Source organism: Variovorax sp. UMC13 (genome assembly GCF_014170375.1).
Classification (GTDB): domain Bacteria; phylum Pseudomonadota; class Gammaproteobacteria; order Burkholderiales; family Burkholderiaceae_C; genus Variovorax.
This window is the reverse complement of record NZ_LZZW01000041.1, coordinates 1-108,371: the sequence shown is the minus strand read 5'-3', so window position 1 is coordinate 108,371 and position 108,371 is coordinate 1. Positions and strand designations below refer to the sequence as shown.

Below are 108,371 nucleotides of genomic sequence, written 5' to 3'. Positions count from 1 at the left end.
GTGGCGCCTTCGCCGCCTCCGGTGGCCCCGCCGCCCGCCACCGCCGGCACCGCGGCCGCGCCATCCGATGTGTTCCCCTACACGCCGCCCCCGTCCGCGCAGCAGCGCCGCGCCGCGCGTGCACGCGCCCGGGCGGCGCCGGCCGAGGCGGGCACGGGGGACGCCGCCGCGGGCGCCTGGGTCGAGCCCTCGCGACCGCCTGCGATGACCTCCTCGCCGAGCTACCGCGACGACGGGCCGCCGATCGTGCCGGGCCCCGGGCCCGCCGCAGGTGCGGCGGTGCCCGCGGGTTCAGGCGCCGTGGTGCCGCCGGCCGACCCGGGGCCGCCCGTGGTGGCCGGCCCGGGTCCGCACTACGACTTCTCGACGCCCGGCGCGCGCGGGCGTTAGGGCGTCAGAGCACCACCGGCACTTCGGTGGCCGGCGGCGTGTTGCGGCTGCGGCCGCTGCGCACGATGCCGTCGATCATCACCATGCCCACGCCCGGGATGTCGCCCAGCGCCACGCTCTCGAGCAGGCCCGGCGCGGGCGAATGCTGGGCGCGGTCCATGAACACGAAGTCGGCGTCGCGGCCCACCTCGATCAGGCCGCAGTTCAGGTTGCGGATGCGCGCGGTGTTGCCGGTCGCAAAGCAGAACACCTGCTCGGCCGGGATGTTGGCGAAGGCCGAGATGAAGGACACCATGCGCAGGATGCCCAGCGGCTGCACGCCCGAGCCGGCCGGGCCGTCGGTGCCCAGGATCACGCGGTGCGGGCACTTGAGCTCGATGGCGGCGCGGGCCGCGGCGATGGCCGTCTTCTCGTTGCCGTTGTGCACGATCTCGATCGCGCGCGAGGACTTCTCGCACAGCTCGCACACGTGCGCTTCCGGCAGCGAGGTGTGGCCGCCATTGATGTGGCCGATCACGTCGGCGTCGGCCTCGAGCACCACGTCCTTGTCGATGTAGCCCGAGCCCGGCACCGAGGGACCGCCGGTGTGGATGGTGCTCTGGATGCCGTACTTGCGCGCCCAGGCGACCATCTCCTTGGCCTCGTAGCCGGCCTTGACCGAGCCCAGCCCGACTTCGCCCAGCAGGCCCACGCCGGCCTCGGCCAGCTCCTTGAAGTCGCTCTCGACCATGCCCTTCTCGATCACGGGCGCGCCGGCCAGCACCTTCACGCCGCTGGGGCGGAAGTTGTCGTAGGCGCGCTGCGCGGTGATGGCCAGGGCCTTGAGGCCGACGATGTCCTTGGGGCGCCCCGGCAGGTGCACTTCGCCGGCCGAGATCATGGTGGTGACGCCGCCGTTCATCGACGAGTCGATCCAGCCCAGCTGGCTCTGGCGCGGCGTCCAGTCGCCGAACACCGGGTGCACGTGGCTGTCGATCAGGCCGGGCGCGACGGTGGTCTTCCGGCAGTCGATGACGGTCTTCGCGCCCTCGAGGTCGCAGTCTTTTTCCTTGCCGACCGCGACGATCAGGCCGTCGTTCACCACGATGGTGTCGGCGTCCAGGATGGGCTTGTCGATGTCGCCCGAGAGCAGCAAGCCTATGTTCTTGATGACGACCTTGCCCGACTTTGCGCCGGCTGCGATTTCTGCCATGTCAGTTCCTCGTGGGGTGGGGTGGGTTCTGTGTTCTCGTTCTCGTCGGCGCGCACGGTGCGCAGCACGGTCTCGACGATGAAGTCTTCCCAGTGCGCGACCGCCTCCGGCGTCTCGAGCGGCTCGCCGAGGAAGGTCGTCAGCGTGTGCCGGTTCGAGGTGTAGAAGTAGCCGGTGGCCGCGATCAGCAGGTAGACGTCGCGGGCCGCCAGGTCGGTGCGGAACAGGCCCTGCGATGCACCACTGGCGAGCAGTTCGCGCACGATCGTGACCGCGCGCGACGAGTATTCGCTGGCGCGCAGCGACTTCGCGATGTGCCGGCCCTTGTGCAGGTTCTCGGTGTTGAGCAGCGTGACGAACTCGGGGTTCTTGCGGTAGTAGCCCAGCACGAAGTGGATCACCGCCGTCAGCGCCTCGACCGGGCGCGAGGTGTCGAGGTCGAGCGCGGCCTCGGCCTCGTCCATGCGCCGGTAGATGCCTTCGAGCACCGCAATGAAGAGGCCTTCCTTGCTGCCGAAGTAGTAATAGATCATCCGGTCGTAGGACTTGGCGGCCTTCGAGATCTTCTCGACGCTGCCGCCGTCGTAACCGTAGCGGGCGAACACCTTGGTGGCCGCCTTGAGGATCGCGTCGCGCGTGGCCTGCGCCGCTGCTTCGCGCACGCCGGTCTTGCGCTGGGGCTTGGCGGCGGGCTTGCGGGTGGTGGACATGCGGATGAAGGCGGGAGCGGAGACCGGACGCAGAGGACGCGGAGACTACGCAGAAGGCGCGAAAGAATTCAGAAGAAATTCTTCCGGTCTTCCTTTCGCGTCCTCTGCGAATCCTTTGCGTCCTCTGCGTCCGGCTGTCCGCATGGGGTTTATTTCTCGGCGAAAGCGCGTTCGACCACGAAATCGCCGGGCGTCGAGGTATTGCCTTCCTTGAAGCCGCGGCCTTCCAGCATGTGCTTGAGGTCGACCAGCATGCCCGGGCTGCCGCACAGCATCACGCGGTCCTCGGCGGCGTTGATCGGCGGCAGGCCGAGGTCGTCGGTGAGCTTGCCGCTCTCGACCAGCTCGGTGATCCGGCCCATGTTGCGGAATTCCTCGCGCGTCACGGTCGGGTAGTAGAGCAACTGCTTCTCGATCATTTCGCCCAGGATCTCGTGCTTGGGCAGGTGGTCGCTCACGAGGTCGTGGTAGGCCAGTTCGTCGACCTGGCGCACGCCGTGCACCAGGATGACCTTCTCGAACTTCTCGTACGTTTCCGGGTCGCGGATGATGCTCATGAACGGCGCCAGGCCGGTGCCGGTGCCGAACAGGTACAGGCGCTTGCCCGGCAGCGTGTAGTCGATCAGCAGCGTGCCGGTGGGCTTGCGGCCCACGATGATCGTGTCGCCGACCTGGATGTGCTGCAGCTTCGAGGTCAGCGGGCCTTCATCGACCTTGATGCTCAGGAACTCGAGGTACTCCTCGTAGTTGGCGCTGGCGATGCTGTAGGCGCGCAGCAGCGGCTTGTTGTTCACCTTGAGGCCGATCATGGTGAAGTGGCCGTTGGAGAAGCGCAGCGCGGGGTCGCGCGTGGTCGTGAAGGTGAACAGGCGGTCGGTCCAGTGGTGAACCGAGAGGACGCGTTCTTCGCTGAATGCACTCATGGGATGACTCGAAAAAAAGTGGACGAAATGGCAGGCGACGAGGGCTTGCTGTACCTGGCTGGCAGCGTCAACCGGCGGGCTCCGCCCGATTGTCGGTCACTGCGCACCAAGTCTGGGAGCCGAGGCCTGTTCAACCCGCCTCCGATCCCCGGAAACAGCTTCAACGGACCCTAGGAAAACACCCATGCAAGCATCGGGCCGGATCGGTACATTTCATGCGTCCAATGTAGTGAACACCACATGAAAGTGGAGTGGATGCTACACAAATGACAAATTGCGCACAAGCGTGGAACCGGCATGTTTGTTGCACGTGCTGCAGGACGCTTCAAGAGAGATGCCACGATGACTGAACACACCAAGACAGATGGCCTGCCGGGCATGGACGTTCCCACGGCCGCCGATACCGCGGGCTTCGGCAAGGCGCCGCCGCGCAGCGAAAAGATGAGCGTCGCCAAGGTCGAGTGCAACGCCTGCCCGGTGCTGTGCCAGATCTCCGAGGGCCGCACCGGCGCCTGCGACCGCTATGCCAACCGCGCCGGCGTGCTGGTGCGCGTCGACCCGGTGGTGCTGCTGCGGCGCGAACTCCAGAGCCCTGCGCCCGCGCTGGTGCCCTTCGCGCGCGAAGGCGTCGAACCGGCGGCCGAAGGCTTGGAAGCCGACTGGAACGGCGACCTGCTGCATGCCGACGAGGTGTTCGTGACCGGCGTGGGCTCCTCCACCACCTACCCCGACTACAAGCCCGCGCCCTTCATCGTGGGTTCGAAGGCGCAGGGCGTCGACATGGTCACGGTCGTGACCGAAGGCATCTTCAGCTACTGCAGCTTCAAGGTGAAGATCGACACCGACCGCTTCCTCGGCGCCGAGCAGGCCAACGTGCGCTACAAGGGCGAGGTCGTGGGCCATGTCACCACGGCCGAGTACGGCTCGCAGATGCTGTCGCTGGGCGGCGTGCACCACCTCACCGGCGGCAGCAAGAAGGAGGGCCGGATGACGGCTGAACTGATGCAGCTGCTGGGCAACAAGAAGCCGGTCGAGTGCACCATCGACGGCGGCTCCAGCCTCGTGATCCAGGCCGGCAAGGCGCCTATCGTCAACGGCGTGGAAGAGCAGCGCATGCGCGTGGGCTGCGGCTCGGCCGCAGTCGGCATCTTCGCGCGCCAGTTCGCGGGCGTGGCCGACGAGGTGGTGGTGGTCGACGACCACATCACCGGCGTGCTGACCCAGCACCAGGCCGGGCGCTGCCTCGACATGCCCGAGTCGGGCATCAAGATGCTGGGCCGCAAGTCCACGCCCGGGCGCTACTTCCAGGTGGCCAACCCCGGCGACGGCTGGGGCGGCACCGACATCGCCGATCCGCTGGCGATCATCGAGGGCTGGGAAGAGGGCGTGGCCAAGCCCGGCCTGCGCCTGCTCATGACCTCGACCACCGGCGAGCATGCGCAGTGGTACGTGCTCGACGAGGCGCTCAAGCCGGTCGAGCGGCCGATGCCGCCGGAAGTCAAACGCATCGTGGATCGCATCGGCGAGAACTGCGAGCCCTCGCTGTGCACCGTGCTCTTCCTCGGCGGCGCGGGCGGCAGCCTGCGCGCCGGCGTCACCGAGAACCCGGTGCTGCTCACGCGCGCCATCAAGCGCGCGCTGGTCAACGTGACCTGCGGCGGCGCGCCGGCCTATGTGTGGCCGGGCGGCGGCATCACGGTGATGGTCGACGTGATGCGTATGCCCGACAACAGTTTCGGCACCGTGCCCACGCCGGCCATCGTCGCGCCCATCGAATTCAGCATGCGGCTCGAAGACTACGCGGCGCTGGGCGGCCACGTCGAGCATGTGTTCCCGCTGCAGGAAGCGCTGGCGCGTGGCGCCTGGCAGGACGACGGTGCGCCGACCGCGCGGCAGTGGGTGCGCATCGACGATGCGAATCCCTGGCCGCTGGGCCAGCCGCCGATGCTGGGCTGACACCGGCCATTCCATGCACGCCGAACGCCGCCAGCTCGACGCCCAGCGTTGGCACTTCCAGCACGGACCGATCGATCTGCTGATCGAGGCCGAGGGAGAGGCCGCGGCCGTGGCCGACGCGCATGCGGCCGCCTGGGCGCGCTTCGAGCCGCTGCTGGTCGAGCTGGTGCGCGAGCTGCCCGCGCTGCGCGCGCCCGTCGGCGCGAGCTGCCCGCTGCAGGGCCCGGTCGCGCAGCGCATGTGGCAGGCCTGCGCGCCGTTCGGCGAGAGCTTCATCACGCCGATGGCCGCGGTCGCGGGCGCGGTGGCCGAGGAGATCGTCGCGTTCTACCGCCGGCCCGGCATCGAACGCGCCTGGGTCAACAACGGCGGCGACATTGCGCTGCACCTGGCGCCGGGGCGCTCGGCGCGCGTCGGCCTGTTCGCCGACCTGGCGCGCTTCGACCTGCGCGACACCGGCCCGCTCGCGACCGATGGCCAGTTCGAGATCCAGGCGGCGCAGCCGGTGCGCGGCGTCGCCACCAGCGGCTGGCGCGGCCGGAGTTTCTCGCTGGGCATCGCCGACAGCGTGACCGTGCTGGCCGCCACCGCTTCGCAGGCCGATGCCGCGGCCACGGTGATCGCCAATGCGGTGGACGTCGACGACGCCGCGATCCGCCGGCTGCCGGCGCGCGAGTGCAAGGACGACAGCGACCTTGGCGACATCCCGGTCACGGTCGAGGTGCCGCCGCTGGCGCCCGACTCGGTGCGCCGTGCACTCGATGCGGGCGCGCGCCGTGCACAGGCGCTGCAGCAGCAGGGCCGGATCTGGGCCGCGGTGCTGGTTTGCCAGGGGCAATGGCGCCAGGTCGAACCTTTATGCTCCATCCGCGCCAACGTGCCGGCCGCTGCAGTTGGTTCAGTATTTGCTTAACGAAAAGACAGGCCTTCATTCCATGATCGATATCCGTCGCGTCTTCACCCATGTCGAGCACATCCACCACGAGTTCGGCCCGCGCGCCGCGACGCCGCTGGTGCGTGGCGCCATCGGCGTGGTGATGACCAATCCCTTCGCCGGCCGCTACGAGCCGGACATCCTGCCGATGATGGCGCTGCTCGACCCGGTGGGCGTGGACATGGCGCACCGGCTGCACGCGGCCATGGACGTGCCGCTGGAAGCCATCGCCACCTACGGCAAGGGCGCCATCGTCGGCGCCGCGGGCGAACTCGAGCACGGTGCGCTGTGGCATGTGCCCGGCGGCTACGCGATGCGCGAGCTGCTCGGCTGGAAGGGCGACCGCGCGGCCTACACCGCGGGCAAGGCCGAGGACAAGAGCGGCCAGCCCGGCAACGCGCTGTCGATCGTGCCTTCGACCAAGAAGGTGGGCCCGCCCGGCGCCACGCTCGACGTGCCGCTGACCAACATCAACGCCAGCTATGTGCGCGGCCAGTTCGACGCCATCGAGGTGCGCGTGCCCGGCGCGCCGGCGGCCGACGAGATCGTCTTCATCCTCGCGATGAGCACCGGCTACCGCATCCATGCGCGCGTCGGCGGCCTGCTGGCCGAGAACATTTCCAAGTGGGACGGCCTGCGCTGAGCCCGAGACAACCAAAGAAGATCCAGACATGACCGCCAACATCCGCAAGCTCGTCATCCAGGTCGACGAGACCCGCAAGGAAATGGGCCAGGACGTCACGCCGCCCACGCGCCGCGCCGTCGCCATCGCCGTGATCGAGAACCCCTACGCGGGCCGCTACAGCGAGAACCTCGACCAACTGATCGCCATCGGCGAGGAACTCGGTGCGCTGCTGGGCCAGAAGGCCGTGGCCGCGCTGGGCATCGCGCCCGCCGACGCCCAGAGCTACGGCAAGGCCGCCATCGTGGGCGAGGCCGGCGAGCTCGAGCATGCGGCCGCGATCCTGCATCCCAAGCTGGGCGCACCGCTGCGCGTGGCGGTCGAGAAGGGCGCCGCGCTGGTGCCCTCGGCCAAGAAGCGCGGCACGCTGGGCACCGCCATCGACGTGCCGCTGGGCCACAAGGATGCGGCCTTCGTGCGCAGCCACTTCGACGCGATCGAGGCCCGCGTGTCCGATGCGCCGCGCGCCAACGAGATCGTGGTGGCCGTGGCCGTGACCGACAGCGGCCGTCCGCTGCCGCGCATCGGCGGGCTGCAGCATGCCGAGATCAAGGGTGAAGACGGCCTGAGGTAAAGCACACCCCCAGTCTGCGCGCACTGCGTGTCGCTCCGCCAACCCCCTTGCAGGGGGCGACACCAGCGGCCCGGCAAAGCCGGTTCCGCGGCGTCCCTGGTGAATGCAACACTGAACCGATTTGTTTTCTTTCGACCACTTAGGAGTTTCCCGATGAACCCATTGCGTCATGTCTTCAGCGCGGCCGCCGTCGCCACGCTCGCCACCGCCCTCGTTCCCGCGCATGCGCAGGGCGTGATCAAGATCGGCGAGATCAACAGCTACAAGGCGCAACCGGCCTTCCTCGAGCCCTACAAGAAGGGCATGGAACTCGCGGTCGACGAGATCAACGCCGCGGGCGGCGTCAACGGCAAGAAGTTCGAGCTCATCAGCCGCGACGACAACGCCAACCCCGGCGACGCGGTGCGCGTGGCCGAGGAGCTGGTCTCGCGCGAGAAGGTCGACGTGCTGACCGGCGCCTTCCTGTCGAACACCGGCCTGGCGCTGACCGACTTCGCCAAGCAGAAGAAGTTCTTCTACCTGGCGGCCGAGCCGCTGACCGACAAGATCGTCTGGAGCAACGGCAACCGCTACACCTACCGCCTGCGCCCCTCGACCTACATGCAGGTCGCGATGCTGGTGCCCGAGGCGGCCAAGCTCAAGAAGAAGCGCTGGGCCGTGGTCTACCCCAACTACGAGTACGGCCAGTCCTCGGTCGCGACCTTCAAGCAGCTGCTCAAGGCCGTGCAGCCCGATGTGGAGTTCGTCGCCGAGCAGGCGCCGCCGCTGGGCAAGGTCGACGCGGGCAGCGTGGCGCAGGCGCTGGCCGATGCCAAGCCCGACGCGATCTTCAACGTGCTCTTCGGTGCCGACCTGTCGAAGTTCGTGCGCGAAGGCAACACGCGCGGCCTGTTCAAGGGCCGTGAAGTGGTCAGCGTGCTGACCGGCGAGCCCGAGTACCTCGACCCGCTCAAGGACGAAGCGCCCAACGGCTGGATCGTGACCGGCTACCCCTGGGATTCGCTCAAGACGGCCGAGCACAAGGCTTTTGCCGACGCCTACCAAGCCAAGTTCAAGGACTACCCGCGCCTGGGCTCGGTGGTCGGCTACAGCGCGATCCACTCGCTCGCGGTCGGCATCAAGAAGGCCGGCAGCACCGACACCGAGAAGCTGATCGCGGCCTTCAAGGGCCTGCAGGTCGACAGCCCCTTCGGCAAGTTCATGTACCGCCCGCAGGACAACCAGTCCACCATGGGTGCGTACGTCGGCAAGACCAAGAACGAAGGCGGCAAGGGCGTGATGGTCGACTACGTCTACCTCGACGGTGCCAAGTTCCAGCCGAGCGACGAAGAAGTCAAGAAGATGCGCCCCGCCGAGTAACTGTTGCTCGCCCCCAGGCTGCGCGCACTGCGTGTCGCTTCGCCAACCCCCTACCGGGGGCGGGCCGGCCGCTTCGGGCGGCCGCGCGCGGCGGCCCCCACGAATGAATAAAGCGTCCCCCAAGGATCCCCGATGAGTTTTTCAGGTTTTGTCGTTCAGTTGCTCAACGGGTTGGCCGGTGCCTCCTCGCTGTTCCTCGTGGCGGCCGGTCTTTCGCTGATCTTCGGTGTGACGCGCATCGTCAATTTCGCGCACGGCTCCTTCTTCATGGTGGGCATCTATGTGGCCTACACGCTGGTCGAGAAGCTGGGCGGCAGCCTGGGCTTCTGGCCGGCCCTGCTGCTCGCCGCCGTGGTGGTGGGCGTGCTCGGCGCGCTGATCGAGGTGCTGCTGCTGCGCCGCATCTACAAGGCGCCCGAACTCTTTCAACTGCTGGCCACCTTCGCGCTGGTGCTGGTCATCAAGGACGCGGTGCTCTGGCTCTGGGGCCCCGACGAGCTGCTGGGCCCGCGCGCGCCCGGCCTGCGCGGCTCGGTCGAGATCCTGGGCCGGCAGTTCCCTTCCTATGACCTGTTCCTGATCGTGGTCGGCCCGGTGGTGCTGGGCCTGGTCTGGCTGCTGCTCACCCGCACCCGCTTCGGTACGCTGGTGCGCGCCGCCACGCAGGACCGCGAGATGGTCAGCGCGCTGGGCGTGAACCAGGCCTGGCTGTTCACCGCGGTGTTCGCGCTCGGCGCGCTGCTGGCCGGCCTGGGCGGCGCGCTGCAATTGCCGCGCGAACCCGCGACGCTGGAGATGGACCTGAACACCATCGGCGCCGCCTTCGTGGTGGTGGTGGTGGGCGGCATGGGCTCGCTGCCCGGCGCCTACGTCGCGGCGCTGCTGATCGCGGAACTGAAGGCGATCTGCATCTGGCTGGGCGTGGTCAACATCTTCGGCTTCGCCGTCTCCTTCTCCAAGCTCACGCTGGTGGTCGACTTCCTGGTGATGGCCGTGGTGCTGGTCTGGCGCCCCTGGGGCCTGATGGGCCGGGCGCAGGCGCCCAGCCGCTACGTGGGCATGCAGGAAGAACCGCTGCGCCGCGCGGGCCGCGGCTACGTGATCGGCGCCGCGCTGTTCGCGCTGGTGCTGGCGGCGGTGCCGCTGCTCACGGCCAATGCGCCCTACACCGTGGTGCTGATGATCGACCTGCTGATCGCCGCGCTGTTCGCCGCCAGCCTGCACTTCATCATGGGCCCGGCCGGCATGCACTCCTTTGGCCATGCGGCCTACTTCGGCCTCGGGGCCTACGCCGCGGCACTGCTGGTGCGTTCGAGCGGCATGCCGATGGAACTGGCGCTGGTGGCCGCGCCGCTGATCGCCGCGCTCGGCGCCTTCGTCTACGGCTGGTTCGCGGTGCGCCTGTCGGGCGTCTACCTGGCCATGCTCACGCTGGCCTTCGCGCAGATCACCTGGGCCGTGACCTACCAGTGGGACAGCTTCACCGGCGGCAGCAACGGGCTGACCGGGGTCTGGCCTTCGGAATGGTTGTCGGACAAGCGCGTGTACTACTGGGTCACGCTGGCGCTGGTGGGCGGCGGCGTGTGGTGGCTGCGCCGCGTGCTGTTCTCGCCCTTCGGCTATGCGCTGCGCGCGGGCCGCGACTCGGTGCTGCGCGCCGACGCGATCGGCATCGACGTCAAGCGCATGCAGTGGGCCGCCTTCGTGGTGGCGGGCACGGTGGCCGGCCTGGCCGGTGCGCTGTATGCCTTCTCCAAGGGCAGCATCTCGCCCGAATCGATGGCGGTCGGCAAGTCGGTCGACGGCCTGGTGATGGTGCTGCTGGGCGGCATCCAGACGCTGGCCGGCCCGGTGGTGGGCGCCGTGACCTTCACCTGGCTGCACGACACCGTGGCCCGCAACACCGACTACTGGCGCGCGATGCTCGGCGCGATCATCCTGCTGCTCGTGCTGCTGTTCCCGCAGGGGATCGCAGGCTCGATCAAGCAGATGGTCGACCGCCGGCGCAAGAGCGCCAAGACCGAAGCACCGGCGCTCGGGGAGGTGAAGGCGTGAAGGTCAGGGGGCTTTCTTTCCACGCCGTCGCCGCTCCGGGCGCCTTGCCCTGCGCGCCTGCGCGCACCGCTTTCCAACGAGATTCCCGATGACCCTCCTGCAAGTCACCAACCTGGGCAAGTCCTTCGGCGGCGTCAAGGCCGTCGACGGCATCAGCTTCGACCTCGCGCCCGGCGAACTGCTGGCGCTGATCGGCCCCAACGGCGCCGGCAAGTCCACCACCTTCAACATGGTCAACGGCCAGCTCAAGGCCGACCAGGGCTCGATCAGGCTCGGCGGCCAGGAACTCGTGGGCCTGAAGCCGCGCGAGATCTGGCGCATGGGCGTGGGCCGCACCTTCCAGATCGCCGAGACCTTCGCCTCGCTGACCGTGGTCGAGAACGTGCAGATGGCGCTGCTCTCGCACGACGGCAAGCTGTTCTCGATGTGGCGGCGCGCGGCCGACCACCGGCGCGAGGACGCGCTGGCGCTGCTCGAACAGGTCGGCATGAAGAGCCAGGCCGATCGCCCCTGCAGCGAACTGGCCTACGGCGACGTCAAGCGCGTCGAGCTGGCCATCGCGATGGCCAACGCGCCCAAGCTGCTGCTGATGGACGAGCCCACCGCGGGCATGGCGCCCAAGGAGCGCAATTCGCTGATGGCGCTGACCAAGGAACTGGTGATCCAGCGCGGCATGGCCGTGCTCTTCACCGAGCACAGCATGGACGTGGTGTTCGCCTATGCCGACCGCATGATCGTGCTGGCCCGCGGCCGGCTGATCGCGCAGGGCAAGCCGCTGGAGATCCGCGACCATCCGAAGGTGCAGGAGGTCTACTTCGGCAGCGGCAAGACATTCGAAAAAATCGCAGAGAAAGCCGCGCAAGTGAATGCCGCGGTAGGAGCCTGAGCATGAGCACGCACGAGACACTGCTGTCGGCGAAATCGCTGTGCGCCTGGTACGGCGCCGCACAGATCCTCTACGACGTCGACCTCGAGGTGCGGCGCGGCGAGGTGGTGGCGCTCATGGGCCGCAACGGCGCGGGCAAGTCGACCACGCTCAAGACATTGATCGGCATGCTGGCCAAGCGCAAGGGCAGCGTGAGCTTCCTGGGCCAGGACATCTCGAAAAGCGAGCCGCACGTCGCGGCCCGGCTGGGCCTGGGCTTCGTGCCCGAGGACCGGCGCGTGTTCACCGACCTCACGGTGATGGAGAACCTCGAGGTCGGCCGCCAGCCCGAACGCCGCTGGAACGACGGCAGCGCCGCGCCCGTGTGGACGCCCGAGCGGCTGTTCAAGCTGTTCCCCAACCTGGGCGAGATGCCCCACCGTCCTGGCGGCCGCATGAGCGGTGGCGAGCAGCAGATGCTCACGGTCGCGCGCACGCTGATGGGCAACCCCTACCTGGTGCTGCTCGACGAGCCCTCCGAAGGCGTGGCGCCGGTGATCGTCGAGCAGATGGCCAACATGATCCTCGAGCTCAAGGCGCAGGGCGTGAGCATCCTGTTGTCGGAGCAGAACATGCACTTCGCCGAGCTGGTGTCCGACCGGGCCTACGTGCTCGAGAAGGGCCAGATCCGCTACCAGGCCACGATGGCCGAACTGGCGGCCAACGACGAAGTCCGTCGCGCCTATCTCAGCGTCTGATCCCCTTCCTCATCACCTCGTCAGGAGTTCCACCATGCACCGCAGAACCGTTCTCCAAGCCGGCGCCGCCCTCGGGCTGGTCGCGCTGTCGCCGCAGCTCTTCGCCGCGGGAAAGCTCAAGCCCGGCGGCAAGGCCGCGCTGATCGTGGTCGACGTGCAGAACTGCTTCCTCGAAGGCGGCACGCTCGCGGTCAAGGGTGGCAACGAGGTGATCCCGGTGATCAACGCGCTGGCGCCGTCGTTCGAGAACATCGTGGTCACGCAGGACTGGCACACCGCGGGCCATGCCTCCTTCGCGAGCACCTACTCGGGCAAGAAGCCCTTCGAGACCACCAAGCTCAACTACGGCACCCAGGTGCTGTGGCCCGACCATTGCGTGCAGGGCACCGAGGACGCCGCGCTGGGCAAGGAGCTCAAGGTGCCGACCGCGCAGCTGATCATCCGCAAGGGCTTCCACAAGGAGATGGACAGCTACTCGGCCTTCGAGGAAGCCGACCACAAGACCGCGACCGGCCTGGCCGGCTACCTCAAGGCGCGCGGCATCAAGACCGTGTTCGTCACCGGCCTGGCCACCGACTTCTGCGTCGCCTGGACCGCGATGGACGCGCGCAAGGCCGGCTTCGAGGCCTATGTGATCGAGGACGCGACGCGCGGCATCGACCTCAACGGTTCGCTGGCCGCGGCCTGGAAGCAGATGGCGTCCAAGGGCGTGAAGCGCATCCAGTCCTCCGACATCGGCTAGGCCAGGCGCTGCGTTGGTCGAACTCGCACTCGTCGTCAACTCGCGCGCGACCACGCTGGCCGTGTCGCACGAGGCGACGCTGCTCCATGTGCTGCGCAACGAACTCGGCCTCAACGGGCCGAAGTACGGCTGCGGGCTCGGGCAGTGCGGCGCCTGCACCGTCTGGGTCGACGGCGTGGCGGCGCGCAGCTGCGTGATTCCGGCGCATGGTGTGCATGGGCGAGAGATCACCACGCTCGAAGGACTGGGCTCGCGTGCCCACTGGCACCCCGTGCAGCAAGCCTTCGAGGACGCGCAGGCCGCCCAATGCGGCTACTGCCTCAACGGCATGGTGATGCAGGCCGCGGCCCTGCTGGCGCGCGAAGCGCGGCCCAGCGAGGCGCGCATCCGCGCCGAACTCTCGGGCAACTTCTGCCGCTGCGGCACGCATGTCGAGATCGTGCGCGCGGTGCAGCTGGCGGCCGAACGCATCGCCGGCGGCGCCGCATGAGCGCGCGGCGCGCCGACCTGCCGCACACCCGCGGCGACTTCCTCTCGGCCGAGGGCGTGCTGGTCGTGAGCCGGCCCACGCCGCCGCCGATGGCGCCGGCCAAGGGGCAGCCGATCGCGGTGGCGGGCAACCCGGCCGAGGGCGACGAGATCCTGATCGCCGTGTGGGACGACGGCAGCGTGACCGCCCTCAACGGCCACGTCGACCTGGGCACGGGCATCCGCACCGCGCTGGCGCAGATCGCGGCCGAAGAGCTCGACGTGCCGCTCGGTGCCTTGAACATGGTGCTGGGCGACACGGCGCGCGCGCCCAACCAGGGCGCGACCATCGCCAGCGCCTCGATCCAGATCCATGCCGTGCCCCTGCGCGCCGCCGCGGCGCAGGCGCGCGCCTGGCTGCTGGCGCGCGCGGCCGCGCACTTCGGCGTGCCCGTCGAGGCGCTGCGCATCGACGACGGCGTCGTGAGCCTGAAGGCCGACGCGGCGCAGCGCCTGACGATCGGCGCGCTGGTCGCGGGCCAGCGCACCGTGCTCACGCTCGACCTCCATGCGCCACTCAAGAACGCGGCCGACTACAAGCTGGTCGGCACGCGCCAGTCGCGCGTCGACATCCCGGCCAAGCTCGCGGGCGAGCTGGTGTTCGTGCACGACATGCGCGTGCCCGGCATGCTGCACGGCCGCGTGGTGCGCCCGCCCTATGCGGGCGCCGACCACGGCGACTACATCGGCAACACGCTGGAGTCGGTCGACGAAGCCTCGATCGCGCACATCCCCGGCATCCGCGCGGTGGTGGTGCTGCGCGACTTCGTTGGCGTGGTGGCCGAGCGCGAAGAGCACGCCGAGCAGGCGATGCGCGAACTGCGCGTGCGCTGGAAGGCCTGGCCCGGCATGCCCGACCTGTCGGACGTGGCGCAGGCACTGCGCGACAACCCCGCGACGCAGCGCCTGCTGGTCGACGACGGCGATGTCGACGGCGCCCTGGCACGCGCCGCGCAGCCGATGCGGCGCACCTATGTGTGGCCCTACCAGATGCATGCGTCGATCGGGCCCTCGTGCGCGCTGGCCGACTGGTGCGTCGACGCGGCCGACGGTTTCCAACTCAAGGTGTGGGCCGGGTCGCAGAACCCGCATGTGCTGCGCGCCGACCTCGCCAAACTCATGGGCCTGCAGGATCTGCAGATCGACGTGGTGCGCATGGAGGCCGCGGGCTGCTACGGCCGCAACGGCGCCGACGACGTGGCGGCCGACGCCGCGCTGCTGGCGCGCGCCGTCGGTGCGCCGGTGCGGGTGCAGCTCTCGCGCGAGCAGGAGCACGCGTGGGAGCCCAAGGGCGCGGCGCAGCTGATGGAAGTCAACGGCGGCCTCGATGCCGAGGGCGGCATTGCCGCCTACGACTTCGAGACCTCGTACCCGTCGAACGGCGCGCCCACGCTGGCGCTGCTGCTCACGCGCACGGTCGAGCCGGTGGCGCAGGCCTACGAGATGGGCGACCGCACCGCGCGCCCGCCCTACACGGTCGACAACCTGCGGGTGAAGGTCAACGACATGGCGCCGATCGTGCGCGCCTCGTGGCTGCGCGGCGTGTCGGCGCTGCCCAGCTCTTTCGCGCACGAGTCGTACATCGACGAACTCGCGACCGCGGCCGGCGTCGACCCGGTGCAGTTCCGGCTGCGTCACCTGCACGACCCGCGCGCCGCCGAGCTGGTGCAGGCCACGGCGCAGAAGGCCGGCTGGCGCATGCGCACCGGGCCGCAGGAGAACGCCGATGGCGGGCTCGGAGAAGGCGGCGACATTCTTTTCGGCCAGGGCTTCGCCTATGCGCGCTACATCCACAGCAAGTGGCCGGGCTTCGGCGCGGCCTGGGCCGCCTGGGTGGCCGACGTGGAGGTCAACCGCGTGACCGGCGAGGTGCATGTGCGCCGCGTGGTGGTGGGCCACGACGCCGGGATGATGGTCAACCCCGCGGGCGTCGAGCACCAGATCCACGGCAACGTGATCCAGACCACCAGCCGCGCGCTGATGGAAGAGGTGCGCTTCGCGCCCCAGCAGGCCGGCGGCGCGCCCGCCGGCGAAGTCATGGCGGGCCGGCCCGCCTCGGGCGTGGTCGCCAACCGCGAGTGGGGCGGCTACCCGATCCTCAACTTCCGCCAGGTGCCGGTGATCGAGGTGATGCACATGCCGCGCCAGGGCGAGGCGCCGCTGGGCGCGGGCGAATCGTCCTCGGTGCCGGGCACGGCCGCGATCGCGAACGCGATCTTCGACGCGACGGGCGTGCGTTTCCGGTCGCCGCCGTTCACGCCGGAGATGGTGCTGGCCGCATTGAACGGGGCTTCACTCCCTCCCCCTCCGGGGGAGGGCGGGGGTGGAGGCCTGCGGCCTGGGCGAGGTGAGGCTGCCGTGCCCCCATCCCAGCCTTCCTCCGAAAGGGGAAGGAGCAAGACCGATGCGCCCTGGCCTCAACGCAAAGGCGTCTGGGCCACCGGCGCCGCGCTGGTCATCGGCGGCCTCGGCGTGGTCGCCGGCCTGCTGGGCTGGCGCTCGGTCATCGCGCCGGTGTCGCTCACCGCGCCGGTCTACAGCGCCACCACCATCGAGCGCGGCCGCGTGCTGGCCGCGATGGGCGACTGCGCGGTCTGCCACACGGCCGCGGGCGGCACGCCCAACGCGGGAGGGCGCGCGATGGACACGCCCTTCGGCACGATCTACACCACCAACCTCACGCCCGATCCCGAGACCGGCCTGGGCCGCTGGTCCTTCAGCGCCTTCCAGCGCGCGATGCGCGAGGGCGTCTCGCGCGACGGCCACCACCTGTACCCGGCCTTTCCGTACACGGCCTTCGCCAAGACCACCGACGACGACCTGCAGGCGCTCTACGCCTACTTCATGTCGCTGCCGCCGGTGGTCGCCGCGACGCCGAAGTCGGACCTGAAATTCCCCTACAGCGTGCGCCCGCTGATGGCCGGCTGGAACGCGCTGTTCCACGATCCCGCGCCCTATGCGCCGGTCGCCACGCAGAGCGCCGAATGGAACCGCGGCGCCTACCTGGTCAACGGCCTGGGCCATTGCGGCGCCTGCCACACGCCGCGCAATGCGCTGGGCGCGGAGCAGGGCGGCAGCGCCTTCCTGTCGGGCGCGATGGTCGACGGCTGGGAGGCGCCCGCGCTCACCGGCCGCTCGAAGTCGGCCGTGCCCTGGGACGCCGAATCGCTCTACCGCTACCTGCGCAACGGCCACGCGCCCGCGCACGGCACGGCCGGCGGGCCGATGGCCGAGGTGGTGCGCGAGCTGGCCCAGGTGCCCGACGCCGACATCCGCGCGATGAGCACCTACCTCGCCTCCTTCAACCCCGAGGTGCCCGATCCGCAGGCCCTCGCCACGCAGGCCGTGCAGGCCGCGGCGGCCAACAAGGGCCGCCTGATGGGCGCGCCGCAGCGCCTGTTCGACAACGCCTGCGCGGCCTGCCACCACGACGGCGACGGCCCGACGCTGCTGGGCGTGAACACGCCGCTGGCGCTCAACAGCAACCTGAGGAGCGACCGGCCCGACAACCTGCTGCGCACCATCCTCGATGGGGTGCGCGAGCCGGCCTCGAAGGACATCGGCTTCATGCCCGCCTTCCGCGAGGCGCTCGACGATGCGCAGATCGCCGAACTGGCCGGCTACATGCGCGCGCGCTTCGCGCCGCAGGCCGCGCCCTGGCCCGAGCTGGCGAAGGACGTGGCGCGCGTGCGCGCCGCCACGCCGCCTTAACCCCTGGTCTTCGCGGACGCGAGCAGCGTCTCGATCTGCGCGTCCTTGAAGGCCCAGAGCTCGGCCAGCCAGCGGTGGAAGCTGCCGCGGAAGGCCGAGTCGGCCTCGTAGTCGCCCCGGCCCAGTTCGGCCGGGATCGGCACCTCGCGCGCACGCAGCATCACGCGCGTCGTGCGGCCGCACAGGAAGTCCCAGAAGCTGGGCACGCCCTCGGGATAGACGATGGTCACGTCGATCAGCGACTGGAACTTCTCGCCCATCGCGTCCAGCGCCAGCGCCAGCGCGCCGGCCTTGGGCTTGAGCAGGTGACGGTAGGGCGAGGACTGGCCCTGGTGCTTGGCGGCGGTGAAGCGCGTGCCCTCGGCGAAGTTCATCACGCTGGTGGGCACCAGCGCGAACTTCTCGCAGGCACGGCGCGTGGTCTCGCGGTCCTGGCCGCGCAGCGCGGGGTTCTTGCGCAGGTCGGCCTTCGAATGGCGCTTCATGAAGGGAAAGTCCAGCGCCCACCAGGCCAGGCCGATCACCGGCACGTAGATCAGCTGCTGCTTGAGGAAGAACTTGAGCAGCGGGATGCGCCGGTTCATCGTGTGCTGCAGCACGAAGATGTCGACCCAGGACTGGTGGTTGGCATTCACCAGGTACCAGCCGCGGTAGGCCAGGCCCTCGACGCCCTGCACGTCCCAGGTGGTGCGCTGCGTGAGCCGCATCCAGCCGCTGTTGCAGGCGATCCAGGCGGTGGCGATGGCGTTGAGCACCGGGTCGATGCCGCGGCGTATGGCCGCAAAGGGCAGCAGCAGCTTGACCAGCGAGAGCAGCAGCAGCAACGCACACCAGAACAGCGTGTTGATCACCAGCAGCAGGCCGGCGATGACGCCGCGGACGAACGGGGGGAGGAATCCAAGCATGGGTGTCGGTGCGGAAGAGAGGGGAGGTGCGGCGCGCGCAGAAGGGTTGATTGTGCGCATGGCGCGAAGCCGGGAGATGATGCAGCGCAAACCCGCTCGCCAAAGCCCCTCGCTTCGCAGGTCCAACAGCAGGCGTTATCGTTGCGGACTGCGCCGCCCGGGCCTTCGTCCGCGCGCGTCGCGTTCTTCCATTCCAAGATTCCAGAGACACACCATGCCCCTCGCCCTCGACATTTTCTCCGCCCTTCCGCGCGACGCCGCGACCGCCACGCTGGTCGGCCGGATCTGGCTGCCCGAAGTCGGGCCGGTGCTGGTCGCGGTGCATGGCGACCATCTGCACGACCTCTCGCGCGTGGCGCCCACCCTGAGCCAGCTGCTCGAAGGCGATGCCCCGGCGGTCGCGGTGCGCGCGGCGCTGGAAGACGGCATCGCGCCGCGCATCGCCGCGCTCGACGCGGTGATCGCCAACAGCGACGAGAGCGCCCGCGATGCCACGCAGCCCTGGCTGCTCGCGCCCTGCGACCTGCAGGCGGTCAAGGCCAGCGGCGTGACCTTCGTCGAGAGCCTGCTCGAACGCGTGATCGAGGAGCAGGCCCGCGGCGACGCCTCGCGCGCCGAGGCCACGCGCCAGGCGCTGGGCAGCGTGCTCGGCGACAACCTCGCGGGCATCGTGCCGGGCTCGCCCGAGGCCGCGCGGGTGAAGGAGGTGCTGATCGCGCAGGGCGCGTGGTCGCAGTACCTCGAAGTGGGCATCGGCCCCGACGCCGAGATCTTCACCAAGGCCCCGGTGCTGGCGGCCGTGGGCACCGGCGCCGACGTGGGCATCCATGCGGGCTCGGTCTGGAACAACCCCGAGCCCGAGGTGGTGCTGGCCGTCAACAGCCGCGGCCAGACCCTGGGCGCGGCGCTGGGCAACGACGTCAACCTGCGCGACTTCGAAGGCCGCAGCGCGCTGCTGCTGGGCAAGGCCAAGGACAACAACGCCTCCTGCGCGATCGGCCCCTTCGTCCGGCTGTTCGATGCCGGCTTCGGCATCGAGGACGTGCGCCGCATCACGGTGGTGCTGCAGGTCAAGGGCCCCGAGGGCTTCACGCTCGAAGGTTCGAGCTCGTTGTCGAAGATCAGCCGCGACCCGCTCGACCTGGTCGGCCAGGCCATCGGCGAACACCACGACTATCCCGACGGCCTGATGCTGTTCCTGGGCACCATGTTCGCGCCCACGCAGGACCGCCACGGCCCGGGCCAGGGCTTCACCCACGTGGTGGGCGACCAGGTCACGATCTCGGCGCCCGAACTCGGCGCGCTGGTCAACCGCGTGGTGCACGCCGACCAGGCGCCGCGCTGGACCTTCGGCATCACGGCGTTGATGCGCAACTTGGCCAAGCGCGGGCTGCTCTAAGAGCGCGCGCTGATCAGCGCAGCGCGCGCCGGTACTGCACGGCCTCGGCCACGTGCGCCGGCTGCACCGCTTCGGCGCCCGCCAGGTCGGCGATGGTGCGCGCCACCTTGAGCGCGCGGTGCGTGCTGCGCGCCGACCAGCCCAGCCGGCTCGCGGCCGTGTGCAGCAGCTGCAGCCCCTCGGCGGCCAGCGAGGCGTGGCGGTCGATGGCCGTGCCCTGCAGCGCCTGGTTGGGCGTGCCCTGGCGCGCCATCGCACGCTCGCGTGCGGAGACGACGCGTGCGCGGATGGCGGCGGTCGACTCGCCCGGCGCGGCATCGAGCAACTGCTGCGGCGGTATCGCCGGCACTTCGACGTGCAGGTCGATGCGGTCGAGCAGGGGCCCGCTGAGCTTGCCCTGGTAGCGCGCCACCTGCTCGGGCGTGCAGCGGCAGGCCTTGAGGGCCGAGCCCAGGAAGCCGCAGGGGCAGGGGTTCATCGCGGCGATCAGCTGGAAGCGGGCCGGGAATTCGGCGCGTCGCGCGGCCCGCGCGATGGTGATGGTGCCGGTCTCGAGCGGCTCGCGCAGCGCCTCGAGCGCCGCGCGGGCGAATTCGGGGAACTCGTCGAGGAAGAGCACGCCCTGGTGCGCCATCGAGATCTCGCCCGGCCGTGGCGGCGAACCGCCGCCCACCAGCGCCACCGCGCTGGCCGTGTGGTGCGGGCTCGCGGTCGGGCGGCACATCCAGCGTTCGATGGCGAAGCGGCCGCCGAGGCTGGCGATGGCGGCGCTCTCCAGCGCCTCCTCGACCGTCATGGGCGGCAGCAGCCCGGCGAAGCGCTGGGCCAGCATCGACTTGCCCGAACCCGGCGGACCCACCATCAGCAGGCGATGCTGGCCCGCGGCGGCGATCTCGAGCGCCCGCTTGATCCCCGCATGACCCTTGACGTCGGCCAGGTCGGGCCCGGGTGCGGCCGGTGCGCCGGGCTGCGCATGGACGCGCGCCCAGCCCTCGGCGGCAGGCGCGGCCGCGCCCTCGGCCTGCGTCAGGAACTGGCCGACCACGTCGAGCAGGTGTTGCGCGCCATAGATCTCGGCGCCGGGCACCAGCGCGGCTTCCTGCGCACTGTCGGCGGGCAGCACCAGCCGGGTCGCCACGCCGCGCGTGTGCAGCGCCAGCGCCATGGCCAGTGCGCCCCGCACCGGCCGCAGATGGCCCGAGAGTGAGAGCTCACCTGCGAATTCGTGGCCGGCCAGCCGGGCGGCATCGATCTGGCCGCTGGCCGCCAGGATGCCGAGCGCGATCGGCAGGTCGAAGCGGCCCGAATCCTTGGGCAGGTCGGCCGGTGCCAGGTTCACGGTGATGCGCTTGTTGTGGGGAAACTCCAGCCCGGCGTTCTGGATCGCCGAGCGCACGCGTTCGCGCGCCTCCTTGACCTCGACCTCGGCCAGCCCCACCAGCGTGAAGCTGGGCAGTCCGTTGGCCAGATGCACCTCGACGGTGACGCTGGCCGCTTCGAGCCCCAGCAAGGCACGGCTTTGCACCAAAGACAGACTCATTCCGCTCCCTTTCCCCAACATGGTGCGCGGTGGCGGCCTCGTAGGGGCACAGCTCACATTGGTGCGCAACCTGGATTTGAAACACGCCGGTAACGCGGCGCAACCGTCTTCTCCCCCGATGGCCAGCCCGGTGACAGGCGGTCTGGCGCATTTGGCACGCTCCCTGCTTTAAGAAGGTTCCCCCTACCTTCCAATTTCCCGAGGAGCCGTTCGATGATGCACCGTAAAACCGCCCAGGCCCTGGCCGTGGCCGCCCTTGCCGCCCTGCCGATGTTCGCGAGCGCCCAGCTCTCGGCCAACGTCGCCCTGACCAGCAACTACAAGTTCCGCGGCCAGGACCAGGATTCGAGCAAGAGCAAGGCCGTCAAGCCGGCGATCCAGGGCGGCTTCGACTACGCCTTCGGCGAGACCGGCTGGTATGTGGGCAACTGGAACTCCAGCGTCGACTGGCTGCCGGGCAACAGCATCGAGAGCGACCTCTACGGCGGCTACAAGTTCTCGGCCGGCGGCATCGGCTGGGATCTGGGCGCGCTGACCTACATCTACCCGGGCAACAAGAACGGCAACACGACCGAGCTCTATGTCGCCGGCAGCTACGGCCCGCTGACGCTCAAGTACTCGCACACCATCTCGAAGGACTACTTCGGCTGGGCCGGCGAGAACTCGGGTTCGGGCCTCAAGGGCCAGAACACCGGCTACCTGAACCTCGGCTTCGCCCAGGAAGTGGCGCCCTCGCTGACGCTCAAGGCCAACGTCGGCTACACCCGCTTCGCCAGCGACATCAAGGACCTGGGCGTGCCCAACTACGTCGACTACGCCGTGGGCGTGTCGTACGACTTCGGCAGCGGCGTGGCGCTCTACGGCGGCGTGCAGGGCGCCAACAAGAAGGCCTTCTTCGGCGACGTGAACAAGGCGCGCGCCATCGTCACGCTCAGCAAGACGCTCTGAACAAAGAACAAGGCGCGGCCCATGCTGCCGCGCCGCCCCCTTTCATCTCCAGGAGAAATTCCATGAAGCTGGTCACAGCCATCATCAAACCATTCAAGCTCGACGAGGTGCGCGAAGCCCTCTCGACGATCGGTGTGCAGGGCATCACCGTGACGGAAGTCAAGGGCTTCGGCCGCCAGAAGGGCCACACCGAGCTCTACCGCGGCGCCGAGTACGTCGTCGACTTCCTGCCCAAGGTCAAGATCGAAGCGGCCGTGGCCGACGAACTGGTCGATCGCGTGATCGAGGCCGTGGAAGGCGCGGCGCGCACCGGCAAGATCGGCGACGGGAAGATCTTCGTCTACAACCTGGAGCAGGTCGTGCGCATCCGCACCGGCGAAACCGGCCGCGAGGCCCTCTGATTCCAGCGCATCACGGCACGAAAGAACAATCGACATGAAAAAACTGCTTGTCTCGTTGGCGCTCGGCTTGAGCGTGCTCACCGCCGGTGTCTCCGGCTTCGCCCAGACGCCGACCGCGGCTGAACCCGCCGCGTCGGCGCCCGCAGCCGCCGCACCGGCCGCCGCACCCGCCCCGGTCGCCGCAGCGGCCCCCGCTGCCGCTGCACCCGCCGCGGCCCCGGTTCCGAAGGTCGATTCCGGCGACACCGCCTGGATGCTGACCTCGACCCTGCTGGTCATCCTGATGACCATCCCCGGCCTCGCGCTGTTCTACGGCGGCCTGGGCCGCTCGAAGAACATGCTGTCGGTGCTGATGCAGGTCTTCGTCATCTTCTCGCTGATCAGCATCCTGTGGGCCATCTACGGCTACAGCCTGGCGTTCTCGGGCGACGGCAACTTCATCGGCGGTCTGGACAAGATCTTCCTGAAGGGCGTCACCACCGAGACCTTCGGCGCGCTGACGACCATCCCCGAACACGTGTTCATCGCCTTCCAGGGCACCTTCGCCGCCATCACCGTGGCGCTGATCGTGGGCGCCTTCGCCGAACGCGCCAAGTTCTCGGCCGTGCTGCTGTTCGCCGTGATCTGGTTCACCTTCAGCTACCTGCCGATGGCGCACATCGTCTGGGGCGGCGGCCTGCTGGGCAAGGACGGCGCGCTCGACTTCGCTGGCGGCACCGTGGTGCACATCAACGCCGGTATCGCCGGCCTGGTCGGTGCCTACATGGTCGGCAAGCGCCTGGGCTACGGCAAGGAAGCCTTCACGCCGCACTCGCTGACGCTGACCATGGTCGGTGCCTCGCTGCTGTGGGTGGGCTGGTTCGGCTTCAACGCCGGCTCGGCCGGTGCGGCCAACGGTGCGGCCGGCCTGGCCTTCATCAACACGGTGCTGGCCACCGCCGCCGCGACGCTGTCGTGGATCCTGGGCGAGAGCATGCACAAGGGCAAGGCCTCGATGCTGGGCGCCGCTTCGGGTGCCGTCGCCGGCCTGGTTGCCGTGACGCCGGCCGCCGGCTTCGTCGGCCCGATGGGTTCGATCGTGCTGGGCCTGCTGGCCGGCCTGGTCTGCCTGTGGGGTGTGAGCGGCCTCAAGCGCATGCTGGGCGCCGACGACGCGTTCGACGTGTTCGGCGTGCACGGCGTGGGCGGCATCCTGGGTGCCATCCTGACCGGTGTGTTCGCTTCGCAGAGCCTGGGCGGCACGGGTGGCCTGACCCCCGACACCTTCTCGATGGGCGCCCAGGTCTGGGTGCAGGTCAAGAGCGTGGTGTTCACCATCGTCTGGTCCGGCGTGGTGGCCTTCATCGCCTTCAAGATCGCCGACCTGGTCGTCGGCCTGCGTGTGACGGAAGAAGAAGAGCGCGAAGGCCTCGACATCTCCTCGCACGGTGAGACCGCATATAACAGGTAACACCCTCGAGGGTCCAGGCGCACTGCGTGTCGCCTGGCCCTTCCCCCTCAAGGGGGCAACACCGGCGGCCCGGCAGAGCCGGTTCCGCGGTGTTCCTGGAAGGGGAGAAGAGCGGAACGAGTTTCTACGCGAGAGTCTCCTCGGATGTTCAGCCCGCAGCGCTTCGGCGTCGCGGGCTTTTTTTTGTCCGGGGAGGGCGCCGCGTTGCGGCAGGGCTCAGCGCGTGGCGCGCAGGGCGGCGTTGATCTGGGCCGCGGCCTCGGTCAGCAGCGGCAGCTGTTCCTTGAGCATGCGCTGCTTGGAGTTGCGCTCCGCATGGCCCGCCACGTTGATCGCGGCCACGATCTGGCCGCCGCGGTCGCGCAGGGGCATGGCCACGGCCGTGAGGCCGCTTTCGAGTTCCTGGTTGACCCAGCAGTGGCCGTCCTTGTGCGCGCGCTGGATCAGCGCCTCGAGCCGGCCGATGTCGGTCTCGGAGCGCGGCGTGAGCGGCCGCAGGTCGCTCTGGCGCAGGCGTTCGGCGCGGTCGGCCTCGTCGAGACCGCCCAGCAGGATGCGGCCGGTGGCCGTCGCCCAGGCCGGCAGCCGCGTGCCGACCGAGAGGTTGAGCGACATCACGCGCCGCGTCGAGGCACGCGCCACGTAGACCACCTCGTGGCCGTCGAGCACGCAGACCGAGCACGACTCGCCGGTCTTCTCGGCCAGGTCGACCACGTAGGGCTCGACGATGTCGGTGATCGGCAGGCCCGACAGGTAGGCATAGCCCAGCCGCATCACCTTGGGCGTGAGCCTGAAGCTGCGGCCGTTGTTGAGCGCATAGCCCAGGTGGCACAGCGTGAGCAGCAGGCGGCGCGCGGCGGCGCGGCTGACGCCCGCGATGGCCGCGACTTCCGACAGCGTGAGTTCGGGGTGCTCGGCATCGAAGGCGCCGATCACGGAGAGGCCGCGCGCGAAGGCGTCGACGTAGGTGCTGGATTCGACGGGGCGCGGTTCCAAGGGCGTGCAATCGGCGGGCTGAGAGGGCGCAAAGTCTAGCCCAGCCCGACGCGATCGCCGCGCCCCGTCACTCGGGCTGGATGCCCGCCGCGCGGATGGTGTCGCCGTAGCGCACCAGCTGCTCCTTCACCAGCTGGGTCAGGCCGGCGCCGTCGCTGGGCACCAGCTCGAAGCCCTGCTTCTCCAGCGTGCCGATCACGACCGGGTCCTTCATCGCATCGTGGAAGGCCGCGCGCAGCTTGGCGACGCGGTCGGCCGGCGTGTTCGCGGGCGCGAAGAGCCCGGCCCACGAGGTGATGTTGAAGCCCTGCACGCCGGCCTCGGTGAGGGTGGGCACGTCCGGCAGCAGCGGGCTGCGCGCGCGCGAGGTGGTGGCCAGCACGCGCAGCTTGCCGGTCGCCAGGTGTGGAATGCCCAGCGCCGGATTGCCGAACATCACCTGCACCTGGTTGCTCAGCACGTCGAGGATCGCGGCCGGCTCGCCCTTGTAGGCCACGTGTTCCATGCGGATGCCGCTGATCGAATTGAACTGCAGCGAGGACACCAGCGCCGTGGTGTTGCCGGTCGCGAAGTTGAGCTGGCCCGGGCGCTTCTTCGCCACATCGATCAGTTCCGCCACCGACTTGGCCGACAGCCCCGCATTGACGTAGAGGAAGAAGGTGTAGCGCCCGAGCGAGCTCACCGGCGCGAAGCTGGCCACCGGGTCGTAGGGCAGCTTCTTCTTCAGCGCGGGCGAGGCCGACAGCGCGCTGTTGGTGCCATAGAGCAGCGTCAGCCCGTCGGGCCGGGCGCGCGCCACTTCCGAGGCCGAGATGATGCCGTCGCCGCCGGCCTTGTTGTCGACGATCACCGGCTGGCCCAGGCTGCGCGCGGCCGAGCTCGCCAGCGTGCGCGCGATGGTGTCGGAGGCCGAGCCCGGCGGGAAGGGGATCACCAGGCGCACGGGCGCATCGGGGAACGCGGCCTGGGCAGAGGCCAGGCCCGCCACCGAGGCGAGCAGGGCGGCACCGGCGACGGCGCGGAGGAAGAAGCGTGTGTTCATGAAAAAAAAGACTCGCTGAAGGAGGAAGGTGGATGGCCCGCTCAGGGACCGAAGCTCGAGCGCATCTGGATGCCCCAGGCGTCGTCGACGCGCGTGAGCACGTAGAGCGATTCATAGATGCCGATCACCGAGCCGTCGCTGCGAAAGCGCGTGTAGCTCAGCGCGACGTGCGCCTTGGTTTCGCTGAACTGCACGAGCTCGCGCGTGCGCCAGCTGCTGTGGCGCCAGTCGTCCTCGGCCTGGAGCTTCTGGAACAGGTCCATCGGGTTGCTGCCTGCCGCTTCGTAGGTGCGCAGCTGTCCACCCGCGAAGCGCACGTGCGGGAAGTGCATGGTCGCGTCCATCGCGGTGGCGTCGTGCGCATTGAGCGCGTCCATGAAGCGGTCGAGCACCGCGAAGCAGGCGGTCTGGGTGGCGTGTCGTTGATCGGGCATGCAGGTCCTGGAAGGCGAGGAAGAAAAAGGGATCAGGTCGAGCTCGCGAAACGCATGACCGCGTCCGCGAAGGCGGCCGGCGCACCCAGGTTGCCCAGGTGCGCGACCGGCAGCTCGAGGTAGCGCGAGGCGCGCAGGCCGTCGTGCAGCGCGCGGCCCTGCTGCGGCGGGGTCGCGAGGTCGTGCGTGCCGGCGATCACCAGCGCGGGCAGCGCGAGCGATGCGAGGCGCGGGCGGAAATCGAAGTCCATCACCGCCTGGCCGCACTGCAGGTAGCCCTCGGCCTTCACCTGCGAGAACATGTCGCGCAGCAGCGCCACCGTGTGGGGCTCGGCTTCGGCCTGGGCCGGTGTGAGCCAGCGCGCGCTGCTGGCCTCGAACAGCGCCATCACGCCCTCGTCGCGGGCGCGCGCCAGGCGCTGGCGCCAGAAGTCGGCGGCGCCGAACTGCGCGGCGGTGTTGCTCAGCACCAGGCCCTGCACCCGCTCGGGCGCACGCGCGGCCAGTTCGAGCCCGATGGCGCCGCCCATCGACAGGCCGCAGTAGTGGCAGCGCGCGATCGCCAGGTCGTCGAGCAGCGCCAGCAGCGCTTCGGCGAGCGCACCCATGTCGAAGGGCGCGGGCCAGGCCGCGGCACCGCCATGGCCGGGCAGCTCGAAGCGCAGCACGCGGAAGTCGCGCTGCCAGGCCTCGACCTGCGCGTCCCAGAGCCGCCCATCGGTGCCCAGCGAGTTGCCCAGCACCAGCACCGGCGCATCCGCGCGCCCGTCGAGGCGGTAGGGAAGGCGGGCGTGGTCGATGGCGGGCATGGGCGTCCTTGGCGAAACAAAAAAGCAGTGCGATTCATTTTGTGCGCACAACGCACAAACGTGCGCATAGCGAATTATCGAATCGGCTTGGCGCTTTTGTCAAACCGGGGTCCGGGACGCGCGGCAGAATGCATCGCATGTGGAATGCAATCGAAGACTCTCTGTGCCAGCTCGGCGAATCCCCGTTCTGGCATCCGCAGGAACGCGCGCTCTACTGGATCGACATCGTGGCGCGCGAGGTGCTGCGCACGCGCGGCGAGGGCGCTTCGGCGACGGTCGAGCGCTGGCGCTTGCCCAGCGAGCCGGGCTGCATCGCGCCCGCGCGCAGCGGCGGCCTGGTGCTGGCGCTGCGCGACGGCATCTACCGCGCGAAGACCTGGGGCGGCGAACTGGCGCTGCTGGCGCGCGCCGATTACGACACCCGCACGCTGCGCTTCAACGACGGCAAGTGCGACCCGCTGGGCCGCTTCTGGGCCGGCACGGTGAACGAGGCCAAGGACGGGCCCAGCGCCGCGCTCTACTGCCTCGACGCGCGCGGCGGCCGCACGCCGGTGCTCACGCGGATGGCGGGCGAGGCCACCACCGCCAACGGCCTGGGTTTCTCGCCCGATGCGCGCACGCTCTACTGGGCCGACACGCCCTCGCATGCGGTCAAGGCCTGGGACTGGGCGATGGAAGCCAACGTGCTGTCGAACCCGCGCGAGTTCGCGCGCTTCGACGCCAAGCCCGCGGGCTGGACGCCCGAATCGTCGCAGCCCTACGACGGCCGGCCCGACGGCGCGACCGTCGACGCGGCGGGCCACTACTGGGTCGCGATGTTCGAGGGCGCGCAGCTCGTGCACCTCGATCCCGCGGGCCGAAGGATCGAGACGCTGGCGCTGCCCGCGCAATGCCCGACCATGCCCTGCTTCGGCGGCGAGGACCTGCGCACGCTGTTCGTCACCAGCGCGGCCAAGGGCCGCAGCGAGGCCGAGCGCGCGCGCCTGCCGGCCTCGGGCAGCGTGTTCGCCACGCGGGTCGCGGTGCCGGGCCTGCCGGTGCACTTCTTCGAGGACTGACCCGCTCCATCGCGCCGGGCCCCGGCGGTACCATCGACCGCATGGACTCCGAGCTTCAAACGATCGTCGAGCGCATCCGCGCCGCCCATGCCCACGCCACGCCCTTGCGCATCCGCGGCGGCGGCACCAAGGACTTCTACGGCGAAGCGGCGCAGGGAGAACTGCTCGACACCCGCGCGCTGGCCGGCATCCGCAGCTACGAGCCCAGCGAGCTGGTGGTCACGGTGCGCGCCGGGACCCTGCTGTCCGAGCTCGAAGCGCTGCTGGCCGGACAAGGCCAGTGCCTGCCCTTCGAGCCGCCGCATTTCGAGGCCGGCGGCACCGTCGGCGGCATGGTGGCCGCGGGGCTCTCGGGGCCGGCGCGCGCCAGCGTGGGCGCGGTGCGCGACTACGTGCTGGGCGCCATGCTGGTCGACGGCCGCGGCGAGGTATTGAACTTCGGCGGCCAGGTGATGAAGAACGTGGCCGGCTACGACGTCTCGCGTGTGCTGGCCGGCTCGCTGGGCGTGCTGGGGCTGATCGCCGAAGTCAGCCTCAAGGTGCTGCCGGTGGCGCCGGCCGAGGCCACGCTGCGCTTCGAATGCGGCCAGGCCGAGGCGCTCGATTTGCTCAACGGCTGGGGCGGCAGGCCCCTGCCGCTCAACGCCAGCTGCTGGGTCGAGGACCAGGGCCGGGGCGTGCTCTACCTGCGGCTGCGCGGGGCGGTGGCGGCGGTCGATGCGGCCTGCGCGCAGTTGGGCGGCGAGCGCCAGCCCGATGCCGCGGCCGACTGGGACCTGTGCCGCGACCAGCGCCTGCCGTGGTTCACCGAGGCCCCCGGCGGGCACGACCTCTGGCGCCTGTCGGTGCCGCAGACCGCGCCGGTGCTGGACCTCGGCGGCGATGCGCCGCCACTGGTCGAGTGGCACGGCGGCCAGCGCTGGTACCACGCGGCACCGGCCGAGGGCCCGCGGCTGCGCGCCGCGGCCGCCGCGGTCGGCGGCCATGCCACGCTGTTTCGCACGGCCGGCGAGACGGCATCGCCACTGCCGCGCTTCGAGCGCCCGTCGGCGCCGCTGATGCGCATCCATGCGGCCCTGCAGCAGGAGTTCGACCCGGCCGGCGTGTTCGACCGCGGCCGCCTGTACCGCCGCGACGCGACGGCGTCCTGACGCCAGCGCCATGCGCCGCCTGCTCCACCTCACCGGCCGGCATCGCACGGCCTCGGTCGACCGGATCTTCGGCCTGCTGCTGGCCTTCAACGCGGGCGCGGTGAATGCGGGCGGGCTGCTGGTGGTGCACATGTACACCTCGCACATGTCGGGCTTCGCCTCGCAGCTGGCCGACGGGCTGGTGCTGGGCAGCGTCTCGCTGCTGCTGGGGGCGCTGGGCGCGCTGCTGGCCTTCGTGGTCGGTGCCGCCTCGACCGCGGTGATCGTGCACTGGGCCCATCGGCACCACCTGCGCAGCGCCTTCGCCATGCCGCTGATGCTCGAGGCCGCGCTGCTGCTGGTCTTCGGCCTGCTGGGCGCGGTCACGCTGAGCTGGCCGACGCCCTTCGCGGTGCCGCTCACCGTGCTGCTGCTGGCCTACATCATGGGCCTGCAGAACGGCCTGAGCTCCAGCATGTCGCACGGCAAGATGCGCACCACGCACATGACCGGCCATGTCACCGACCTGGGCCTCGAGCTCGGCCGGCTGGTTTACCGCAACGCACCCGGCACGCCGCCGGCATTGCGCGTGCGCGCCAACCGCGCGGCGCTGCGCCTCTATGGCGGCCTGCTGGCGATGTTCATCGCGGGCGGCGTGGTCGGCGCGGCGGGCTTCAAGTACGTGGGCTTCGTCTGGGTCGTGCCGCTGGCCTCGCTGCTGCTCGCGCTGTCGCTGCCGCCGTTCCGGCGCGACCTGCGGCGCTCGGCCTACCTGCAGCTGCTGCTGGCCTCGGTCACGCGCCGATTCCGGCGCGGCGCGCCGCCCTCGACCTAGCCGCCCGACAATCCCCAGAAGAACAAGACAAGCCCACCATGCAAACAGAACTCGCCCCCGAATTCAAGGACAGCGCCGACGGCCGCGAGGCTGAGGCCATCCTGCGCAAATGCGTGCACTGCGGCTTCTGCACCGCGACCTGCCCGACCTACCAGCTGCTCGGCGACGAGCTCGACGGGCCGCGCGGGCGCATCTACCTGATCAAGCAGGTGCTCGAGGGCAAGGAACCCACGCGCAGCACCCAGCTGCACCTCGACCGCTGCCTGACCTGCCGCAACTGCGAGACCACCTGCCCGAGCGGCGTGCAGTACGGCCACCTGGTCGACATCGGCCGCAGGATCGTCGACGAGAAGGTGCCGCGCCCGGCGCTGGAGTCGGCCACGCGCTGGCTGCTGAAAGAGGCGCTGCCCTCGCCGCTGTTCGGCCCGGCGATGAAGCTGGGCCAGTCGGTGCGCGGCCTGCTGCCGGACGCGTTGAAGGCCAAGGTCCCCGCAAAGCAGGATGCCGGCACCTGGCCCACGCGCACCCATGCGCGCCAGGTGCTGATGCTCGCGGGCTGCGTGCAGCCGTCGATGATGCCCAACATCAACAGCGCGACCGCGCGCGTGCTCGACGCCGCCGGCATCCAGACGCTGGTCGCGCCCAAGGCCGGCTGCTGCGGCGCGGTGAAGTTCCACCTCAACGACCAGGACGGCGGCAAGGCGCAGATGCGCGCCAACATCGACGCCTGGTGGCCCCAGGTCGACGGCGGCGCGGTCGAGGCGATCGTGATGAACGCCTCGGGCTGCGGCGTCACGGTGCGCGAGTACGGCCATCTGCTGCGCGACGACCCGGCCTATGCGCACAAGGCCGCGCGCATCAGCGCGCTCACGCGCGACCTGAGCGAATTGCTGCCCGACCTGGTGCCGGTGCTCCGATCGCGCGTGAAGGCGCCGCAGGGCGTGGTCGCCTACCACCCGCCCTGCACGCTGCAGCACGGCCAGAAGCTGCGCGGCGGCGTCGAGGTCCACCTGCGCGCGCTGGGCTTCGATGTGCAGGTCGCGAAGGTCGAGGCCAACCTGTGCTGCGGCTCGGCCGGTACCTACTCGGTGCTGCAGCCCGAATTGGCCTACCCATTGCGCGACCGAAAACTCGGGCACCTGCAGCAATTGCAGCCCACGGTCATTGCCTCGGCCAATATCGGCTGCATCACGCATTTGCAAAGCGGTACGGCGGCACCGGTGCGCCATTGGATCGAATTGCTGGACCAGGCGATTTCCAATTGAGAGCGGAAGCGCTCATTCCGATGAATGGAAAGCCGTAATTGACAATTCGTTAAAGGTCGCCAGAGAATGTATCAATGTCCCTGGCGGCGCCGCGAATTGAATACCACAGCACCGATGACCTGGCGCCTGGCGACCGTTTCGGCTTCTGGGCCGACGAACTCGGGCGCAAGATCGGCCTGGCCCGCTACGACAGTCCGCAGCGCCCGGCATTCAGGCAGAGCCTGAGCATCCTGGATGCAGGCCCGATCTGCGTCATGCGCGCGCAGGGCAGCGGCGTCGACCTCTATCGCTCGCAGCACAGCCTGTTCAAGGACGCGGCGGAGTATTCGTTGCAGCTGGTGCTCAAGACCGGGGGCGAGGGCGGCTCGCTGATCGAACAGGGGCACCGGAAAACCGTCTTCCAGGCCGGCGACCTGGTGGTGAACGATTCGCGCCAGGCGCTGCGGCTGAGTTCAGGGCAGGCCACCGACGCGGTGCTGATCGGCCTGGCCGCACCGCTCGTGACCCGCTGGCTGGGGCCGGCCGAGCAGATCGCGGCCCATCGCTTCGACACCCAGCGGGGCTGGGGTGCGATGCTGGCGGGCTACCTGCGCGCGCTGCAGATCGATCACCTGGCGCAGGTCGCGGATCGCCACCAGCAGACCCTGGTGGCGGACCATGTGCTCTCGCTGTTGTCCTTTGCGATGGAGCAGGAGGGTCTGCTGAAAAGCGGCGGCGAAGCCGTGTCGCCGCGCGACCAGGACCTGCATCGGCGGATGCTCGCGTGCATCCGCGAACGTTATGCGGACACCGCGTTCGACGCCTCGGCGCTGGCGGCGCATCTCAACGTGTCGGTGCGCTACGTGCACAAGGTGTTCGCTGCAGCCGGGCGCGGCAGCACCTTTCTCGGCACCTTGCGGCAGGAGCGGCTGGCGGCGGCCGACCGCCTGTTGCGCACACGCGCGCCCTCGATGACGGTGGCCGATATCGCCTGGCAATGCGGCTTTGCCGACCCGGTGAATTTCGGCCGCGTGTTCCGGCAGGAAAACGGCATCACGCCCGGTGCGCTCGCGCGAAAATCCGACGTAATTCACGAAGCCTCGCCGTCGAATTGAATCGCCCCCTTGGGCGGGCATCGCGCGGCGAAAGGTCCATGAGAATGCGCGCATGGACCAACTCGCCGCCATGAAATCCTTTCGCGCCGTGGTGGAGACCCAGGGTTTCTCCGCCGCGGCCGCACAGCTGCAGATCTCCCACACGGCCGTCTCGCGCCAGGTGCAGCAGCTCGAGGCCCTGCTGGGCGTGCAGCTGCTCCACCGCACGACGCGTCGCTTCGCGCTCACCGAGGCCGGCCAGACCTACTACGCGCACAGCCAGCAGATCCTCGACCAGCTCGAGCAGGCGGCGTTCGCCGTCACGCAGCACCAGGGCAAGCCCTCGGGGGTGCTGCGCATCAATGCGCCGATGTCCTTCGGCCTGGAGGAGCTCTCGCTCTGGCTGCCGGCCTTCCTGGCCGCCCATCCGGGCGTCTCGGTGGACCTGGTCTGCAACGACCGTTTCGTCGACCTGATCGAGGAAGGCTTCGACGTCGCGCTGCGGCTGGCCTACCAGCTGTCCGACTCGACGTTGGTGGTGAAACGCCTCGCGGTCTGCGACGAGTGGTGGGTCGCCACGCCCGGCTACCTGCGCCGGCACGGCACGCCGCAGGTGCCGGCCGACCTGGCCACGCACAACTGCCTGGTCTATTCGCTGATGCAGAAGGCCACCCAGCCGCATTTCATCGGGCCCGACGGCACCGGCCACAGCGTCACGGTCCGGGGCAGCCTGCAGGCCAACAGCGGGATCGCTCTGCGCGCCGCGGCCATGGCGGGCCTGGGCCTGGCCTTGTCGCCGGCCTTCCTGGTGCACCGCGAGGTCGCGCGCGGCGAGCTGGTGCGCGTGCTGGGCGACTACCGGCAACCGCCCCTGACGCTGAGCGCGCTCTATCCGCAAAGCCGCCACCTGTCGCCCAAGGTCCGCGCGCTGGTCGACTACGCGGCCGAGCACTACCGCACGCCGCGCTGGTAGGGGCCCCAGCTCGGTACGGGCGCGGTTCGGGCACACGGGGCGCCAGGACACGGACAGTTTTTTCATCGCTGCACGAATTGCATATCGGCAGTTCCCGATCCGACTAACGCTGCGCGCGGCCTAAAACTAAAGTCTGAGCATGCCGCGCATCTGTCATGCAGCCTTGCGGCAACGGGTCCGAGGAGGGCCCGGGCTGTGCAGGAGTTCACTATGCAATCCAAGCTCTTTCGGCGGCAGCGCATCGCGATCCTCGATCCGGATCTGCGCGGCCGCGAGCATGCGCGCCGCGCGATCCGGGCCACCGGGCACGCGCCCTATGTCTTCGCCGACATCGAGGAAATGCAGGAGGTCGACGCCACGGAACGGCCCTTCGCGATGGCCTACCTGGGCTGTGCGTCGGGCGACGAGACGATCGAACAGACGGTGCGCGAGGTGCGCGCCTGCCTGGGCGACACGCTGCCCCTGCTGCTGGCCGTCAAGCCGGTGGCCGTCCGGCGCGTGGCGCAGGCGCCGACCATCGCCGCCGACCACGTGATTCCCCTGCAGCCGCGTTTCAGCGAGCTGTACCTCGAGATTTCGGACTTCATGTGGGCGCACGGGCCCCATCCGCAGCAGACGTCGTTGAACTGGGGCGAATTCCGTTTCCGGCCCGCCGCCCGGACGGTCCAGATCGGCGAGGCCTTGCCGATGTCGCTGTCCATCTTCCATTTCGAGCTGGCGCTGGAGTTGTTCCACAACGTGGGCCGCAGCCTCTCGCGCAGCTGGCTGAACACCATGCTGGCACCGCCCTCGCGCGCCATCTCCGCCTTGGCGTTCCAGGATGGCGTGAACCGCGTGCGGCACCTGCTGGCCCTGCAGACGCCCGCCGCCTGGCAGGTCCAGTCGCTGGAGGACGGGGCGGTCCGGCTGGTGGCGGTCGCGCCCGAGGCCAGCCGGCCGGCCTTGGGCTCGGCGGTTCCGCGCCTGGCGAACCGGGCACGGACCGGCCATGGCTTCCAGAGCCTGATGACGCTGTCCTGAGCCGGTGCCGTCCAGGACGATTCTGCGCACGGCCGAATGCGCCGTGCGCCGACGCACCGGGCCCCGGTGGTGGGCGAACATCGCATGCGTTCACCCTGTTGTTGGAGCTTCGTCATGACTTCTTTCGCCTTGAACCTGCGCCGTGGCCTGGTGGCCTGCGCCGTCCTCTCCCTTTCGAGCCTCGCCCTGGCCCAACTGCCGCCGATGCGCGGCGAGGGTGCGGCACGCTATGTGTGCGGCGGGATCGGGCTCGACGAATCGACGGCCTTCCGGGCCGCGATGAAGGACCATCCGCTGTCGCTGCTGTTCGCGCGCGCAGACGGCGCCTATGTGGCCGAGGTGCGGGTGCGCATCGAGGGCGCCGACGGCCGCCCGGTGCTGGCCCTGCGCGCCGGCGGCCCGGTCTGCCTGGTCGACCTGCCGGCCGGCCGCTACGTGGTCCACGCGGAGGCGGAGGGCGAAATGAAGCAGCAGTCCGTCACGGTCGGCACCGGCAGCCGAACCGCGGATTTCCGCTTCGGCGGCAAGGGCTGAGGGTGGCGGCGCCGGGACTCAGCCCGCGAGCGCCTTCTCGATGTCCTGGGCCAGCGAGGCCGGCTTGTCGAGCGGCGCATAGCGCTTGAGCACCTGGCCGTCGCGGCCCACCAGGAACTTGGTGAAGTTCCACTTGATGGCGGTGCTGCCCAGCAGCCCCGGCTTCTCCTTCGTGAGCCAGCGGTACAGCGGTGCCGCATGGGCGCCGTTGACGTCGATCTTCTCCATCATCGGGAAGCTCACGCCGTAGTTCTTCGTGCAGAAGGCGCCGATCTCCTCGTTGCTGCCCGGGTCCTGCGAGCCGAACTGGTTCGACGGGAAGCCCAGCACGATCAAGCCCTGCTTCGCGTACTGCTGGTGCAGCGCCTCGAGCCCGGCGAACTGCGGTGTGAAGCCGCACTGGCTCGCGGTGTTGACGATCAGCAGCACCTGGCCGCGGTAGGCGCCGAGCGCCACCGGCTGGCCGTCGATGCGTTGGGCTTCGAAGTCGTAGACGGTGGTCATGGCAGCGTTCAGAAGTGGCGAGGGCTCGAATCTACGCGCTAGTGGTGCTTGTCGCTGCGCGCGATGTTCAGCAGGTGCTCGACCTCTTCGGGGTACTTGCGCAGGTTGTTCTCGTGCCAGCGCTTGATCAGCCACATGAAGCCCGCCACCACCACGCCGAAGGCCGTGATCGCCGAGTAGGCCGACAGGCCCAGCCCGGTGCAGGCGCTGTAGAAGGCGCCGAGCACCAGGATGCAGGCCTGCTCGTTGAAGTTCTGCACCGCGATCGAACGGCCGGCGCCCATCAGGTTGTGGCCGCGGTGCTGCAGCAGAGCGTTCATCGGCACCACCAGGAAGCCGCCCAGCCCGCCCAGCAGGATCAGGAAGGGCACCGCCACCCAGATGTTGTCGATGAAGTTCATGCCGATCACCAGCAGGCCCATGCCGATGCCCATCGGGATCACGCGCGTCGCCATGTCCAGCCGCATCTTGATCGAGGCCACCACCGCGCCGACCGCGGTCCCGATGGCCACCACGCCGGTCAGTGACGAGGCCTGCGCGGTGCTGTAGCCCAGCGCCAGCGAGGCCCAGGCCAGCACGATGTACTTGAGGTTGCCGCCCGCGCCCCAGAACAGCGTGGTGGTGGCCAGCGAGATCTGGCCCAGCTTGTCGCGCCACAGGCGCGCGTTGCAATGCCAGAAGTCGGGCAGCAGCGCGACCATGTTGCGCGCGAAGCTGTGCTGCGCGTTGGCGCGCAGCGGCCGCATCTCGACGCCGGTGTGCGGGATGCGGGTGTTGAACCAGGCCGCCAGCATGTAGACGAAGATCAGCGCGGCGATCGCCGCTTCGGGCGCGGTCTCGATGCCGGTGTCGATGAAGGGCAGGTCGATCGCCAGCAGGTGGCTCGAGACCGCATGGCCGACCAGCACGCCGCCCAGCACGATGCCCAGGATGATCGAGGCGATGGTCAGGCCCTCGATCCAACCGTTGGCCTTGACCAGCTGCGAGGCCGGCAGCAGTTCGGTGAGGATGCCGTACTTGGCCGGCGAGTAGGCCGCTGCGCCCAGGCCCACGATGGCGTAGGCCAGCAGCGGGTGCGAGCCGAACAGCATCATCAGGCAGCCGACCACCTTGATCGCATTGCTGATGAACATCACCCGGCCCTTGGGGAAGGCGTCGGCGAAGGCGCCCACCAGCGGCGCGAGCGCCACGTAGAACAGCGTGAAGATCGGGACCAGCGCCGCGCGCTGCCACTCGGGTGCGCCCGAGGTTCGCATCAGTTCGACGGCCGTCACGAAAAGCGCGTTGTCGGCCAGTGACGAAAAGAACTGGGCCGACATGATGGTGTAGAAACCGCGCTTCATCGATGGGCTGGCTGGCCAGGGGGCTGGCGACTTGGTTAGGGCGGTAGAAGAAAGGCTTCGCTCACAGGCGAATGCGCGGTTATAGCATGGGGGTGCGATGCCAAAATGGTGCGCCGGGGCCCATGTCCCTCGGTGTTTCCATGGGTTTCCTCCGCGCCAGAAAGGTTCAGTTTTCCGTGCCTCGCCCGATCCTCGCCACCATCCACCTCGACGCCCTGCGCCACAACCTGGCGCGCGTGCGCCGCAATGCACTCGATGCGCGGGTCTGGGCCGTCGTCAAGGCCGATGCCTATGGGCACGGGATAGAGCGGGTCTTCGACGCCTTCCGCGCCGCCGACGGCTTCGCGCTGCTCGACCTGGCCGAGGCCGCGCGCGTGCGCGCGCTCGGCTGGCGCGGGCCGGTGCTGCTGCTCGAAGGCGTGTTCGAGGCGCGCGACCTCGAGCTGTGCTCGCGCCTGGACCTCTGGCATGCGGTGCATTGCGACGCGCAGATCGACATGCTCGCGGCCCACAAGACGCAGGTGCCGCAGCGCGTGTTCCTCAAGATGAACTCGGGCATGAACCGGCTGGGCTTCACGCCCGAACGCTTCCGCTCGGCCTGGACCCGGCTCAACGCGCTGCCGCAGGTCGACGAGATCTCGCTGATGACCCACTTCAGCGATGCCGACGGCCCGCGCGGCGTGGCCGAGGCGATGGCCGCCTTCGCGCACGCCACGCAGGACCTGCCCGGCGAACGTTCCGTGGCCAACAGCGCCGCCGTGCTGCGCCACGCGCCCGAGACCCGGGCCGACTGGGTGCGTCCGGGCATCGTGCTCTACGGCAGCGCGCCCGACTTCCCCGAGCACGATGCGCAGCACTGGCAGCTGCAGCCGGGCATGACGCTGTCGACCCGGCTGATCGGCGTGCAGGCGCTGCAGGCGGGCGCCAGCGTGGGCTACGGCTCGACCTTCGTGGCCGACGCGCCCATGACCATCGGCATCGCGGCCGTCGGCTATGCCGACGGCTACCCGCGCCATGCGCCCACCGGCACGCCGGTGCTGGTGAACGGCGTGCGCACCCGCCTGGTGGGCCGGGTGAGCATGGACATGGTGATGGTCGACCTCGACCCGCTGCTGCGCGCCGGCCAGCCCGCGGGTTTCGGCAGCGAGGTCACGCTGTGGGGCCGCGCGAGCGGCGGCGCGCTGCTGTCGATCGACGAGGTCGCGCATGCCGCGGGCACCGTGGGCTACGAACTGATGTGCGCCGTGGCGCCGCGCGTGCCGGTGGCGGTGGACGAAGGCTGAGGCGCGTCAGGCGGCCGCGGCCGGGTACAGCCCCAGCCCGCGCGCCTGCAGCCGCGCCAGCCCCAGCAGCGCATCGGTGAAGGGCGTGGGCACGCCGCTCAGCTGACCCAGCTCACGCACCGCGCCCACCAGCGCATCGAGTTCGACCGCGCGGCCGGCTTCCACGTCCTGCAGCATCGAGGTCTTGAAGGCGCCGAGCTTGCGCGTCACCGCATGGCGGTCCTCGGGCGTCTCGGCGATCGGCAGGCCGATGCGCGCGCCGATGGCCTGGGCCTCGCGCATCACGGTCGAGACGAAGTCGCGCACCAGGTCGTCGGCCAGCACGAGGTCGGTGGTGGCGCCGGTCAGCGCGCTGATCGGGTTGACCGTCATGTTGCCCCAGAGCTTGTACCAGACGTCCTTCTGGATCTGCGGCGACACGCGCGCCTCGATGCCGCCGCGCACCAAGAGCTCGACCAGCGCGCGCACGCGCTCGGTGGCCTGGCCCGAGGGCTCGCCCACGATCAGGCCGTTGCCGAAGTGGTGCCGCACCACGCCAGGCGCATCGAGCGAGCAGCTCGCGTGCACCACCGCGCCGACCACATGGCGCGCGGGGATCGCGGCGGCGATGGCGCCGTCGGGGTCCACCGCGGCCAGCCGGCGGCCCGTGAGTTCGCCGCCGAAGCCGCCGTCGAGGAACCACCAGGGCACGCCGTTCATGGCCGTGAGCACGATGGTGTCGGGGCCCAGCAGCGGCGCGATGCGCTGCGCGACGCCGGCCAGCGCCGGGGCCTTGACCGCGATCACCACCAGGTCCTGCACGCCGAGCGCGGCCGGGTCGGCCACCGCATGCACGGGAATCCGCGTGCGCTGCTCGCCGCGCACCAGCACCAGGCCGTCGCGCTGCAGCGCCTCGAGCGTGGCGCCGCGCGCCACTACATTCGGACGCTCGCCCGCTTGCGCGAAGGCGGCGCCGATCCATCCGCCGATCGAGCCGGCGCCGTAGATACAGATTTTCATGAACCCGATGGTGCCAGAGCTTCAGTCGCGGTAGCCGGGATCGATGCGGTCGACCTGGCGCACCAGCGCGTCGAACATGTCCTGCCCGCCGGTCTCGGGCGAGTGGAACTGCAGCGCATCGCGCGCGCAGCCGCGCGCCACCGCGTCGCTGATCATCAGGCCCGTGCCCATCGACAGCGTGGCGCGCTGGATGTCGCAGGCGCGCTGCAGCGTCCAGAGCACGGCGAAAGTCTGCGGCAGCGTGCGGCCCCAGGCCAGCAGGCCGTGGTTGCGCAGGATCACGGCCGGCTTGTCGCCGATGCTGCGCAGCAGCCGCGGCCCTTCGTCGGCATGCACCGTGATGCCCTCGAAGTCGTGGTACGCCACGCGGCCGTGCAACTGCGCGCTGTAGAAGTTGCTCTGCTGCAGCCCGCCCTCGACGCAGGCCACGGCCATGCCCGAATCGGTGTGGGTGTGCATCACGCAGTGCGCGCCGGGCAGGCCATCGTGGATCGCTGCATGCACGGTGAAGCCCGCGGGGTTCACCGGATGCGCCGAGCCGTCGAGCACCCGGCCCTGCAGGTCGATCTTGACCAGGTTACTGGCCGTGACCTCGCTGTAGTGCAGGCCGAAGGGGTTGATCAGGAACTGCTTGCTCCCGTCCGCCCCATCGGCCAGCCGGACCGTGATGTGGTTGTAGATCAGCTCGGTCCAGCCCAGCATCGCGAAGATGCGGTAGCACGCGGCGAGCTGGATGCGCGCCGCGCGTTCGTCAGTCGAGGTCAACCCTCTGCGGTGAAGCCGACCTGCTTGACGATCGGGCCCCACTTGGCCGTGTCCTTCTTGATCAGCTCGGCCAGTTCGGCCGGCGTCGAGGACATGGCTTCGAGGCCGAAGGTGCCCAGGCCGTCGATCACGTCCTTGGAGGCCAGCGCGGTCTTCATCGCGGCATTGAGGCGCGCCACGACTTCGGGCGTGGCCTTGGCTGGCAGGAAGAAGGCGAACCACTCGCTGTGGGCCATGTCCTTGATGCCCTGCTCGCCGAAGGTCGGCACGTCGGGGGCGAAGCGGCTGCGCTTGGCGCCCGAGACGCCCAGGATGCGCACCTTGCCGCTGGGCAGGTGCTGCGTGATGTCGCCGATCGGGCCCGACACCGCCGAGATGTTGCCGCCCAGCAGGTCGAGCATCGCGGGCTGCGTACCGCGGTAGGCCGCGTGCTTGAGTTCCACGTCGGCGCTCTTGCCCAGCAGCGCGCCGATGAAGTGCGGCGTCGAGCCGGCGGCGGGCGAGCCGAAGTTGGCGCCGGCCGGGTTGGCCTTGGCCCAGGCCAAGAACTCGGGCACGGTCTTCACGCTCGTCGGCACCGACGGGCCGACCGCGAAGCCGAAATCGAACACGCAACCCAGCGACACCGGCGCCAGGTCCGCCTGTGGGTCGTAGGGCAGCTTCTTGTAGATGTGGGGGTAGATCGTCAGCATCGACGTCGGCGTCTGCAGGATGGTGCCGCCGTCGGCCGGACGGCCCTTGACGTAGGTGATGGCGATCTGGCCACCGGCGCCGGTGCGGTTCTCCACCACCGCGACCTTGGCGAACTCGGGGCTGATCTTCAGCGCCAGGCGACGGCAGATGGTGTCGGAAGTGCCGCCGGCCGCGAAGCCGGTGACGAAGGTGGTGGTTTCGAGCCCGGCCTGGGCGAAGGCCTGGTGGCCGATGCTGGCCAGCAGCGCCGACGCGCCCGTGGTCTGCAGCAGATGGCGGCGGGTGAAGTTCATGCGGTTGTCTCCGAAGGTTGAAGCCGGGCCGCGTCACGCCGGTAAAAAGCGGCCGCGTCCGATGGGGTCGCGGCGCAGGGAGGGCTCCGTGCGCGCGCAGGACACACATTTTTCCAGTTGTGGACCCTTCGGTACCCCCGCGTTTACGCCACGTTGGCGCGCTATTTTTCAGTAGCTGCCGGCGGTCGGCGGCGGCGCGTCCTTGCGGTAGAGAGCGAGCAGTTGCTTCGCCGCGGCCGCCAGCACCATCGTGTCGACGCCGACCGCGACGAACAGCGCGCCGGCCGCCAGCCACTTGCGCGCCTGCGCCTCGGTGGTCGAGAGGATGCCCGGCGCCTTGCCGGCCTTCAGGATGCGCGCGATGCCGTCGGCGATCGCGGCCTGCACCTCGGGGTGGTCGGGCCGGCCGGGGAAGCCCATCGAGGCCGACAGGTCGGCCGGGCCGATGAACACGCCGTCGACGCCGGGCGTGGCCGCGATCGCGTCGAGGTTGCGCATGGCTTCGACCGTCTCGGCCTGCACCAGCAGGCAGGCTTGCGCGTTGGCCTCGTGGATGTAGTTCGGGTGTTCCTGCCAGCGCGAGGCCCGGGCCAGCCCGGCGCCCATGCCGCGGATGCCCTCGGGCGGGTAGCGCAGCGCCTGCGCCAGCTGGGCGGCCTGTTCGGCGGTGTCGACCATCGGGATCAGCAAGGTCTGGGCGCCGATGTCCAGGTACTGCTTGATCAGCGCCGTCTCGCCGTGGGGCAGCCGCACGATCGGCTGCGAGCGATGGGGCAGCGCGGCCCAGGCGCTGGACACGGCCTGCAACTGGGCCAGCACCGAGCGCACGTCGTTGGGCGCGTGCTCGCCGTCGATCAGGAGCCAGTCGTAGCCCACGCCGGCCAGCAGTTCGGTCGCATAGCCGTCGGCCAGTCCGACCCACAGGCCGATCTGCGGCCGGCCCTCCTGCATGGCTTTCTTGAAGGCATTGATCGGTGTGTGCATGGCGAGTCTCTTCAGGGTTGGAAGTCCGGGGGGGAAGGCGATTATTGAATGCGCCCGCCAAAGCTGCAGCCGTGCGCTGCCTACACTCTGCCGATGGCCAAGGAAAAAACAATCTACGTCTGCACCGAGTGCGGCGGCACCAGCGCCAAGTGGCTGGGCAAATGTCCCAGCTGCGGGGCCTGGAACACGCTGATCGAACAGGTGGCGCAGCCCCCGGCGGGCGCCAGCGCCAACAACCGCTTCAACACCCCCTTCGCGGCGCTGGGCGGCACGGCCGACCTGGCGGTGCTGTCGGAGATCGAGGCCAGCGACGTCGACCGCACCCCCACCGGCATCGACGAGCTCGACCGCGTGCTGGGCGGCGGCATCGTGCCCGGCGGCGTGACGCTGATCGGCGGTGACCCGGGCATCGGCAAGTCGACCTTGCTGCTGCAGGCGGTCGACGCGCTGCAGCGCGCCGGGCAGAACGCGCTCTACGTCTCGGGCGAGGAGAGCGGCGCGCAGGTCGCGCTGCGCTCGCGCCGGCTGGGCCTGGACCACTCGCAGGTGCAGGTGCTGCCCGAGATCCAGCTGGAGAAGATCATCGCCACGCTCGACGCGCACCGCCCGGCGATCGCGGTGATCGACTCGATCCAGACCGTGTATTCCGACCAGCTCACCTCGGCCCCCGGTTCGGTGGCGCAGGTGCGCGAGTGCGCGGCCCACCTCACGCGCTTCGCCAAGGCCAGCGGCACCGCCATCGTGCTGGTCGGCCACGTCACCAAGGAGGGCGCGCTGGCCGGCCCGCGCGTGCTCGAGCACATGGTCGACACGGTGCTGTACTTCGAGGGCGACACGCACTCGAGCTTCCGGCTGGTGCGCGCGATCAAGAACCGCTTCGGCGCGGTCAACGAGATCGGCGTGTTCGCCATGACCGAGCGCGGCCTGAAGGGCGTGAGCAACCCCAGCGCGATCTTCCTGAGCCAGCACCCCGAGCCGGTGCCCGGCAGCGTGGTGATGGTCACGCTCGAGGGCACGCGGCCGATGCTGGTCGAGATCCAGGCGCTGGTCGACAACGGCGGGCCGAGCCCGCGGCGGCTGTCGGTGGGCCTGGACCGCGACCGGCTCGCGATGCTGCTGGCGGTGCTGCACCGCCATGCGGGCGTGGCCTGCATGGACCAGGACGTGTTCGTCAACGCGGTCGGCGGCGTGCGCATCAGCGAGCCCGCGGCCGACTTGGCTGTGATGCTGGCCATCACCTCCAGCCTGCGCGGCAAGCCCATGCCCAAGGGTTTCATCGCCTTCGGCGAGGTCGGCCTGGCGGGCGAGGTGCGGCCGGCGCCGCGCGGCCAGGAGCGGCTCAAGGAAGCCGCCAAGCTGGGCTTCAGCGTGGCGGTGGTGCCCAAGGCCAACGCGCCCAAGAAGGGCTCGAAGGAGATCGAGGGCCTGACCATCCACGCGGTCGAGCGCATCGAAGAGGCGATGGACGTGGTGCGCCGCCTCGACTGACCCCCGCATTCACCAAGGAACGACCATGCAACTCATCGTCTCCGCCGGCCTGATCGCCGCCGTCGTGCTCTGGGGGCTGGTGTCGCCCGCCACGCTCGACCGCATCTTCAGCGCGCTGCTGGCCGACATCACGCGCAGCTTCGGCTGGTTCTATCTCTGGGTCGTGCTCGGGCTGGTGGTGCTGGCCTTCTTCCTGGCCGTGAGCCGCTACGGCGACCTCAAGCTGGGCGACGAGGACGAGGAGCCCGAGTTCTCGGTCGGCGCCTGGTTCGCGATGCTGTTCGCCGCGGGCATGGGCATCGGGCTGGTGTTCTGGGGCGTGGCCGAGCCGGTGTCGCACTACGTGAAGCCGCCGCCGGGCATCGTGCCCGGCACGCCCGAGGCCGCGGGCGTGGCCATGCGGTATGCCTTCTTCCACTGGGGTTTCCATCCCTGGGCGATCTACGGCATCGTCGGCCTCGCGATCAGCTTCTTCACCTTCCGCCGCAAGGCGCTGCCGCTGGTGAGCTCGGCCACCGAGGCCTTGCCCTGGCCCTTCGTGCGCCGGCTGTCGCCGGCCTTCAACGTGCTCGCGGTGGTGGCCACCGCCTTCGGTGTCGCGGCCTCGCTGGGCATGGGCGCGACCCAGATCAACAGCGGGCTGCACACCGCCTTCGGCCTGCCCATCGGCCCGCTGGTGCAGTCGCTGGTGATCGTGGTCACGACCGCGGTGTTCATCACCTCGGCGGTCAGCGGCGTGGACCGCGGCGTCAAGTGGTTGTCGATCGGCAACCTGGTGCTTGCCGGGCTGCTGGCGCTGGTGGTGCTGTGCCTTGGGCCGACGGTGGCCATCGTCGACACCCTGACCAACACGCTGGGCGCCTACATCAGCGAGTTCGTGCGCATGAGCCTGCGCATGTCGCCCTTCCGCGAGAACTCCTGGGTCGGCGACTGGACCATCTTCTACTGGGCCTGGTGGCTCGCCTGGTCGCCCTTCGTGGGCCTGTTCATCGCGCGGGTCTCGCGCGGCCGCACGGTGCGCCAGTTCCTGGTGGGCACGGTGCTGGCGCCCAGCCTGGTCGGCTTCGTCTGGTTCGCGATCTTCGGCGGCACCGCATTGAACATGGAGATCTTCCACGGCGTGCCGCTGGCCGAGGCGGTCACGGCCAACGTGTCGACCACCATGTTCGTGATGTTCCAGGCCATGCCCATGGGCCTGGTGCTGTCGGGCGTGGCGACCCTGCTGGTGTTCGTGTTCTTCGTCACCTCGGGCGATTCCGCGACGCTGGTGCTGGGCACCATGAGCACCGGCGGCAACCCCAACCCGCCGAACCGGGTCAAGGTGGTCTGGGGCGTGCTGGTGGCGGCCATCGCGCTGAGCCTGCTGCTGGCCGGCGGCCTCAAGGCGATCCAGACCGCGACCATCGTGTTCGCGCTGCCCTTCTCGGTGGTGCTGGTGCTGATGGCGGTCTCGGTCACGCTGGCCATCCGCGAGGACTGGGAAGCCGAGCAGAAGCGCGAGCGCGCGCTGCGCCGCAAGATGCGCGAGTTCGTGCGTGATTGAAAAAGCCGGCCCGGGCGGGCGGTGACAATGCGGCCCATGAATTTTCAGAAAATCCTTGTTCCGCTGACCGGCCTGGCGGCCCTCGTGCTGGCCTTCTACCGCTACGGCTGGGCCGGCGTGGCCGTGGTGACCGGCGGCATCGTGATGTTCCTGCTGCTGCACTTCACGCGCACGATGACGGTGCTCAAGCGCGCCTCCGACCGGCCGATCGGCTATGTCGCGAGCGCCGTGATGCTCAACGCCAAGCTCAAGCCGGGCGTGACGCTGCTGCATGTGGTGGCCATGACGCGCTCGCTGGGCGAACTGAAGACGCCCAAGGACCAGCAGCCCGAGACCTACCGCTGGACCGACGGCGGCCTGTCGTACGTCGAAGGCATCTTCCAGAATGGCAAGCTGCAGAGTTGGGCGCTGACCCGTCCGCCGGCCGAGGACGAGGCCGCGGCCGGCGGGCACTGAGCGAGGCGCTCAGGCGGCAGCGGGTGCCACCGGCTCCCTGCGCGCGTTCAGCAGCACCAGCGAGATCGTCATCGACAGCATGATCCCGTAGTAGGTGTGGGCGAAGTTCACGTTGGTCAGGCTCGCGCTCATGTGCATGAACAGCACGCCGGCGAGCTGCCAGCGGGCCTCGGCCGCCTGGCGGCCCAGCCGGCGCACCGTCAGCGCCAGGCCGCCGATCCATGCCAGCACGGCCGCCAGCCCCAGCAGGCCGTGGTCCATCGCCGCGTGCAGGTACTGGTTGTGGACGTGGCCCAGGCTCAGGATCATCGGCGACTGGGTCTTCTCGCCCAGCGCCTTGATGCGCCGCTTGCGCTCTTCGCCGCCGATGCCGATCAGCGGTGAACTCTCGAAGCCGCGCACGGCCATCTGCCAGAGGTAGATGCGGGCGCCGACCGAACTGTTGGCGCCGTCGCCGGGCTTGTGGGCCTCGGCGGCCAGCTCGAATTCGCGCGCGGCCTGCTCGATGCGTTGCGCCGAGGTCTGGATCACGTGCGGCAGCAGCACCCCGGCGGCCACCAGCACCAGCGCCAGCGCGATGCCCAGACCCACGCCGTGGCGCGTGACGCTGCGGCGCCGCAGGATCGCCACGCCGTAGAACAGCACCGCCCACAGCACCACGCCATAGGCGCCGCGCGTCTGCGACAGCACCACCGCCACCATGCCGACCAGCGACGCCACCATCCAGGCGAAGCGCATCCGCAGCGGCCGCGTCGCGTCCAGCGTCCGGGGCAGCAGCAGGCAGACCATGAAGCCCACGGCCACGGCCCAGGGGATCACGTTGGTCGGATAGCTGTCGCGGTCGTCGCCCTTCCAGGCCGCCAGCCCGGCCGCGGCGATGCAGCCCAGCGACAGCGCGTGCGCCAGGATGTCGCGGAAGTTCTCGCCGAAGCGGAAGCGCCGCACCAGCCCCAGCGTGGCGGCCGCCGCCAGCATCAGCCGGATCGGCGCATGGAGTTCGTCCCAGGGGTCGCCCCAGATCGCCGTGGCCAGCGTCTCGAAGGCCAGGCCGATGAGGCAGGCGATCAGCCAGGTGCGGGCGGCGCTGTCCTCGCCCGGCGCGATGTCGATGCGCGGCCGGCGCAGCGCGGCCCAGGCGCCGACCAGGCAGAAGAGGATCCAGGCGGCCCCGGCAGTCTTGGTGGACAGCGGCGCGATCGCCATGCCGCCCAGCACCAGCCACAGCCCCCACGGCGGTTCCGGCTGGAGCCGGTTCGCAATGGACGCCATGCTCAGAAGGGCGCGTCGTCGGCCTCGGCCGACGTTGCGGACGCCACGGCGGGTGCCGCGGGCTCGGCGACGGCGGCGGTGAAGGCCGCCTCGCCGCCCAGCGCCTCGAGCAGCGCGGGCACCATCTCGCCGAGTTCGCCCGTGGCGATCGCGGCGTCGGCGTCGAAGTTGTCTTCCTTCTTGCCGTCCTGGGCCGCGTCGGTGCCCTCGATGAACACGATCTTGCGCAGCTGCATGGTCTCGCTGAGCTCGAAGGACACGCGGTCTTCCCAGGTCATGGCCAGCCGCGTCGGGCGCTTGCCGTCGGCGATGTGCTGGCGCACTTCCTCGATGTCCAGCGCATGCTTGGCATAGCGCACCACCGACTTCGATTCATCGGTGGCCTTGAGCTCGCATTCGCGGTCGATGGTGAAGCCCGGGGGCGCTTCCTGGGTCGACAGCCAGGTCGACATGGCGGCGGCCGGCTCGATCTGGGTGTTGATCTGCGTCACGGCGAAGCCTTCGAGCGCCTTGACCAGGCTGGTCACGATCTCGTCGGCACGGGCCGCGTTGCTGGCGTTGATCACCAGGCGGCGTTCCTTGGGATCGATCCAGACTGCCACGCGCGCATGGCGGGTGAAGGCCATCGGCAGCAGTTCGTGCGTGATGTCTTCCTTGAGGTCGCGCTTTTCCTTCTTGCCCGGCTTGCGGCCGGTGGTGGCCTCGATCTGCGCACAGCGCTCGTCGACCTTGCGCCGCACCACCGAGCCCGGCAGCGTCTTGGCCTCGATCATGAACTCGAGCAGCCACTGGCCGCCCACCGATTCGACCAGCGGTCCGTGCTCCTGGCCGCGGGGCTCGACCCAGCCGGCCGACTTTTCCTGGGAGGGGGCGCAGGGCACGAAACGCTGTTCGGCCAGGGCGTTCTCCGCGTCGGTGAGCGACGGCGACCAGGGCGCTTCGATGCGATAGACGATGACGTTCTTGAATACGGACACTGAAACCTTCCTGGGGGTCTGATTGGCAAAACCGGCCATTGTGGGGGTGCCGGCTTCGGCCTCCATCGTAAAATCGAAAGCTTTTGCGACTTTCCGTTGCTTCAAAAGGACAAACAACATGAGCGTGCTCCCCCCCTCGCTGGATGACCGTGACGGCAAGATCTGGATGGACGGCCAACTGGTGGAATGGCGCGATGCCAAGATCCACGTGCTCAGCCACACCCTGCACTACGGCTGCGGCGCGTTCGAAGGCGTGCGCGCCTACAAGACTGTGGGCGGCACCGCGATCTTCCGCCTGCAGGAGCACACCGACCGGCTGTTCAACAGCGCCAAGATCCTGCGCATGAAGCTGCCCTTCACCAAGGAAGAGCTCAACGAAGCGCAGCTCCAGGTGGTGCGCGAGAACAATCTCGAGAGCTGCTACCTGCGCCCGCTGGTGTGGATCGGGTCGGAGAAGCTGGGCGTGAACCCGCGCGGCAACACCATCCACGCGATGGTCGCGGCCTGGGCCTGGGGCGCCTACCTGGGCGAGGAGGGCATGAAGCGCGGCATCCGCGTGAAGACCTCGAGCTACACCCGCCACCACGTGAACATCACGATGACGCAGGCCAAGGCGGTCAGCAACTACAGCAACTCGATCCTGGCCAACATGGAAGCGCTGGACGACGGCTACGACGAAGCGCTGCTGCTGGACGCCAGCGGTTTCGTGTCCGAAGGTGCGGGCGAGAACGTGTTCGTGGTCAAGGACGGCGTGGTCTACACGCCCGACCTGTCGGCCGGCGCGCTCAACGGCATCACGCGCAACACCATCCTGCACATCTGCAAGGACCTCGGCATCGAGCTGGTGCAGAAGCGCATCACGCGCGACGAGGTCTACATCGCCGACGAGGCCTTCTTCACCGGCACGGCGGCCGAAGTCACGCCGATCCGCGAGCTCGACCGGGTCGAGATCGGCATCGGCTCGCGCGGCCCCGTCACCGAGAAGATCCAGGCGGCCTTCTTCGACATCGTGAACGGCAAGAACCCCAAGTACGCCCACTGGCTCACGAAAGTCTGAACATGGCCACCCAAGCTGTCGTCGAACTGCTCGCCACCGACCTGAACCACCAGGGCGGCGTCTTCTGCCCCAACCCCAAGGCCGACATGAAGCTCTGGAGCGGGCACCCCAAGGTCTACCTGGACGTGGCCCGCAACGGCGAAGCCAAGTGCCCGTACTGCGGCACGGTGTACCGCCTCAAAGCCGGCGAAACGGTGGCCCACGGCCACTGACCCGGCCCATCGCGTGACCCAGGCGCCTGCCGCAAGGCCCACGCTGACCATCGGCGTGCTCGCCAAGAACGAGGCGCACCGCATCGAGGCCTGCCTGCGCAGCGCCGCCTTCGCCGACCAGCTGCTGGTGATTGACAGCGGCAGCACCGACGCCACGGTCGCGCGCTCGCAGGCCGCGGGCGCCACCGTGGTGGTCTACCCCGACTGGCAGGGCTTCGGCGTGCAGCGCAGCCGGCTGCTCGAACACGCCACCGGCGACTTCGTCTTCTTCCTCGATGCCGACGAGGTCGTCACGCCCGCGCTGCAGGCGCAGATCGAGGCGGCGGTGCGCTCGAACGAGGCCGCGGTCTGGCGCGTCTGCTGGCGCATGGTGGCCTACGGGCACGAGCTCAAGGCCTACCGCGCGGGCAAGGGCCCGGAGCGGCTGTTCCGGCGCGACATGCTGGCCGGCTACACCGGCGTGGTGCACGAGGAGGCGGTGTTCTATCCCGGCTTCGCCGATGCGCCGCGCCATGTGCTGCGCGGCAAGCTGCTGCATCACTCGCGCGAGACGGTGCGCGGCAGCCTGGAAAAGCTCACGCAGTACGCGATGCTCGGCGCCGCCAAGCGGGCCGCGCTGGGCAAGCGCGGCGGCGTGCTGCGCGGCATGGCCGGCGGCACCGCGATGTTCCTGCGGCTCTATGTGTTCCGGCTCGGTTTCCTGTGCGGCGGCGCCGGTTTCCTGTACTGCTACTTCGTGGCGCTCGAGGCCTTTTTCCGCTACGCGGCGCTGCACTACGACCGCGCATCGCTGAGCAGCCAGGTCGGCCGCTAAAAGCTGATCTCAGGCCGTGCGCATCGGCAGCTCGAGCACGAAGCTGGCGCCGCCGCCGGGCCGGTCCTCGCAGTGCACCGTGCCTTCGTGGCGCTCCACGATCGACTTGACCAGCGCCAGGCCCAGGCCCACGCCGCCGTCGCGCTCGCTCGCGCCCGGCAGCCGGTAGAAGGGCTCGAAGATGCGGTCGCGCAGGACGGGCGGCACGCCCGGGCCGCGGTCGCTCACGCTCAGGCGGACCTGGTCGCCGTGCGTCGCGAGCTGCAGGCTGATCTCGCCCGCGCCGTAGCGGCGCGCGTTCTCCAGCAGGTTGCGGATCGCGCGCCGCAGCAGCCGCGAGACGCCGCGCACCTGCAGCGCCGCGCTGTCGGTGCCCTCGGCCAGGTCGAGCTCGGCCGTGGTGCGCGCGCATTCCTCGGCCGCCAGGCCCAGCAGGTCGACCGTCTCGATGGTGCCCATGTCGGCCTCGCTGGCGTCGAGCCGGCTGGCCAGCAGGATCTCGTCGATCAGCTGGTCGAGCTCGCCGATGTTGCGCGAGATCTCGTCGCGCGCGCCCGGGCTGGGGCGCTCGCCGATCAGTTCCAGGCCCATGCGGATGCGCGTGAGCGGCGAGCGCAGTTCGTGCGAGGCGTTGGCCAGCAGCGACTTGTGAGAGCGCACCAGCGTCTCGACGCGCGCGGCGGCGGCGTTGAAGTTCTTGGAGAGGTCGGCCACCTCGTCCTGCCCCTCTTCGGGCACGCGCGCCGACAGGTCGCCTTCGCCCCAGCGCTGCACGCCGCGCTGCAGGGTCTCGAGCCGTTGCGTGAGGCGCCGCACCACCGGGAACAGGCCGATCGCCACCGCCAGCCCGACCAGGCTCAAGAGCCAGAAGAAGCCCGACTGGGGCCGGACCCAGGGCGGCGGGCCGCCCGTGCGGTTCTGGCGCGGGGCGAACTGCATCTGGAAGTTCTGGCCATCCTTGAGCGTGACGGTGAACTCCAGGCCCTCGCCCGGCCGGCTGGTGCGCAGCGACTGGCCGGTGCCGATCACCCGGTCCTGCTCGTCGCGCAGCACCACCTCGCGCGGCAGCGGCGCGCTGCGCTGCTCGTCGGCCATCTGCCAGGCCCAGCCCGCGGCCAGCGTCACCACGGCCACGCCGGCCAGCACGGCCAGCCAGATGCGCACGTAGAGATGGCGGGTGAAGAGCCGGATCATGGTCGTCGAGGCCTTCGCCTCAGTCCTGCTGCTTGGCGAACACGTAGCCCACGCCGCGCACCGTGAGGATGCGCTTGGGGTTCTTCGCGTCGACCTCGATCGCGGCCCGGATGCGGCCCATGTGCACGTCGATCGAGCGGTCGAAGGCCTCGAGCTCGCGGCCGCGCACGGCCTCCATGATCTGGTCGCGCGTGAGCACGCGGCCCGCGCGCTCGGCCATCGCGACCAGCAGGTCGAACTGGTAGGAGGTCAGGTCGGCCAGCACGCCGCCGACCGTCACGCTGCGCGCGTTGCGGTCGATCTCGAGCGTGCCGAAGCGCACCACCTCGGTCGCGGTCGCCTCGCTGGTGTTGTCGCTGCGCCGGCGCAGCACCGCGCGGATGCGCGCCAGCAGCTCGCGCGGCTCGAAGGGCTTGGGCAGGTAGTCGTCGGCGCCGATCTCCAGGCCGATGATGCGGTCCATCGGATCGCCCTTGGCGGTGAGCATGAGGATCGACACCTTGGCCAGCGCACCCGGCAGCGCGCGGATGCGGCGGCAGACCTCGAGCCCGTCGATGTCGGGCAGCATCAGGTCGAGGATCACCAGGTCGGGCGCGTGCTCCTGCAGCTGCGCCAGGCCGGCACCGCCGTCCGCCGCGTGCCTGACGCCGAAACCCGATTGCGCCAGGTACTCGCTCACCATCTGTGCGAGGCGGGCGTCGTCTTCGATCATCAGGATCTGGGGTGTGCTCATGGCCGCCATGATGTTCCGGTGCCGACAAGTCGGCTTGAACGCTCCGTAAAGTTAAAGTAAACATGCTCGCCCCCAGGCTGCGCGCACTGCGTATCGCTTCGCCAACCCCCGACCGGGGGCACCACCAGCGGCCCGGCTAAGCCGGTTCCGCGGTGGTCCTAGAAGGGGACGGAGCGTGGGTGGGGGCCTCGAAGAGCATCACCGAGTCGGTTTGGCTTGCGGCGGGGCGCTGGTCCAGCAGGGCGCGCAGCGCGCTGTCGTCGATCGTCGGGTCGCAGGCCAGCGCGCGATCGCGGATCTCCTGCGCGAGCTGGTGCAGTTGCGCCACCGAGCCCCGGATGCGGGCCTGGAAGGCGGCGTCGTCGAGCGTGTCGTTCATGCTGCGGTTGAGTTCGGCGAACCAGGGCAGCGAAGCCTGGTCGAGCATCACGGCCGCGTTGTGCTTGGGGCTGGCGGCTGACCAGGCGCGCATCAGCGCCTGCACCTCGATGTTGAGGGCCTGCGAATGCTGCAGCTCTTCCTTCAGGCTGCCCAGCAGCGCCAGGTCGGTCAGCCGGTCGTGGAAGAAGATCTGCGCGAGCACGCCCCAGTAGTAGGTGTAGTCCCAGATCACTTTCACCGGCAGCACCTCGGGGTCGCCGAACAGGCCGTACTGGTCCTGGTAGAGCGCCAGCGTGCTCTCGTAGAAGGAGTGGTAGAGCTGGTCGTAGAGCTGCGCGCGCGCGCTCAGCGAATGGCCGGCGCGGTCGTGGCCGATCAGGTCGGTGATGTAAGTGTTGCCGATGGCGATGAAGTCGCTGCCGGGCGAATAGAAGGGGTCGAGGAACAGGCCCGCCTCGCCCGTCAGCGCCCAGCGCTTTTCGGAGAAGACCTGCTGGCAGCCGTACGAGAAGTTCTTGAAGAAGGCGAAGTCCTGCAGCAGGTGCCGCTTGCCGTCGAGTTCGTCGAACAGCCGTGGCTGGTAGCGCGCGAACCAGTCCATGGCCTTGTCGAAGCGGTCCATGGTGTCGAGCGGGTGGTACTTGGGGTCGGCCACGATGCCCACCGAGTGCGAGCCAGAGGCCAGCGGGATCAGCCAGACCCAGTAGCCCGCGCCCACCAGGTGGTTGGTCGAGAGCCAGCGCGCCTGCGGCGTGCAGCGCGCGCGCCATTCGGGGTCGTCGCTCCAGTCGTCGAGCGTGATGCGGTCGCTGATGCGGAACCACACCGCATTGGCGTCGTGCGCATTGGGCTCGGCCAGGCCCAGCTTGCGCTTGAGCATGCCGGCGCGGCCGCAGGCGTCGATCAGCCAGCGGGCGGCGATGGTGTGGGTTTCGCCGTCGCGGGTCCAGCGCAGCGTGTGCGGCGCCTGCGTGTCCTCGGCCAGCTCGATGCCGCGCACCAGTGCATGGTCGATGAACTTCACGCCGCGTCGCGCGGCCTCCTCGGCCAGGTAGTTCTCGAAGATGCCGCGGTCGATCTGGTAGCTGGGCACCGCGAGGTAGCGGCTGGCGCCGATCTCGGTCACCTGGTCGATGTCGCGCCGGCCCTCGCTGAAGAAGAAGCGGAAGCCGAACTTGCGCAGCTGTGCGTCCTGCATGTGCGGCTTCAGGCCCAGCACCGTGTCGAAGTAATGGGCGCCGATCTCCACCGACGACTCGCCCACCTTGTGCGCCGCATGGGGCACCGGGTGGCTCCGTCGTTCGAGCACCAGCACGTCGATGTCGGGAAAGCGCTGCTTGAGCTGCAGCGCGAGCGTGAGGCCGGCCAGGCCCCCGCCCATGATCACCACGTCGTGTTGCTGCGGATGCGAGCCGGTCGGCGTGGTGGGGGTCGTCATGTTCAGCCTTGCTGTCGAAGCTGCAGTTGCAGCGAGAGTTGCGCCGAGAGTGGCATCGAAACGATTTCCGGCTGCCCGCCGGCCAGGGCCTCGAACAGCGGCAGCGCGTCGGCGATCGCGTTGGCGCCGAGCGCCTGCGCCGCTTCCGAGCGCGGGGCCGCCAGCGCCGAGGGGCCGGTGACCAGCGACCAGTCGAAGGCGGCCACCGTGCGCTCGGTGCGCGCGGGCGCGATCACCAGCGCCACTGCGAGCAGGCCGCGGCTGGTGGTCACCGAGGACAGCGCGCCGACCGCCGGCATGTCGTAACCCACCAGCAGCACGGCTTCGTCGTCGGCCGCGCACTGGGCTGCGGCTTCGAGCAGCGCCGAGGCGAAGGTGGCCTCGAAGGCCGAGACGGAGTTGCTCGCGGCCATGCAGCCGGTGCCGATGGTCCAGTAGCCCACCGCGGCGTTGTGCACCGAGTTGTGGAACTTGATCGGCGACAGCATGGTTGGGTCGGCCGCCAGCGTGCCGCACATGTAGTCGTTGATACCCAGGTCGCCGTGCGCCGAGGCGAACACGCAGGGCAGGTCCTTGGCCTCGCGGCCGGAGGCGGCCACGGCCTGCGCCGCGACTTCGAGCGCCAGCGCCACGGTGTCGGGCGCGCGGCGGCGCTCGGCCGGTGCCAGCACCTGTGGCGCGGGCCGCTTGGCCGGCGGATCGACCGGGGCGCCGGTGCCGTTGAAGGCCGCGCGGGCGATGTCCCAGCCGGGCAGGGTGGGGGCCCAGAAGGCCGGGCCTTCGATGTAGAGGGTGGGCGTGCTCATGCGGCGGCTCCCTTGCCGAAGATCAGGGCGCAGTTGTTGCCGCCGAAGCCGAAGGAATTGGACAGGGCGTACTTCACCTCGCCGCGCGCGGGCTGCAGCTTGATCTGCGGGCCGCAGTCGGTGTCGAGCACGGTGGTGTTCACGGTGCCCGGCATCAGGCCGGTCTCGAGCGAGAGCAGGCTGATGGCCGCCTCGACGATGCCGGCCGCGCCCAGCGTGTGGCCGGTGAAGCCCTTGGTCGAACTCGCGTGCGTGCTTTCAGGAAAGCGCCGGGTGATCAGCGCGCCTTCCACCTCGTCGTTCTTGGTGCTGGCCGTGCCGTGCATGTTGATGTAGTCGATGTCGTCGGTGCCGAGGCCGGAACGTGCCAGCGCCTCGTCGAGCGCGCGCTCGGCGCCCGCGCCCTGCGGGTGCGGCGTCGACATGTGGTGGGCGTCGCTGGCCTCGCCGTAGCCCAGCAGGTAGAGCGCATCGGCGGGCGCGTCGGTGGCGGCACGCTCGACCAGCGCGAAGCCCGCGGCCTCGCCCAGGCTGATGCCATCGCGCGCCGCGTCGAAGGGGCGGCAGGGCTGGGGCGACACCAGCTCCAGCGAATTGAAGCCGTAGAGCACGCTGCCGCACAGCGTGTCGACGCCGCCGACCACGGCCGCGTCGACCAGCCCCAGGCGGATCAGCCGCTCGGCCGAGGCGAAGGCCTTGCCGCTCGAGGAGCAGGCCGTCGAGATGGTTTCCGACGGGCCTTCGAGCCCCAGCGCGGCCTGCACGAACATCGAGAGCGAATGCGGCGTGTGGACCAGCGGGCGCTGCTGCGCGGCCGGGAAGCCGCCCTCGGCCGTCAGCGCGGTGTAGGCGGCTTCGGTCTCGCCGATGCTGGAGGTCGAGGTGCCGAGGATCACGGCCACGCGCGCCGGGCCGTACTTGGCGCGGGCCGCGGCCACCGCCTCGGCGAAGCCGTCGGCCTGCAGCCCCAGCCAGGCCAGGCGGTTGTTGCGGCAGTCCCATGAAGCCAGGGACTCGGGCAGCGTCAGCGCTTCGAGGCCGTCGACCCGGCCGATCCAGGTCGGCAGGCGCTGGCCGCTGGCCGGCAGCTCGCCGAAGTCGTTGGGCCGCAGCCCGCTGCGCGAGTTTTCGAGGGCGTCGAGCAGCGGCGTCTTGCCGACGCCGACGGCCGACGTCGTGGTGTACGCGCTGATCTGGAGGGGAGGGATGCGGGACGGCACGGTGGTGGGCTGGAAAGTGGCGAAGCGTGAACGATGCCACAGACTAGCAGGGGCAGCATGACGGCCGCGTCGGCCAATGCCCCGTGCCCCGCGGTCAGCCGCTGCCGCCGACCCGCTGCCAGCGCGCCGCCAGCGCCACCAGCACCAGCACCGGCAGGCCCAGCGCCGCGGTCGCGACGAAGAAGGTGGAATAGCCGTAGGCGTCGACGAAGACGCCCGAGTAGCCGGCCAGGAACTTGGGCAGCAGCAGCATCAGCGAGCTGAACAGCGCGTACTGCGTGGCCGAATAGCTGATGTTGGTCAAGCTCGACAGGTAGGCGATGAAGGCCGCCGAGGCGATGCCGCCCGCGAGGTTGTCGGCCGACACCACGAAGATCAGCAGCCCCAGGTCGTGGCCGCGCATCGCCAGCCAGGCGAACAGCAGGTTGCTGCCCGCGCTGAGCACCGCGCCCAGCATCAGCACGCGCATCACGCCGAAGCGCATCGACAGCACGCCGCCGACGAAGGCGCCGACCAGCGTCATCACCACGCCGTAGATCTTGCTGACCGTGGCCACCTCGTCCTTGGTGAAGCCCATGTCCACGTAGAAGGGGTTGGCCATGATGCCCATCACCACGTCGCTGATGCGGTAGATCGCGATCAGCGCCAGGATCAGCGCGGCCTGCCATTTGTAGCGGCGGATGAAGTCGGCGAAGGGCTCGATCAGCACGCTGTGCAGCCACTCGGCCGCGTTGCGCGCCGGCGGCAGCACGCGGCGCACCGGTTCCGACGACACCAGCACCGTCAGCACGCCCACCACCATCGAGGCCGCCATCACCAGGTAGGCCGCCTTCCAGCCCGCGTTCTGGTAGCCCGCGGTGCCGGCGATCTCGGTCCAGGCGGCGATCCACAGCACGCCCGCGCCGGCCCAGATCATCGCCATGCGGTAGCCGGTCTGGTAGGCCGCGGCCAGCGCCGCCTGCTTGCGGGTCTCGGCCGATTCGATGCGGAAGGCGTCGAGCGCGATGTCCTGCGTGGCCGAGCCGAAGGCCACCAGCAGCGCGCACCACACCAGCGGCCGCAGCCCGGCGCGCGGATCGGCCATGGCCATGCCCACCAGGCCCGCGATCACCAGCGCCTGCGCCAGCAGCAGCCAGCTGCGGCGCCGGCCCATGAGCCGGGTGAAGAGCGGGATCGGCAGCCGGTCGACCAGCGGCGCCCAGGCCCACTTGAAGGCGTAGACCAGCCCGACCCAGCTCAGGTAGCCGATGTCGGTGCGCGCCACCCCGGCCTCGCGCAGCCGGAAGCTCAGCGTGCCCAGCACCAGCAGCAGCGGCAGGCCGGCGGAGAAGCCCAGCGCCAGCATGCGCAGCGTCGCGGGTTCGAGGTAGACCCGGAGGGCGTCGCGCCAGGACAGCGGTGCCTCGGGGGGAGCGGTGGAGGAAGCTTCGGCAGCCGTGGGTGGGGACATTGAGGGGGCGATCGGAATGGCTGCTTATTATTCCCGCATGTGTTCACGCTGCGAGCTTCTTCTGGGTCCCTGGCACGGCCGCCGCGCCTTTCTGCGCCTCGCGGGGGCCGGTGCCGCCGTCTCGGCCGCGCCGGTGCTGGCGCAGGTCGACGTGGGCCAGTCCTCGGTGGCGCGCAACCTGGTGCCCGCCGACACCGTCGAGCAGGCCGGCGTGCAGCAGTACGGCGAGCTGCTGGCCAAGGCCAAGGCCCAGGGCGCGCTGGCGCCCGACGGCCATCCGCAACTGCAGCGCCTGCGCGCGATCGCCGCGCGGCTGATCCCCTTCGTCGGCAGCTGGAACCCGCGGGCCGCGCAATGGAAGTGGCAGGTCAACCTGATCGGCAGCAAGCAGATCAACGCCTTCTGCCTGCCCGGCGGCAAGATCGCCTTCTACACCGGCATCCTCGACCAGCTCAAGCTCAGCGACGACGAGGTCGCGATGGTCATGGGCCACGAGATGGCGCACGCGCTGCGCGAACACGCGCGTGCCCGCATGGCCAAGAGCGCGGGCACCGGCGCGGCGCTGTCGATCGCCTCGCAGCTGTTCGGCCTGGGCGAGGTGGGCAACATGGTGGCGAAGGCCGGCACCCAGCTGCTCACGCTCAAGTTCAGCCGCGGCGACGAGACCGACGCCGACCTGGTCGGCCTCGAGCTGGCGGCGCGCGCGGGCTACGACCCGCGGGCCTCGGTGTCGCTGTGGACCAAGATGGCCGCGGCCTCGAAGAACGAGGGCGGGCTGAACTTCCTCTCGACCCATCCCAGCGGCACCGACCGCATCCGCATCCTCGAAGCCAACGTGCCCAAGGTCGACGGCCTGTACCGCGCGGCGAAGCGCGGCTGAAGGCTGCCGGCCCGGGCTCAGCCCGCGGCCAGGTGCTCCCAGAGGATGGCGGTGCCGATGCCGAACAGCACCACGCCGCCGAAGATCTCGGCCCGCTTGCCGGCCACCGCGCCCAGCACCCGGCCCACCATCACGCCCAGCGTCACCATCACGAAGGTCGTGAAGCCGATCGCCGCGGCCACCGGCAGGATGTCGACGTCGAGGAAGGCCAGGCCCACGCCGACCGCCATGGCGTCGATGCTGGTGGCGAAGCCGGTCACGGCCAGCAGCCAGAAGCCGTGTCGGCTCGGCTTCTCGGGTGCCACCGCCTCCGGCGCGGCGAAGCCGGCCCACACCATGCGCAGGCCCAGCACGCCCAGCAGCACGAAGGCGATCCAGTGGTCCCAGGCCTTGACGTAGTTGGCGGCGCCCAGGCCCAGGGCCCAGCCGGCCAGGGGCGTCAGCGCCTCGATCACGCCGAAGATGGCGCCGGTGCGCAGCGCTTCGCGCCAACGGGGGTTCTGCAGGGCCGTGTCCTTGCCGACGGCGGCGGCGAAGGCGTCGGTGGACATCGCCAGCGACAGCAGCGAGATGGAAACGAAATTCATCGGGGGGTCTTTTTCCGGCCGGGCGAACGCAACGGCGCGCCACCACTGCCCGACCTGTTGTCGTGCTGGCGCGCCGATGGTCTCGCCAACCCGAAAGGTTGCCGGCGCCACAGCCCGCGAGGCGGGCCGAGTGTGTTGACGCAGGCGCTTCCACGAAAGAGGCGGAAGCCGGCTACTCCCCATAGGAGAGCCGCGAGCTTAACCGCCCGGCCTGTCGCCGCGTGCGGCGGCTGCCAATGCCCCGATGCGTGGTTTGTTGAAGGGTGGGGCGCGACATGGAAATTGTCACTTCTTGTTACGGCGATGCGAGAATGGGCCGATCCGGACCGATGGCCGGCCGCCGGCGAACTGCGGCCCGTCGGACTGCTGCCGAGACTCGAGAAAACGGAGACTTCATGCGCAAACTGCACCTGGCGGCCCTGCTGGCCGTTGCCCTCCTGAGCGCCTGCGGCGGTGGCGGGGACAACGGCTCGACGCCGGCCACCGCGCCGCCACCCGCCCCGGCCCCTGGGCCGGCCCCGGTGCCCTCGCCCGAGCCGGAGCCCGCGTCGGGGCCCGTCTTCGGCGCCCAGATCTCCTTCGGCGACAGCCTGTCCGACGTCGGCAGTTACGCGGTCGGCACCGTCAAGGCCCTGGGCGGCGGGAAGTTCACCATCAACGGCGACAACACCGCGATCGACCCCGCCCTGACCGGCCGCAACTGGACCGAATTGACGGCCGCCCGCTTCAGGCTGCCGGCACCCTGCGCGGCGCAGACCGGCCTCGACGGCGACGCGTCGCAGGGCTTCTCGGTGCCGGTGGTGGCCCATGCGGGCTGCTACGGCTACGCCCAGGGCGGCTCGCGCGTGAGCAATCCCATCGGACCGAGCCACAAAATGACCGGCAGCGTGCTGGGCGGCCTGACCGTGCCCGTGCGCCAGCAGATCGCCAACCACCTGGCCGTCTCGGGCGGCCGGTTCAAGCCGGACGACATGGTCTTCGTGATGGCCGGCGGCAACGACGTGCTGTTCCAGCTGGCCGAACTCGATGCCGCGGCCAAGTCGGCCGGGGACGCGGCCGGCCGGCAGGCCTACTTCGCCAGCCTGGTCCCCGCGCTGGCGGCCCAGGCCACCGAGCCGGAGGCGGCGACCACGGCCATCATGCTGGCGATCCAGGGCGCCAGCGCCGCGCCGGACGCCACGCTCGCCAGCATCACGCAGGCGGCCATCGGGACCGCGGCCGACCAGCCGGGCAATGCGGCGGTGGGCTCGCCCGGCGTCTACGGGCCGATGGTGACGCAGGCCAATGCCGACGCGACGGCGGCCGGCCAGGCCGCGGGCGTCGACTACGCCACGACCCACGGCCCCGAACTCGTGTCCGCCATGAGCGCGGCCGGCGCCGAACTGGCCGGGCTGGTGAAGACCCAGATCCTCGCCAATGGCGCTCAGTACGTCACCGTCAACAACCTGCCGGACGTCGCCTCGACGCCGGCCGGCCGCTCCGAGTCGCCCCAGATCCAGGCCCTGATCGCGGCCATGGGCCAGGCCTTCAACGCCCAGCTGAGCGCCGCCCTGGGCGGCGAGGCCCGAGTGCTGCTGGTGGACGTCTACGCCCTGAACCAGGATTCGGTCGCCCGCCCCGCCGCCTACGGCCTCAGCAACGTGACCGACACCGCCTGCGACATGTCGCAGGGCAAAAACGCGCTGGGCAGTTCGCTGGTCTGCAATGCCTCGAACCTGAAGGCGGGCGACGTCAGCCACTACGCCTATGCCGACGAGGTGCACCCCACGCCCTACTACTACGGGCTGCTGGCCAGGCATGTGCTGGAGAAGATGGTGGCGCGCGGCTGGCTCTGAGGTCGCCTCGACCGGCGGGCCGCCCGCCATGCATCCGTGCTGAAATCCCCGGCATGACCCTGCGCCTGCATGCCCGTGCCCTGTCGTACTTCGATGCGATACGGCGCGCCGGCTCCATCCGCGAGGCGGCGCGCCGCCTGCACATCGCGTCGTCGGCGGTCAACCGCCAGCTGCTCGAGCTCGAGGACCAGATCGGCTCGCCCCTGTTCGACCGGCTGCCCGAGGGGCTCAAGCTCACCGCCGCGGGCGAGGTGGTGGCCCGCCACGTGATCATGGTGCTGCAGGATGCGCGCCGGGTCGACAGCGAGATCGACGCGCTGCGCGGCATCCGCAAGGGCGAGGTCACGCTGTGGGCGGTGGAGGGCCTGCATGCCGCCTTCCTGCCCGGCGTGCTGGCCGCGATGATGGAACGCTACCCGGGCGTGCGCGTGATCACCCGGCCCAGCGGCTCCGGCGCGATGGCCGCCGCCGTGGCCCAGGGCGAGGCCGACGCGGCCATCGGTTTCTCGCTGCCGCGCCGGGCCGAGCTCACGCAGATGGCCGTGGGGCGTTTCGCCATCGGCGCGGTGATGACGCCGGAGCACCCGCTGGCCGCGCGGCGCACGGTCGGCCTGAACGACTGCGCGCGCCATCCGATGCTGCTGCCCAGCGCCGACCTCTCGGTGCGCTGGCTGCTGGACCCCTGGCTGGAGCGGCAGACGCGCGCGCTGCAGATCCCGCTGGAATCCGGCTCGATCGAGCTGATGCGCAACCTGGCCCGCGGCGGTGTGGGCATCGCCTTCCAGACCCGGCTGGGCCTGGAGGCCGAACTGGCGGCGGGCACGCTGGTCTTCGTGCCCTTGCGGTCGCCGGGTGCGCTGGTGTGCGAGCTGGGCGTCTACGTGCGCGCGGGGCGCGCCATGCCGCCGGCGCTGGACGCGCTGATCCGGCTGATGGCCGAGGCCATCGAGCGCGCCGAGGCGCGCGAGACAGGCTGAGGGCAGGACGCCGAGGCGGCGGCCCGCGCCCCTGCTCTGATTTTTCGAGCGGGTAGCTGCTAATTCTGCGCTTGGCGGCAGCGCGGTCCGGTCCCTACAGTGCGGTCGAAACGCTCCTTCTTCGATCTCCCAGGAACCCCCGCCCATGAAACGCCGTCTCCTGCTCCAGGCCAGCACCGCTGCCGCCCTGGGCGCCGCCCGCATCGCACGCGCCAGCGCCACCCGCTTCAAGTTCAACCTCGGCTGGCGCTTCGAGGCCTCGGCCGCCGGCTTCCTGCTGGCACAGAACCGCGGCTACTACCGCGATGCGGGCCTGGACGTGAGCATCGACACCGGCAACGGTTCGGCCGCCGCCATCAGCCTGGTGGCCAGCGGCGCCTACGACGCCGCCTCGGCCGACCTGGCCTCCATGATCGAGTTCGGCGTGCGCAACCCCGGCGGGGGCCTCAAGGCGGTCGCCATCCAGTACGACCTCAACCCCAACGCCGTGATCGCGCGCAAGGGCGGGCCCATCCGCGGCCCCGCCGACTTCGCCGGCAAGACCATCCTGGGCCAGCCCTTCAACGCCTCGCGCAAGCTCTTCCCCGTCTTCGCCAAGGCGCAGGGTTTCGATGCCTCGGGCGTGCGCTGGGAGAACGTCGAACCGGGCACCGGCGACATGCGCTTCGCCAAGGGCGACTTCGATGCCGCCGCCTACTTCTATTTCACCGGCCTGCTGAACCTCAAGGCGCGCGGGGTGGACCTGTCGACGCTGGACGTCTACCGCTTCAGCGACTACGGCATGAAGTCCTATGGCAACGGCCTGGTGGCCGGCCCGGGCGCCATGGCCAATGCCGGTGCGATGAAGGCCTTCGTGGCGGCCTCGACCCGCGGCTGGCTCGATGCCATCGCCGATCCGGCCGCCGGCGCCGCGGCCGTCAAGGCGCGTGAACCCCTGGTCACCGAAGCGCTGGAAGCCGAGCGCCTGCGCATGATCGTCGACGGCACCATGAAGACCGCGCAGACCCGCGCCAACGGCTGGGGCGCGGCCCTCCCATCGCGCATCCAGGCCACGGTGGACGAGACGGTCGGCGCCTTCGGCCTGCCCTCGACGCTGGGCCTGGAGCAGGTCTGGACCGATGCCTTCCTGCCCGCCGCATCCGAGCGCCGCCTGCGCGGCTGAACGCCCGATCGCGCAGCACATCGCCATGACCCCTTCCATTCCCATCCTCGACCTCGACGGCGCCCTGGCGCGCGGCGGCCCGCGCAGCGCCGAGGTCGCCGCCCAGCTGCGCGAAGCCGCCATCGGCTCGGGCTTCTTCTACCTGCGCCACCACGGCGTGCCGCCGCAGCAGGTGGCGCGCCAGTTCGAACTGGCGCGCCAGCTCCTGGAGGACGTGCCGCCGCGCACCCGCGAACGCCTGGCCATGGCGAATTCGCCCACCCTGCGCGGCTACGAGATGCTGGGCGCGCAGACGCTGGACCTGGCGTCGCGGCCCGACATCAAGGAGAGCTTCTACTGCGGCATGGCCTACCCCGACGACCATCCCTACGTGCGGGCCGGCTACCAGACCTACGGCGGCAACCAGTGGCCCGACGAAGTGCCCGAGGCGCCGGCGCTGTGCGAGGCCTACATCCAGACCCTGCTGGCGCTGTCGCGCCGCCTGATGCAGCTGCTGGCGCTGTCGCTGCGGCTGCCCGAGGATTATTTCGACGCCACCAGCGCCAGCCCCATGATGACGCTGCGCATGCTGCGCTACCCCGCCCATCCGGCCGATGCCGACGCGCTCACCTTCGGCGCGGGCGCGCACACCGACTGGGGCGCGCTCACCATCCTGGCGCAGGACATGCACGGCGGGCTGGAGGTGGCCATGCCCGACGGCAGCTGGGCCGAGGCCACGCCCATCGAGGGCTGCTTCGTGGTCAACCTGGGCGACATGATCCCGCGCTGGACCAACGGGCTCTACCATTCCAACCCGCACCGGGTGCGCAACCGCTACTCGAACGGCCGTCCGCGCTATTCCATCCCCTTCTTCTACGAGCCCGACTACCTGGCGCGGATCGAGGCGGTGCCGGGCACCGTCGCGCCGGGCGAGGCGCCGCGCTTCGCGCCCTGCACCGCCGGCGAGCACCTGCGCGAGATGTACCGCCGCACCTACGGCACGGTGGCCGCATGAGGGTGCTGTTCAACCTGTTCTGCCGCGACATCGAGGCCCAGGTGCGCTTCTACGGCGCGCTGCTCGGCCTTCCCGAACTGTCGCAGCTGCGCTCGCCGATCTACCGGGCGCTGGCGGCCGGGGAGACGGAGCTGGGGTTCAACGGCGAGGCGGCCTACGAACTGCTGGCGCTGGCCGAGCGCCGGCCGGTGGCAGAGGCCGCGGCGCCGGTGACGGCCTATGCGACCTTCATGCTGGACGCATGCGCCGACGTGGACGCGGCGGCCCACCGGGCCGTCGTACTGGGCGGCGGCATCGTCAAGGCACCGTACCGGACCTACTACGGGCACTGGCAGGCGGTGCTGCACGACCCCGAGCACCAGATCTTCCGGGTCAGCGCCGAGGCCTGAAGCCGCGGGCCGGACCCGCTCCCACGCCGCTCAGAGCGTGAAGTCGTAGTCGATGGTGATCGGCGCGTGGTCGCTGAACTTCACGGTCTTGTAGATCGACTCGTGCTGCGCCAGCGCGCCCAGCGCCGGCGTGGCCAGGTGGTAGTCCAGCCGCCAGCCCACGTTCTTCGCATAGGCCTGGCCGCGGTTGCTCCACCAGGTGTAGGCGTCGCCGGTGGTGTCGGGCTTGAGCTTGCGGTAGACGTCGACCAGGCCCGCGCCCTCGGCGCCGGCGTCGAGCAGGCGGGTCATCCAGGCGCGTTCCTCGGGCAGGAAGCCGCTGTTCTTCATGTTGCCCTTGAAGTTCTTCAGGTCGATCTCCTGGTGCGCGATGTTGATGTCGCCGCACAGGATGAACTCGCGTTCCTTCTTCAAGGCCAGCAGGTGCGGGAAGAAGCCCTGGAGGAAGCGGAACTTGGCCGCCTGGCGCTCCTCGCCCGAGGAGCCGCTGGGGAAGTAGCAGCTGATGATCGAGAGCTTGCGTTTCGGCGTGTCGAAGCGCAGTTCGAGGTAGCGGCCCTCGGCGTCGAATTCGGCGTCGCCCCAGCCCACCACCACCGCGCTGGGCGCATGCTTGGTGTAGATCGCGGTGCCCGCGTAGCCCTTCTTCTCGGCGAAGTGGAAGTGGCCCTGCAGGCCCGCCATCTGCTCGAAGCGGCCTTCGATGTCGCTGGCCTGGACGCGGATTTCCTGCATGCAAATACAATCCGGCGCCAGTTCGGCCACCCAGTCGGCCACGCCCTTGGTGGTCGCCGAACGCAGGCCGTTGAGGTTGAGACTGGTCAGTTTGAACAAAGGAATTCCTGATGGCTGAGGTGAATGAGGCGGGCGCTGCGGCGGCTCTGGATTTCGTGCAATTCGCGATCGAGTCCGGCGTGCTGCGGTTCGGCGAGTTCAAGACCAAGGCCGGTCGGCTGAGCCCGTATTTCTTCAACGCCGGCCTGTTCGACGACGGCGCGAAGATGCTGCGCTTGGCCGAATTCTATGCAGAGCGCCTGATCGCCAGCGGACTCGAGTTCGACATGATCCTCGGCCCGGCCTACAAGGGCATCCCGCTGGGCGCCACGGTGGCGACCGAACTCGCGCGGCGCGGCCGCAGCGTGCCCTTCGCCTACAACCGCAAGGAAGCCAAGGACCACGGCGAGGGCGGCACGCTGGTCGGTGCGCCGCTGCGCGGGCGGGTGCTGATCGTCGACGACGTGATGTCCGCCGGCACCGCGGTGCGCGAATCGATCGCGCTGATCCGCGCGGCCGGCGCCACGCCGCATGCGGTGGCCATCGCGCTCGACCGCCAGGAGCGCGCCACCGAGAACGGCGTCGACGTGCCCCACAGCGCCGTGCAATATGTCCGCGATCAGCTCGGCATGCAGGTGCTGGCGATCGCCACGCTGGACGACTTGTTACAGTACCTCACGACGCAAGGCACGGGAGAGCTCGAGGTCCACCGTGCGGGCGTGCTGGCTTACAGGGAGCGCTACGGCGCCTGAGGCGCGACTCTGCAACTGGAGAAGGAATGGCACTGCAAGATCGAACCCACGCCGGGGCCTGGTCGATGCTGCTGCCGCTGCTCGCGGCCGGCACCGTCGCCGCGCAGTCTGCATCGCCCTCCGGCGGCAGCATCTACAGCTGTACCGACGCCCGCGGCCGCACGCTCACGGCCGATCGCCCGATTCCCGATTGCAGCGACCGCGAGCAGCGCGCCCTGAGCCCCAGCGGCGCCCGCCGCATCGTCGAACCCAGCTACACCGCCCAGGAGCAGGCCGAGCGCGACGAACGCGCGCGCCAGGCCGCGCAGCAGGCCGCGCGGCTCAACGAGGAACGTCGCCGCGAGCGCGCACTGCTGATGCGTTACCCCAACCTCGCCACCCACGAGCGCGAACGCGTCGAGGCCATGCAGCAGATCGACACCGTGATCGATGCCGCGCGCAAGCGGGTGAGCGAACTGGCCAAGGAGCGCCAGTCGGTCGACGACGAGATGGAGTTCTACAAGAAGGACGTCAGCAAGGCGCCGCCGTCGCTGCGCCGCAAGCTCGAGGACAACGAGCAGAGCGTGGCGGTGCAGAACCGCTTCATCGCCGCGCAGGACGACGAGAAGAAGCGCGTCAATGCGCGCTTCGACGAGGAGCGCGTGCGGCTCAAGCCGCTGTGGGCCGCCAATGCGCCACCCGGAGGGGCCGGCGCCGGACGCTGAGCGCCCGCGCCCGCGGCCTCAGCCCAGCTTCGCCTTCAGCAGCGCATTGACCTGCGCCGGGTTGGCCTTGCCCTGGCTGGCCTTCATCACCTGGCCCACCAGCGCATTGAAGGCCTTGTCCTTGCCCGCGCGGTATTCGGCGATGTTCTTCTCGTTGGTCGCGAGCACGCCGTCGATGATGGCTTCGAGCGCGCCGGAGTCGCTCATCTGCTTCAGGCCCTTGGCCTCGATCACCGCGTCGACCTCGCTCGCTTCGCCGGTCCACAGCGCCTCGAAGACCTGGCGCGCGGCGTTGTTCGACACCGTGCCGTCGCCGATGCGCACGATCAGCTTCGCGAGCTGCGCGGCGCTCACCGGCGCCGCGGTGATCGCGATGTCCTGCGTGTTCAGGCGCCGGGCGATCTCCCCGGTGATCCAGTTGCTGGCCAGCTTGGGCGCGGCGCCCGCGGCCACGGCGGCATCGAAGTAGCCCGCCAGCGCGGTGCTCTGGGTGAGCTGCGTCGCGTCGTAGGCCGACAGGCCATGGCTCGCGACATAGCGCTCGGCCATCGCGCGCGGCAGTTCGGGCATCTCGGCGCGCACGCGCTCCACCCATTCGGGCGCGATCGCCAGCGGCGGCAGGTCGGGGTCGGGGAAGTAGCGGTAGTCGGCCGCGTCTTCCTTGGTGCGCATCGCGCGCGTCTCGCCGGTGTCGGGGTCGAACAGCACCGTGGCCTGCTGCACCTTGCGGCCGTCCTCGATCTCCTCGATCTGCCAGCGGATCTCGTAGTCGATCGCCTGCTGCATGAACTTGAAGCTGTTCAGGTTCTTGATCTCGCGCCGCGTGCCCAGCTTGTCGCCGGGCTTGCGCACCGACACGTTGGCGTCGCAACGGAAGCTGCCTTCCTGCATGTTGCCGTCGCAGATGCCGATCCAGGTCACGATCTTGTGCAGCTCCTTGGCATAGGCCACGGCCTCGGCGGTGGAGCGCATGTCGGGCTCGGTCACGATCTCCAGCAGCGGCGTGCCGGCGCGGTTCAGGTCGATGCCCGACTGGCCGATGAAGTCCTCGTGCAGCGACTTGCCCGCGTCCTCCTCGAGGTGGGCGCGCACCAGGCGCACGGTCTTGGTCTCCTCGCCCAGCAGGAAGGACACCGCGCCGCCCTGCACGACCGGGATCTCGAACTGGCTGATCTGGTAGCCCTTGGGCAGGTCGGGGTAGAAGTAGTTCTTGCGCGCGAACACGCTGCGCGGCGCGATGGTCGAGCCCAGCGCCAGGCCGAGCTTGATCGCGCGTTCGACCGCGCCCTTGTTCATCACCGGCAGCGTGCCCGGCAGCGCCATGTCGACCGCGCAGGCCTGGGTGTTGGCCTCGGCGCCGAAGGCGGTCGAGGCGCGGCTGAAGATCTTCGACGCGGTCGAGAGCTGTGCATGGGTCTCGAAGCCGATGATGACCTCATAGCCCTGCACCAGCGGGCCGGTCGGGCGGCCCTGTTGTTGTTCTTCGAAGGAGTTCACGGGTTCGCTCATCGTCAAATGCCCTGGGGTGCGCGGGAATGCCAGTCGGTGGCCTGCTGGAAGCGGTGCGCCGCATTGAGCAGCCTGGCTTCGGCGAAGTAGTTGCCGATCAGTTGCAGGCCCACGGGCATCGCGTGTTCGCCGAAGCCCACGGGCAGGCTCATGCCGGGCAGGCCGGCCAGCGAGGCGGGCAGGGTGAAGATGTCGGCCAGGTAGTCGGCGACCGGGTCGTCGCCGTGCTCGCCGAGCTTCCAGGCGACGGTGGGCGCCACCGGGCCGGCGATCAGGTCGCACTGCGCGAAGGCCTGCTGGAAGTCGTCGGCGATCATGCGGCGCACCTTCTGCGCCTGCAGGTAGTAGGCGTCGTAGTAGCCGTGCGAGAGCACATAGGTGCCGATCATGATGCGGCGCTTGACCTCGTCGCCGAAGCCTTCGGCGCGGGTCCTGCCGTACATGTCGGCCAGGTCCTTGTAGTCCTTGGCGCGGTGGCCGAACTTCACGCCGTCGAAGCGGCTCAGGTTGCTCGAGGCTTCCGCGGCCGCGAGGATGTAGTACACGGGGATCGACAGCTCGGTGCGCGGCAGCGTGATGGCCACGCGCTTCGCGCCCAGCTTCTCGTACTCGGCCAGCGCCGCATCGACCGCGGCGCGCACGCCGGGGGCCACGCCGTCGCCCAGGAACTCCTTCGGCACGCCGATGCGCAGGCCGTCGAGCGAGCCGTTCAGCGTGCGCGCATAGTCCTCGGCCGGGCGGTCGATCGAGGTCGAGTCGCGGTCGAGGTCAGGGCCGCACAGGGCCGACAGCAGCAGCGCGCAGTCCTCGGCCGAGCGGGCCATCGGGCCGGCCTGGTCGAGGCTGGAGGCGAAGGCCACCATGCCGTAGCGCGAGGCGCGGCCGTAGGTCGGCTTGATGCCGGTCACGCCGCAGAAGGAGGCGGGCTGGCGGATCGAGCCGCCGGTGTCGGTGCCGGTGGCGGCCGGCGCCAGGCGCGCGGCCACGGCGACCGCGCTGCCGCCCGACGAGCCGCCGGGGATGCGGCTGGTGTCCCAGGGGTTGCGCGCCGGCACCACGGCGTCGCCGCCCACGGCCGGCACGGCCACGTTCTCGTTGGCCGAGCCCATGGCGAATTCGTCGCAGCTGAGCTTGCCCAGGGTCACCGCGCCGGCGTCGGCCAGGCGCTGCACCACGGTCGCGTTGAAGGGCGAGCGGTAGCCCGCCAGCATGCGCGAACCGGCGGTGGTCGGGAAGTCGGTGGTGACGAAGATGTCCTTGTGCGCGATCGGCACGCCGGCCAGCGCGGGGGCGTGGCCGGTGGCGATCAGGGCGTCGGCGGCGCGGGCCTGGGCCAGCGTGACGTCGGCATCGACCGCGACGAAGGCGCCGAGCGCGGGCTGGGCCTGGATGCGGTCCAGGAAATGCTGGGCCGTTTCCACCGCCGAGACTTCGCGTGCGGCCAGCGCCTTGGCTAGGCCGGCCACGCCGAGTTGGTGCAGATCGGCGCTCATTCGATCACCTTGGGGACGAGGAACAGGCCGCGTTCGACCGCGGGCGCACTCTTCTGGTTGGCCTCGCGGGCGTTGGGTTCGCTCGCCACGTCGTCGCGCAGGCGCAGCGTGATGTCCTCGATGGCGGCCACCGGATGGGCCAGCGGCTCGACGCCGGTGGTGTCGACCGCGCGCATGGTTTCGACGAGGTCGAAGAAGCCGTTGATCTGGCCCAGCATCCGCGTGCTTTCGTCGGGCGCCAGTTGCAGGCGCGCGAGCGTCGCGATGCGGGCGATATCGGAAGAGGTGAGTGACATGAGAAATCGAGCTGAAATCGAGCGAAACGGCAGCTAAACCGGCCCTGCAAAGGGGGCGAAGGCGGGGGAAACCCAGGGGATTCGGGTATTATCCCGCCTTTGCCGCAACCCCCGCGAACGCGCTGGCTTTTGCTGCAAAAACAGATCAATCCACCCCGTCAGACGACCACAAAATAAGCGACGACATGCCGATGCGCATGCCGTGCTTCAGAGGAATTCCACATGTTTGGAGCTTTCCGTCGGTACTTTTCGACCGACCTCGCGATCGATCTCGGCACCGCCAACACCCTCATCTTCGCCCGTAACAAGGGCATCGTGCTGGACGAGCCGTCGGTCGTAGCCATTCGCCACGAAGGCGGCCCCCACGGCAAGAAGGTGATCCAGGCCGTCGGCCGCGAAGCCAAGGCCATGCTGGGCAAGGTGCCCGGCAACATCGAGGCGATCCGCCCGATGAAGGACGGCGTGATCGCCGACTTCGTGATCACCGAGCAGATGATCAAGCAGTTCATCAAGATGGTGCATCCGCGCTCGCTGCTCGCACCGAGCCCGCGCATCATCATCTGCGTGCCCTGCGGCTCGACCCAGGTCGAGCGCCGCGCGATCAAGGACGCGGCCGAAGCGGCCGGCGCCACCAAGGTCTACCTGATCGAGGAACCCATGGCCGCGGCCATCGGTGCCGGCCTGCCGGTGTCCGAAGCCAGCGGCTCGATGGTGGTCGACATCGGCGGCGGCACCACCGAGGTCGGCGTGATCTCGCTGGGCGGCATGGTCTACAAGGGCAGCGTCCGCGTCGGCGGCGACCGCTTCGACGAGGCCATCATCAACTACATCCGCCGCAACTACGGCATGCTGATCGGCGAGCCGACGGCCGAAGTCATCAAGAAGACCATCGGCTCGGCCTTCCCGGGCTCCGAGGTCAAGGAGATGGAAGTCAAGGGCCGCAACCTGTCCGAAGGCGTGCCGCGCAGCTTCACCATCAGCAGCAACGAAGTGCTGGAAGCGCTGACCGATCCGCTCAACAACATCGTCTCGGCGGTGAAGAACGCGCTCGAGCAGACGCCGCCCGAACTGGGCGCCGACATCGCCGAGCGCGGCATGATGCTGACCGGCGGCGGCGCGCTGCTGCGCGACCTGGACCGCCTGCTGGCCGAGGAAACCGGCCTGCCGGTGCTGGTGGCCGAAGACCCGCTGACCTGCGTGGTGCGCGGCTGCGGCATCGCGCTGGAACGCATGGACCGTCTGGGCAGCATCTTCACCAGCGAATAAGCTCCCCCTGGTTGCCGGCCCGCCCTTGCCGGGGCGGCTCCGCAGCCCGGCCCAGCCGGTTTCGCGCCCGTCCTGAAACAAGCCACAGCCAGGCACCTGCCACTCGTGGCATAAAGCGTCATGCCACTCGGCACCCTCGACCGCTCCGCACCGCCCCTGTTCAGCCAGGGGCCGTCGGCGCTGAGCAAGCTGATCTTCTTCAGTGCGCTGGCGCTGTTCCTGATGGTGGCCGACGCGCGCTTCCACCTGACGCGGCCGCTGCGCGCGAGCATCGGCGCGGTGCTCTATCCGGTCCAGTGGCTGGCGCTCAAGCCGGTGCAGCTGTTCGCCCAGGGCGGCCTCTACATGGAAGACCTGCAGGTCGCGCAGCGCAACGAGGCCGAGGCCCGCCGCGCGCTGGCGCTGCAGGCCGAGCGCGCGAGCCAGGCCGACACGCTGTCGATCGACAACGAGCGCCTGCGGGCGCTGCTCGAACTGCGCCAGACCACCCGCACCCCCGGCCGCGCGGCCGAGGTGCTCTACGACGCGGCCGACCCCTACACCCGCAAGATCGTGATCGACCAGGGCCTGTCGCAGGGCATCGAGGCCGGCTCGCCGGTGATCGACGAGCACGGCGTGCTGGGCCAGGTCACCCAGGTGCAGCCCTTCACCAGCGAGGTCACATTGGTGATCGACCGCGACCTCTCGATTCCGGTCCAGAACGCCCGCACCGGCGCGCGCAGCGTGGCCTTCGGCGACGCCAGCGCCCACGGCAGCGGGCTGGAGCTGCGCTTCATGGCCGCCAACGCCGACCTGCAGGAGGGCGACCTGCTCGCGACCAGCGGCGTCGACGGCGTCTACCCGGCCGGCCTGCCGGTGGCCAAGATCGAGCGCATCGAGCGGCGCGCCGACTCGGGCTTCGCACGCATCTACTGCCTGCCGCTCGCGCGCGTGACGGCGGCGCGCTACGTGCTGGTGCTGACGCCCGTCGGCACGCCCAGCGCGGCGCCGCCCGCGGCGGCGGCCAAGAAGAACGACAAGCCGCCGAAGGCCGCGGCCTCCGCGGCAGCCGCGCCCGAGACCCGGCCGGCGCGCAGGGAAAGGCGCACGCCATGATCATGCGTCCCGGGCAGCAGCAGCTGCTGCTGCCGGTCAACCCGATCTTCATCTGGGGCAGCCTGATCGTCGCCTTCCTGGTCACCATGGTGCCGCTGGGCCGCGGCGCCTGGGCGCCCGACCTGCTGGCGCTGGTGATCGTGTTCTGGAGCGTGCACCAGCCCGCGCGGATCGGCATCGGCGCGGCCTTCGTGTTCGGCCTGTGCATGGACGTGCACCAGTCGGCGCTGCTGGGCCAGCACGCGCTGTCGTACACCTCGCTGAGTTTCCTGGCGATCATGGGCCACCGGCGCATCCTCTGGTACTCGGTGCTCTCGCAGTCGCTGCAGGTGCTGCCGCTGTTCGCGCTGTCGCACCTGATCGAACTCGTGATCCGCATGATCGGCGGCGGCGTGTTCCCGGGCTGGACGCTGCTGATCGCGCCGGCCCTCGAGGCGCTGCTGTGGCCGCTGGTCAGCGTGATCCTGCTGGCGCCGCAGCGGCGCACGCCGGACCCGGACGCCAATCGGCCGCTATGAGTGCTTTCGGCCTCGTGGGTGCCAAGCGTGCCTTGCTGCCTGCGCAGGCGGCGCGTAGCCTGTACGCCGCATGACCGAGATCCGCAACGTCGTCGCCGACCTCGCCCGCTTCAAGCGGCGGGTGATCGTGATCGGGCTGGTGGTGCTGGGCGCCTTCGGCCTGCTGTGCTCGCGGCTGGTGTACCTGCAGATCGTGCGCCACGCCGACCTGGCCGAACAGGCCGAGAGCAACCGCACGGCGATCGTGCCGGTGGTGCCCAACCGCGGCCTGATCCTCGACCGCAACGGCATCGTGCTGGCCTCCAACTACTCGGCCTACACGCTGGAGATCACGCCGTCGAAGGCCGGCAAGGTCGACGAGACCATCGACGCGCTGGCCGAGGTGGTCGAGGTCACGCCGCGCGACCGGCGCCGCTTCAGGCGCCTGCGGGAAGACTCGCGCAGCTTCGACTCGGTGCCGATCCGCACCCGCCTGTCGGACGAGGAGGTGGCCCGCTTCGCCGCGCAGCGCTACCGCTTCCCGGGCGTCGAGATCAAGGCGCGGCTGTTCCGCAACTATCCCAACGGCGATGTCGCGAGCCATGTGCTCGGCTACATCGGCCGCATCAACCAGCGCGAAAAAGAGGCGATGGAAGACTGGGACGACGAGGAGATCGCCAACTACAAGGGCACCGACCACATCGGCAAGCTGGGCGTCGAGCAGAGCTACGAGAAGACGCTGCACGGCCAGACCGGCGTCGAGCAGATGGAGACCTCGGCCGGCGGGCGCGCGGTGCGCCGGCTCGCCAGCCACCCGTCGACGCCGGGCGACACGGTGATGCTGTCGCTCGACATCAAGCTGCAGAAGCTGATCGAGGACATGTTCGGCGACCGCCGCGGCGCGCTGGTGGCGATCGACCCCAAGACCGGCGCGGTGCTGGCCTTCGTGAGCAAACCCACCTTCGACCCCAACCTGTTCGTCGAAGGCATCGACACCGAGAGCTGGAAGGAACTGAGCGAGTCGCTCGACAAGCCGCTGCTCAACCGGGCCCTGCGCGGCACCTACCCGCCGGGCTCCACCTACAAGCCCTTCATGGCGCTGGCCGCGCTCGAGACCGGTTCGCGCGGGCCCAGCGTGGTGGTCAACGACCCCGGCTTCTTCAACTTCGGCGGCCACCGCTTCGGCAGCCCCGAAGGCAACCTGGGCAACCTCGACATGCGGCGCGCGATCCAGGTGTCGAGCAACGTGTATTTCTACACGCTGGCCAACGAGATGGGCGTGGACCGCATCCACGACTTCATGAAGCCGCTGGGCTTCGGCCAGATCACCGGCATCGACCTCGGCGGCGAGGTGCGCGGCGTGCTGCCCAGCACCGAGTGGAAGCGCAACGCCTACAAGCGGCCCGAGCAGAAGAAGTGGTTCGCCGGCGAGACCATCTCGCTGGGCATCGGCCAGGGCTACAACAACTTCACCATGCTGCAGCTGGCACAGGCGGCGGCGATCGTGGCGGACGGCGGCGTGCGGCATCGGCCGCACCTGGCGCTGGCGGTGCGCGACACCGTCACCGGCCAGGTCAAGTCGGTGATCCAGCCGCCGGCCGAGAACTTGGGCTTCTCGGCCGCCAACGTGGCGGTGGTGCGCGAAGGCCTGGTCAGCGTGGTCACCAGTGGCACCGCGCGCGGCGTGTTCGCCGGTGCCGGCTACGGCGCGGCCGGCAAGACCGGCACCGCGCAGGCCGTGACGCAGGCGCAGAACACCAAGTACAACGCCCGCGCGCTCGAGGAGCACCAGCGCGACCACGCCCTGTTCATGGGCTTCGCGCCGGCCAACGACCCGAAGATCGCGCTGGCCGTGATCGTGGAGAACGCCGGCTGGGGCGCGGGCGCCGCCGCGCCGATCGCGCGCCGCGTGTTCGACTACTGGCTGATGGACCAGTACCCGAGCGAGGCCGACATGGCGGCGGTGCGCATCGGCAAGGCCACGGCGCCGATAGGCAAGCCGCGCGTGGCGAGCGAGATCGCATGGCCGGCGCCCTCGGGCCCGGCCGCGGCACCCTAGCGCAGGAAGGCGTCGTAGCCGGTCTTGAGGATCAGCGCGCTCACCACGAACAGGAACACGCCGCGCACGAAGCCCGCGCCATGCCGCAGCGCCACGCGCGCGCCGATCAGGCTGCCGGCCACGTTGGCCACCGCCATCACCAGGCCGTAGTGCCACCACACATGGCCCTTGGCCGCGAACAGCAGCAGCGCCCCCAGGTTGGTCATGGTGTTGAGCAGCTTGGCCGAGGCCGAGGCGTTGAGGAAGTCGTAGCCCAGCCAGCGCACGAACAGGAAGACGAAGAAGCTGCCGGTGCCGGGGCCGAAGAAGCCGTCGTAGAAGCCCAGCATCAGCCCGACCGCGCCGGTGGCCGCCAGCTCGGCCCGGCCGCTGAAGCGCGGCGTGTGGTGGCGGCCCATGTCCTTGCGCGCGAGCGTGTAGGCCAGCAGGGCGAGCAGGATGAAGGGCAGCAGCTTGCGCAGGAAATCGGGCGAGACCTGGGTGACGGTCCAGGCGCCCAGCAGCGAGCCAAGGAAAGCCAGCACGGCGGCCCCGGCCAGCGCGCGCCAGCGCAGGTCGACCTTGCGGGCGAACTGGGCCGTGGCCGCGGCCGTGCCCCAGACCGAGGCGCTCTTGTTGGTGCCGAACAAGGTGGCGGGCGCGGCGCCCGGGAAGACGCTGAAGAGCACCGGCACCAGGATCAGTCCGCCCCCTCCCACGATCGAATCGATGAAGCCCGCGAACAGCGAGCCGAGCGTGAGCACCAGCATTTCCATGGGGCGGGATTGTCGCAGGGGCCTGGGGCGGCCCTGGCGCGGCGCCTGGTGGCGCCCAAAAGAAAAGGCGCCGACCAGCGGCGCCTTTTCCATTTCTTCAACGGCATTTCTGATGAATGCCTGGTCTTGTCTCTGTTCTTGTTGTCGGCGTTCGTGCGCCTCGAAAAATTGTCTCCTCGGTACCCCCGCGCTACGGGCGTGCCGTCTGCGAGTGGCGCAACTTTAGGGGGTGCACCGCGGCAGTGCATCGGGAATTACCCGCTGGTGGCGGGTGCACCGCCGTGGATGTTTCAAGATGTGGCCGGTGGCACGGCTCGTGCAAGACGCTTTTCGTTCCCACAACGAAGGCGAGCGGCACATGAAGCACCGGAAACTGGCGGTTGGCCTGTCAGCCTTGCTGGCGGGGGCCTGCGGCGGCGCTGCAGCGGACCCGGCCGGCCCGGCGGTCGTCGCCCAGGCCACGATCAGCGCGGCCGACACCGGCTGGATGATGACCGCCACCGTGCTGGTGCTGCTGATGACGCTGCCCGGCATCGCGCTGTTCTACGCCGGCATGGTGCGGCGCCGGAACGTGCTCAACACCATGGCGGCCGTGATCGGGATCGCGGCGGTGGTGTCGCTGGTGTGGTTCGCGCTGGGCTATTCGCTGGCCTTCACCCCGGGCTCGCCCTGGGTGGGTGGCAGCTCGCGCTTCGGCTTCGCGGGCTTCGACTACCTGCACGAGGCGGGCACGCTGGCCGTGAGCCACATCGCGCCGCGGATCCCGGAATCGGTCTATGCGATGTTCCAGCTCAGCTTCGCGGTCATCACCGCGGCGCTGGTGATCGGCGCCTTCGTCGAGCGCATGCGCTTCGCCGCCGTGCTGTGGTTCGCGGCGCTCTGGAGCCTGGTGGTCTACGTGCCGATCGCGCACTGGGTCTGGGAGCCGGGCGGCTGGCTGGCGCAATTGGGCGCGCTCGATTTCGCGGGCGGCTCGGTGGTGCACGTCAATGCGGGCATCGCGGGGCTGGTCTGCGCCTACGTGCTAGGCCCGCGTCGCGGCTACGGCCGCGAGCCCTTCGAGCCCTACAGCCTGGCTTTCACCATGGTCGGCGCGGGCCTGCTGTGGGTCGGCTGGTTCGGCTTCAATGCCGGCTCCGCCCTGGCGGCCGACGGCCGCGCCGGCCTGGCCATGGTCTGCACCCACATCGCGGCCTCGGCCGGGGCGCTGAGCTGGATGCTGGGCGAGTGGGCGGTGCGACGCAGCCCCTCGCTGCTGGGCCTGTGCTCTGGGCTGGTGGCCGGCCTGGTGGCGATCACGCCCGCGGCCGGCTTCGTCACGCCCGGGGCGGCGGCGCTGATCGGCGCCATCGCCGGGCTGGCCTGCTACTGGGGCGCGACCGCGCTCAAGCGGCTGCTGCGCGCCGACGACTCGCTCGACGTGTTCGGGGTGCACGGCATCGGCGGGCTGGTGGGCTCGCTCTTGACCGGCGTGTTCGCCGATCAGCGCCTGTCGGGCTTGCGCGGCAGCGTGGTGACGCAGGCGCTGGCGGTGGGCGCGGTGGCGCTCTACAGCGCCGTGGCCACCGCGCTGGTGCTGTGGCTGGTGCGCCTGATCGTGGGCCTGCGGGTGAGCGAGGACACCGAAGCCCTCGGCCTGGACCTGGGCGTGCACCGGGAGCGCCTGGGCGGATGAAGCATCACATGGGAGGCCGTCAATGACCGAGAACGAACGGATCGCCATCGCGGCGCGTTTGCACGTGGCGCTGCGGCGCAAGACCGGCCGCGTGACCGACACCGAATGGATGGCGGCCAACGCCGACTACGCCATCGAGGTGCTGCGCTTCGCGCGCGCCCATGCCGCCGAGCAGCACGATGCCGAGCTCGCGGCCATCGCCGACCGCCTCGAGCAGGCGATGGCGCCCATCGTGGCCGCGGCGCGCCTGCGCGAGACGCTGCTGCGGCAGGGTGCGCCCGGTGCTCCGGCGTCGCGCTACGTGGGCGGGCTGCGCTGAAGCCCCGGCTTACTTGGCGTAGCTTTCCAGCGGCTTGTCGTTGGGTTCGGCGATCAGCTGCTTGAGCGCCGGGCTCATCGGCAGGTTGAGGCTGGTGTTGCGCGGCGGGATCGGCGAGACGAACCACTTGGTGTAGACCTTCTCCAGCTCGCCGCTCTTCATGAGCTTGCGCAGCGCGTCGTCGACCGCGGTCTTGAAGGCCGGGTCGTCCTTGCGGAACAGCAGCGCGATCGGCTCGGCGCCCAGCGCATCGCCCACGATGCGGTAGGCCGTCGGGTTCTTGGCGTTGGCGATGATGCCGGCCAGCAGGTTGTCGTCGAGCACGAAGGCGTCGGCGCGGCCCGATTCCAGCATCAGGAAGCTCTCGAGGTGGTCCTTGCCGAGCATGGTGTTGTAGGTGGCGTTGGTCGCGCGTTCGCGCTTGCGCAGCAGCTGCACGGCGGTGGTGCCGGTCGAGGCCGACACGTTGCGGCCCGCGAGCTGGTCGAGCGTGGTGATTCCCGAGTCGACCTTGGTCGCCATGCGCACCTCGCTCACGTAGGTGGTGAGGGCGAAGGCCACCTGCTGCTGGCGCGCGAGGTTGTTGGTGGTCGGGCCGCAGCCGATGTCCAGCGTGCCGTTCTGCACCAGCGGGATGGTGTTCTGCGCCGTCACGGCCATGTACTCGAGCTTGGCGCTGGGCACGATGTCTTTCAGCACGCGCTCGCACAGCTCGACGTGGTAGCCCACGTACTTCTCGCCCGCGCCCAGCATGTAGGCCATGGGCGGAGAGGCTTCGCGCACGCCCAGCACGGCCTTGCCGCTGGCCTTGATCTTGTCGAGCGTGCCGCCGGCCGGGGCCTGCTGCGCGGTGGCGCCGGCGCAGGCGAGGGCGCACAGGGCCGCCACGGCGAGGGACTTGAGGGGCTTCTTCATGTTGTGTTGTCTCCGGGGGGGAAGGATCGGTACGGGGTGGGAACGGCCAACGGGCGCGAGCGCCACTGTCGGTCAGCCGGGCCCCATTGCATAGCGAAAAAGTGGAAGAACTTGATGCTGGTGGAGAATGAAGTGTGGCTGAGCGCCGGGGCTGCATACCGACCCGGCCGACGACGCAGCATCCTTCATTCCTCCCTCGAATGACCATGTTCAGAAAATCCTTCCTGCCGCCGGTTGCCGACCTGCTGGCCTTCGAGGCCGCGGCGCGGCACCACAGCATCTCGCGCGCGGCCGACGAGCTGCACCTCACGCAGAGCGCGGTCTCGCGCCAGATCCGCCAGCTCGAGGAGCAGCTCGGCGTGGCCCTGTTCCACCGGGTGCGCCAGCGCATCGTGCTCACCGACGTCGGCCGGGTCTATGAGGCCGACGTGCGCGCGGCGCTGCAGCAGATGTCCGCCGCCACGCAGAAGGTCATGGCCTCGGCCGGCGGCGGCGGGCTGCTCAACCTGGCGGTGCTGCCCACGCTGGGCACGCGCTGGCTGATCCCGCGGCTGGGCGGCTTCGTCGCGCTGCATCCGGAGGTCACGGTGAACTTCGCGGCCCGCTCCGAGCCCTTCGACTTCGCGCAGGAGCCCTTCGACGCGGCGATCCACTTCGGCGCCCCGCACTGGGCCGGCGCGGCCTGCGAGTACCTGATGCACGAGGCGGTGGTGCCGGTGTGCAGCCCGGCCTTCGCCGAGCGCCACGCGATCCGCAGCCCGGAGGACCTGGCGGCGGTGGTGCTGCTGCAGCAGAGCACCCGGCCGATGCAGTGGGCCGAATGGTTCGAGCAGGTGGGCGTGGCCGGCGCGCCGGCGCTGCGCGGGCCGCGCTTCGAGCAGTTCTCGATGATCGCGCAGGCGGCGGTGTCGGGCCTGGGCGCGGCCCTGCTGCCCAGCTTCCTGGTCGAGGCGGAGATCGCGGCCGGCACGCTCACCGTGCTGTTCCCGCAGGCGCTCACCAGTTCCGACGCCTACTACCTGGTGTACGCCGAGTCGCGCGCGCAGGCGCCGCTGCTGCGCGCCTTCAGGGACTGGATCGTGGCCGAGGCGCGGCGCGGCGACTGAGTCGCCGCGGCCTCAGTCGCCGCGCACGATCCATTCCGCGGCCCGCTCCGCCATCATCAGCGTCGGGCTGTTGGTGTTGCCGCTGGTGATGGTCGGCATCGCACTGGCGTCGACCACGCGCAGGCCCGCGATCAGGCCGCCCTTGCCGTCGCGCACCCGGAAGTGCGAGTCGAGCACGGCCATCGGGTCATGGTCGGCGCCCATCTTGGCGGTGCCCACCGGATGGAAGATGGTGGTCGCGATGTCGCCGGCCAGCCGCGCGAGTTCCTCGTCGGTCTGGTACTGCAGGCCGGGCTTCCATTCCTCGGGCTTGTACTTCGCCAGCGCCGGCTGCGCCACGATGCGCCGCGTCACCCGCAGCGAATCGGCGGCGACCTGTCGGTCCTCGGCGGTGCTCAGGTAGTTGGGTGCGATCGCGGGCGCGTCGCCGAAGCGCGCGCTCTTGATGCGCACCGTGCCGCGGCTGGTCGGGTTCAGGTTGCACACGCTGGCGGTGAAGGCCGGGAAGGCGTGCAGCGGGTCGCCGAAGGCATCGAGCGACAGCGGCTGCACGTGGTACTCGAGGTTCGGCCATTCGTGTTCGGGCGAGCTGCGCGTGAAGGCGCCCAGCTGCGAGGGCGCCATGCTCATCGGCCCGGTGCGCTTCATCGCGTACTCGAGGCCGATCTTCGCCTTGCCGAACAGCGAGGAGGCCAGCACGTTGAGCGTGGGCGCGCCCTCGATCTTGAACACCGCGCGGATCTGCAGGTGGTCCTGCAGGTTGGCGCCCACGCCCGGCAGGTCGGCCACCACCGGGATGCCGTGCTGGCGCGAGAGCTCGGCCGGGCCGATGCCCGAGAGCTGCAGGATCTGCGGCGAGCCGATGGCGCCGCCGCACAGCACCACCTCCTGGGTCGCGTGCGCGGTGACCATCTCCTTGCCGTCCCAGACCTCGACGCCGGTGCAGCGCTGGCGGCCGTCGGCCTGGGTCTCAACGATCAGCCGGGTGACGTGGGCGTTGGTCCACATCTCGAAGTTGGGCCGGCCGTAGCAGACCGGGCGCAGGAAGGCCTTGGCCGTATTCCAGCGCCATCCGTTCTTCTGGTTGACCTGGAAGTAGCCCACGCCTTCGTTGCTGCCGCGGTTGAAGTCGGTGGAGTGCGGGATGCCGGCTTCCTGCGCCGCCAGCGCGAAGGCGTCGAGGATGTCCCAGCGCAGCCGCTGCTTCTCGACCCGCCATTCGCCACCCGCGCCGTGCATCTCGTCGGCGCCCAGGTAGTGGTCCTCGTGCTTCTTGAAGGCCGGCAGGACCTCGCTCCAGCGCCAGCTGTCGTCGCCGGTGAGCGCGGCCCACTGGTCGTAGTCGCGCGCCTGGCCGCGCATGTAGATCATGCCGTTGATCGAGGACGAGCCGCCCAGCGTCTTGCCGCGCGGGTAGCGCAGCGCGCGGCCGTTGAGGCCCGGATCGGGCTCGGTGTTGTAGAGCCAGTCGGTGCGCGGGTTGCCGATGCAGTAGAGGTAGCCGACCGGGATGTGGATCCAGTGGTAGTCGTCGCGGCGGCCGGCCTCGATCAGCAGGGTGCGCTTCTGCGCCTGCCGGGTGAGCCGGTTGCACATCAGGGCGCCGGCCGTGCCGCCGCCGATCACGATGTAGTCGAAGGTGCTTTCGCTGTCACTGTCGCTCTTGCTCACGCGTTGTCTCCAGATCGAAAAAAAAGCCCGGGCCGGTGTGTCCGTGCCTCGGGCTGGTCAGTGTAGGTGGCGATTCCCGCCGGAATGCTGACAGGCTTACTTCGCCGTCGGCATGACGAACTCGGCGCCCTTGCCGATGCTTTCCGGCCAGCGCTGCATGATGCTCTTCTGCTTGGTGTAGAAGCGCACGCCTTCCTCGCCGTAGGCATGCATGTCGCCGAACAGCGAGCGCTTCCAGCCGCCGAAGCCGTGCCAGGCCATGGGCACCGGGATCGGCACGTTGATGCCGACCATGCCGACCTGGATGCGGCGGCCGAACTCGCGCGCCACGTTGCCGTCGCGGGTGAAGCACGAAACGCCGTTGCCGAACTCGTGGGCATTGATCAGGTCGACCGCGGCGGCCAGGTCGTCCACGCGCACGCAGCCCAGCACCGGGCCGAAGATCTCTTCCTTGTAGATGCGCATCTCGGGCGTGACGTGGTCGAACAGCGTGCCGCCCATCCAGAAGCCATCACCGCAGCCTTCACCGGCCTTGGCGCCGTCGAAGCCGCGGCCGTCGACCAGCAGCTTGGCGCCTTCCTTCACGCCCAGGTCGATGTAGCCGGTGATGCGTTCGTGCGCGGCGCGGGTGACGATCGGGCCCATCTCGGCCGCGAGGTTCTCGCCATCGAGCACCTGCAGCGTCTTGGTGCGCTCGATCAGCTTGGGCAGCAGCCGGTCGGCCACGTCGCCCACCAGCACCGCCACCGAGATCGCCATGCAGCGCTCGCCGGCCGAGCCGTAGCCCGCGCCGATCAGCGCGTCGACCGCCTGGTCGATGTCGGCGTCGGGCATCACCACCATGTGGTTCTTCGCACCGCCCAGGGCCTGCACGCGCTTGCCGTGGCGGGCGCCGGTCTCGTAGATGTAGTTGGCGATCGGCGTCGAGCCGACGAAGCTGATGGCCTTGACGTCGGGGTTCTCGAGCAGCGCATCGACCGCGACCTTGTCGCCCTGCACCACGTTGAACACGCCGTCGGGCAGGCCGGCTTCCTTGAGCAGTTCGGCCATGCGCAGCGAGGCGCTCGGGTCGGTCGGGCTGGGCTTGAGCACGAAGGTGTTGCCCGCGGCGATCGCCACCGGGAACATCCACATCGGCACCATCACCGGGAAGTTGAAGGGCGTGATGCCCGCCACCACGCCCAGCGGCTGGCGCAGCGTCCAGTTGTCGATGCCGGTCGAGACCTGCTCGGTGAAGTCGCCCTTGAGCAGCTGCGGAATGCCGCAGGCGAACTCGACGATGTCGATGCCGCGGCTGACCTCGCCCTGCGCGTCGGTGAACACCTTGCCGTGCTCGGCGGTGATCAGGTGGGCCAGCTCGTCCTTGTGTTCGTTGAGCAGCTGCAGGAACTTGAACATCACGCGGGCGCGGCGGATCGGCGGCGTGTCGGCCCACTTGGGGAACGCGGCCTGCGCAGCGGCCACGGCGGCGTTGACCTGGTCGACGCCGGCCAGGCCGACCTGGGCGGTGACGACGCCGGTGGCCGGGTTGGTCACGTCCTGGGCGCGGCCCGAGGTGTTGGCGACCGGCTGGCCTTGGATGTAGTGGGCGATGGCTGTGGACATGGACGGTCTTTCGCGTGGACGGGTGTCTGGGAGGGGAGAGTGCCCGCAGTTTAGGCAGCGGGTCGGCGCCCGCCTAGGCGCGAAAACTGAATTGATTGTTCGCGATGGTGAACAATGGCGGCATGGAAGACCAAAAGATCGAGTCGCTCTGGACCCACCTGCACTGGCTCACGGTGCTGAGCCAGCAGGGCAGCTTCACCGCCGCCGCGCAGCGCCTGGGCGTGAGCAAGGCGGCGATGAGCCAGCGCATCGCCGAGCTCGAGCGCGCGGCCGGCGTGCCGCTGGTGCAGCGCACCACGCGCAGCGTGCGGCTTACCGAGGCCGGGCAGCGGCTGGTGGAGGACATGCGCGCCCCCTTCGAACAGATCGCCCACAGCTTTTCCGGCGTGCGCGACCTGGCGGGCGTGCCGCGCGGCCGGGTGCGCGTGACCGCGCCGGTGGCCTTCGCGCGCCAGCAGCTGGTGCCGCGGCTGGCCGACTTCCTGCGCGCGCAGCCCGAGGTGCGCATCGAGCTCGAGCTGTCGGACCGGCTCAGCTCGCTGGCGATGGAGGGCTTCGACCTGGCGGTCCGTCATACCGCCGCGCCGCCCGACACCCACGTGGCGTGGACGCTCTGCGAGACCCGCTCGGTGCTGGTGGCCAGCCGCGCCTACCTGCGACGGCGCGGCCTGCCGGAGGCGCCGGCCGACCTGGGCGGCCACGACTGCCTGCACTACCCGCGCGCGCAGGACACGCCGGCCTGGCATTTCGAGACGCGCAAGCCCTCGGCCGCGCCGCGCGTCACGGTGCCGGTGTCGGGCCCGCTGGCCGCCAACAACAGCGAGGCGCTGCGCGACGCCGCGATCGCCGGCCTCGGCATCGCGCTGCTGCCCGACTTCAGCGCCCAGTCGGCATTGCAGGCCGGCAAGCTGGTCGAGGTGCTGCCCAAATGGCAGCCGGTCGGCGCCTTCGGCGACCGGCTCTATGCGATCCGCCCCTATGCCACGCACGTGCCGCGCGCGGTGACGGCCTTCGTCAGCTGGTTGCGCGAGGAGCTGGCCGAAGGGTTCGCGGCCTGAGGAGCGTCGGGCTTCAGGCCTTGATGCCCAGCTTGTCGATCAGCTGCTTGAAGTTCGCGTTGTCGCGCGCGATCAGCGCCTTGAAGGCGGGCTCGTCGAGGTAGCCCTCGCCCATGTTCTGCTTGGCCATGGTCTCGCGCAGCGCGGGCTCCTGAAGCGTCTTGGCGAAGGCGCTGGCCAGCAGCGCGAGCACCTCGGGCGGCGTGTTCTTCGGCGCCGCCAGGCCGCGCCAGCCGCCGACAACCAGGTCGATCCTGCGTTCCTTCAAGGTCGGCACCTGCTCCCAGCCGGCCGCGATGCGCTGCTCGGCCATCACGGCCAGCGGCCGGATCTTGCCCGCGGCCACGTAGGTCGCGACTTCCACCGGCGTCACCGCCACCGCCTCGATGTGGCCGCCCAGCAGGTCGAGCACCGCCGGGTTCGCGCCGCGGAAGGGCACGTGGTTGAAGCGGGTGCCGGTCTTGTCCTCGAGCGCGGCCGCCGCGAGGTGGCCCAGCGAGCCGGGGCCGGCGTTGCCGATGCGCACGCCGCCCGCGTCCTTGCGCGCGGCCGCGAGCAGGTCCTCGAGGGTCTTGAACGGCGAATCGGCACGCACCGCGAGCGTGGCCGGGTCGGCGTTGAGGCGCACGATGGGCGCCAGGTCGTCGGCCGTGAACTTGGCCAGGCCCATGTGCGGGATCATGGTCAGCTCGACCGTGATGATCGCGAGCTTGTAGCCATCGGGCTTGGCATTGATCAGCTCGGACCAGCCCACGGCGCCGCTCGCGCCGGCCTTGTTGATCACGATCAGGCTCTGCGGCAGGTGCTTGCGCGCCGACTCTGCGAGCGAGCGCGCCAGCACGTCGGTGCCGCCGCCGGCGGCGAAGGGCACGATCAGCTCGATCGGGCGGTTCGGGTAGGCACCCGACTGGGCCGCGGCGGGCAGCACGGCGCCGGCCATCAGCGCGGCGAGGGCGCCGCAGGCGCTGCGGCGGGTGGGAAGGCGGGATGGGTTCATGAGGGTCTCCGTTGGCGTGCCGGGATTCAGTCCAGCTTGATGTTGGCGGCCTTGATCACGCCCGACCAGAGCTTCTGCTCGCTGCGCGTGAAGTCGGCGAACTGCTGCGGCGTCATCGGCATCGGCTGGATGCCGATCTCCTCGAGCTTGGCGCGCGTCTCCGGGTTCCTGAGCGCCGCGACCAGGTCCTTGTTGAGACGCTCGATCACCGTCGGCGACAGCTTGGCCGGGCCGACGAAGCCCTGCCATGCGTAGGCCTCGAAGCCGGGCACGCCGGCCTCGGCCATGGTCGGCACGTCCGGCAGGATGGCCAGCCGCTGCGGCGTGGCCACCGCCAGCACGCGCACCTTGCCGGCCTTGATCATCGACAGGCTGGGCGGCAGGTCGACGAACATCGCGTTCACCTGGCCGGCCATCAGGTCCTGGATCGCGGGCGCCGAGCCTTTGTAGGCCACGTGCAGGATGTCGGTCTGGGTGCGCTGCTTGAAGAGCTCGAGTGCCACGTGCAGCGGCGATCCCGGGCCCGAGGAGCCCGACGAGACCGCGCCCGGCGTCTTGCGCGCGAGCGCCAGGAACTCCTGCACGTTCTTCGCCGGGAAGGCGGGATGCACCGCCAGCACCAGCGGCATCCGGCCCAGGCCGCCGATGAAGCTGAAGTCCTTGTCGGCGTTGTAGCTCAGGCTGGAGTACATCGCCGGGTTGAAGGCGAGGGTGCCCGAGTCGGCGGTGCCGACCGTGTAGCCGTCGGGCGCCGAGCGCGCGATGAAGGTGGCGCCGATGATGCTGGCCGCGCCCGGCTTGTTGTCGACGATCACCGGCTGGCCCAGGTCCTGGCCCATGCGGATCGCCAGCTGGCGTGCGATCACGTCGGTCGTGCCGCCCGGGGCGTAGGGCACCACCCACTTCACGGGCTGGGTCGGAAAGCCAGGCTGCGCCTGCGCGCCGAAGGTGGTGGCCAGCAGGGCGGCCGCGAGGATGCGAAGGGTGTTGCGCTTCATGGTGAGGGTTGTCTCCGAGTGTTGAACGCTGTGCCCGCGCGCCGTCGCGCGGACTCTTCTTTTTGTGGGTGCGGTGCTGGCGTCGCCGTCAGCGCGGCGCCACCATCCATTCGTGGGCGGGGTCGTTCTTGAAGGCCCAGCGGCGCTCGGGGCCTGCCATGGTGTTCAGGTAGTACAGGTCATAGCCGTGCGGCGCGACGCAGGGGTGGTAGCCGCGCGGCACCAGCACCGTGTCGCGGTGCTCCACCGCCATCGATTGGTCGATGCTGCGGTCGTCGGTGTAGACGCGCTGGAAGGCGAAGCCCTGGGCCGGGTTGAGCTGGTGGTAGTAGGTCTCCTCCAGCACGGTCTCGGCCTCGCCGGCGCTGTCGTGTTTGTGCGGCGGGTAGCTCGAGGCATTGCCCGCGGGCGTGATCACCTCGACCACCAGCAGCCCTTCGGCCGGCGCCGACTCGGGCAGGATGTCGCACACATGGCGCGTGTTGCTGCCCTGGCCGCGCACGCTGCGCGTCATCTGCTCGGGTTCGATCACGCGGGCGTCGAAGCGGCCGGTGGCGGGCGCGGTGCTCAGCGCAATCTCGGCCGCGCCGAGCGCGGTGACGCGCACCTCGCGTCCGGGCGGCACGTAGACCGCCGTGGGCGAGCGTTCCTCGAACACGGAGGCGCGGCTGCCCAGCGCGCTGAAGCGGCGCTCGCCGACATGCACGTCGACCTGGCCGCTCAGCACCGTGATGCAGAGCTCGCGCGCGCCGGTGTGCCAGCGCTCTTCGTCGCCCGCGGACAGGCGCAGGGCCTTGAAGCCCACGTGCGTCCAGCCGGCGGAGGCGGGCGTGACCTCGGCGATCACGCGGCCGTCGGGGTTGGCTTTGACGAGCAGGCTCATGCCGCCACCTCTTCGCCGTTCGCCACCGTCGCGCGGCTCGCGCGCCAGCCGGCGATCAGGCGCCGGAAGTCGGCCGCCACCCGCGCCTGCAGTGTGCCGTCGTCGATCTCGTTGCGCAGCCACGCGAGGCTGTGGCCGGCCCAGACGGTGCGGCCGATCATGAAGCCCTTGACGATCGGCGCCTGCGCCTCGGCGAAGCCCGCCACCAGCTGCTCCAGCGGCTGCGACAGGCCCAGGATCACCGCGCCGCGGCAGTAGGGGTCGCGCTCCTGTACCAGCGCATCGAGCGCCTGCCAGTGGCGCGCTGCCATGGTGCCGACCTTCCACCACTCAGGCTTGAAGCCGAGGTCGTAGAAGTGGCGGATGGCGCGCAGCACGGCCTCGCCGGTGTCGCCGGGCGCCAGCGTGTCCTTGGGCGGGATCACCTCGAGCAGCAGTTCGTGCCCGCTCGCGCGGGTCGCTTCCCAGACCTGCTGCAGCCATTCGTCCTGCTCGGCGCGCAGCGCGGTGGCGTCGTCGGGGTGATAGAACACCAGGCACTTCACCGTGTGCTCGCGCGGCCAGTGCAGCAGCTGCGAGGCCAGCGAATGGGTGCCGTCGAAACGCAACGGGCGCGAGCCCGGCTTCTCGATCGGGCGACCGATCCACCAGCCGCGGCCGGTGGCGTCGTGCAGCGCGGCCTCGCCGATGCGGCCGTCGATCAGCACGCCCAGCTTGCCTTCGCAGCCCGGGTCGCGGCCGACCTCGGCCACCACCTGATTGATCAGCTTCTTCAGCCCCGGGAGGCGCGCGGCGTCGGCGCCGGCCTGGCGCGCCAGGTCCTCGAACTGGGAGCGGTGGTCGTAGGCCAGCACATAGAGCTCGGGCCAGGCGGCGCGGCGGACCGACACGCGGTGCAGGTGCGACAGCTGCGGGTCGCGGTCGGGCTTGGGATGCCGGTGGCCGGAGAACCAGTGGTCCAGCTCGGCCGGCGTCGGCATCGCGGGCGCGCAGCCGTGGCGCGACACCACGATCGCGCCGCAGGCGTTGGCGATGGCGGCCGATTCGGCCAGCGACTTGCCGCGCAGCAGGCCGGCCAGCAGGCCCGAGGCGAAAGCGTCGCCCGCGCCCAGCACGTTGAGCACCTCGATGCGCTCGCCGAACACGGTCAGCGCGTCGTCGAGCGCCGCGGGGATCGCGCCTTCGACGATGCTGCAGCCCAGTGGCCCGCGCTTCACCACCAGCACGGCCTGCGTGCATTCGCGCACGCGGCGCAGGCAGGCCATGAGGTCGCCCTCGACGCCGCCGGCGATCAGCCACTCTTCCTCGGTGCCGATGATCAGCTCGAACTGGTCGAGCTGCGCCTGCAGGTGGCGGCTCACGTCCTGGTTGCCGATATAGCGCGTCTCGCCGTCGCCCTTGGCCGCCAGGCCCCAGAGCACCGGGCGGTAGTCGATGTCGAGGACGCGCACCAGGCCGTGGCGGCCTGCGATGTCGAGCGCGCGGCGGCTGGCCGCGAGCACGGTCGGCGTGCTCAGGTGCGTGCCGGTGATCACCAGCGCGCGGCAACGGGCCAGGAAGGCCTCGTCGATGGCGTCGGCGTCGAGCGCCATGTCGGCGCAGTTCTCGCGGGCGAACAGCAGCGGGAAGGTGTCCTGGTCCTTGATGCCCAGCAGCACCATGCCGGTCAGGCGCTGGTCGTCGATCTGCACCTGGCTGGTGTCGCAGCCTTCGCGCCGCAGCGTGTCGAGCAGGAAGCGCCCGTTCTGCTCTTTGCCCACGCGCGAGACCATGGCCGAGCGCAGGCCGAGGCGGGCGGTGCCGAAGGCGATGTTGGCAGACGAGCCGCCCAGGTACTTGGCGAAGCTGGTCGCTTCTTCGAGGCTGCAGCCGATCTGCTGCGCGTACAGGTCGACGGCCAGCCGGCCCAGGCAGGCCACGTCGAAGGGCCGCTCCGTTGGAAAGTGAAGTGTGCTCATCGCGTCCTCGCGTGGTCTCCGGGAGGGTGCGCCAGGCCGCGCTGCCGCGGGCGGAAAAGGCGCACCAGATAATGGTTTGCAAGGCCGATGATAGTGGAAAATAGAAAAGTATTTCTAAATTAATGAAAACTAGAAAATCCTCTCCGAGCAGCACCGATGTCGAAGGGCCCGTGCCGTATGCGACGGCCGACGAGTTCCTGGCCGCCGTGCATGCGGGCTACGCGTCGCTGAGCCGGCAGCTCAAGAACATCGCGCGCCATGTGGAGAAGAGCCGCGACCGGCTCGCGCTCGAAGGCATCCAGGAGGCGGCGCGCCAGTGCGAGGTGCAGCCTTCGGCGGTGGTGCGCTTCGCCAAGCACTTCGGCTTTTCCGGCTTCACGCAGATGCAGGCTCTGTTCCGGGTCGGCGCGGTGCGGCAGCTGGCGCCGAACCGCGACTACCAGGAGCGCATCCGCGACCTGGTCGGCGCCGGCAAGGATTCGCTCTCCGCGGCCCACATCGCACACGAGGTCATCGGCGGCAGCATCGACAGCCTGCATGCGCTGCAGCGTGCCCTGCCCGACGCGCAGTTCGACGCGGCCGTGGCGCTGATGCTCGACGCGCCCGCGCTGTGGCTGGTGGCCTCTCGCCGCGCCTTCCCCGTCGGCGCCTACCTCGCCTATGCGCTGCAGCACACCGCCAAGCCGGTGCACTGGCTCAACGGCCTGGGCCACATGCAGCAGGGCCAGCTGCGCGCGCTGCTGCCGGGCGACCTGCTGATCGCGGTGTCCTTCGAGCCCTATGCGCAGGAAACGCTCGAGGTCGCGCAGGCCGCCGTCGCGCGCGGCGCGCGGCTGCTCGCGATCACCGACAGCCAGCTGAGCCCGCTGGCCGCGCAGGCGCAGGCCACGCTGCTGGTGCAGGACGGCGCGACCTTCGGCTTCCGCTCGCTGACCAGCACGCTGGCGCTCGCGCAGTCGCTGTTCCTGGGCCTGGCCTACCGGCTCGAACTGGCCTATGAGCAGAAGCAGCCGATGACCCGCTAGCGCGCGCGGGCGACTGCGCGTCACCCCCTGCGGTTAGGATGACGCGGCCGTCACAAAGAGCTTTTCCGGAACAGATCGCGTCCATGCCACCTTCAGCGCCGCACACCGCGCCCACCCCCGTCGCTGTTGCGCCGAGCGGGGTGGTGTCCGCGCCGCCGCGCATCGTGGCCGATGGCGCCGGCGGGGTCGTGGCACAGGGGCTCTGGACGGTGCTGGCCTTCTCCTCGCGCGGCGACTGGAACGCGCTGGCGCAGGGCCTGCGCGCACTGCCGCAGCAGTCGGAGCTGGCCTGGGACCTGCGGCCGATCGAGCAGCTCGACCACATCGGCGCCCAGGTGCTCTGGAACCACTGGGGCGGCGCCTGGCCGCAGCGGCTGGAACTCGATCCCTCGCACAAGGCGGTGCTCGAGCACGTCGCCAAGTTCACCTGCCGGCCGCCGGTCGAGCCCCGGCCCACGCTGGCGGACCGCTTCAAGTCCTTCGCCCACAACGGTCCGCGCGGGCTGGCGGTGGCGCGCGACTTCCTGCAGATGATCGGTCAGCTGGTGCTCGACATCGGCACGCTGATCCGCGCGCCGCACCGCGGCCCCTGGCGCGACCTCTCGGGCCAGCTCTACCAGTTTGGCACCACGGCGCTGCCGATCACGGCGCTGGTCGGGCTGCTGATCGGCGTGGTGCTGGCCTACCTGACCTCGAACCAGCTGCGCAACTACGGCGCCGAGACCTTCATGGTCAACATCCTGGGCCTCTCGCTGATCCGCGAACTCGGGCCGGTGCTGGCCGCGGTGCTGGTGGCGGGCCGCTCGGGCTCGGCCATCACCGCGCAGATCGGCGTGATGCGCGTGACCGAGGAACTCGATGCGATGCGCGTCATGGGCATCCCACCCGGCTTCCGGCTGGTGATGCCGCGCGTGCTGGCGCTGGCCATCGCGATGCCGCTGATCAGCATGTGGACCTCGATGGCCGCGCTGTTCGGCGGCATGATCGCGGCCGACCTCGCGCTCGACCTGTCGCCGGCCTACTTCATGCAGGCGCTGCCGCGTGCGGTGCCGCTGTCGAACCTCTGGCTCGCACTGGGCAAGTCGGCGGTGTTCGGCATCCTGATCGCGCTGGTGGCCTGCTACTTCGGCATGAAGGTCAAGCCCAACACCGAGAGCCTGGGGCGCGGTACCACCTCCTCGGTCGTGACCTCGATCACCGTGGTGATCCTGGTCGATGCGCTGTTCGCGGTGCTGTTCAAGGGCGTGGGCTTCCGATGATCGACGCACCCGCCGCCGACGCGCCCGTGGTGGTCGAGATCCGCCAGCTCCGGACCGCCTTCCCGTCCTCGAACGGCGGCGGCGAGCAGGTGGTGCACCGCGACCTCGACCTGACGATCCGGCGCGGCGAGGTGCTGTCGCTGGTCGGCGGCTCGGGCACCGGCAAGACGGTGCTGCTGCGCCAGATCCTCGGGCTCGAGCATCCGACGCGCGGCGAGGTCACGGTGCTGGGCCAGCGCCCGGGCCAGCTCGGCGCGCGGGACGCGGCCAAGGTCGGCATGCTGTTCCAGCACGGCGCGCTGTTCTCGGCCTTCAGCGTGCTGGAGAACATCGCGCTGCCGCTGCGCGAACTCAAGCTGCTGCCCGACGACCTGATCCGCGACGCGGCGCTGGTCAAGCTGCAGCTGGTGGGGCTCGATCCGGCGCAGGCCCACAAGAGCCCGTCGGCGCTGTCGGGCGGCATGATCAAGCGGGTGGCGCTGGCGCGCGCGCTGATCATGGACCCGCCGCTGCTGCTGCTCGACGAGCCCACGGCGGGGCTCGACCCCGAGAGCGCCGACGGCTTCTGCGACCTGCTGCGCAGCCTGCACCGCGAGCTCGGGCTCACGGTGGTGATGGTCACGCACGACCTCGACACGCTGTTCGACCTGAGCACCCGCATCGCGGTGCTGGCCGACCAGCACGTGATCGTCTCGGGCCTGCCGCGGGAGGTGATCGCTTGCGAGCATCCCTTCATCCGCGAATACTTCCTCGGCGGACGCGGCCTGCGCGCGATGGAAGCCCTGCATGACGTGCCGGCCCCCGCCGCGGCCGCCGCTTCGGAAAGATAGCCCCATGGAAAACAAGTCCCATGCCCTCGCCGCCGGCGCCTTCGTGCTCGGCCTGATCGCCGTGCTGGTGGCGCTGGTGGTCTGGCTCACGCGCGACAACACCGTGCGCCACACCTACGAACTCTCCACCCGCGACGCGGTCAGCGGCCTGCAGCCGCAGGCCATGGTGCGCTACCGCGGCATCGCGGTCGGCAAGGTCACGGCGATCGACTTCGACCCCAAGGTCAAGGGCAACGTGCGCCTGCGCATCGCGGTCGACGAGCGCGTGCCGCTCACCACCTCGAGCTTCGCGACGCTGAGCTACCAGGGCGTGACCGGCCTGGCCTTCCTCGCGATCGACGACAAGGGCGAATCGCAGGTGGTGCTGGCGCCCGACGACGAGAACCCGCCGCGCATCCCGCTCAAGCCCTCGGCGCTGGCGCAGCTGCAGGACCGCGGCGAGGCCATCCTCAACCAGGTCGAGGAGGTCACGAAGCGCGCCAACACGCTGCTCGGCGACACCAACCAGAAGCGCATTGCCGACGCGCTGGAGAACATCGCCCAGGCGGCGGCCAGCGCCAACCAGCTCACGCGCCAGATCGACAACACGGTCAAGACCGGGCTCAACCCGGCGCTGCAGGCGCTGCCGCCGCTGATCGACCGCACGCGCGACACCATGGGCACGGTCAAGACCGCGGCCGGCGACATCTCGCGCGTGGCCAACAACCTCAATGCGACCGCCACCCGGCTCAACGCGCCCGACGGGCCGATCGACCGGCTGGGCGAGGGCACCAAGGCGCTGTCGCAGGCGGTCGACAGCTTCAACGGCGCGACGCTGCCGCGGCTCAACCGCGTGGCCGACGACACCTCGACCGCGGTGCGACGCCTCGGCCGCGCGGCCGACGGCATCAACGACAACCCGCAGTCGCTGCTGTTCGGCAACGGCGGCACGGCCGCCGGCCCGGGCGAGCCGGGCTTCTCGGCGCCCGCCGCCGCACGTCCCTGATGAAGGCGATGACCATGAATTACGCACCCTCGCTTCCCACCGGCCTGCGCGCCGGCGCGCTGCTGCTCGCGGCCCTGCTGGCCGGCTGCGGCGCGCTGCCCGACCGGCCGGCGCGCGCCACGCTCTACGACTTCGGCCCGGTGCTGTCGCTGCCGCAGGCGCCGGCCGATGCGGCCCGCCTGCCGACGCTGGCGCTGGCCGAGATCGACGCCGGCGCGCGGCTCGAAAGCCCGCAGATCCTCTACCGGCTGGCCTACGCCGACGCCAACGAGATGCGGCCCTACGGCCAGTCGCGCTGGAGCATGGCGCCCAACCAGCTGATCTACCAGCGGCTGCGCGATGCGCTGGCCGTGCAGCGCACGGTGCTCAACCGGGAAGAGAGCGCCACCCTGGCGCGCAGCGCGGGACGCGTGCCGCGCACCTTGCGCATCTCGCTCGACGAGTTCAGCCACTACTTCGAATCGCCCACCCGGAGCTCGGGCCTGGTGCGGCTGCGCGCCACGCTGATCCAGAGCGCCGCCGGCGGCGACAGCGTGCTCGCGCAGCGCAGCTTCGTGGTGCAGCGCCCCGCGCCCAGCGCCGACGCGCCGGGCGGCGTGAAGGCGCTCGCGGCCGCCAGCGACGTGGCCATCGCGGAGGTGGTGGCCTGGGTCGACCAGGTGCGCTGACGCGCCCCTTTCGTCAGAGCGCGCCGCGCCCCAGCACCGGAAACAGCTTGCCCAGGCCGTCGGCCATGACCTCCACCGCCAGCGCGGCCAGGATCAGGCCCATGAGCCGGGTCATCACGTTGATGCCGGTCTTGCCCAGCACGCGCGCGATCGGCTCGGCCAGCGAGAAGGCCACGCCGGTCGCGAGCCCGATCACCACGCCGTAGCCCACCAGCAAGGCCAGCTCCCAGACGTGCTGCGTCTTCTCGGCATAGATCACCATGGTCGACATGGTGGCCGGCCCGGTCAGCAGCGGGATGGTCAGCGGCACCACCGCGATCGAGGCGCCCAGCGAGGCCTTGACCTCGGTGGCGCGGATCTCCTCCTCGTTGGTCTTCGATTCGGCCGGCTGCGCATTGAGCATGTTGAGCGAGCTGATCAGCAGCAGCATGCCGCCGCCGACCTGGAAGCTGGCGATCGAGATGTTGAAGAAGCCCAGCAGCTGCAAGCCGATCAGCGCGCTGGCGGCGATCACCAGGAAGGCGCTGAAGGCCGAGACCCAGGCGGTGCGCCGGCGCTGGTCTTCGGTGTAGCCCTGCGTGTAGTGGATGAAGAAAGGCACGATCGCCAGCGGGTTGACGATGGCCAGCAGCGTGATCAGCGGCTTGATCAGGTCCATGGTGGGGCTGGCCATCTCAGCGGCCCCCGGTCACGTCGAGCAGCGCCATGGTGGTGTAGCTGGCCTCGGCCGACAGCAGCCACAGGATCGCGCCGGCGATCTCCTCGGGCGTGCCGGTGCGCTTCATCGGCACCGTGGGCGCCAGCGCCGCGGCGCGTTCGGGCATGCCGCCGGAGGCGTGGATCTCGGTCTCGATCAGGCCCGGGCGCACCGCGTTCACGCGGATGCCCTCGTCGGCCACTTCCCTGGCCAGCCCGACGGTGAAGGTGTCGATCGCGCCCTTGCTGGCCGCGTAGTCCACGTACTGGCCGGCCGAGCCCAGCCGGGACGCGCCGCTCGAGACATTGACGATCACACCGCCCTGGCCGCCGTGCCTGGTGCTCATGCGCCGCACCGCCTCGCGCGCGCAGACGAAACTGCCGATCACGTTGATGCGGAACATGCGCTCGAGCCGCGCCACGCTCATCTCGTCGACCCGCGCCTGCCGGTCGACCACGCCGGCGTTGTTGACCAGCGCGTCGAGCCGGCCGAACCTGGCGTCGAGCTTGCGGAACATGGCCAGCACCTGGGCTTCGTCGCCCACGTCGGCCTGCACCGCGATGGCGGTGCCGCCGTCGGCACGGATGCGCCGCACCACCTCGTCCGCCGCCAGCGAGTTGCTGGCATAGTTGACGGCGACCGCGTAACCGCGTCGCGCCGCGAGCAGGGCGGTGGCGGCACCGATGCCGCGACCGCCGCCGGTGATCAGAAGCACTTGCTGGTCCAAATCCCGCCTCCTGCACAAAAGCTGTGCCTCGGTTAAAAAAGCTGCCGAGCCGGATTACAGCACCGCCCACACCCCGAGGACCGCCATGCCCCGCACGATCGACTACTTCTTCACTCCGCAGAGCCCCTGGACCTACCTGGGCCACGCGCGCTTCGTCGCGATGGCGCGGGCCGCGGGCGCGACGGTCCGGCTGCGCCCGGTGGATTTCGGCGCGGTGTTCCCGGTCTCGGGCGGCCTGCCGCTGGGCAAGCGCGCACCGCAGCGCCAGGCCTACCGGCTGATCGAGATGGCGCGCTTCTCGCGCCACCTGGGCCTGCCGATCAGCCTCAAGCCCAAGTTCTTCCCGGTGTCCGGCGACGACGCGGCCAAGTTCCTGATCGCCATCGACCTGCACGACGGCACCGAGACCGCGCTGCGGGTCGGCAGCGCGGTGTTCGCCGCGGTCTGGCTGCAGGAGCGCAACATCGCCGATCCGGCCGTGCTCGAGGCGCTGGCCGTCGAATGCGGCCTGCCGGCCAAGCGGGTCGAGCAATCCCAGAGCCAGGCCGTGCAGGAGCGCTACGAGGCATACACGCAGCAGGCCATCGACGCCCAGGTCTTCGGTGCGCCCACCTACGTGGTCGACGGCGAACTGTTCTGGGGCCAGGACCGCCTCGATTTCGTCGAGCGCGCATTGAACGAACCGGGCTGAGCCGGCCCCAAGACATTCCCCCGCAACCTTGAAGGAGCACCGACCATGGGTCAATTCATCGATCTCACCGCCAAAGACGGCTTCACCTTTCCCGCCTACGTGGCCGAGCCCGCGGGCCAGCCCAAGGGCGCGGTCGTCGTGGTGCAGGAGATCTTCGGCGTCAACTCGCACATCCGCTCGGTGGCCGACGGCTACGCGGCCGAGGGCTACCTGGCCGTCGCGCCGGCGACCTTCCAGCGCGTGAAGCCGGACGTCGAACTGGGCTACACCACCGAGGACATGAACGCCGGCTTCGCATTGAAGACCGCGGTCGAGGCGCTGCCCGCGCCCGGCGTGCTGCAGGACCTGCAGGCGGCTGTCGAGTACGCGGCGCGCGGCGGCAAGGTCGGCATCGTGGGCTACTGCTGGGGCGGCCTGCTGACCTGGCGCGCGGCGGCCGGCGTGAGCGGGTTGTCGGCCGCGGCACCGTACTACGGCGGCGGCGTGACCACGCCCGAGGAGATCGCCCGCAAACCCAAGGTGCCGGTGCTCGCGCACTTCGCCACCGAGGACCACTGGATCCCGCTCGACAGCGTCGAGGCCTTCAAGAAGGCCCATCCCGAGGTCGAGGTGCACTTGTACGAGGCGCACCACGGCTTCAACTGCGACCAGCGCGGCGCCTACAACGCCGAGGCCGCCAAGGTGGCACGCGAGCGCACGCTGAAGTTCTTCGCGCAGCACCTGGCCTGAGGCCGTCCGGCCGAGGCCGCGCGGGCGATCAGGTCGCCGCGACGGCCTTGGCTTTCGCCTTGGCCTTGGCGTCGGTCTTGGCGCGGGTGCCGATGCGGGTCTGCAGGAAGTCGACCAGCGCCCGCAGCGCCGCGCTGTTGTGGCGGCGCTGGAGGTAGGCGGCCGACAGCCACATGTCGACGCGCACATAGTCCTGCAGCACCGGCACCAGTTCGCCGCGGTCGAGGTAGGGCTGCACCAGCAGCGCGGGCATGTAGGTCACGCCGAAGCCCTGCAGCGCCACCTCGATCAGCGGCGCCCCTTCGGTCGAGTCCATGCGGCTCTTCACATGCACGTCCAGCGGCTTGCCGTCGACCTCGAAGCGCCACTGCGGATGCGGGCCCAGGCGCGAATGCGTGAGCGTGTCGTGGGTGGCCAGCTCCGAGGGATGCTCGGGCTTGCCGTGCTTCTTCCAGTAGATCGGCGAGGCGCAGACCACCAGCGGCATCTGCAGCAGCTTGCGCACGATCAGGTTGTCGTCCTCGATCGGGCCGAAGCGCAGCGCCAGGTCGACCGCTTCCTCGGCCATGTCGACCGTGCGGTTGGTCAGGTGCAGGCTGATGCTGACCTCGGGGTAGTAGCCCATGAACTGCGCCAGCAGCAGCGGCAGGTCGCCCTGGCCCATGCCGTGCGGGGCGGTGATGCGCAGCCGCCCGGTGGGCCGGCTCGCATGCTCCTGCAGTTCGGCCTGGGTGAGGGCCACCATTTCCATCACCGGCTTGCTGCGCTCGAGCAGCAGGGCGCCGGCGTCGGTGAGGCTGACCGAACGCGTCGAGCGGTTCAGGAGGCGCACGCCGAAGCGCGATTCGAGCTCGGCCACGTACTTGCTGACCGTGGCCTTGGACATGTCCAGGCGCTTGGCGGCACCCGAGAAGCTGCCGAGTGCAGCGACCTCGCGAAAGGTCTTGAGTAGGTCTAGGCTGTCCATGGTCTTCCGTGTTGGGGCCGGGGAGGGCAAGAGTGCTGTGAAAAACGATACAAAGCCCCGGGTAGAGGCCCGGGAATGCCCCATTGTTTCGTTTTCGTGAACACCGTGGTTCCGTTTCCTGCGGGTTTACCCCATATTTTCGCAGCACAATTCATCCCACGGGCCAGCCTTCCAAGCAAGCCCGAGTGAACAGGGCCTCGAGGGTGCCGCGCGTCATTCAGGACCGCCACCACTCCCGACCGGTTCGATAGCTCTCTTGAACACTGAAGGAAATGAAAATGAAGACCACCCAAATCATCGCTGCTGCTGCCCTGTCGTTCATCGCCGTTGCCGGCGCCCACGCTGAAAACTACCAAGGCGTGCAACAAGTCAACTCGGTGAACAGCCGCGCCACCATCGAAGCGCAAGGCGTCGCCGCTGCGCACGCTCCGAACCAGAACGTGACCAACGGTTCGCGCGTCACGCCGGCCCTGGTCTCGTCGACCAGCCGTGCTGCCGTCGCCGAGCAAGCCGTCGCTGCCGCCCACGCACCGAACCAGAACCTGGATCGCAAGGCTTTCGTGAACAGCACCATCCCCGCTGCCTACACGAACGGTTCGCTGGCCCGCACCAACCAGGCCGGCCTCTGATCCACGGCCGCCCGAGCGGCGGTTGAGATCGAATCCGGAAGAACCGGGCGATGCGCAAGCGTCGTCCGGTTTTTTCATGGGCGCCCGGTTTCAGCGCCCGGTGCGCGCGAGGTAGCGCTTGCGCCAGAACACGACCACCAGCGACAGCGCGATCACGCCCATCGAGGCCATCGCGATCCAGAAGCCGTCGGCCTTGTGCACCAGCGGGATGAACTCGAAGTTCATGCCGAAGATGCCGGCGATCAGGTTCAGCGGCAGGAAGATGGCGGTCAGCACCGTCAGCACCCGCATGATGTCGTTGGCCCGGTGGCTCTGCACGCTGAAGTGCATCTGCACTGCGGTCTCGGCGTTCTGCTCGAGCCGGCGCACGTGGTGCACCACGCGCTCGATGTGCTCGAGCACGTCGCGGCTGCGCACCATGAGCAGTTCGCGCTCGCGCAGTTCGGGCGCGGTGTCGGGCGTCGGCAGCGTTTCCATGGCGTCGATCCAGTCCTGCACCGCGGCGCGCTGGTCCTCGCAGATCTCGTCCAGGTGGTGCAGCGACTGGCGCGCTTCCATCAGCGCGCTCCAGTTGGTGAAGCGGCTTTTCGGGTCGATCAGCTCGGCCTGCCAATGGTCGAGCTGCCGCGTGAGTTCGCGGCGCAGGTCGAGGTAGGCGTCGACGATCTGGTTGACCACGCGCAGCATCAGGTCGGCCGGGCTGGTGGGCACGCGGGCGCTGGTGGCGCGCACGTCGAGCGCCGGCGCCGTGCCCTCGGGCCGGTCGTTGCGCGCCGCGGCCAGCAGCTTGGCGGCATAGGCGTCGCGCACCGCGCCGTCGTCCGGATGCACCGAGAGCAGCACGCGGTCGAACACCGCGAAGCCCACCGGCCGGGTGTCGACGCGCCGCAGCACCGGCGGCCCGCCGCGCGCCAGCCGCGGCTCGCCCTCGGCCCGGGGCGCCGCGGCGCCGGCCGCCAGGCGCCGGAACACCAGCACGTCGTAGAGGGAGGTGTAGTCGTAGTGCGAGGGCAGCTGGTCATTGAGCAGGTCGCTCACGTGCAGGTCGACCAGCTGGGTGCCGCACAGCGACTGGAGGATGCCCTGCACCTGGGCCAGCGAGGCACGGAATTCCTCGCGCGTGAGCGAGATCCAGAGGTAGCCCAGGCGGCAGGCGCCCGGCAGGGCGAGCGGTGCCAGCGCGTCGTGCTCCTCGACCTGGGAACCGGTGATCTCGAAGAGGCGCATGCCGGGCCGGGGGGGCGGACTCAGCGCTGCTGCTGGAGCAGCCGGGCCGCGTCGAGCGCGAAATAGGTGAGCACGCCGTCGGCACCGGCGCGCTTGAAGGCCAGCAGGCTCTCCAGCACCACGGCGTCGTGGTCGAGCCAGCCGTTCTGGGCCGCCGCCTTGAGCATCGCGTACTCGCCGCTCACCTGGTAGGCGAAGGTGGGCACGCGGAACTCGTCCTTCACCCGGCGCACGATGTCCAGGTAGGGCATGCCGGGCTTGACCATCACCATGTCGGCGCCTTCGGCGATGTCCAGGCCGACCTCGCGCAGCGCCTCGTCGCTGTTGCCCGGGTCCATCTGGTAGACCTTCTTGTTGCTCTTGCCCAGGTTCGTCGCCGAGCCGACGGCATCGCGGAAGGGGCCGTAGAAGGCGCTCGCGTACTTGGCGCTGTAGGCCATGATCCGCGTGTGGATGTCGCCGTTGGCCTCGAGCGCGGCGCGCACCGCGCCGATGCGGCCGTCCATCATGTCGCTGGGCGCCACGATGTCGACGCCGGCCGCGGCCTGCACCAGCGCCTGCTTGACCAGCACCTCGACGGTGGGGTCGTTGAGCACGTAGCCGTCGTCGTCCAGCAGGCCGTCCTGGCCATGGCTGGTGTAGGGGTCGAGCGCCACGTCGGTCATCACGCCCAGTTCCGGGAAGCGCGACTTGAGCGCGGCCACGACGCGCGGGATCAGGCCCTCGGGATTGAAGGCCTCATCGCCGGCGGGTGTTTTGAGGCCCGCATCGATGACCGGAAACAGCGCCATCACCGGAATGCCGAGCGCCACGCATTGCTCGGCCACGGGCAGCAGCGTGTCGAGGCTGAAGCGCTCGACGCCGGGCATCGAGGCCACCGCATCGCGCTTGCGTTCGCCTTCCTGCACGAAGACGGGATAGATCAGGTCGTAGGAAGTGAGCGCGTGCTCTCGAACCAGGTTCCGTGTGAACGCATCGCGGCGAAGGCGGCGCGGACGGCCGGCGGGGAAGGGGGCATGCAACGTCATGCCGAAAATTGTGCCTGATGTGCCGGCGTATGCCCGAAGCACTCGCGGTAGCCCTTGGACGGCCCCGCGCATGCCTGCAAAGAATTAGTATTTTGGAATTCAGTTCGAACCGTCAATTGTTAAAAAATAATGGTTCACGTGCTTGATACGTTCCTGTCGCTTTGTTAAATTAGCTCCGGGCGGCTTGCCGCTCCCCGCTTTTCCTCCCTGAGCGGGTGCCTTGATGTGTGACAGCAAAAGGGCTTCCCAGCCCGGCGTTCGACGCCGGGCTTTTTTTTAGGCATTTCGGGTTCGCCCCCGGTCGCGCTCACTGCCTGCAGCGCGCCGCACCCCTGCCGGCGGAGCCCGTTCCGCGGTGATCCACGAAAAGAGCGCGCTTCCCGGCGCCGGCTTTGGGCTCCTACTAAACTGCCCGCCATGCTCTGGATCAAGTCGCTGCACATCGTTTTCATCGCCAGCTGGTTCGCCGGCCTCTTCTATCTGCCGCGCATCTTCGTCAACCTGGCGATGGTGCCGCCCGGCTCGGAGGCCGAACGCGCGCGCTTGCTGCTCATGGCGCGCAAGCTGATGCGCTTCACCACCTTCCTGGCCGTGCCGGCGCTGGTCTTCGGCGTCTGGCTCTGGATGGGCTACGGCATCGGCCGCGGCCCGGGCAATGGCTGGATGCACGCCAAGCTGGCGCTGGTGCTGCTGGTGCTCGGCTACCACCATGGCTGCGGCGTGCTGCTGCGCAAGTTCGTGGCTGGCGCGCCGATGCGCAGCCACCGCTGGTACCGCTTCTTCAACGAGGTGCCGGTGCTGCTGCTGCTGGCCATCGTGGTGCTGGTGGTCGTCAAGCCCTTCTGAGGCTCGGCGCACCGTTCCGGCCGCCTGCACGGTGAACGCCTCGCACAAGTCCACCGCCTTGCCGCTGACGCTGGCGTATGCGGCGCTGATCGTCTACGCCAGCCTCTACCCTTTCACGGACTGGCGCGACCAGGGCCTGGCACCCTGGTCCTACCTCTCGGCGCCCTGGCCGCGCTACTGGACCGGCTTCGATCTCGGGATCAACGTGGCGGGCTACGTGCCCTTCGGCTTCCTGGCCGCGCTGGCGGTGCTGCGCACGCAGGCGGGCGCGGGCGTGCTGCAGGCGGTGCTGCGCGCCACCCTGGCCGGCGCCGCGATCGCCTTCGCCATGGAGACGCTGCAGAGCTACCTGCCGATGCGCATTCCCTCCAACCTCGACCTGGGCCTGAACGCGCTGGGCGCGCTGATCGGCTCGATGCTGGCGGCGGGGCTCGAGCGCCTGGGCGCGGTCGCCCACTGGGGCCGCGCGCGATCGCAGTGGTTCGTCGACGATGCGCGCTACGGGCTGGTGCTGCTGGCGCTGTGGCCCGTGGCCCTGCTGTTCCCGGCGGCGGTGCCCTTCGGCCTCGGCCAGGTCTTCGAGCGGCTGGAGAACGCGATCGCCGAATGGCTGGTCGACACCCCCTTCCTCGACTGGATGCCGCTGCGCGAGTTCGAGCTGCAGCCGCTGGTGCCCGGCATCGAGCTGCTGTGCGTGATGCTGGGGGCGCTGGTGCCGTTCCTGCTGGGCTTCATGGTGACGCGCTCGGTGCCGCGCCGCGCGATGCTGATGGCCGCGCTGCTGTGCGCGGGCCTGGCCGGCAGCGCGCTGTCGGCGGCGCTGAGCTGGGGCCCCGGCCATGCCTGGGCCTGGTTCAGCCTGCCGGTGCAGATCGGCACCGTGGCCGCGGTCGTCTTCGGCCTGCTGCTGCTGGCCGCGCCGCGCCGGCTGTGCGCGGCCCTGCTGCTGATCGCGCTGGTGCTGCAGCTGAGCCTGCTGAACCAGGCGCCCGAGAGCGCCTACTTCGCCCAGACGCTGGCGACCTGGGAGCAGGGGCGCTTCATCCGTTTCCACGGGCTGGTGCAGTGGCTGGGCTGGCTGTGGCCCTTCGCGACACTGGGCTACGTGCTCGTGGCGCTGTCCCGGCGCAGACGCCAAACCTAGAATGGGCCGATGCCCCGTTCCCCGACCCCAGCCGCATCCGCCGCGCCCGTTGCGCCTGGTTATTACGAGCGCCACATCTTCTTCTGTCTCAACGAACGCAAGGGCGGCGAGGACTCCTGTGCCCTGCACGGCGCGCAGCAGGGCTTCGACCATTGCAAGGCCAGCGTCAAGGCGGCCGGCCTGTCCGGTGCCGGCAAGGTGCGGGTCAACAAGGCCGGCTGCCTGGACCGCTGCGCGGGCGGCCCGGTGGCCGTGGTCTACCCCGAAGCCGTCTGGTACACCTTCGTCGACCAGGCCGACATCGACGAGATCGTCGAGTCGCACCTGAAGAACGGCCAGGTGGTCGAGCGCCTGGTGCTGCCGGCCGACGTCGGTCGCTGAGCGGAGGCGCCGTCATGAATTCGCAAACGGAAAAGCTCCGGCTCGAAGGCGCGGCCGGTGTGATCGAGGCCCAGCGCGACCTGCCGGCCGACGGCCAGCCCTCGCGCGGCGTGGCCGTGATCGCGCACCCGCACCCGCTGTTCGGCGGCACCATGGACAACAAGGTGGTGCAGACGCTGGCGCGCGCCTTCGTCGCCAGCGGCTGGACCGCGGTGCGCTTCAACTTCCGCGGCGTCGGCGCCAGCCAGGGCGTGCACGACGAGGGCCGCGGCGAGAGCGAGGACTACCGCGCGGTGGTCGCGCAGCTCGCGCCTTCGGGCCCGCTGGCCGTGGCCGGCTTTTCCTTCGGCGCCTTCGTCGCGATCAATGCATTGCAGGAACTCTGGGCCGAGCGCGAGGTCGCACACCTGACGCTGGTCGGTGCCAGCGTTGCGCGCGTGGTGCCGCCGGTGCTGCCCGAAGGGGCGGTCGAACGTACGTTGATCGTGCATGGCGAAGCCGACGACACCGTCGCGCTCTCGGCCGTGATGGATTGGGCTCGCCCACAGTCACTTCCTGTCACAGTCGTCCCCGGAGGCGGTCATTTCTTTCACGGACAATTGCCGCTCTTGAAAAATCTTGTCGTCCGCCACCTGCGCGCGGACCTGTAGCTGGTCTCCCATTCCCATGAATCGTCTGTCTGTCGCGCTCCGCGCGCTGGTGCTGTTTTTTTCGGCATCCTTCTGCCTGTTGGCCGCGGCGCAAATGCCCGTTCCCCCCGAGGTCGCCGCGCGCAGCTACCTGCTGCTCGACGTCACCGCCAACCAGCTGCTGGCGCAGAAGGACATCGACAGCCCGGTCGAGCCCGCCTCGCTGACCAAGCTGATGTCGGCCTACCTGGTGTTCGACGCGCTCAAGGCCAAGAAGATCTCGCTCACCCAGACGCTGCCGGTCAGCCCGCGCGCCTGGAAGATGCCCGGCTCGCGCATGTTCATCGACCCGAAGATGCAGGTGCCGGTGGAAGACCTGATCAAGGGCCTGATCGTGCAGTCGGGCAACGACGCCACGGTGGCGCTGGCCGAAGGCGTGGGCGGCACGGTCGAGCACTTCGTCCAGCTCATGAACGAGCAGGCCAAGGTGCTGGGCATGAAGAACACCAGCTACAAGAACCCCGAGGGCCTGACGGCGCCGGGCCACACCACGACGGCGCGCGACCTGAGCATCCTGGCCACCCGCCTGATGCACGACTTCCCCGAGTACGTGCAGTACTACGCGATCAAGAAGTACCGCTACCCGGGCACGCCCTCGACCAACGACACCAACCGCAACCTGCTGCTGTTCCGTGACCCGACCGTCGACGGCCTCAAGACCGGCCACACCGACGCGGCCGGCTACTGCATGATCGTCACCGCCAAGCGCGACTTCCCGAACCTCAACGGCGGCCGCCGCCTGCTGTCGATCGTGCTCGGCGCGGCCAGCGAGAACGCGCGCGCCAACGAATCGCAGAAGCTGCTGAACTGGGGCTACACCGCCTTCGACGCGGTCAAGCTGTTCGACGCCGACCAGCCCGCGGCCACGCCAGCGGTCTGGAAGGGCAAGGCGAACACGCTCAAGCTGGGCCGCCCGGAAGCCATCGTGGTCTCGGTGCCCGCGGGCTCGGCGAGCAAGATCAAGACCCAGGTCGCGCGCCCCGAACCGCTGGTCGCGCCCTTCACCAAGAACCAGCAGGTCGGCACGCTCAAGGTCACGCTGGGCGACGAGCCCGTGGCCGAGGTGCCGCTGGTGGCGCTCGAGGCGGTCGAGCAGGCCGGCATCCTGGGCCGGGCCTGGGACGCCGTCCGCCTCTGGATCAAGTAACAGGGCTGGTCAAGCAGCCAGCCTGACTGCTATACTCGCGGGCTTTTCGGAAATTTCCGAAGGGTTTCACGTTTTCGTCAATTCCCGGCTTCCCATGTCACGGTGGGGTCCAAGGTCGGGATGTTTTGGGATTCATTCATTCATGCCAACCATCAATCAACTGGTGCGTCAGGGTCGAACGGTCGAGAAGATCAATTCGAAGAGCCCTGCCATGCAGAACTCGCCGCAACGTCGCGGTGTCTGCACCCGCGTCTACACCACGACGCCCAAGAAGCCCAACTCGGCGCTTCGTAAAGTTGCCAAGGTCCGCCTGACCAACGGCTTCGAAGTCATCTCCTACATCGGCGGCGAAGGCCACAACCTGCAGGAACACAGCGTCGTGCTGGTTCGCGGCGGTCGTGTCAAGGACTTGCCCGGTGTCCGCTATCACATCGTGCGCGGTTCGCTCGACTTGCAAGGCGTGAAAGACCGCAAGCAGTCGCGTTCCAAGTACGGCGCGAAGCGTCCCAAGAAGGCTTAAGCCTTCCTGTCGTCAGAAAACAAGCGGTGTTCGGTTGCCTTGGCGGGCACATCGAACGAAGTGACCCAATGTCGGGTCGAGTAAGTGAGAGTTCGAACTGGCTCTCGCGGTACCGGAAACGGTGCCAACTGAAGCAAAGAGGTTGAAAAAATGCCACGTCGTCGCGAAGTCCCCAAACGTGAAATCCTGCCGGATCCCAAGTACGGCAATGTCGAGCTGTCGAAGTTCATGAACGTGATCATGGAAGGCGGCAAGAAGGCTGTTGCCGAGCGCATCATTTACGGTGCCCTCGACTTCATCGAGAAGAAGAACCCGGACAAGGACCCCCTCGAAGCGTTCACCGTTGCCATCAACAACGTGAAGCCGATGGTCGAAGTGAAGTCGCGCCGCGTGGGCGGTGCGAACTATCAAGTGCCGGTCGAAGTCCGCCCTGTCCGTCGCCTCGCCCTGTCGATGCGCTGGATCAAGGAAGCCGCTCGCAAGCGCGGTGAGAAGTCGATGGCCCTGCGCCTGGCCAACGAACTGATGGAAGCCACGGAAGGCCGTGGCGGTGCCATGAAGAAGCGTGACGAAGTGCACCGCATGGCAGAAGCCAACCGGGCCTTCAGCCACTTCCGCTTCTAAGGCCTTTCCCCCTCAAATCAGACTGGCTGGAAGCCCGACTCACCATGTGGTGGGCGGGCTTTCATCCGTTAACGGAGTAAATTTTCATGGCACGCAAGACCCCCATCGAGCGCTACCGCAACATCGGTATCTCCGCGCACATCGACGCTGGCAAGACCACGACGACCGAGCGCATCCTGTTCTACACCGGTGTGAACCACAAGATCGGTGAAGTGCATGACGGCGCCGCCACCATGGACTGGATGGAGCAAGAGCAGGAGCGTGGCATCACGATCACCTCCGCCGCCACGACCTGCTTCTGGAAGGGCATGGCCGGCAAGTTCGACGAACACCGCATCAACATCATCGACACCCCCGGCCACGTGGACTTCACCATTGAAGTCGAGCGCTCGATGCGCGTGCTGGACGGCGCCGTGATGGTGTACGACGCCGTCGGCGGCGTGCAGCCCCAGTCGGAAACCGTCTGGCGCCAGGCCAACAAGTACAAGGTGCCCCGTCTCGCGTTCGTCAACAAGATGGACCGTACCGGCGCCGACTTCCTGCGCGTGCGCCAGATGATGGTGGACCGCCTGAAGGCCAACCCCGTCGTGATCCAGATCCCGATCGGTGCCGAAGACCACTTCCAGGGCATCGTCGACCTCGTGAAGATGAAGGCGATCATCTGGGACGAAGACAAGGGCGTGACCTTCAAGTACGAAGAGATCCCCGCGAACCTGGCTGCCGTCTGCGCCGAGTACCGCGAGAAGCTGGTCGAAGCGGCTGCCGAAGCCAGCGAAGAGCTGATGAACAAGTACCTCGAAGGCGGCGAGCTGAGCGAGGTGGAAATCAAGGCTGCCATCCGTCAGCGCACCATCGCCGGCGAGATCCAGCCGATGCTGTGCGGTTCGGCCTTCAAGAACAAGGGCGTGCAGGCCATGCTCGACGCGGTCATCGAATACATGCCCGCACCGACCGACATCCCGCCCGTCAACGGCCTGGATGAAGACGAAGCGCCCGTGGTCCGCAAGGCCGACGACAGCGAGAAGTTCTCGGCCCTGGCATTCAAGCTGATGACCGACCCGTTCGTGGGCCAGCTGACCTTCGTGCGCGTCTACTCGGGCGTGCTGAGCAAGGGCGACAGCGTCTACAACCCGGTGCGCGGCAAGAAGGAACGCATCGGCCGGATCGTGCAGATGCACGCCAACAACCGTGAAGAAGTCAGCGAAATCCGCGCCGGCGACATCGCCGCCTGCGTGGGCCTGAAGGAAGTGACCACGGGCGAAACCCTGTGCGATCCGACGGCCATCGTGACGCTCGAGCGCATGGTGTTCCCGGAATCGGTGATCTCGCAGGCCGTCGAGCCGAAGACCAAGGCCGACCAGGAAAAGATGGGCATCGCCCTGCAACGCCTGGCTCAGGAAGATCCTTCGTTCCGCGTGAAGACCGACGAAGAGTCGGGCCAGACCATCATCGCCGGCATGGGCGAGCTGCATCTGGAAATCATCGTGGACCGGATGAAGCGCGAATTCGGCGTGGAAGCCAACGTGGGCAAGCCGCAGGTGGCCTACCGCGAAACCATCCGCAAGACGGTCGAAGATGCCGAAGGCAAGTTCGTGCGCCAGTCGGGCGGCAAGGGCCAGTACGGCCACGTGATCCTGAAGGTCGAACCGCAAGAGCCGGGCAAGGGCTTCGAGTTCGTCGACGCGATCAAGGGCGGTGTGGTTCCTCGCGAATACATCCCCGCGGTCGAAAAGGGCGTCATCGAAGCGCTGGGCCAGGGCGTGCTCGCCGGCTACCCGGTGGTCGACGTCAAGGTCACGCTGCATTTCGGTTCGTACCACGACGTGGACTCGAACGAAATGGCTTTCAAGATGGCCGCGATCTTCGGTTTCAAGGAAGGCTGCCGCAAGGCCAGCCCGGTGATCCTGGAGCCGATGATGGCCGTGGAAGTCGAGACCCCGGAAGACTACGCCGGCAACGTGATGGGCGACCTGTCCTCGCGTCGCGGCATGGTCCAGGGCATGGAAGACATGATGGGTGGCGGCAAGGCCATCAAGGCCGAAGTGCCGCTGTCGGAAATGTTCGGCTACTCGACCACGCTGCGCTCGATGTCGCAAGGCCGCGCCACGTACACGATGGAGTTCAAGCACTACGCCGAAGCTCCCCGTAACGTCGCCGAAGCCATCGTGGCCGCTCGCGCCAAGTAAGTTCTGAAGAATGCAGGGCCACGCAGTGCGTGGCCCTCTTTGTCTGCGATCCGGTGCCGCCACGTTCCCGTGCGAGGCGAATCCGCAATCGGGTGCAGACATAAAACCAATACACGGGAATGCTCTTTCAAGGATTGAAAAATGGCAAAAGGTAAGTTCACCCGCACCAAGCCCCACGTCAACGTGGGCACGATCGGTCACGTCGACCATGGCAAGACCACGCTGACCGCTGCGATCGCAACGGTGCTGTCGGCCAAGTTCGGCGGCGAAGCCAAGGCCTACGACCAGATCGACGCGGCGCCCGAAGAAAAGGCACGCGGCATCACGATCAACACCGCGCACGTCGAGTACGAAACGGCCAACCGCCACTACGCACACGTCGACTGCCCCGGTCACGCCGACTACGTGAAGAACATGATCACCGGCGCCGCCCAGATGGACGGCGCGATCCTGGTGTGCTCGGCTGCCGACGGCCCGATGCCCCAGACCCGTGAACACATCCTGCTGGCTCGCCAGGTGGGCGTGGGCTACATCATCGTGTTCCTGAACAAGTGCGACATGGTCGACGACGCCGAGCTGCTCGAGTTGGTCGAGATGGAAGTGCGCGAGCTGCTGGACAAGTACGACTTCCCGGGCGACGCCACCCCCATCATCCACGGCTCGGCCAAGCTCGCCCTCGAAGGCGACAAGGGCAAGCTGGGCGAAGAAGCCATCATGAAGCTGGCCGAAGCGCTGGACACGTACATCCCGACGCCCGAGCGCGCCGTGGACGGCACGTTCCTGATGCCCGTGGAAGACGTGTTCTCGATCTCGGGTCGCGGCACCGTGGTGACCGGCGCCGTCGAACGTGGCGTGATCAAGGTCGGTGAAGAAATCGAGATCGTCGGCATCCGCCCGACCGTCAAGACCACCTGCACCGGCGTGGAAATGTTCCGCAAGCTGCTGGACCAAGGTCAAGCGGGCGACAACGTGGGCGTGCTGCTGCGCGGCACGAAGCGCGAAGAAGTCGAGCGCGGCCAAGTGCTGTGCAAGCCGGGTTCGATCAAGCCGCACACGCACTTCACGGCTGA

The 108,371-nt window shown here is 69.6% G+C and carries 104 protein-coding genes and 1 pseudogene; 64 read left to right on the top strand and 41 right to left on the bottom strand.

Going from position 1 to position 108,371, the window contains the following annotated elements; all coding sequences use genetic code 11:
• Positions 1-390 (top strand): annotated as a pseudogene (locus tag A9977_RS33325) (hypothetical protein); the annotation flags it as partial.
• 4 nt (positions 391-394) lie between these two features.
• Here the strand turns inward: A9977_RS33325 and A9977_RS33320 are convergent.
• The 3 genes from A9977_RS33320 to A9977_RS33310 all read right to left on the bottom strand — a co-directional run bounded on the left by A9977_RS33320 (position 395) and on the right by A9977_RS33310 (position 3,215).
• Positions 395-1,582: an amidohydrolase family protein gene (locus tag A9977_RS33320; protein ID WP_183029141.1), complete on the bottom strand. Its 1,188-nt coding sequence runs from the start codon at positions 1,580-1,582 to the stop codon at positions 395-397.
• Positions 1,528-2,292: a TetR family transcriptional regulator gene (locus A9977_RS33315; RefSeq protein WP_183029139.1), complete on the bottom strand. Its 765-nt coding sequence runs from the start codon at positions 2,290-2,292 to the stop codon at positions 1,528-1,530. The genes A9977_RS33320 and A9977_RS33315 overlap by 55 nt, the downstream gene beginning before the upstream one ends.
• A 149-nt stretch (positions 2,293-2,441) precedes the next feature.
• Positions 2,442-3,215: a ferredoxin--NADP reductase gene (locus A9977_RS33310; RefSeq protein WP_183029137.1), complete on the bottom strand. Its 774-nt coding sequence runs from the start codon at positions 3,213-3,215 to the stop codon at positions 2,442-2,444.
• A gap of 342 nt (positions 3,216-3,557) precedes the next feature.
• Between A9977_RS33310 and A9977_RS33305 the strand changes: the two genes are divergently transcribed.
• From A9977_RS33305 to A9977_RS33255, 11 genes are all read left to right on the top strand, one after another.
• A complete protein-coding gene (locus A9977_RS33305) occupies positions 3,558-5,171 on the top strand; it encodes a 6-hydroxynicotinate reductase (protein ID WP_183029136.1) in 1,614 nt (537 codons plus the stop codon).
• A gap of 13 nt (positions 5,172-5,184) precedes the next feature.
• Entirely contained in the window at positions 5,185-6,084 is a 900-nt protein-coding gene (locus A9977_RS33300; RefSeq protein WP_183029134.1) for a UPF0280 family protein, read from the top strand.
• Positions 6,085-6,106: 22 nt separating this feature from the next.
• A complete protein-coding gene (locus A9977_RS33295) occupies positions 6,107-6,748 on the top strand; it encodes an amino acid synthesis family protein (protein WP_183029132.1) in 642 nt (213 codons plus the stop codon).
• Positions 6,749-6,776: 28 nt separating this feature from the next.
• Entirely contained in the window at positions 6,777-7,361 is a 585-nt protein-coding gene (locus A9977_RS33290) for an amino acid synthesis family protein (protein ID WP_183029130.1), read from the top strand.
• Positions 7,362-7,514: 153 nt separating this feature from the next.
• Positions 7,515-8,720, top strand: coding sequence for an ABC transporter substrate-binding protein (locus A9977_RS33285; protein ID WP_183029128.1), 1,206 nt, complete (start codon positions 7,515-7,517; stop codon positions 8,718-8,720).
• Between the two features lie 132 nt (positions 8,721-8,852).
• A complete protein-coding gene (locus A9977_RS33280; protein WP_183029126.1) occupies positions 8,853-10,775 on the top strand; it encodes an ABC transporter permease in 1,923 nt (640 codons plus the stop codon).
• Between the two features lie 88 nt (positions 10,776-10,863).
• The gene (locus tag A9977_RS33275; RefSeq protein ID WP_183029124.1) at positions 10,864-11,661 is read left to right on the top strand and encodes an ABC transporter ATP-binding protein; all 798 of its coding nucleotides are present in this window, start codon (positions 10,864-10,866) and stop codon (positions 11,659-11,661) included.
• Between the two features lie 2 nt (positions 11,662-11,663).
• On the top strand, positions 11,664-12,398 hold the full coding sequence (locus tag A9977_RS33270) for an ABC transporter ATP-binding protein (RefSeq protein ID WP_183029122.1): 735 nt from the start codon (positions 11,664-11,666) through the stop codon (positions 12,396-12,398).
• Positions 12,399-12,432: 34 nt separating this feature from the next.
• A complete protein-coding gene (gene pncA, locus A9977_RS33265; protein ID WP_183029120.1) occupies positions 12,433-13,140 on the top strand; it encodes a bifunctional nicotinamidase/pyrazinamidase in 708 nt (235 codons plus the stop codon).
• Positions 13,141-13,153: 13 nt separating this feature from the next.
• A complete protein-coding gene (locus A9977_RS33260; protein WP_183029119.1) occupies positions 13,154-13,630 on the top strand; it encodes a (2Fe-2S)-binding protein in 477 nt (158 codons plus the stop codon).
• Positions 13,627-17,379, top strand: coding sequence for a molybdopterin cofactor-binding domain-containing protein (locus tag A9977_RS33255; protein ID WP_183029117.1), 3,753 nt, complete (start codon positions 13,627-13,629; stop codon positions 17,377-17,379). The genes A9977_RS33260 and A9977_RS33255 overlap by 4 nt, the downstream gene beginning before the upstream one ends.
• Here the strand turns inward: A9977_RS33255 and A9977_RS33250 are convergent.
• Entirely contained in the window at positions 17,376-18,284 is a 909-nt protein-coding gene (locus tag A9977_RS33250; protein ID WP_183029115.1) for an acyltransferase, read from the bottom strand. The two genes, A9977_RS33255 and A9977_RS33250, sit on opposite strands and share 4 nt — an antisense overlap.
• 214 nt (positions 18,285-18,498) lie before the next feature.
• Between A9977_RS33250 and A9977_RS33245 the strand changes: the two genes are divergently transcribed.
• Positions 18,499-19,683 carry a fumarylacetoacetate hydrolase family protein gene (locus A9977_RS33245; protein ID WP_183029113.1) on the top strand — a complete coding sequence of 395 codons (1,185 nt, stop codon included), beginning with the start codon at positions 18,499-18,501 and terminating at the stop codon, positions 19,681-19,683.
• 13 nt (positions 19,684-19,696) lie between these two features.
• Here the strand turns inward: A9977_RS33245 and A9977_RS33240 are convergent, their stop codons facing one another.
• Positions 19,697-21,223, bottom strand: coding sequence for a YifB family Mg chelatase-like AAA ATPase (locus tag A9977_RS33240; protein WP_183029111.1), 1,527 nt, complete (start codon positions 21,221-21,223; stop codon positions 19,697-19,699).
• Positions 21,224-21,439: 216 nt separating this feature from the next.
• On the opposite strand from A9977_RS33240, the gene A9977_RS33235 reads away from it, so the two are divergent.
• From A9977_RS33235 to A9977_RS33225, 3 genes are all read left to right on the top strand, one after another.
• Positions 21,440-22,171, top strand: coding sequence for a TorF family putative porin (locus A9977_RS33235; protein ID WP_183029152.1), 732 nt, complete (start codon positions 21,440-21,442; stop codon positions 22,169-22,171).
• 62 nt (positions 22,172-22,233) lie between these two features.
• The gene (glnK, locus tag A9977_RS33230) at positions 22,234-22,572 is read left to right on the top strand and encodes a P-II family nitrogen regulator (RefSeq protein WP_183029109.1); all 339 of its coding nucleotides are present in this window, start codon (positions 22,234-22,236) and stop codon (positions 22,570-22,572) included.
• A gap of 34 nt (positions 22,573-22,606) precedes the next feature.
• Complete coding sequence (locus A9977_RS33225; RefSeq protein ID WP_183029107.1) at positions 22,607-24,022, top strand: ammonium transporter; 1,416 nt, start codon at positions 22,607-22,609, stop codon at positions 24,020-24,022.
• 216 nt (positions 24,023-24,238) lie between these two features.
• On the opposite strand, the gene A9977_RS33220 is transcribed toward A9977_RS33225, so the two are convergent.
• The 4 genes from A9977_RS33220 to pcaD all read right to left on the bottom strand — a co-directional run bounded on the left by A9977_RS33220 (position 24,239) and on the right by pcaD (position 27,303).
• Positions 24,239-25,018: an IclR family transcriptional regulator C-terminal domain-containing protein gene (locus tag A9977_RS33220; protein WP_183029106.1), complete on the bottom strand. Its 780-nt coding sequence runs from the start codon at positions 25,016-25,018 to the stop codon at positions 24,239-24,241.
• Positions 25,019-25,085: 67 nt separating this feature from the next.
• On the bottom strand, positions 25,086-26,060 hold the full coding sequence (locus A9977_RS33215; RefSeq protein WP_183029104.1) for a tripartite tricarboxylate transporter substrate binding protein: 975 nt from the start codon (positions 26,058-26,060) through the stop codon (positions 25,086-25,088).
• 41 nt (positions 26,061-26,101) lie between these two features.
• Positions 26,102-26,494 carry a hypothetical protein gene (locus A9977_RS33210; RefSeq protein ID WP_183029102.1) on the bottom strand — a complete coding sequence of 131 codons (393 nt, stop codon included), beginning with the start codon at positions 26,492-26,494 and terminating at the stop codon, positions 26,102-26,104.
• A gap of 32 nt (positions 26,495-26,526) precedes the next feature.
• The gene (gene pcaD / locus A9977_RS33205; RefSeq protein WP_183029100.1) at positions 26,527-27,303 is read right to left on the bottom strand and encodes a 3-oxoadipate enol-lactonase; all 777 of its coding nucleotides are present in this window, start codon (positions 27,301-27,303) and stop codon (positions 26,527-26,529) included.
• 137 nt (positions 27,304-27,440) lie between these two features.
• Here pcaD and A9977_RS33200 point away from each other — a divergent pair, with 137 nt between their 5' ends.
• The 8 genes from A9977_RS33200 (at position 27,441) to A9977_RS33165 (ending at position 35,191) form a co-directional block, all read left to right on the top strand.
• The gene (locus A9977_RS33200; RefSeq protein ID WP_183029098.1) at positions 27,441-28,361 is read left to right on the top strand and encodes an SMP-30/gluconolactonase/LRE family protein; all 921 of its coding nucleotides are present in this window, start codon (positions 27,441-27,443) and stop codon (positions 28,359-28,361) included.
• A gap of 41 nt (positions 28,362-28,402) precedes the next feature.
• Positions 28,403-29,512: a glycolate oxidase subunit GlcE gene (gene glcE, locus A9977_RS33195; protein ID WP_183029097.1), complete on the top strand. Its 1,110-nt coding sequence runs from the start codon at positions 28,403-28,405 to the stop codon at positions 29,510-29,512.
• Between the two features lie 10 nt (positions 29,513-29,522).
• Positions 29,523-30,326: a YoaK family protein gene (locus A9977_RS33190; protein WP_183029095.1), complete on the top strand. Its 804-nt coding sequence runs from the start codon at positions 29,523-29,525 to the stop codon at positions 30,324-30,326.
• A gap of 38 nt (positions 30,327-30,364) precedes the next feature.
• Entirely contained in the window at positions 30,365-31,591 is a 1,227-nt protein-coding gene (gene glcF / locus A9977_RS33185; protein WP_183029093.1) for a glycolate oxidase subunit GlcF, read from the top strand.
• A gap of 74 nt (positions 31,592-31,665) precedes the next feature.
• Complete coding sequence (locus tag A9977_RS33180; protein WP_183029091.1) at positions 31,666-32,685, top strand: AraC family transcriptional regulator; 1,020 nt, start codon at positions 31,666-31,668, stop codon at positions 32,683-32,685.
• 52 nt (positions 32,686-32,737) lie between these two features.
• Positions 32,738-33,637: a LysR family transcriptional regulator gene (locus A9977_RS33175; protein ID WP_183029089.1), complete on the top strand. Its 900-nt coding sequence runs from the start codon at positions 32,738-32,740 to the stop codon at positions 33,635-33,637.
• Positions 33,638-33,847: 210 nt separating this feature from the next.
• The gene (locus A9977_RS33170; protein WP_183029088.1) at positions 33,848-34,657 is read left to right on the top strand and encodes a response regulator transcription factor; all 810 of its coding nucleotides are present in this window, start codon (positions 33,848-33,850) and stop codon (positions 34,655-34,657) included.
• Positions 34,658-34,771: 114 nt separating this feature from the next.
• Positions 34,772-35,191, top strand: coding sequence for a carboxypeptidase regulatory-like domain-containing protein (locus A9977_RS33165; protein WP_183029086.1), 420 nt, complete (start codon positions 34,772-34,774; stop codon positions 35,189-35,191).
• A gap of 18 nt (positions 35,192-35,209) precedes the next feature.
• Here the strand turns inward: A9977_RS33165 and A9977_RS33160 are convergent, their stop codons facing one another.
• Both A9977_RS33160 and lplT read right to left on the bottom strand, forming a co-directional pair.
• On the bottom strand, positions 35,210-35,695 hold the full coding sequence (locus A9977_RS33160) for a glutathione peroxidase (RefSeq protein ID WP_183029084.1): 486 nt from the start codon (positions 35,693-35,695) through the stop codon (positions 35,210-35,212).
• Between the two features lie 38 nt (positions 35,696-35,733).
• Positions 35,734-37,038 (bottom strand): lysophospholipid transporter LplT, encoded by a 1,305-nt coding sequence (gene lplT / locus A9977_RS33155; protein WP_183029083.1) that lies wholly within the window; start codon positions 37,036-37,038, stop codon positions 35,734-35,736.
• A gap of 176 nt (positions 37,039-37,214) precedes the next feature.
• Here lplT and alr point away from each other — a divergent pair, with 176 nt between their 5' ends.
• Positions 37,215-38,321 carry an alanine racemase gene (gene alr, locus A9977_RS33150; RefSeq protein ID WP_183029082.1) on the top strand — a complete coding sequence of 369 codons (1,107 nt, stop codon included), beginning with the start codon at positions 37,215-37,217 and terminating at the stop codon, positions 38,319-38,321.
• 6 nt (positions 38,322-38,327) lie between these two features.
• On the opposite strand, the gene A9977_RS33145 is transcribed toward alr, so the two are convergent.
• The 4 genes from A9977_RS33145 to A9977_RS33130 form a co-directional block, all read right to left on the bottom strand.
• Positions 38,328-39,320: a 2-dehydropantoate 2-reductase gene (locus tag A9977_RS33145; RefSeq protein WP_183029081.1), complete on the bottom strand. Its 993-nt coding sequence runs from the start codon at positions 39,318-39,320 to the stop codon at positions 38,328-38,330.
• A 21-nt stretch (positions 39,321-39,341) separates the two neighbouring features.
• On the bottom strand, positions 39,342-40,085 hold the full coding sequence (locus tag A9977_RS33140) for a class II aldolase/adducin family protein (protein ID WP_220812268.1): 744 nt from the start codon (positions 40,083-40,085) through the stop codon (positions 39,342-39,344).
• Positions 40,082-41,071 carry a Bug family tripartite tricarboxylate transporter substrate binding protein gene (locus A9977_RS33135; RefSeq protein WP_183029079.1) on the bottom strand — a complete coding sequence of 330 codons (990 nt, stop codon included), beginning with the start codon at positions 41,069-41,071 and terminating at the stop codon, positions 40,082-40,084. Before A9977_RS33135 ends, A9977_RS33140 begins: the two co-directional genes overlap by 4 nt.
• A gap of 168 nt (positions 41,072-41,239) precedes the next feature.
• Positions 41,240-42,055 (bottom strand): aldolase/citrate lyase family protein, encoded by an 816-nt coding sequence (locus A9977_RS33130; RefSeq protein WP_183029078.1) that lies wholly within the window; start codon positions 42,053-42,055, stop codon positions 41,240-41,242.
• A gap of 93 nt (positions 42,056-42,148) precedes the next feature.
• On the opposite strand from A9977_RS33130, the gene radA reads away from it, so the two are divergent.
• Genes radA through A9977_RS33115 form a run of 3 tightly spaced genes read left to right on the top strand, consistent with a single transcriptional unit; the run spans position 42,149 to position 45,542 of the window.
• Complete coding sequence (radA, locus tag A9977_RS33125) at positions 42,149-43,543, top strand: DNA repair protein RadA (RefSeq protein WP_183029077.1); 1,395 nt, start codon at positions 42,149-42,151, stop codon at positions 43,541-43,543.
• A gap of 25 nt (positions 43,544-43,568) precedes the next feature.
• Positions 43,569-45,086, top strand: coding sequence for a BCCT family transporter (locus tag A9977_RS33120; protein WP_183029076.1), 1,518 nt, complete (start codon positions 43,569-43,571; stop codon positions 45,084-45,086).
• A 27-nt stretch (positions 45,087-45,113) separates the two neighbouring features.
• Positions 45,114-45,542 carry a glycerate kinase gene (locus tag A9977_RS33115; protein WP_183029150.1) on the top strand — a complete coding sequence of 143 codons (429 nt, stop codon included), beginning with the start codon at positions 45,114-45,116 and terminating at the stop codon, positions 45,540-45,542.
• 9 nt (positions 45,543-45,551) lie between these two features.
• Here the strand turns inward: A9977_RS33115 and A9977_RS33110 are convergent, their stop codons facing one another.
• Together A9977_RS33110 and A9977_RS33105 are read right to left on the bottom strand one after the other, a co-directional pair.
• Complete coding sequence (locus A9977_RS33110; RefSeq protein ID WP_183029075.1) at positions 45,552-46,811, bottom strand: O-antigen ligase; 1,260 nt, start codon at positions 46,809-46,811, stop codon at positions 45,552-45,554.
• A gap of 2 nt (positions 46,812-46,813) precedes the next feature.
• Positions 46,814-47,788, bottom strand: a complete 975-nt coding sequence (locus A9977_RS33105) for a recombination-associated protein RdgC (protein WP_183029074.1) — start codon at positions 47,786-47,788, stop codon at positions 46,814-46,816.
• A gap of 118 nt (positions 47,789-47,906) precedes the next feature.
• On the opposite strand from A9977_RS33105, the gene A9977_RS33100 reads away from it, so the two are divergent.
• The 3 genes from A9977_RS33100 to A9977_RS33090 are packed head-to-tail and all read left to right on the top strand — an operon-like array spanning position 47,907 to position 49,871.
• Complete coding sequence (locus A9977_RS33100; RefSeq protein WP_183029073.1) at positions 47,907-48,845, top strand: branched-chain amino acid transaminase; 939 nt, start codon at positions 47,907-47,909, stop codon at positions 48,843-48,845.
• Positions 48,846-48,847: 2 nt separating this feature from the next.
• A complete protein-coding gene (locus A9977_RS33095) occupies positions 48,848-49,057 on the top strand; it encodes a zinc-finger domain-containing protein (RefSeq protein ID WP_183029072.1) in 210 nt (69 codons plus the stop codon).
• A gap of 13 nt (positions 49,058-49,070) precedes the next feature.
• The gene (locus A9977_RS33090; protein WP_183029071.1) at positions 49,071-49,871 is read left to right on the top strand and encodes a glycosyltransferase family 2 protein; all 801 of its coding nucleotides are present in this window, start codon (positions 49,071-49,073) and stop codon (positions 49,869-49,871) included.
• 9 nt (positions 49,872-49,880) lie between these two features.
• Here A9977_RS33090 and A9977_RS33085 read toward each other — a convergent pair whose 3' ends face one another.
• From A9977_RS33085 to A9977_RS33060, 6 genes are all read right to left on the bottom strand, one after another.
• Positions 49,881-51,065: an ATP-binding protein gene (locus A9977_RS33085; RefSeq protein ID WP_183029070.1), complete on the bottom strand. Its 1,185-nt coding sequence runs from the start codon at positions 51,063-51,065 to the stop codon at positions 49,881-49,883.
• Between the two features lie 19 nt (positions 51,066-51,084).
• Positions 51,085-51,807 carry a response regulator gene (locus A9977_RS33080; protein ID WP_183029069.1) on the bottom strand — a complete coding sequence of 241 codons (723 nt, stop codon included), beginning with the start codon at positions 51,805-51,807 and terminating at the stop codon, positions 51,085-51,087.
• 127 nt (positions 51,808-51,934) lie between these two features.
• On the bottom strand, positions 51,935-53,617 hold the full coding sequence (locus A9977_RS33075; protein WP_183029068.1) for an NAD(P)/FAD-dependent oxidoreductase: 1,683 nt from the start codon (positions 53,615-53,617) through the stop codon (positions 51,935-51,937).
• 2 nt (positions 53,618-53,619) lie between these two features.
• Positions 53,620-54,423 carry a beta-ketoacyl synthase chain length factor gene (locus tag A9977_RS33070; protein WP_183029067.1) on the bottom strand — a complete coding sequence of 268 codons (804 nt, stop codon included), beginning with the start codon at positions 54,421-54,423 and terminating at the stop codon, positions 53,620-53,622.
• The gene (locus tag A9977_RS33065; RefSeq protein WP_183029066.1) at positions 54,420-55,643 is read right to left on the bottom strand and encodes a beta-ketoacyl-[acyl-carrier-protein] synthase family protein; all 1,224 of its coding nucleotides are present in this window, start codon (positions 55,641-55,643) and stop codon (positions 54,420-54,422) included. Before A9977_RS33065 ends, A9977_RS33070 begins: the two co-directional genes overlap by 4 nt.
• A 94-nt stretch (positions 55,644-55,737) precedes the next feature.
• On the bottom strand, positions 55,738-57,093 hold the full coding sequence (locus A9977_RS33060) for an AmpG family muropeptide MFS transporter (protein ID WP_183029065.1): 1,356 nt from the start codon (positions 57,091-57,093) through the stop codon (positions 55,738-55,740).
• Positions 57,094-57,130: 37 nt separating this feature from the next.
• On the opposite strand from A9977_RS33060, the gene A9977_RS33055 reads away from it, so the two are divergent.
• Positions 57,131-57,973: a M48 family metallopeptidase gene (locus tag A9977_RS33055; RefSeq protein WP_183029064.1), complete on the top strand. Its 843-nt coding sequence runs from the start codon at positions 57,131-57,133 to the stop codon at positions 57,971-57,973.
• Between the two features lie 17 nt (positions 57,974-57,990).
• Here the strand turns inward: A9977_RS33055 and mntP are convergent, their stop codons facing one another.
• Complete coding sequence (mntP, locus tag A9977_RS33050) at positions 57,991-58,560, bottom strand: manganese efflux pump MntP (RefSeq protein WP_183029063.1); 570 nt, start codon at positions 58,558-58,560, stop codon at positions 57,991-57,993.
• Between the two features lie 395 nt (positions 58,561-58,955).
• Here mntP and A9977_RS33045 point away from each other — a divergent pair, with 395 nt between their 5' ends.
• The 5 genes from A9977_RS33045 to A9977_RS33025 all read left to right on the top strand — a co-directional run bounded on the left by A9977_RS33045 (position 58,956) and on the right by A9977_RS33025 (position 63,917).
• Positions 58,956-60,395, top strand: coding sequence for an SGNH/GDSL hydrolase family protein (locus A9977_RS33045; RefSeq protein WP_183029062.1), 1,440 nt, complete (start codon positions 58,956-58,958; stop codon positions 60,393-60,395).
• 53 nt (positions 60,396-60,448) lie between these two features.
• The gene (locus tag A9977_RS33040) at positions 60,449-61,372 is read left to right on the top strand and encodes a LysR family transcriptional regulator (protein ID WP_183029061.1); all 924 of its coding nucleotides are present in this window, start codon (positions 60,449-60,451) and stop codon (positions 61,370-61,372) included.
• A gap of 145 nt (positions 61,373-61,517) precedes the next feature.
• The gene (locus A9977_RS33035) at positions 61,518-62,534 is read left to right on the top strand and encodes an ABC transporter substrate-binding protein (protein ID WP_183029060.1); all 1,017 of its coding nucleotides are present in this window, start codon (positions 61,518-61,520) and stop codon (positions 62,532-62,534) included.
• Positions 62,535-62,559: 25 nt separating this feature from the next.
• Positions 62,560-63,528 carry an isopenicillin N synthase family oxygenase gene (locus tag A9977_RS33030; protein WP_183029059.1) on the top strand — a complete coding sequence of 323 codons (969 nt, stop codon included), beginning with the start codon at positions 62,560-62,562 and terminating at the stop codon, positions 63,526-63,528.
• Entirely contained in the window at positions 63,525-63,917 is a 393-nt protein-coding gene (locus A9977_RS33025) for a VOC family protein (RefSeq protein WP_183029058.1), read from the top strand. The genes A9977_RS33030 and A9977_RS33025 overlap by 4 nt, the downstream gene beginning before the upstream one ends.
• Before the next feature lie 30 nt (positions 63,918-63,947).
• Here A9977_RS33025 and A9977_RS33020 read toward each other — a convergent pair whose 3' ends face one another.
• A complete protein-coding gene (locus A9977_RS33020; protein WP_183029057.1) occupies positions 63,948-64,751 on the bottom strand; it encodes an exodeoxyribonuclease III in 804 nt (267 codons plus the stop codon).
• A gap of 11 nt (positions 64,752-64,762) precedes the next feature.
• Between A9977_RS33020 and pyrE the strand changes: the two genes are divergently transcribed.
• A complete protein-coding gene (gene pyrE, locus A9977_RS33015) occupies positions 64,763-65,443 on the top strand; it encodes an orotate phosphoribosyltransferase (RefSeq protein WP_183029056.1) in 681 nt (226 codons plus the stop codon).
• A gap of 26 nt (positions 65,444-65,469) precedes the next feature.
• A complete protein-coding gene (locus A9977_RS33010) occupies positions 65,470-66,147 on the top strand; it encodes a DUF4124 domain-containing protein (RefSeq protein ID WP_183029055.1) in 678 nt (225 codons plus the stop codon).
• Positions 66,148-66,165: 18 nt separating this feature from the next.
• Here A9977_RS33010 and gatB read toward each other — a convergent pair whose 3' ends face one another.
• From gatB to gatC, 3 genes are read right to left on the bottom strand one after another with little or no spacing between them, the layout of a single operon-like run.
• Positions 66,166-67,656 (bottom strand): Asp-tRNA(Asn)/Glu-tRNA(Gln) amidotransferase subunit GatB, encoded by a 1,491-nt coding sequence (gatB, locus tag A9977_RS33005; RefSeq protein ID WP_183029054.1) that lies wholly within the window; start codon positions 67,654-67,656, stop codon positions 66,166-66,168.
• Between the two features lie 2 nt (positions 67,657-67,658).
• Positions 67,659-69,149, bottom strand: a complete 1,491-nt coding sequence (gene gatA, locus A9977_RS33000; protein WP_183029053.1) for an Asp-tRNA(Asn)/Glu-tRNA(Gln) amidotransferase subunit GatA — start codon at positions 69,147-69,149, stop codon at positions 67,659-67,661.
• Positions 69,146-69,445: an Asp-tRNA(Asn)/Glu-tRNA(Gln) amidotransferase subunit GatC gene (gene gatC, locus A9977_RS32995; RefSeq protein ID WP_183029052.1), complete on the bottom strand. Its 300-nt coding sequence runs from the start codon at positions 69,443-69,445 to the stop codon at positions 69,146-69,148. The genes gatA and gatC overlap by 4 nt, the downstream gene beginning before the upstream one ends.
• A 222-nt stretch (positions 69,446-69,667) precedes the next feature.
• Here gatC and A9977_RS32990 point away from each other — a divergent pair, with 222 nt between their 5' ends.
• From A9977_RS32990 to mrdA, 4 genes are all read left to right on the top strand, one after another.
• Complete coding sequence (locus tag A9977_RS32990; RefSeq protein ID WP_140844795.1) at positions 69,668-70,711, top strand: rod shape-determining protein; 1,044 nt, start codon at positions 69,668-69,670, stop codon at positions 70,709-70,711.
• A 120-nt stretch (positions 70,712-70,831) separates the two neighbouring features.
• On the top strand, positions 70,832-71,806 hold the full coding sequence (gene mreC / locus A9977_RS32985) for a rod shape-determining protein MreC (RefSeq protein WP_183029051.1): 975 nt from the start codon (positions 70,832-70,834) through the stop codon (positions 71,804-71,806).
• Positions 71,803-72,324 (top strand): rod shape-determining protein MreD, encoded by a 522-nt coding sequence (gene mreD / locus A9977_RS32980; RefSeq protein WP_183029050.1) that lies wholly within the window; start codon positions 71,803-71,805, stop codon positions 72,322-72,324. The genes mreC and mreD overlap by 4 nt, the downstream gene beginning before the upstream one ends.
• Before the next feature lie 70 nt (positions 72,325-72,394).
• Positions 72,395-74,362, top strand: coding sequence for a penicillin-binding protein 2 (gene mrdA / locus A9977_RS32975; RefSeq protein ID WP_183029049.1), 1,968 nt, complete (start codon positions 72,395-72,397; stop codon positions 74,360-74,362).
• Here mrdA and A9977_RS32970 read toward each other — a convergent pair.
• Positions 74,359-75,117: a TSUP family transporter gene (locus tag A9977_RS32970; RefSeq protein ID WP_183029048.1), complete on the bottom strand. Its 759-nt coding sequence runs from the start codon at positions 75,115-75,117 to the stop codon at positions 74,359-74,361. The two genes, mrdA and A9977_RS32970, sit on opposite strands and share 4 nt — an antisense overlap.
• Before the next feature lie 358 nt (positions 75,118-75,475).
• On the opposite strand from A9977_RS32970, the gene A9977_RS32965 reads away from it, so the two are divergent.
• Entirely contained in the window at positions 75,476-76,792 is a 1,317-nt protein-coding gene (locus A9977_RS32965) for an ammonium transporter (protein WP_183029047.1), read from the top strand.
• A 22-nt stretch (positions 76,793-76,814) separates the two neighbouring features.
• A complete protein-coding gene (locus A9977_RS32960) occupies positions 76,815-77,111 on the top strand; it encodes a hypothetical protein (protein ID WP_183029046.1) in 297 nt (98 codons plus the stop codon).
• A gap of 9 nt (positions 77,112-77,120) precedes the next feature.
• Here the strand turns inward: A9977_RS32960 and A9977_RS32955 are convergent, their stop codons facing one another.
• Positions 77,121-78,026 (bottom strand): amino acid ABC transporter substrate-binding protein, encoded by a 906-nt coding sequence (locus A9977_RS32955; protein ID WP_183029045.1) that lies wholly within the window; start codon positions 78,024-78,026, stop codon positions 77,121-77,123.
• Between the two features lie 206 nt (positions 78,027-78,232).
• Between A9977_RS32955 and A9977_RS32950 the strand changes: the two genes are divergently transcribed.
• Complete coding sequence (locus tag A9977_RS32950) at positions 78,233-79,132, top strand: LysR family transcriptional regulator (RefSeq protein ID WP_183029044.1); 900 nt, start codon at positions 78,233-78,235, stop codon at positions 79,130-79,132.
• A 12-nt stretch (positions 79,133-79,144) separates the two neighbouring features.
• On the opposite strand, the gene A9977_RS32945 is transcribed toward A9977_RS32950, so the two are convergent.
• Complete coding sequence (locus tag A9977_RS32945) at positions 79,145-80,803, bottom strand: GMC family oxidoreductase N-terminal domain-containing protein (protein WP_310936242.1); 1,659 nt, start codon at positions 80,801-80,803, stop codon at positions 79,145-79,147.
• 96 nt (positions 80,804-80,899) lie between these two features.
• Positions 80,900-82,408, bottom strand: a complete 1,509-nt coding sequence (locus A9977_RS32940; RefSeq protein WP_183029043.1) for a CoA-acylating methylmalonate-semialdehyde dehydrogenase — start codon at positions 82,406-82,408, stop codon at positions 80,900-80,902.
• A gap of 122 nt (positions 82,409-82,530) precedes the next feature.
• Here A9977_RS32940 and A9977_RS32935 point away from each other — a divergent pair, with 122 nt between their 5' ends.
• Positions 82,531-83,466, top strand: coding sequence for a LysR family transcriptional regulator (locus A9977_RS32935; protein ID WP_183029042.1), 936 nt, complete (start codon positions 82,531-82,533; stop codon positions 83,464-83,466).
• 13 nt (positions 83,467-83,479) lie between these two features.
• Here the strand turns inward: A9977_RS32935 and A9977_RS32930 are convergent, their stop codons facing one another.
• The 4 genes from A9977_RS32930 to iolC all read right to left on the bottom strand — a co-directional run bounded on the left by A9977_RS32930 (position 83,480) and on the right by iolC (position 88,302).
• A complete protein-coding gene (locus tag A9977_RS32930; RefSeq protein WP_183029041.1) occupies positions 83,480-84,463 on the bottom strand; it encodes a tripartite tricarboxylate transporter substrate binding protein in 984 nt (327 codons plus the stop codon).
• 26 nt (positions 84,464-84,489) lie between these two features.
• Positions 84,490-85,461, bottom strand: coding sequence for a tripartite tricarboxylate transporter substrate binding protein (locus A9977_RS32925; protein WP_183029040.1), 972 nt, complete (start codon positions 85,459-85,461; stop codon positions 84,490-84,492).
• Positions 85,462-85,549: 88 nt separating this feature from the next.
• Positions 85,550-86,344, bottom strand: a complete 795-nt coding sequence (gene iolB / locus A9977_RS32920; protein WP_183029039.1) for a 5-deoxy-glucuronate isomerase — start codon at positions 86,342-86,344, stop codon at positions 85,550-85,552.
• A complete protein-coding gene (iolC, locus tag A9977_RS32915) occupies positions 86,341-88,302 on the bottom strand; it encodes a 5-dehydro-2-deoxygluconokinase (RefSeq protein WP_183029038.1) in 1,962 nt (653 codons plus the stop codon). The genes iolB and iolC overlap by 4 nt, the downstream gene beginning before the upstream one ends.
• Before the next feature lie 122 nt (positions 88,303-88,424).
• On the opposite strand from iolC, the gene A9977_RS32910 reads away from it, so the two are divergent.
• The 5 genes from A9977_RS32910 to A9977_RS32890 all read left to right on the top strand — a co-directional run bounded on the left by A9977_RS32910 (position 88,425) and on the right by A9977_RS32890 (position 93,069).
• Positions 88,425-89,327 (top strand): MurR/RpiR family transcriptional regulator, encoded by a 903-nt coding sequence (locus tag A9977_RS32910; protein ID WP_183029037.1) that lies wholly within the window; start codon positions 88,425-88,427, stop codon positions 89,325-89,327.
• Positions 89,328-89,410: 83 nt separating this feature from the next.
• On the top strand, positions 89,411-90,586 hold the full coding sequence (locus A9977_RS32905) for an ABC transporter permease (RefSeq protein ID WP_183029036.1): 1,176 nt from the start codon (positions 89,411-89,413) through the stop codon (positions 90,584-90,586).
• Positions 90,583-91,416, top strand: a complete 834-nt coding sequence (locus A9977_RS32900) for an ABC transporter ATP-binding protein (RefSeq protein ID WP_183029035.1) — start codon at positions 90,583-90,585, stop codon at positions 91,414-91,416. The genes A9977_RS32905 and A9977_RS32900 overlap by 4 nt, the downstream gene beginning before the upstream one ends.
• Before the next feature lie 4 nt (positions 91,417-91,420).
• A complete protein-coding gene (locus A9977_RS32895; RefSeq protein ID WP_183029034.1) occupies positions 91,421-92,401 on the top strand; it encodes an MlaD family protein in 981 nt (326 codons plus the stop codon).
• A 14-nt stretch (positions 92,402-92,415) separates the two neighbouring features.
• Positions 92,416-93,069 (top strand): ABC-type transport auxiliary lipoprotein family protein, encoded by a 654-nt coding sequence (locus A9977_RS32890; RefSeq protein ID WP_183029033.1) that lies wholly within the window; start codon positions 92,416-92,418, stop codon positions 93,067-93,069.
• A 13-nt stretch (positions 93,070-93,082) separates the two neighbouring features.
• Here the strand turns inward: A9977_RS32890 and A9977_RS32885 are convergent, their stop codons facing one another.
• On the bottom strand, positions 93,083-93,727 hold the full coding sequence (locus A9977_RS32885; protein ID WP_183029147.1) for a MarC family protein: 645 nt from the start codon (positions 93,725-93,727) through the stop codon (positions 93,083-93,085).
• A gap of 16 nt (positions 93,728-93,743) precedes the next feature.
• Positions 93,744-94,475 carry an SDR family oxidoreductase gene (locus A9977_RS32880; RefSeq protein WP_183029145.1) on the bottom strand — a complete coding sequence of 244 codons (732 nt, stop codon included), beginning with the start codon at positions 94,473-94,475 and terminating at the stop codon, positions 93,744-93,746.
• A 103-nt stretch (positions 94,476-94,578) separates the two neighbouring features.
• On the opposite strand from A9977_RS32880, the gene A9977_RS32875 reads away from it, so the two are divergent.
• Positions 94,579-95,184 carry a 2-hydroxychromene-2-carboxylate isomerase gene (locus A9977_RS32875; RefSeq protein WP_183029032.1) on the top strand — a complete coding sequence of 202 codons (606 nt, stop codon included), beginning with the start codon at positions 94,579-94,581 and terminating at the stop codon, positions 95,182-95,184.
• A 45-nt stretch (positions 95,185-95,229) separates the two neighbouring features.
• Positions 95,230-95,913 (top strand): dienelactone hydrolase family protein, encoded by a 684-nt coding sequence (locus A9977_RS32870; protein ID WP_183029031.1) that lies wholly within the window; start codon positions 95,230-95,232, stop codon positions 95,911-95,913.
• A gap of 28 nt (positions 95,914-95,941) precedes the next feature.
• Here A9977_RS32870 and A9977_RS32865 read toward each other — a convergent pair whose 3' ends face one another.
• Entirely contained in the window at positions 95,942-96,880 is a 939-nt protein-coding gene (locus tag A9977_RS32865; RefSeq protein WP_183029030.1) for a LysR family transcriptional regulator, read from the bottom strand.
• 278 nt (positions 96,881-97,158) lie between these two features.
• Between A9977_RS32865 and A9977_RS32860 the strand changes: the two genes are divergently transcribed.
• Entirely contained in the window at positions 97,159-97,509 is a 351-nt protein-coding gene (locus A9977_RS32860; RefSeq protein WP_183029029.1) for an alpha/beta hydrolase, read from the top strand.
• Positions 97,510-97,599: 90 nt separating this feature from the next.
• On the opposite strand, the gene A9977_RS32855 is transcribed toward A9977_RS32860, so the two are convergent.
• Complete coding sequence (locus A9977_RS32855; protein ID WP_183029028.1) at positions 97,600-98,736, bottom strand: magnesium transporter CorA family protein; 1,137 nt, start codon at positions 98,734-98,736, stop codon at positions 97,600-97,602.
• Positions 98,737-98,756: 20 nt separating this feature from the next.
• Positions 98,757-99,764 carry a porphobilinogen synthase gene (hemB, locus tag A9977_RS32850; protein ID WP_183029027.1) on the bottom strand — a complete coding sequence of 336 codons (1,008 nt, stop codon included), beginning with the start codon at positions 99,762-99,764 and terminating at the stop codon, positions 98,757-98,759.
• 417 nt (positions 99,765-100,181) lie between these two features.
• On the opposite strand from hemB, the gene A9977_RS32845 reads away from it, so the two are divergent.
• From A9977_RS32845 to tuf, 9 genes are all read left to right on the top strand, one after another.
• A complete protein-coding gene (locus tag A9977_RS32845) occupies positions 100,182-100,610 on the top strand; it encodes a CopD family protein (RefSeq protein ID WP_183029026.1) in 429 nt (142 codons plus the stop codon).
• A 31-nt stretch (positions 100,611-100,641) separates the two neighbouring features.
• Positions 100,642-101,754 (top strand): VanZ family protein, encoded by a 1,113-nt coding sequence (locus A9977_RS32840; protein WP_183029025.1) that lies wholly within the window; start codon positions 100,642-100,644, stop codon positions 101,752-101,754.
• 9 nt (positions 101,755-101,763) lie between these two features.
• Positions 101,764-102,135, top strand: coding sequence for a ferredoxin (locus A9977_RS32835; protein ID WP_183029024.1), 372 nt, complete (start codon positions 101,764-101,766; stop codon positions 102,133-102,135).
• Between the two features lie 14 nt (positions 102,136-102,149).
• Positions 102,150-102,785 (top strand): alpha/beta hydrolase, encoded by a 636-nt coding sequence (locus A9977_RS32830; RefSeq protein ID WP_183029023.1) that lies wholly within the window; start codon positions 102,150-102,152, stop codon positions 102,783-102,785.
• Positions 102,786-102,801: 16 nt separating this feature from the next.
• Positions 102,802-103,971 (top strand): D-alanyl-D-alanine carboxypeptidase family protein, encoded by a 1,170-nt coding sequence (locus A9977_RS32825; protein ID WP_183029022.1) that lies wholly within the window; start codon positions 102,802-102,804, stop codon positions 103,969-103,971.
• 142 nt (positions 103,972-104,113) lie between these two features.
• Positions 104,114-104,491 (top strand): 30S ribosomal protein S12, encoded by a 378-nt coding sequence (gene rpsL / locus A9977_RS32820; protein ID WP_013543948.1) that lies wholly within the window; start codon positions 104,114-104,116, stop codon positions 104,489-104,491.
• A 150-nt stretch (positions 104,492-104,641) separates the two neighbouring features.
• Positions 104,642-105,115, top strand: coding sequence for a 30S ribosomal protein S7 (rpsG, locus tag A9977_RS32815; protein WP_007829591.1), 474 nt, complete (start codon positions 104,642-104,644; stop codon positions 105,113-105,115).
• A gap of 86 nt (positions 105,116-105,201) precedes the next feature.
• The gene (fusA, locus tag A9977_RS32810; RefSeq protein ID WP_183029021.1) at positions 105,202-107,301 is read left to right on the top strand and encodes an elongation factor G; all 2,100 of its coding nucleotides are present in this window, start codon (positions 105,202-105,204) and stop codon (positions 107,299-107,301) included.
• Positions 107,302-107,442: 141 nt separating this feature from the next.
• On the top strand, positions 107,443-108,371 hold a 929-nt coding region (gene tuf, locus A9977_RS32805; RefSeq protein ID WP_183029020.1), incomplete at its 3' end, for an elongation factor Tu.

Bases quoted from the DNA above. Each gene is read 5' to 3' on its own strand.
- A9977_RS33320 (WP_183029141.1), bottom strand. From the start codon at position 1,582: ATGGCAGAAATCGCAGCCGGCGCAAAGTCGGGCAAGGTCGTCATCAAG.
- A9977_RS33315 (WP_183029139.1), bottom strand. From the start codon at position 2,292: ATGTCCACCACCCGCAAGCCCGCCGCCAAGCCCCAGCGCAAGACCGGC.
- A9977_RS33310 (WP_183029137.1), bottom strand. From the start codon at position 3,215: ATGAGTGCATTCAGCGAAGAACGCGTCCTCTCGGTTCACCACTGGACC.
- A9977_RS33305 (WP_183029136.1), top strand. From the start codon at position 3,558: ATGACTGAACACACCAAGACAGATGGCCTGCCGGGCATGGACGTTCCC.
- A9977_RS33300 (WP_183029134.1), top strand. From the start codon at position 5,185: ATGCACGCCGAACGCCGCCAGCTCGACGCCCAGCGTTGGCACTTCCAG.
- A9977_RS33295 (WP_183029132.1), top strand. From the start codon at position 6,107: ATGATCGATATCCGTCGCGTCTTCACCCATGTCGAGCACATCCACCAC.
- A9977_RS33290 (WP_183029130.1), top strand. From the start codon at position 6,777: ATGACCGCCAACATCCGCAAGCTCGTCATCCAGGTCGACGAGACCCGC.
- A9977_RS33285 (WP_183029128.1), top strand. From the start codon at position 7,515: ATGAACCCATTGCGTCATGTCTTCAGCGCGGCCGCCGTCGCCACGCTC.
- A9977_RS33280 (WP_183029126.1), top strand. From the start codon at position 8,853: ATGAGTTTTTCAGGTTTTGTCGTTCAGTTGCTCAACGGGTTGGCCGGT.
- A9977_RS33275 (WP_183029124.1), top strand. From the start codon at position 10,864: ATGACCCTCCTGCAAGTCACCAACCTGGGCAAGTCCTTCGGCGGCGTC.
- A9977_RS33270 (WP_183029122.1), top strand. From the start codon at position 11,664: ATGAGCACGCACGAGACACTGCTGTCGGCGAAATCGCTGTGCGCCTGG.
- pncA (WP_183029120.1), top strand. From the start codon at position 12,433: ATGCACCGCAGAACCGTTCTCCAAGCCGGCGCCGCCCTCGGGCTGGTC.
- A9977_RS33255 (WP_183029117.1), top strand. From the start codon at position 13,627: ATGAGCGCGCGGCGCGCCGACCTGCCGCACACCCGCGGCGACTTCCTC.
- A9977_RS33250 (WP_183029115.1), bottom strand. From the start codon at position 18,284: ATGCTTGGATTCCTCCCCCCGTTCGTCCGCGGCGTCATCGCCGGCCTG.
- A9977_RS33245 (WP_183029113.1), top strand. From the start codon at position 18,499: ATGCCCCTCGCCCTCGACATTTTCTCCGCCCTTCCGCGCGACGCCGCG.
- A9977_RS33240 (WP_183029111.1), bottom strand. From the start codon at position 21,223: ATGAGTCTGTCTTTGGTGCAAAGCCGTGCCTTGCTGGGGCTCGAAGCG.
- A9977_RS33235 (WP_183029152.1), top strand. From the start codon at position 21,440: ATGCACCGTAAAACCGCCCAGGCCCTGGCCGTGGCCGCCCTTGCCGCC.
- glnK (WP_183029109.1), top strand. From the start codon at position 22,234: ATGAAGCTGGTCACAGCCATCATCAAACCATTCAAGCTCGACGAGGTG.
- A9977_RS33225 (WP_183029107.1), top strand. From the start codon at position 22,607: ATGAAAAAACTGCTTGTCTCGTTGGCGCTCGGCTTGAGCGTGCTCACC.
- A9977_RS33215 (WP_183029104.1), bottom strand. From the start codon at position 26,060: ATGAACACACGCTTCTTCCTCCGCGCCGTCGCCGGTGCCGCCCTGCTC.
- A9977_RS33210 (WP_183029102.1), bottom strand. From the start codon at position 26,494: ATGCCCGATCAACGACACGCCACCCAGACCGCCTGCTTCGCGGTGCTC.
- pcaD (WP_183029100.1), bottom strand. From the start codon at position 27,303: ATGCCCGCCATCGACCACGCCCGCCTTCCCTACCGCCTCGACGGGCGC.
- A9977_RS33200 (WP_183029098.1), top strand. From the start codon at position 27,441: ATGTGGAATGCAATCGAAGACTCTCTGTGCCAGCTCGGCGAATCCCCG.
- glcE (WP_183029097.1), top strand. From the start codon at position 28,403: ATGGACTCCGAGCTTCAAACGATCGTCGAGCGCATCCGCGCCGCCCAT.
- A9977_RS33190 (WP_183029095.1), top strand. From the start codon at position 29,523: ATGCGCCGCCTGCTCCACCTCACCGGCCGGCATCGCACGGCCTCGGTC.
- glcF (WP_183029093.1), top strand. From the start codon at position 30,365: ATGCAAACAGAACTCGCCCCCGAATTCAAGGACAGCGCCGACGGCCGC.
- A9977_RS33180 (WP_183029091.1), top strand. From the start codon at position 31,666: ATGTCCCTGGCGGCGCCGCGAATTGAATACCACAGCACCGATGACCTG.
- A9977_RS33175 (WP_183029089.1), top strand. From the start codon at position 32,738: ATGGACCAACTCGCCGCCATGAAATCCTTTCGCGCCGTGGTGGAGACC.
- A9977_RS33170 (WP_183029088.1), top strand. From the start codon at position 33,848: ATGCAATCCAAGCTCTTTCGGCGGCAGCGCATCGCGATCCTCGATCCG.
- A9977_RS33165 (WP_183029086.1), top strand. From the start codon at position 34,772: ATGACTTCTTTCGCCTTGAACCTGCGCCGTGGCCTGGTGGCCTGCGCC.
- A9977_RS33160 (WP_183029084.1), bottom strand. From the start codon at position 35,695: ATGACCACCGTCTACGACTTCGAAGCCCAACGCATCGACGGCCAGCCG.
- lplT (WP_183029083.1), bottom strand. From the start codon at position 37,038: ATGAAGCGCGGTTTCTACACCATCATGTCGGCCCAGTTCTTTTCGTCA.
- A9977_RS33145 (WP_183029081.1), bottom strand. From the start codon at position 39,320: ATGAAAATCTGTATCTACGGCGCCGGCTCGATCGGCGGATGGATCGGC.
- A9977_RS33135 (WP_183029079.1), bottom strand. From the start codon at position 41,071: ATGAACTTCACCCGCCGCCATCTGCTGCAGACCACGGGCGCGTCGGCG.
- A9977_RS33130 (WP_183029078.1), bottom strand. From the start codon at position 42,055: ATGCACACACCGATCAATGCCTTCAAGAAAGCCATGCAGGAGGGCCGG.
- radA (WP_183029077.1), top strand. From the start codon at position 42,149: ATGGCCAAGGAAAAAACAATCTACGTCTGCACCGAGTGCGGCGGCACC.
- A9977_RS33120 (WP_183029076.1), top strand. From the start codon at position 43,569: ATGCAACTCATCGTCTCCGCCGGCCTGATCGCCGCCGTCGTGCTCTGG.
- A9977_RS33115 (WP_183029150.1), top strand. From the start codon at position 45,114: ATGCGGCCCATGAATTTTCAGAAAATCCTTGTTCCGCTGACCGGCCTG.
- A9977_RS33110 (WP_183029075.1), bottom strand. From the start codon at position 46,811: ATGGCGTCCATTGCGAACCGGCTCCAGCCGGAACCGCCGTGGGGGCTG.
- A9977_RS33100 (WP_183029073.1), top strand. From the start codon at position 47,907: ATGAGCGTGCTCCCCCCCTCGCTGGATGACCGTGACGGCAAGATCTGG.
- A9977_RS33095 (WP_183029072.1), top strand. From the start codon at position 48,848: ATGGCCACCCAAGCTGTCGTCGAACTGCTCGCCACCGACCTGAACCAC.
- A9977_RS33085 (WP_183029070.1), bottom strand. From the start codon at position 51,065: ATGATCCGGCTCTTCACCCGCCATCTCTACGTGCGCATCTGGCTGGCC.
- A9977_RS33080 (WP_183029069.1), bottom strand. From the start codon at position 51,807: ATGGCGGCCATGAGCACACCCCAGATCCTGATGATCGAAGACGACGCC.
- A9977_RS33075 (WP_183029068.1), bottom strand. From the start codon at position 53,617: ATGACGACCCCCACCACGCCGACCGGCTCGCATCCGCAGCAACACGAC.
- A9977_RS33070 (WP_183029067.1), bottom strand. From the start codon at position 54,423: ATGAGCACGCCCACCCTCTACATCGAAGGCCCGGCCTTCTGGGCCCCC.
- A9977_RS33060 (WP_183029065.1), bottom strand. From the start codon at position 57,093: ATGTCCCCACCCACGGCTGCCGAAGCTTCCTCCACCGCTCCCCCCGAG.
- A9977_RS33055 (WP_183029064.1), top strand. From the start codon at position 57,131: ATGTGTTCACGCTGCGAGCTTCTTCTGGGTCCCTGGCACGGCCGCCGC.
- mntP (WP_183029063.1), bottom strand. From the start codon at position 58,560: ATGAATTTCGTTTCCATCTCGCTGCTGTCGCTGGCGATGTCCACCGAC.
- A9977_RS33045 (WP_183029062.1), top strand. From the start codon at position 58,956: ATGCGCAAACTGCACCTGGCGGCCCTGCTGGCCGTTGCCCTCCTGAGC.
- A9977_RS33040 (WP_183029061.1), top strand. From the start codon at position 60,449: ATGACCCTGCGCCTGCATGCCCGTGCCCTGTCGTACTTCGATGCGATA.
- A9977_RS33035 (WP_183029060.1), top strand. From the start codon at position 61,518: ATGAAACGCCGTCTCCTGCTCCAGGCCAGCACCGCTGCCGCCCTGGGC.
- A9977_RS33030 (WP_183029059.1), top strand. From the start codon at position 62,560: ATGACCCCTTCCATTCCCATCCTCGACCTCGACGGCGCCCTGGCGCGC.
- A9977_RS33025 (WP_183029058.1), top strand. From the start codon at position 63,525: ATGAGGGTGCTGTTCAACCTGTTCTGCCGCGACATCGAGGCCCAGGTG.
- pyrE (WP_183029056.1), top strand. From the start codon at position 64,763: ATGGCTGAGGTGAATGAGGCGGGCGCTGCGGCGGCTCTGGATTTCGTG.
- A9977_RS33010 (WP_183029055.1), top strand. From the start codon at position 65,470: ATGGCACTGCAAGATCGAACCCACGCCGGGGCCTGGTCGATGCTGCTG.
- gatB (WP_183029054.1), bottom strand. From the start codon at position 67,656: ATGAGCGAACCCGTGAACTCCTTCGAAGAACAACAACAGGGCCGCCCG.
- gatA (WP_183029053.1), bottom strand. From the start codon at position 69,149: ATGAGCGCCGATCTGCACCAACTCGGCGTGGCCGGCCTAGCCAAGGCG.
- gatC (WP_183029052.1), bottom strand. From the start codon at position 69,445: ATGTCACTCACCTCTTCCGATATCGCCCGCATCGCGACGCTCGCGCGC.
- A9977_RS32990 (WP_140844795.1), top strand. From the start codon at position 69,668: ATGTTTGGAGCTTTCCGTCGGTACTTTTCGACCGACCTCGCGATCGAT.
- mreC (WP_183029051.1), top strand. From the start codon at position 70,832: ATGCCACTCGGCACCCTCGACCGCTCCGCACCGCCCCTGTTCAGCCAG.
- mreD (WP_183029050.1), top strand. From the start codon at position 71,803: ATGATCATGCGTCCCGGGCAGCAGCAGCTGCTGCTGCCGGTCAACCCG.
- mrdA (WP_183029049.1), top strand. From the start codon at position 72,395: ATGACCGAGATCCGCAACGTCGTCGCCGACCTCGCCCGCTTCAAGCGG.
- A9977_RS32970 (WP_183029048.1), bottom strand. From the start codon at position 75,117: ATGGAAATGCTGGTGCTCACGCTCGGCTCGCTGTTCGCGGGCTTCATC.
- A9977_RS32965 (WP_183029047.1), top strand. From the start codon at position 75,476: ATGAAGCACCGGAAACTGGCGGTTGGCCTGTCAGCCTTGCTGGCGGGG.
- A9977_RS32960 (WP_183029046.1), top strand. From the start codon at position 76,815: ATGACCGAGAACGAACGGATCGCCATCGCGGCGCGTTTGCACGTGGCG.
- A9977_RS32955 (WP_183029045.1), bottom strand. From the start codon at position 78,026: ATGAAGAAGCCCCTCAAGTCCCTCGCCGTGGCGGCCCTGTGCGCCCTC.
- A9977_RS32950 (WP_183029044.1), top strand. From the start codon at position 78,233: ATGTTCAGAAAATCCTTCCTGCCGCCGGTTGCCGACCTGCTGGCCTTC.
- A9977_RS32940 (WP_183029043.1), bottom strand. From the start codon at position 82,408: ATGTCCACAGCCATCGCCCACTACATCCAAGGCCAGCCGGTCGCCAAC.
- A9977_RS32935 (WP_183029042.1), top strand. From the start codon at position 82,531: ATGGAAGACCAAAAGATCGAGTCGCTCTGGACCCACCTGCACTGGCTC.
- A9977_RS32930 (WP_183029041.1), bottom strand. From the start codon at position 84,463: ATGAACCCATCCCGCCTTCCCACCCGCCGCAGCGCCTGCGGCGCCCTC.
- A9977_RS32925 (WP_183029040.1), bottom strand. From the start codon at position 85,461: ATGAAGCGCAACACCCTTCGCATCCTCGCGGCCGCCCTGCTGGCCACC.
- iolB (WP_183029039.1), bottom strand. From the start codon at position 86,344: ATGAGCCTGCTCGTCAAAGCCAACCCCGACGGCCGCGTGATCGCCGAG.
- iolC (WP_183029038.1), bottom strand. From the start codon at position 88,302: ATGAGCACACTTCACTTTCCAACGGAGCGGCCCTTCGACGTGGCCTGC.
- A9977_RS32910 (WP_183029037.1), top strand. From the start codon at position 88,425: ATGAAAACTAGAAAATCCTCTCCGAGCAGCACCGATGTCGAAGGGCCC.
- A9977_RS32905 (WP_183029036.1), top strand. From the start codon at position 89,411: ATGCCACCTTCAGCGCCGCACACCGCGCCCACCCCCGTCGCTGTTGCG.
- A9977_RS32900 (WP_183029035.1), top strand. From the start codon at position 90,583: ATGATCGACGCACCCGCCGCCGACGCGCCCGTGGTGGTCGAGATCCGC.
- A9977_RS32895 (WP_183029034.1), top strand. From the start codon at position 91,421: ATGGAAAACAAGTCCCATGCCCTCGCCGCCGGCGCCTTCGTGCTCGGC.
- A9977_RS32890 (WP_183029033.1), top strand. From the start codon at position 92,416: ATGAATTACGCACCCTCGCTTCCCACCGGCCTGCGCGCCGGCGCGCTG.
- A9977_RS32885 (WP_183029147.1), bottom strand. From the start codon at position 93,727: ATGGACCTGATCAAGCCGCTGATCACGCTGCTGGCCATCGTCAACCCG.
- A9977_RS32875 (WP_183029032.1), top strand. From the start codon at position 94,579: ATGCCCCGCACGATCGACTACTTCTTCACTCCGCAGAGCCCCTGGACC.
- A9977_RS32870 (WP_183029031.1), top strand. From the start codon at position 95,230: ATGGGTCAATTCATCGATCTCACCGCCAAAGACGGCTTCACCTTTCCC.
- A9977_RS32865 (WP_183029030.1), bottom strand. From the start codon at position 96,880: ATGGACAGCCTAGACCTACTCAAGACCTTTCGCGAGGTCGCTGCACTC.
- A9977_RS32860 (WP_183029029.1), top strand. From the start codon at position 97,159: ATGAAGACCACCCAAATCATCGCTGCTGCTGCCCTGTCGTTCATCGCC.
- A9977_RS32855 (WP_183029028.1), bottom strand. From the start codon at position 98,736: ATGCGCCTCTTCGAGATCACCGGTTCCCAGGTCGAGGAGCACGACGCG.
- hemB (WP_183029027.1), bottom strand. From the start codon at position 99,764: ATGACGTTGCATGCCCCCTTCCCCGCCGGCCGTCCGCGCCGCCTTCGC.
- A9977_RS32845 (WP_183029026.1), top strand. From the start codon at position 100,182: ATGCTCTGGATCAAGTCGCTGCACATCGTTTTCATCGCCAGCTGGTTC.
- A9977_RS32835 (WP_183029024.1), top strand. From the start codon at position 101,764: ATGCCCCGTTCCCCGACCCCAGCCGCATCCGCCGCGCCCGTTGCGCCT.
- A9977_RS32830 (WP_183029023.1), top strand. From the start codon at position 102,150: ATGAATTCGCAAACGGAAAAGCTCCGGCTCGAAGGCGCGGCCGGTGTG.
- A9977_RS32825 (WP_183029022.1), top strand. From the start codon at position 102,802: ATGAATCGTCTGTCTGTCGCGCTCCGCGCGCTGGTGCTGTTTTTTTCG.
- rpsL (WP_013543948.1), top strand. From the start codon at position 104,114: ATGCCAACCATCAATCAACTGGTGCGTCAGGGTCGAACGGTCGAGAAG.
- rpsG (WP_007829591.1), top strand. From the start codon at position 104,642: ATGCCACGTCGTCGCGAAGTCCCCAAACGTGAAATCCTGCCGGATCCC.
- fusA (WP_183029021.1), top strand. From the start codon at position 105,202: ATGGCACGCAAGACCCCCATCGAGCGCTACCGCAACATCGGTATCTCC.